Origin of the sequence: Kosakonia oryzae (assembly GCF_001658025.2) — a bacterium.
In the GTDB taxonomy this organism is placed as follows: domain Bacteria; phylum Pseudomonadota; class Gammaproteobacteria; order Enterobacterales; family Enterobacteriaceae; genus Kosakonia; species Kosakonia oryzae.
Genome location: NZ_CP014007.2, coordinates 682556 through 797007, shown reverse-complemented (window position 1 = coordinate 797007; position 114452 = coordinate 682556). Strand labels below are relative to the sequence as shown.

At 53.5% G+C, this 114452-nt stretch carries 114 protein-coding genes, 1 tRNA gene and 1 pseudogene (2 of these 116 running past the window's edge); 42 read left to right on the top strand and 74 right to left on the bottom strand.

Going from position 1 to position 114452, the window contains the following annotated elements:
- The 7 genes in view from citX to AWR26_RS03875 are tightly spaced (at most 22 nt apart) and all read right to left on the bottom strand, a layout consistent with a single transcriptional unit that may run on beyond the window.
- Positions 1-18, bottom strand: partial view of a citrate lyase holo-[acyl-carrier protein] synthase gene (gene citX / locus AWR26_RS03905; protein ID WP_064563740.1) — the beginning only. Its footprint begins 522 nt before the window's first position; the window shows 18 of its 540 coding nt (coding positions 1-18); the start codon lies at positions 16-18; its stop codon lies beyond the left edge, outside the window.
- The gene (gene citF / locus AWR26_RS03900; protein ID WP_035889287.1) at positions 15-1541 is read right to left on the bottom strand and encodes a citrate lyase subunit alpha; all 1527 of its coding nucleotides are present in this window, start codon (positions 1539-1541) and stop codon (positions 15-17) included. Before citF ends, citX begins: the two co-directional genes overlap by 4 nt.
- Before the next feature lie 10 nt (positions 1542-1551).
- On the bottom strand, positions 1552-2427 hold the full coding sequence (gene citE, locus AWR26_RS03895) for a citrate (pro-3S)-lyase subunit beta (RefSeq protein ID WP_007370187.1): 876 nt from the start codon (positions 2425-2427) through the stop codon (positions 1552-1554).
- Positions 2424-2717 (bottom strand): citrate lyase acyl carrier protein, encoded by a 294-nt coding sequence (gene citD / locus AWR26_RS03890; protein WP_064563738.1) that lies wholly within the window; start codon positions 2715-2717, stop codon positions 2424-2426. Before citD ends, citE begins: the two co-directional genes overlap by 4 nt.
- Positions 2718-2734: 17 nt before the next feature.
- Positions 2735-3754: a [citrate (pro-3S)-lyase] ligase gene (gene citC, locus AWR26_RS03885; RefSeq protein ID WP_064563737.1), complete on the bottom strand. Its 1020-nt coding sequence runs from the start codon at positions 3752-3754 to the stop codon at positions 2735-2737.
- A gap of 16 nt (positions 3755-3770) precedes the next feature.
- Positions 3771-4640 carry a fumarylacetoacetate hydrolase family protein gene (locus tag AWR26_RS03880; protein ID WP_043956596.1) on the bottom strand — a complete coding sequence of 290 codons (870 nt, stop codon included), beginning with the start codon at positions 4638-4640 and terminating at the stop codon, positions 3771-3773.
- A gap of 22 nt (positions 4641-4662) precedes the next feature.
- Positions 4663-6027, bottom strand: a complete 1365-nt coding sequence (locus tag AWR26_RS03875; protein WP_043956595.1) for a 2-hydroxycarboxylate transporter family protein — start codon at positions 6025-6027, stop codon at positions 4663-4665.
- A 335-nt stretch (positions 6028-6362) separates the two neighbouring features.
- On the opposite strand from AWR26_RS03875, the gene AWR26_RS03870 reads away from it, so the two are divergent.
- Complete coding sequence (locus AWR26_RS03870) at positions 6363-8000, top strand: ATP-binding protein (RefSeq protein ID WP_064563735.1); 1638 nt, start codon at positions 6363-6365, stop codon at positions 7998-8000.
- Positions 7990-8682, top strand: a complete 693-nt coding sequence (locus AWR26_RS03865; protein ID WP_064563733.1) for a response regulator — start codon at positions 7990-7992, stop codon at positions 8680-8682. The genes AWR26_RS03870 and AWR26_RS03865 overlap by 11 nt, the downstream gene beginning before the upstream one ends.
- A gap of 30 nt (positions 8683-8712) precedes the next feature.
- Here AWR26_RS03865 and AWR26_RS03860 read toward each other — a convergent pair whose 3' ends face one another.
- Positions 8713-10848, bottom strand: a complete 2136-nt coding sequence (locus AWR26_RS03860; protein ID WP_064563731.1) for an ornithine decarboxylase — start codon at positions 10846-10848, stop codon at positions 8713-8715.
- Between the two features lie 399 nt (positions 10849-11247).
- On the opposite strand from AWR26_RS03860, the gene AWR26_RS03855 reads away from it, so the two are divergent.
- Positions 11248-11964 (top strand): DUF554 domain-containing protein, encoded by a 717-nt coding sequence (locus AWR26_RS03855; protein WP_064563729.1) that lies wholly within the window; start codon positions 11248-11250, stop codon positions 11962-11964.
- 105 nt (positions 11965-12069) lie between these two features.
- Positions 12070-12145 (top strand) — tRNA-Phe (locus AWR26_RS03850).
- A gap of 60 nt (positions 12146-12205) precedes the next feature.
- Here AWR26_RS03850 and AWR26_RS03845 read toward each other — a convergent pair.
- Positions 12206-13129, bottom strand: a complete 924-nt coding sequence (locus AWR26_RS03845; RefSeq protein ID WP_064563726.1) for a LysR family transcriptional regulator — start codon at positions 13127-13129, stop codon at positions 12206-12208.
- 101 nt (positions 13130-13230) lie between these two features.
- On the opposite strand from AWR26_RS03845, the gene AWR26_RS03840 reads away from it, so the two are divergent.
- Positions 13231-13989, top strand: coding sequence for an SDR family NAD(P)-dependent oxidoreductase (locus AWR26_RS03840; RefSeq protein WP_064563725.1), 759 nt, complete (start codon positions 13231-13233; stop codon positions 13987-13989).
- Positions 13990-14231: 242 nt separating this feature from the next.
- On the opposite strand, the gene AWR26_RS03835 is transcribed toward AWR26_RS03840, so the two are convergent.
- Positions 14232-15092: a hypothetical protein gene (locus AWR26_RS03835; protein ID WP_064563723.1), complete on the bottom strand. Its 861-nt coding sequence runs from the start codon at positions 15090-15092 to the stop codon at positions 14232-14234.
- Between the two features lie 111 nt (positions 15093-15203).
- Positions 15204-15752: an RNA polymerase sigma factor gene (locus AWR26_RS03830; RefSeq protein WP_064563721.1), complete on the bottom strand. Its 549-nt coding sequence runs from the start codon at positions 15750-15752 to the stop codon at positions 15204-15206.
- 270 nt (positions 15753-16022) lie between these two features.
- Here AWR26_RS03830 and sctW point away from each other — a divergent pair, with 270 nt between their 5' ends.
- The 11 genes from sctW to sctU are packed head-to-tail and all read left to right on the top strand — an operon-like array spanning position 16023 to position 26536.
- A complete protein-coding gene (gene sctW / locus AWR26_RS03825) occupies positions 16023-17192 on the top strand; it encodes a type III secretion system gatekeeper subunit SctW (RefSeq protein ID WP_064563719.1) in 1170 nt (389 codons plus the stop codon).
- Positions 17189-19282, top strand: coding sequence for a type III secretion system export apparatus subunit SctV (sctV, locus tag AWR26_RS03820; protein ID WP_064563717.1), 2094 nt, complete (start codon positions 17189-17191; stop codon positions 19280-19282). The genes sctW and sctV overlap by 4 nt, the downstream gene beginning before the upstream one ends.
- A gap of 10 nt (positions 19283-19292) precedes the next feature.
- Entirely contained in the window at positions 19293-20204 is a 912-nt protein-coding gene (locus tag AWR26_RS03815) for an FHA domain-containing protein (RefSeq protein ID WP_064563716.1), read from the top strand.
- Positions 20204-21559 carry a type III secretion system ATPase SctN gene (gene sctN, locus AWR26_RS03810; protein WP_139227929.1) on the top strand — a complete coding sequence of 452 codons (1356 nt, stop codon included), beginning with the start codon at positions 20204-20206 and terminating at the stop codon, positions 21557-21559. The genes AWR26_RS03815 and sctN overlap by 1 nt, the downstream gene beginning before the upstream one ends.
- A complete protein-coding gene (locus tag AWR26_RS03805; RefSeq protein WP_064563712.1) occupies positions 21543-22010 on the top strand; it encodes a hypothetical protein in 468 nt (155 codons plus the stop codon). Before sctN ends, AWR26_RS03805 begins: the two co-directional genes overlap by 17 nt.
- Positions 22007-22627, top strand: a complete 621-nt coding sequence (locus AWR26_RS03800; RefSeq protein ID WP_064563710.1) for a type III secretion system HrpP C-terminal domain-containing protein — start codon at positions 22007-22009, stop codon at positions 22625-22627. Before AWR26_RS03805 ends, AWR26_RS03800 begins: the two co-directional genes overlap by 4 nt.
- Positions 22624-23712, top strand: coding sequence for a FliM/FliN family flagellar motor switch protein (locus AWR26_RS03795; RefSeq protein ID WP_064563708.1), 1089 nt, complete (start codon positions 22624-22626; stop codon positions 23710-23712). The genes AWR26_RS03800 and AWR26_RS03795 overlap by 4 nt, the downstream gene beginning before the upstream one ends.
- A complete protein-coding gene (gene sctR / locus AWR26_RS03790) occupies positions 23709-24374 on the top strand; it encodes a type III secretion system export apparatus subunit SctR (RefSeq protein ID WP_064563706.1) in 666 nt (221 codons plus the stop codon). Before AWR26_RS03795 ends, sctR begins: the two co-directional genes overlap by 4 nt.
- A 7-nt stretch (positions 24375-24381) precedes the next feature.
- A complete protein-coding gene (gene sctS / locus AWR26_RS03785; RefSeq protein ID WP_064563704.1) occupies positions 24382-24645 on the top strand; it encodes a type III secretion system export apparatus subunit SctS in 264 nt (87 codons plus the stop codon).
- Positions 24645-25448, top strand: a complete 804-nt coding sequence (sctT, locus tag AWR26_RS03780) for a type III secretion system export apparatus subunit SctT (RefSeq protein WP_064563702.1) — start codon at positions 24645-24647, stop codon at positions 25446-25448. Before sctS ends, sctT begins: the two co-directional genes overlap by 1 nt.
- Positions 25449-25450: 2 nt before the next feature.
- Positions 25451-26536, top strand: coding sequence for a type III secretion system export apparatus subunit SctU (sctU, locus tag AWR26_RS03775; protein ID WP_064563700.1), 1086 nt, complete (start codon positions 25451-25453; stop codon positions 26534-26536).
- Between the two features lie 67 nt (positions 26537-26603).
- On the opposite strand, the gene AWR26_RS03770 is transcribed toward sctU, so the two are convergent.
- The 12 genes from AWR26_RS03770 to AWR26_RS03715 all read right to left on the bottom strand — a co-directional run bounded on the left by AWR26_RS03770 (position 26604) and on the right by AWR26_RS03715 (position 36105).
- Positions 26604-27425, bottom strand: a complete 822-nt coding sequence (locus AWR26_RS03770; protein WP_064563698.1) for a hypothetical protein — start codon at positions 27423-27425, stop codon at positions 26604-26606.
- 32 nt (positions 27426-27457) lie between these two features.
- Positions 27458-27643 carry an HrpT family type III secretion system protein gene (hrpT, locus tag AWR26_RS03765; protein WP_064563696.1) on the bottom strand — a complete coding sequence of 62 codons (186 nt, stop codon included), beginning with the start codon at positions 27641-27643 and terminating at the stop codon, positions 27458-27460.
- The gene (sctC, locus tag AWR26_RS03760) at positions 27640-29694 is read right to left on the bottom strand and encodes a type III secretion system outer membrane ring subunit SctC (RefSeq protein WP_244256225.1); all 2055 of its coding nucleotides are present in this window, start codon (positions 29692-29694) and stop codon (positions 27640-27642) included. The genes hrpT and sctC overlap by 4 nt, the downstream gene beginning before the upstream one ends.
- A 116-nt stretch (positions 29695-29810) precedes the next feature.
- On the bottom strand, positions 29811-30044 hold the full coding sequence (locus AWR26_RS03755) for a type III secretion protein HrpF (protein WP_064563694.1): 234 nt from the start codon (positions 30042-30044) through the stop codon (positions 29811-29813).
- Positions 30045-30114: 70 nt separating this feature from the next.
- A complete protein-coding gene (gene sctL, locus AWR26_RS03750) occupies positions 30115-30711 on the bottom strand; it encodes a type III secretion system stator protein SctL (RefSeq protein ID WP_064563692.1) in 597 nt (198 codons plus the stop codon).
- Positions 30698-31282 (bottom strand): hypothetical protein, encoded by a 585-nt coding sequence (locus tag AWR26_RS03745; RefSeq protein ID WP_064563690.1) that lies wholly within the window; start codon positions 31280-31282, stop codon positions 30698-30700. Before AWR26_RS03745 ends, sctL begins: the two co-directional genes overlap by 14 nt.
- Positions 31282-32079: a type III secretion system inner membrane ring lipoprotein SctJ gene (sctJ, locus tag AWR26_RS03740; RefSeq protein WP_064563688.1), complete on the bottom strand. Its 798-nt coding sequence runs from the start codon at positions 32077-32079 to the stop codon at positions 31282-31284. Before sctJ ends, AWR26_RS03745 begins: the two co-directional genes overlap by 1 nt.
- A 7-nt stretch (positions 32080-32086) precedes the next feature.
- Positions 32087-32461: an EscI/YscI/HrpB family type III secretion system inner rod protein gene (locus AWR26_RS03735; protein WP_064568947.1), complete on the bottom strand. Its 375-nt coding sequence runs from the start codon at positions 32459-32461 to the stop codon at positions 32087-32089.
- A gap of 60 nt (positions 32462-32521) precedes the next feature.
- Positions 32522-32731, bottom strand: a complete 210-nt coding sequence (locus AWR26_RS03730; RefSeq protein WP_064563686.1) for a hypothetical protein — start codon at positions 32729-32731, stop codon at positions 32522-32524.
- Between the two features lie 93 nt (positions 32732-32824).
- A complete protein-coding gene (locus AWR26_RS03725) occupies positions 32825-33760 on the bottom strand; it encodes a sigma 54-interacting transcriptional regulator (protein WP_064568946.1) in 936 nt (311 codons plus the stop codon).
- A 1112-nt stretch (positions 33761-34872) separates the two neighbouring features.
- Positions 34873-35466 carry a hypothetical protein gene (locus AWR26_RS03720; protein WP_156525205.1) on the bottom strand — a complete coding sequence of 198 codons (594 nt, stop codon included), beginning with the start codon at positions 35464-35466 and terminating at the stop codon, positions 34873-34875.
- A gap of 72 nt (positions 35467-35538) precedes the next feature.
- Positions 35539-36105 (bottom strand): lytic transglycosylase domain-containing protein, encoded by a 567-nt coding sequence (locus AWR26_RS03715; protein ID WP_244256224.1) that lies wholly within the window; start codon positions 36103-36105, stop codon positions 35539-35541.
- Between the two features lie 102 nt (positions 36106-36207).
- Here AWR26_RS03715 and AWR26_RS03710 point away from each other — a divergent pair, with 102 nt between their 5' ends.
- A complete protein-coding gene (locus AWR26_RS03710; RefSeq protein ID WP_082934066.1) occupies positions 36208-37179 on the top strand; it encodes a lytic transglycosylase domain-containing protein in 972 nt (323 codons plus the stop codon).
- 121 nt (positions 37180-37300) lie between these two features.
- On the opposite strand, the gene AWR26_RS03705 is transcribed toward AWR26_RS03710, so the two are convergent.
- Together AWR26_RS03705 and AWR26_RS03700 are read right to left on the bottom strand one after the other, a co-directional pair.
- The gene (locus tag AWR26_RS03705; protein ID WP_064563678.1) at positions 37301-38173 is read right to left on the bottom strand and encodes a cycle-inhibiting factor; all 873 of its coding nucleotides are present in this window, start codon (positions 38171-38173) and stop codon (positions 37301-37303) included.
- A 160-nt stretch (positions 38174-38333) separates the two neighbouring features.
- Positions 38334-38861, bottom strand: a complete 528-nt coding sequence (locus tag AWR26_RS03700) for a hypothetical protein (RefSeq protein ID WP_064563677.1) — start codon at positions 38859-38861, stop codon at positions 38334-38336.
- A 765-nt stretch (positions 38862-39626) separates the two neighbouring features.
- Between AWR26_RS03700 and AWR26_RS03695 the strand changes: the two genes are divergently transcribed.
- A complete protein-coding gene (locus AWR26_RS03695) occupies positions 39627-40658 on the top strand; it encodes a hypothetical protein (protein ID WP_139227931.1) in 1032 nt (343 codons plus the stop codon).
- A 204-nt stretch (positions 40659-40862) separates the two neighbouring features.
- Here the strand turns inward: AWR26_RS03695 and AWR26_RS25860 are convergent, their stop codons facing one another.
- Positions 40863-42461 (bottom strand): methyl-accepting chemotaxis protein, encoded by a 1599-nt coding sequence (locus tag AWR26_RS25860; protein WP_064563675.1) that lies wholly within the window; start codon positions 42459-42461, stop codon positions 40863-40865.
- A 652-nt stretch (positions 42462-43113) separates the two neighbouring features.
- On the opposite strand from AWR26_RS25860, the gene AWR26_RS03685 reads away from it, so the two are divergent.
- Positions 43114-45135, top strand: a complete 2022-nt coding sequence (locus tag AWR26_RS03685; protein WP_064563673.1) for a carbohydrate-binding protein — start codon at positions 43114-43116, stop codon at positions 45133-45135.
- A 63-nt stretch (positions 45136-45198) separates the two neighbouring features.
- Here the strand turns inward: AWR26_RS03685 and pstS are convergent, their stop codons facing one another.
- From pstS to budA, 6 genes are all read right to left on the bottom strand, one after another.
- Positions 45199-46236 (bottom strand): phosphate ABC transporter substrate-binding protein PstS, encoded by a 1038-nt coding sequence (pstS, locus tag AWR26_RS03680; protein WP_064563672.1) that lies wholly within the window; start codon positions 46234-46236, stop codon positions 45199-45201.
- 422 nt (positions 46237-46658) lie between these two features.
- Positions 46659-48212, bottom strand: coding sequence for an MFS transporter (locus AWR26_RS03675; protein WP_064563670.1), 1554 nt, complete (start codon positions 48210-48212; stop codon positions 46659-46661).
- Between the two features lie 405 nt (positions 48213-48617).
- Positions 48618-48785 carry a hypothetical protein gene (locus tag AWR26_RS03670; protein ID WP_007370169.1) on the bottom strand — a complete coding sequence of 56 codons (168 nt, stop codon included), beginning with the start codon at positions 48783-48785 and terminating at the stop codon, positions 48618-48620.
- Between the two features lie 244 nt (positions 48786-49029).
- Positions 49030-49800, bottom strand: a complete 771-nt coding sequence (locus tag AWR26_RS03665; protein ID WP_064563668.1) for a (S)-acetoin forming diacetyl reductase — start codon at positions 49798-49800, stop codon at positions 49030-49032.
- A 17-nt stretch (positions 49801-49817) separates the two neighbouring features.
- Positions 49818-51497: an acetolactate synthase AlsS gene (alsS, locus tag AWR26_RS03660; RefSeq protein WP_064563666.1), complete on the bottom strand. Its 1680-nt coding sequence runs from the start codon at positions 51495-51497 to the stop codon at positions 49818-49820.
- 22 nt (positions 51498-51519) lie between these two features.
- A complete protein-coding gene (gene budA / locus AWR26_RS03655; RefSeq protein ID WP_064563664.1) occupies positions 51520-52299 on the bottom strand; it encodes an acetolactate decarboxylase in 780 nt (259 codons plus the stop codon).
- A 107-nt stretch (positions 52300-52406) separates the two neighbouring features.
- Here budA and AWR26_RS03650 point away from each other — a divergent pair, with 107 nt between their 5' ends.
- The gene (locus AWR26_RS03650) at positions 52407-53279 is read left to right on the top strand and encodes a LysR family transcriptional regulator (protein ID WP_064563662.1); all 873 of its coding nucleotides are present in this window, start codon (positions 52407-52409) and stop codon (positions 53277-53279) included.
- A 35-nt stretch (positions 53280-53314) separates the two neighbouring features.
- On the opposite strand, the gene AWR26_RS03645 is transcribed toward AWR26_RS03650, so the two are convergent.
- The 3 genes from AWR26_RS03645 to AWR26_RS03635 are packed head-to-tail and all read right to left on the bottom strand — an operon-like array spanning position 53315 to position 54367.
- A complete protein-coding gene (locus AWR26_RS03645; protein ID WP_064563660.1) occupies positions 53315-53671 on the bottom strand; it encodes a DUF1971 domain-containing protein in 357 nt (118 codons plus the stop codon).
- A gap of 23 nt (positions 53672-53694) precedes the next feature.
- Positions 53695-54024, bottom strand: coding sequence for a DUF1869 domain-containing protein (locus AWR26_RS03640; protein WP_064563656.1), 330 nt, complete (start codon positions 54022-54024; stop codon positions 53695-53697).
- A gap of 10 nt (positions 54025-54034) precedes the next feature.
- Positions 54035-54367 carry a DUF1971 domain-containing protein gene (locus tag AWR26_RS03635; protein ID WP_064563654.1) on the bottom strand — a complete coding sequence of 111 codons (333 nt, stop codon included), beginning with the start codon at positions 54365-54367 and terminating at the stop codon, positions 54035-54037.
- Between the two features lie 212 nt (positions 54368-54579).
- Here AWR26_RS03635 and AWR26_RS03630 point away from each other — a divergent pair, with 212 nt between their 5' ends.
- Positions 54580-55167, top strand: coding sequence for a flavin reductase family protein (locus AWR26_RS03630; RefSeq protein ID WP_064563652.1), 588 nt, complete (start codon positions 54580-54582; stop codon positions 55165-55167).
- A 42-nt stretch (positions 55168-55209) separates the two neighbouring features.
- On the opposite strand, the gene AWR26_RS03625 is transcribed toward AWR26_RS03630, so the two are convergent.
- The 4 genes from AWR26_RS03625 to AWR26_RS03610 all read right to left on the bottom strand — a co-directional run bounded on the left by AWR26_RS03625 (position 55210) and on the right by AWR26_RS03610 (position 60332).
- Positions 55210-56295 (bottom strand): pectinesterase family protein, encoded by a 1086-nt coding sequence (locus AWR26_RS03625; protein WP_074922553.1) that lies wholly within the window; start codon positions 56293-56295, stop codon positions 55210-55212.
- A gap of 387 nt (positions 56296-56682) precedes the next feature.
- On the bottom strand, positions 56683-57717 hold the full coding sequence (locus tag AWR26_RS03620; RefSeq protein WP_064563648.1) for an ABC transporter ATP-binding protein: 1035 nt from the start codon (positions 57715-57717) through the stop codon (positions 56683-56685).
- Position 57718: 1 nt separating this feature from the next.
- On the bottom strand, positions 57719-59293 hold the full coding sequence (locus AWR26_RS03615) for an ABC transporter permease (protein ID WP_043956552.1): 1575 nt from the start codon (positions 59291-59293) through the stop codon (positions 57719-57721).
- Between the two features lie 22 nt (positions 59294-59315).
- The gene (locus tag AWR26_RS03610) at positions 59316-60332 is read right to left on the bottom strand and encodes an iron ABC transporter substrate-binding protein (protein ID WP_064563646.1); all 1017 of its coding nucleotides are present in this window, start codon (positions 60330-60332) and stop codon (positions 59316-59318) included.
- A gap of 342 nt (positions 60333-60674) precedes the next feature.
- Here AWR26_RS03610 and AWR26_RS03605 point away from each other — a divergent pair, with 342 nt between their 5' ends.
- Positions 60675-60911, top strand: coding sequence for a hypothetical protein (locus AWR26_RS03605; RefSeq protein WP_064563644.1), 237 nt, complete (start codon positions 60675-60677; stop codon positions 60909-60911).
- A gap of 347 nt (positions 60912-61258) precedes the next feature.
- Here the strand turns inward: AWR26_RS03605 and AWR26_RS03600 are convergent, their stop codons facing one another.
- Positions 61259-61750 carry a hypothetical protein gene (locus AWR26_RS03600; protein ID WP_227122299.1) on the bottom strand — a complete coding sequence of 164 codons (492 nt, stop codon included), beginning with the start codon at positions 61748-61750 and terminating at the stop codon, positions 61259-61261.
- A gap of 410 nt (positions 61751-62160) precedes the next feature.
- Here AWR26_RS03600 and AWR26_RS03595 point away from each other — a divergent pair, with 410 nt between their 5' ends.
- Together AWR26_RS03595 and yghU are read left to right on the top strand one after the other, a co-directional pair.
- Positions 62161-62718 carry a DsbA family protein gene (locus tag AWR26_RS03595; protein ID WP_064563640.1) on the top strand — a complete coding sequence of 186 codons (558 nt, stop codon included), beginning with the start codon at positions 62161-62163 and terminating at the stop codon, positions 62716-62718.
- A 63-nt stretch (positions 62719-62781) separates the two neighbouring features.
- Positions 62782-63645: a glutathione-dependent disulfide-bond oxidoreductase gene (gene yghU / locus AWR26_RS03590; protein ID WP_064563638.1), complete on the top strand. Its 864-nt coding sequence runs from the start codon at positions 62782-62784 to the stop codon at positions 63643-63645.
- A gap of 33 nt (positions 63646-63678) precedes the next feature.
- Here yghU and hybG read toward each other — a convergent pair whose 3' ends face one another.
- From hybG to yghX, 11 genes are all read right to left on the bottom strand, one after another.
- Entirely contained in the window at positions 63679-63930 is a 252-nt protein-coding gene (gene hybG / locus AWR26_RS03585) for a hydrogenase maturation factor HybG (protein ID WP_043956546.1), read from the bottom strand.
- Between the two features lie 7 nt (positions 63931-63937).
- On the bottom strand, positions 63938-64276 hold the full coding sequence (gene hypA / locus AWR26_RS03580; protein ID WP_064563636.1) for a hydrogenase maturation nickel metallochaperone HypA: 339 nt from the start codon (positions 64274-64276) through the stop codon (positions 63938-63940).
- Positions 64269-64751: a hydrogenase-2 assembly chaperone gene (gene hybE / locus AWR26_RS03575; protein ID WP_064563634.1), complete on the bottom strand. Its 483-nt coding sequence runs from the start codon at positions 64749-64751 to the stop codon at positions 64269-64271. Before hybE ends, hypA begins: the two co-directional genes overlap by 8 nt.
- Entirely contained in the window at positions 64741-65238 is a 498-nt protein-coding gene (locus AWR26_RS03570; RefSeq protein ID WP_064563632.1) for a HyaD/HybD family hydrogenase maturation endopeptidase, read from the bottom strand. The genes hybE and AWR26_RS03570 overlap by 11 nt, the downstream gene beginning before the upstream one ends.
- Positions 65238-66941, bottom strand: coding sequence for a hydrogenase 2 large subunit (hybC, locus tag AWR26_RS03565; RefSeq protein WP_064563630.1), 1704 nt, complete (start codon positions 66939-66941; stop codon positions 65238-65240). Before hybC ends, AWR26_RS03570 begins: the two co-directional genes overlap by 1 nt.
- A complete protein-coding gene (gene hybB, locus AWR26_RS03560; protein WP_064563628.1) occupies positions 66938-68110 on the bottom strand; it encodes a Ni/Fe-hydrogenase cytochrome b subunit in 1173 nt (390 codons plus the stop codon). The genes hybC and hybB overlap by 4 nt, the downstream gene beginning before the upstream one ends.
- On the bottom strand, positions 68100-69077 hold the full coding sequence (gene hybA / locus AWR26_RS03555; protein WP_064563626.1) for a hydrogenase 2 operon protein HybA: 978 nt from the start codon (positions 69075-69077) through the stop codon (positions 68100-68102). Before hybA ends, hybB begins: the two co-directional genes overlap by 11 nt.
- A 2-nt stretch (positions 69078-69079) precedes the next feature.
- Entirely contained in the window at positions 69080-70198 is a 1119-nt protein-coding gene (hybO, locus tag AWR26_RS03550) for a hydrogenase 2 small subunit (RefSeq protein WP_007370143.1), read from the bottom strand.
- A gap of 242 nt (positions 70199-70440) precedes the next feature.
- Positions 70441-70728, bottom strand: a complete 288-nt coding sequence (locus AWR26_RS03545; protein ID WP_043956538.1) for a DUF2623 family protein — start codon at positions 70726-70728, stop codon at positions 70441-70443.
- A gap of 66 nt (positions 70729-70794) precedes the next feature.
- Positions 70795-72444 (bottom strand): methyl-accepting chemotaxis protein, encoded by a 1650-nt coding sequence (locus AWR26_RS03540; protein WP_064563624.1) that lies wholly within the window; start codon positions 72442-72444, stop codon positions 70795-70797.
- A gap of 986 nt (positions 72445-73430) precedes the next feature.
- On the bottom strand, positions 73431-74318 hold the full coding sequence (yghX, locus tag AWR26_RS03535; RefSeq protein ID WP_064563622.1) for a YghX family hydrolase: 888 nt from the start codon (positions 74316-74318) through the stop codon (positions 73431-73433).
- A gap of 164 nt (positions 74319-74482) precedes the next feature.
- Here yghX and AWR26_RS03530 point away from each other — a divergent pair, with 164 nt between their 5' ends.
- Positions 74483-75523, top strand: a complete 1041-nt coding sequence (locus AWR26_RS03530; protein WP_064563619.1) for an aldo/keto reductase — start codon at positions 74483-74485, stop codon at positions 75521-75523.
- A 53-nt stretch (positions 75524-75576) separates the two neighbouring features.
- On the opposite strand, the gene AWR26_RS03525 is transcribed toward AWR26_RS03530, so the two are convergent.
- Positions 75577-76071 carry a TIGR00645 family protein gene (locus AWR26_RS03525; protein WP_007370135.1) on the bottom strand — a complete coding sequence of 165 codons (495 nt, stop codon included), beginning with the start codon at positions 76069-76071 and terminating at the stop codon, positions 75577-75579.
- 87 nt (positions 76072-76158) lie between these two features.
- Positions 76159-76665 (bottom strand): ESA_00282 family adhesion-associated protein, encoded by a 507-nt coding sequence (locus tag AWR26_RS03520; protein ID WP_043956534.1) that lies wholly within the window; start codon positions 76663-76665, stop codon positions 76159-76161.
- A gap of 102 nt (positions 76666-76767) precedes the next feature.
- Between AWR26_RS03520 and AWR26_RS03515 the strand changes: the two genes are divergently transcribed.
- Both AWR26_RS03515 and AWR26_RS03510 read left to right on the top strand, forming a co-directional pair.
- Entirely contained in the window at positions 76768-77172 is a 405-nt protein-coding gene (locus tag AWR26_RS03515) for a hypothetical protein (protein WP_064563617.1), read from the top strand.
- Entirely contained in the window at positions 77165-77629 is a 465-nt protein-coding gene (locus AWR26_RS03510; RefSeq protein WP_064563615.1) for a hypothetical protein, read from the top strand. Before AWR26_RS03515 ends, AWR26_RS03510 begins: the two co-directional genes overlap by 8 nt.
- Positions 77630-77712: 83 nt before the next feature.
- On the opposite strand, the gene exbD is transcribed toward AWR26_RS03510, so the two are convergent.
- Together exbD and exbB are read right to left on the bottom strand one after the other, a co-directional pair.
- On the bottom strand, positions 77713-78138 hold the full coding sequence (gene exbD / locus AWR26_RS03505; protein ID WP_007370131.1) for a TonB system transport protein ExbD: 426 nt from the start codon (positions 78136-78138) through the stop codon (positions 77713-77715).
- A gap of 6 nt (positions 78139-78144) precedes the next feature.
- On the bottom strand, positions 78145-78876 hold the full coding sequence (gene exbB, locus AWR26_RS03500; protein WP_064563613.1) for a tol-pal system-associated acyl-CoA thioesterase: 732 nt from the start codon (positions 78874-78876) through the stop codon (positions 78145-78147).
- 252 nt (positions 78877-79128) lie between these two features.
- Here exbB and metC point away from each other — a divergent pair, with 252 nt between their 5' ends.
- Both metC and AWR26_RS03490 read left to right on the top strand, forming a co-directional pair.
- The gene (metC, locus tag AWR26_RS03495; RefSeq protein ID WP_064563612.1) at positions 79129-80316 is read left to right on the top strand and encodes a cystathionine beta-lyase; all 1188 of its coding nucleotides are present in this window, start codon (positions 79129-79131) and stop codon (positions 80314-80316) included.
- A 116-nt stretch (positions 80317-80432) separates the two neighbouring features.
- Positions 80433-81092 carry a DedA family protein gene (locus tag AWR26_RS03490; RefSeq protein WP_064563610.1) on the top strand — a complete coding sequence of 220 codons (660 nt, stop codon included), beginning with the start codon at positions 80433-80435 and terminating at the stop codon, positions 81090-81092.
- A 31-nt stretch (positions 81093-81123) separates the two neighbouring features.
- On the opposite strand, the gene AWR26_RS03485 is transcribed toward AWR26_RS03490, so the two are convergent.
- Positions 81124-82023: an AraC family transcriptional regulator gene (locus tag AWR26_RS03485; protein ID WP_064563608.1), complete on the bottom strand. Its 900-nt coding sequence runs from the start codon at positions 82021-82023 to the stop codon at positions 81124-81126.
- 194 nt (positions 82024-82217) lie between these two features.
- On the opposite strand from AWR26_RS03485, the gene yqhD reads away from it, so the two are divergent.
- Together yqhD and dkgA are read left to right on the top strand one after the other, a co-directional pair.
- Complete coding sequence (gene yqhD / locus AWR26_RS03480) at positions 82218-83381, top strand: alcohol dehydrogenase (protein WP_064563606.1); 1164 nt, start codon at positions 82218-82220, stop codon at positions 83379-83381.
- Positions 83382-83482: 101 nt separating this feature from the next.
- Positions 83483-84310: a 2,5-didehydrogluconate reductase DkgA gene (gene dkgA / locus AWR26_RS03475; protein ID WP_064563604.1), complete on the top strand. Its 828-nt coding sequence runs from the start codon at positions 83483-83485 to the stop codon at positions 84308-84310.
- A 59-nt stretch (positions 84311-84369) separates the two neighbouring features.
- Here dkgA and AWR26_RS03470 read toward each other — a convergent pair.
- The 5 genes and pseudogenes from AWR26_RS03470 to AWR26_RS03450 all read right to left on the bottom strand — a co-directional run bounded on the left by AWR26_RS03470 (position 84370) and on the right by AWR26_RS03450 (position 91916).
- Positions 84370-86621, bottom strand: a pseudogene (locus AWR26_RS03470) (YgiQ family radical SAM protein).
- An 83-nt stretch (positions 86622-86704) separates the two neighbouring features.
- Complete coding sequence (gene ftsP / locus AWR26_RS03465) at positions 86705-88117, bottom strand: cell division protein FtsP (RefSeq protein ID WP_043956524.1); 1413 nt, start codon at positions 88115-88117, stop codon at positions 86705-86707.
- 72 nt (positions 88118-88189) lie between these two features.
- Positions 88190-88927: a 1-acylglycerol-3-phosphate O-acyltransferase gene (plsC, locus tag AWR26_RS03460; protein WP_064563600.1), complete on the bottom strand. Its 738-nt coding sequence runs from the start codon at positions 88925-88927 to the stop codon at positions 88190-88192.
- 223 nt (positions 88928-89150) lie between these two features.
- The gene (gene parC, locus AWR26_RS03455; protein WP_064563598.1) at positions 89151-91409 is read right to left on the bottom strand and encodes a DNA topoisomerase IV subunit A; all 2259 of its coding nucleotides are present in this window, start codon (positions 91407-91409) and stop codon (positions 89151-89153) included.
- A 117-nt stretch (positions 91410-91526) separates the two neighbouring features.
- Positions 91527-91916, bottom strand: a complete 390-nt coding sequence (locus AWR26_RS03450; RefSeq protein WP_043956521.1) for a YgiW/YdeI family stress tolerance OB fold protein — start codon at positions 91914-91916, stop codon at positions 91527-91529.
- Between the two features lie 147 nt (positions 91917-92063).
- On the opposite strand from AWR26_RS03450, the gene qseB reads away from it, so the two are divergent.
- From qseB to AWR26_RS03430, 4 genes are all read left to right on the top strand, one after another.
- The gene (gene qseB / locus AWR26_RS03445) at positions 92064-92723 is read left to right on the top strand and encodes a quorum sensing response regulator transcription factor QseB (RefSeq protein WP_064563596.1); all 660 of its coding nucleotides are present in this window, start codon (positions 92064-92066) and stop codon (positions 92721-92723) included.
- The gene (gene qseC, locus AWR26_RS03440) at positions 92720-94066 is read left to right on the top strand and encodes a quorum sensing histidine kinase QseC (protein ID WP_064563594.1); all 1347 of its coding nucleotides are present in this window, start codon (positions 92720-92722) and stop codon (positions 94064-94066) included. The genes qseB and qseC overlap by 4 nt, the downstream gene beginning before the upstream one ends.
- 106 nt (positions 94067-94172) lie before the next feature.
- Positions 94173-94754 carry an NAD(P)H-dependent oxidoreductase gene (locus AWR26_RS03435; protein ID WP_064563592.1) on the top strand — a complete coding sequence of 194 codons (582 nt, stop codon included), beginning with the start codon at positions 94173-94175 and terminating at the stop codon, positions 94752-94754.
- Positions 94755-94788: 34 nt separating this feature from the next.
- The gene (locus AWR26_RS03430) at positions 94789-95103 is read left to right on the top strand and encodes a putative quinol monooxygenase (RefSeq protein WP_043956517.1); all 315 of its coding nucleotides are present in this window, start codon (positions 94789-94791) and stop codon (positions 95101-95103) included.
- A gap of 77 nt (positions 95104-95180) precedes the next feature.
- Here the strand turns inward: AWR26_RS03430 and AWR26_RS03425 are convergent, their stop codons facing one another.
- From AWR26_RS03425 to AWR26_RS03415, 3 genes are all read right to left on the bottom strand, one after another.
- On the bottom strand, positions 95181-96371 hold the full coding sequence (locus tag AWR26_RS03425; protein WP_064563590.1) for a glycoside hydrolase family 88 protein: 1191 nt from the start codon (positions 96369-96371) through the stop codon (positions 95181-95183).
- Positions 96372-96403: 32 nt separating this feature from the next.
- Positions 96404-97672 carry an oligosaccharide MFS transporter gene (locus AWR26_RS03420; protein ID WP_064563588.1) on the bottom strand — a complete coding sequence of 423 codons (1269 nt, stop codon included), beginning with the start codon at positions 97670-97672 and terminating at the stop codon, positions 96404-96406.
- 63 nt (positions 97673-97735) lie between these two features.
- Complete coding sequence (locus tag AWR26_RS03415) at positions 97736-99559, bottom strand: DUF2264 domain-containing protein (RefSeq protein ID WP_064563586.1); 1824 nt, start codon at positions 99557-99559, stop codon at positions 97736-97738.
- Between the two features lie 165 nt (positions 99560-99724).
- Here AWR26_RS03415 and AWR26_RS03410 point away from each other — a divergent pair, with 165 nt between their 5' ends.
- From AWR26_RS03410 to AWR26_RS03390, 5 genes are all read left to right on the top strand, one after another.
- On the top strand, positions 99725-100585 hold the full coding sequence (locus AWR26_RS03410; RefSeq protein WP_064563584.1) for a helix-turn-helix transcriptional regulator: 861 nt from the start codon (positions 99725-99727) through the stop codon (positions 100583-100585).
- Between the two features lie 60 nt (positions 100586-100645).
- Positions 100646-101557 carry a LysR family transcriptional regulator gene (locus tag AWR26_RS03405; protein ID WP_064563582.1) on the top strand — a complete coding sequence of 304 codons (912 nt, stop codon included), beginning with the start codon at positions 100646-100648 and terminating at the stop codon, positions 101555-101557.
- A gap of 102 nt (positions 101558-101659) precedes the next feature.
- Positions 101660-102067 (top strand): DoxX family protein, encoded by a 408-nt coding sequence (locus tag AWR26_RS03400; RefSeq protein ID WP_064563581.1) that lies wholly within the window; start codon positions 101660-101662, stop codon positions 102065-102067.
- Between the two features lie 10 nt (positions 102068-102077).
- The gene (locus AWR26_RS03395) at positions 102078-103034 is read left to right on the top strand and encodes a glutathione S-transferase family protein (RefSeq protein WP_064563579.1); all 957 of its coding nucleotides are present in this window, start codon (positions 102078-102080) and stop codon (positions 103032-103034) included.
- A 12-nt stretch (positions 103035-103046) separates the two neighbouring features.
- Positions 103047-103655 (top strand): alpha/beta hydrolase, encoded by a 609-nt coding sequence (locus AWR26_RS03390; RefSeq protein WP_064563577.1) that lies wholly within the window; start codon positions 103047-103049, stop codon positions 103653-103655.
- 35 nt (positions 103656-103690) lie between these two features.
- On the opposite strand, the gene AWR26_RS03385 is transcribed toward AWR26_RS03390, so the two are convergent.
- Positions 103691-105058, bottom strand: a complete 1368-nt coding sequence (locus tag AWR26_RS03385) for a formimidoylglutamate deiminase (RefSeq protein ID WP_064563575.1) — start codon at positions 105056-105058, stop codon at positions 103691-103693.
- 110 nt (positions 105059-105168) lie between these two features.
- Here AWR26_RS03385 and hutC point away from each other — a divergent pair, with 110 nt between their 5' ends.
- On the top strand, positions 105169-105930 hold the full coding sequence (hutC, locus tag AWR26_RS03380; RefSeq protein WP_064563573.1) for a histidine utilization repressor: 762 nt from the start codon (positions 105169-105171) through the stop codon (positions 105928-105930).
- The gene (locus AWR26_RS03375) at positions 105927-106481 is read left to right on the top strand and encodes a HutD/Ves family protein (RefSeq protein WP_064563571.1); all 555 of its coding nucleotides are present in this window, start codon (positions 105927-105929) and stop codon (positions 106479-106481) included. Before hutC ends, AWR26_RS03375 begins: the two co-directional genes overlap by 4 nt.
- Here the strand turns inward: AWR26_RS03375 and AWR26_RS03370 are convergent.
- The 9 genes from AWR26_RS03370 to AWR26_RS03330 all read right to left on the bottom strand — a co-directional run.
- Complete coding sequence (locus AWR26_RS03370; protein WP_064563569.1) at positions 106478-107245, bottom strand: enoyl-CoA hydratase-related protein; 768 nt, start codon at positions 107243-107245, stop codon at positions 106478-106480. The genes AWR26_RS03375 and AWR26_RS03370 overlap by 4 nt on opposite strands.
- The gene (locus AWR26_RS03365; RefSeq protein ID WP_064563567.1) at positions 107238-108134 is read right to left on the bottom strand and encodes a 3-hydroxyacyl-CoA dehydrogenase family protein; all 897 of its coding nucleotides are present in this window, start codon (positions 108132-108134) and stop codon (positions 107238-107240) included. Before AWR26_RS03365 ends, AWR26_RS03370 begins: the two co-directional genes overlap by 8 nt.
- 11 nt (positions 108135-108145) lie before the next feature.
- On the bottom strand, positions 108146-109342 hold the full coding sequence (locus tag AWR26_RS03360; RefSeq protein ID WP_064563565.1) for a CaiB/BaiF CoA transferase family protein: 1197 nt from the start codon (positions 109340-109342) through the stop codon (positions 108146-108148).
- Positions 109335-110894 carry an HAL/PAL/TAL family ammonia-lyase gene (locus AWR26_RS03355; RefSeq protein WP_064563563.1) on the bottom strand — a complete coding sequence of 520 codons (1560 nt, stop codon included), beginning with the start codon at positions 110892-110894 and terminating at the stop codon, positions 109335-109337. The genes AWR26_RS03360 and AWR26_RS03355 overlap by 8 nt, the downstream gene beginning before the upstream one ends.
- 14 nt (positions 110895-110908) lie before the next feature.
- Complete coding sequence (locus AWR26_RS03350) at positions 110909-111790, bottom strand: ABC transporter substrate-binding protein (protein ID WP_064563561.1); 882 nt, start codon at positions 111788-111790, stop codon at positions 110909-110911.
- 33 nt (positions 111791-111823) lie between these two features.
- Complete coding sequence (locus tag AWR26_RS03345) at positions 111824-112504, bottom strand: ABC transporter permease (protein ID WP_007370098.1); 681 nt, start codon at positions 112502-112504, stop codon at positions 111824-111826.
- Positions 112505-112507: 3 nt separating this feature from the next.
- Positions 112508-113152 (bottom strand): ABC transporter permease, encoded by a 645-nt coding sequence (locus tag AWR26_RS03340; RefSeq protein WP_007370097.1) that lies wholly within the window; start codon positions 113150-113152, stop codon positions 112508-112510.
- Positions 113149-114246 (bottom strand): ABC transporter ATP-binding protein, encoded by a 1098-nt coding sequence (locus AWR26_RS03335; RefSeq protein WP_043956500.1) that lies wholly within the window; start codon positions 114244-114246, stop codon positions 113149-113151. Before AWR26_RS03335 ends, AWR26_RS03340 begins: the two co-directional genes overlap by 4 nt.
- Before the next feature lie 126 nt (positions 114247-114372).
- Positions 114373-114452: the end of a hypothetical protein gene (locus AWR26_RS03330; RefSeq protein WP_139227932.1), read on the bottom strand. The gene runs 175 nt beyond the window's last position; the window shows 80 of its 255 coding nt (coding positions 176-255); the start codon falls outside the window, past its right edge; its stop codon occupies positions 114373-114375.

The window sequence follows — 114452 nt, the reverse complement described above, 5'->3', positions numbered from 1 at the left end:
AGGCGTCAGTGTCGTCATGCATTTTCCTCTTTAACCTGACGGACAACGTCAATGACGGTGCCATCACGGTAGCGGATCACCCCGACAATACGGTCAGTAAAGGCGATCGGTTTAGGTTCACCGGTCAGCGAGATGGCGCGTTGATACAGTGCTTCGATATCAACAATTTTCAGCCCCGCCGCCAGCAGGCGTTCGCGGATTTCCGGGCGTGCCGGGTTGACCGCAATCCCGTGGTCAGTCACCAGCACGTCGATGCTTTCCCCTGGCGTCAACAGCGTGGTCACGCGTTTCACTACCGTCGGAATACGGCTGCGCAGTAACGGTGCCACGACGATGGTCAGGTTTGCCGCAGCCGCCACATCGCAGTGACCACCAGATGCGCCGCGCATCACGCCGTCTGAGCCGGTAATCACATTGACGTTAAACTCCGTGTCGATCTCCAGCGCGCTGAGGATCACCACATCCAGTTGATCGCAACTGGCCGCTTTGCCACCGGGGTTGGCATAGACATCGGTCGAGATCTCAACGTGGTCCGGATTACGGCGCAGCGATGCCGCTGCTTCGCCGTCAAAACACTGCGTATCCAGCAATTTGCCGATCAGTCCTTTCTCATGCAGCTCCACCAGCCCGCCGGTGATACCGCCGAGCGCGAAACTGGCCTTCACTCCGTGGCGCTCCATTTTCTCTTCCATAAAGCGGGTCGCCGCCGTCGCCGCGGCCCCGGAGCCGGTCTGCATGGAAAAGCCATCTTTGAAATAGCCGGAATGCTCGATCACATCCGCCGCATAGCGCGCGATCATCAGTTCACGCGGGTTGCTGGTGACACGCGCCGCGCCGACGCTGATTTTTGCCGGATCGCCCACGCTCTCCACCTGCACAATCAGATCCACCTGATCCTGGCCGAGGCTGGCGGGCATATTCGGGAACGGCACCAGTGCTTCAGTCAGCAGCACGACTTTGCGGGCGAACTTCGCATCCACCATCGCGTAGCCGAGCGAACCACAGCAGGATTTCCCCTGTGTGCCGTTGGCGTTGCCAAACTCATCGCTGCAGGGCACGCCAAGAAAGGCGACGTCAATCTTCAGTTCGCCATCCTGTAACAGTCTGACGCGCCCGCCGTGGGAGTGAATTTGTACCGGTTCCGCCATCAGGCCATGAGAGATGGCATCCGCCAGCCTGCCGCGCATGCCGGAGGTGTAAATGCGGGTAATCACGCCGCTCTCAATGTGTTCGATCAGCGCATCGTTGCAGGTCATCAGCGAACTGGAAGCCAGCGTCAGATTTTTGAACCCCAGACGCGCCAGCGTGGCGACAACATTGTTAATCACCCGGTCGCCTTCGCGAAAAGCGTGGTGGAACGAGATGGTCATCCCGTCTTTCAGGCCGCTGCGGGCGATGGCGTCTTCCAGCGTGGCGCAGAGTTTGCGCGTGTGTTTGCTGTTAACGTCCGCCAGCCACGGCGTGGCGGCATGAGCGCTGTCGAAGGGTTTTAATTCACGCAGATGGGGAAAATTAACGTGAAGAAGCTCTGTCTGATTCATTGTTCTGTCCTTACCGACGCACGCCGGACGCGGCCGCACGTTCCAGCACCATCTGCGCGTGATTAATAATCGGGGCGTCGATCATTTTGCCGTTCAGCGAGACGACGCCAAGCCCGTTGCGTTCACCCTCTTCCGCCGCTTCAATAACCCGCTGCGCGTGGTCAACTTCCTGCTGCGTTGGCGCATAGGCGTTATGCAACAGATCGATTTGCCGCGGGTTGATCAGCGATTTGCCGTTGAAGCCCATTTTGCGGATCAACTCGACTTCGCGCAGGAATCCGGCTTCGTCGTTAACGTCTGACCACACCACATCGAAAGCGTCGATACCGGCAGCACGCGCGGCATGCAGCACGGCGCAGCGGGCATAAAACAGCTCGGTGCCGTCGCCGCGTTCGGTCTGCATATCCATCACATAGTCAAAAGCGGCCAGCGCAATACCGATCAGGCGCTGAGAGCTGCGGGCAATCGCGACGGCATTAATAACGCCGATCGCGGATTCGATGGCCGCCATCACGCGGGTCGATCCCACTTCACGTCCGCAGGCCAGCTCAATACGTTCGAGATGACGTTCCAGTTCGTAGATATCTTCCGGGGTATCCGTTTTCGGTAAGCGCACCACATCCACACCGGCACGAACGACCGCTTCCAGATCCGGCAGGCCAAACGGCGTGTTCAGCGGGTTGATGCGCACCACAGTTTCGATATCCTGGTACATCGGGTGTTGCAGGGCATGAAACACCAGCAGGCGCGCGGTGTCTTTTTCACGCAGGGCGACGGCGTCTTCCAGATCGAACATGATCGAATCCGGACGATAGATAAACGCGGTGGAGAGCATGGCGGCGTTAGCGCCCGGCAGAAACAGCATGCTACGACGGAGTTTTTTCACAGCAGTTTCCCCCAGTCGATCTCAGTTCCTTCCGATGCGCGCAGTACCGCACTCTGTAAGCGTGCGCGGATAACGCAGTCCAGCGCACCTTTGTCTTCAATGATGATCAAGCCCTGGTGAACCGCCATTGCCCGCAACGTGTCGTTCACCACCTTGCGGATCTGATCGCCAAACTGTTTGATAACCTCGCTGTGAACAACGACTTCCAGCTCGCCTTCAGCGGGGGCTATTTTCACCATCAGGTCGCTGGACTCCATGGTTCCGGCCAGCGCCTCCCTCACAATTTTCATATTTTGATTCCTGATTTTTAAACGGCTTCCGCGCTGTAGTGGGATTCGAGATGCGCGAAAGTGGTATCCGGTACAATTTCCCGAATACGGGAAAACTGGTGTGTTTGCAGTAAACGGCGCACTTCAGACGCGGAGATGGCATTACCGGTCGCTTTAATGCGCGGGATCTCCACCACCTCCACCGCCCCGGCCAGCAGCTGATGCATGGTCTGGTTGTACTGGCGGGTGATGTCGCAAAAAGGTTCGCTGCCGATAAAGCGGTGGGTGATGCCCAGCGCCGGCGCGATGTGGTTACGGAAAATCAACAGGTCTATTTCGCTCCACGCCTGCTGCACTTTGCCGGACTCTTTCAGGAAATAAGCCGGGAAAGTGGCGCGGGAAATAATGTACTGGGAGCCTTCGTGAACGATGACGTTCGGCAGATGCGCCACGCCCGCTTTCACCATTTTCAGCCGCGCGGCAAAGGGGAAGAACGAGGCGTCTTCGCGTACCACGAACAGGTGCAGCCAGTCGCAGGCCTTTGCGGCCTGCTCCACCAGGTGGCGGTGCCCCAGCGTAAAGGGATTGGCATTCATCACAATCGCGCCGGTGCGTTTGCCCGGCATGCGATCGACCTGCAACGTGCGGCAGTAACGCTGAATCCCCGACGGAGTATTCTCCATCAGCACCGCGTTGTTGCCGCTTTGCGCCACCGGCCAGAAGCCGCTGTGGCGAAAACGTTCCAGGTTGCAGGGGCGCGTGCAGAGGAACAGATGAAAATGTCCCCGCGCCAGCGCCAGATGGGAAACCTCCGCCAGCAGGCGCGCACTGAGATTCTCGCCGCGCAGCTGTTCATCCACTGCAACACACTTGATGACGTTGGCGGCCAGGCCCGCACAACCCACCAGCCGGTTTCCCGACCAGGCTTCAACGAAGGTGGTGATGTCACTGTCCATGCCTAATCCGCTGTCTGCGAGCAACGTGCGGATCGAGGCCAGCCGTTGAGTATTGCCGTTGACTTCCGCCACGCGGAAGTCGATGGAGGGTCGTGCCTGCATGGTGTTGCCTTCGTCCTTAGTGTGCCGCCGTCAGCGAATGGGCTGGCGCTGGCGCATCAATAATCACATTACTGAGGTGACCAATATTCTCGATCTCCACTTCGATGCGATCGCCCGCTTTCATAAACAGCGGCGGGTTGCGTTTTTTGCCGACGCCGCCCGGCGAGCCGGTGATGATGACATCACCCGGCGTCAGGCTGGTGAAGGTACTGATGTACTCGATAAGCTCGGCGACCTTATGGATCATGCTGGCGGTGTTATCGTCCTGCACCATGCGGCCATTCAGCCAGGTGCGGATCGCCAGTTGATGCGGATCAGGGATCTCATCCGCCGTCGTCATCCACGGGCCAAACGCGCCGGTCTGCCGCCAGTTCTTCCCGGCGGTAAACCAGGTGTGCTGCCAGTCGCGCGCTGAACCGTCCATGTAGCAGCTGTAGCCGGCAACGTGGCTTAACGCCGCCTCGCGGGAGATATCTTCCCCGCCTTTGCCGATAATCACGGCCAGCTCGCCTTCGTAATCGAATTCACTGGAGTGACGCGGCTTCAGTACCGGCGCGTTATGGCCGGTTTGCGAATCCGCAAAGCGAACAAACAGCGTTGGTGCCGGGTTGTGCTGATCGAATTCTTTGCGCTTTTCGGCATAGTTCATGCCGACGCAGAGAATTTTGGCCGGGTTATCGATGACCGGCAGAAATTGCAGGTCGTCGAAGCGGATATCCGGCGTTTCGCCGTTCAGTTGTTGCGCTTCATTCAGCGCGTTGGCAGCGAGCAGTGATTTCAAATCACCGTAGCGGTCGCCCAGACGCTGCCCCAGATTGATCACGCCATCAGCCTTGACGATGCCGTAACTCCGGATCCCCTGATGGACAAAGCTTGCGAGTTTCATATCAGTTCCTGTAACACTTGAATCAAACGAGGAAATTGCCGAGCACCAACAGCGATACCGAGACGTTGATCGCGCCGCCGATACGGGTAGCGATCTGCGCGAACGGCATCAGGCTCATGCGGTTACCCGCTGTCAGGATGGCAACATCCCCTGTACCGCCCTGGCCGCTCTGGCAGCAGGAAACGATGGCCACATCAATCGGATGCATGCCGATCTTTTTGCCCACGAAAAAGCCGGTGGCAACCAGTGCGGAAACGGTACTCACGATCACCAGCAGGTTGTCGATGGTGAATGCGTGAACCAGCTCTTCCCATGGCGTGATAGCCACACCGACGGCGAAGAGGATGGGATAGGTAACGGAGGTCTGGAAGAATTTGTAGACCACCTGAGAGCCTTCCAGCAGGCGCGGAGAGACGCCGTGTGCCAGCTTGATCAGAACGGCAACGAACAGCATACCGACCGGCGCAGGCAAGCCAATCAGCTTGTGGCCGAGCATGCCGATCATGTACAGCAGCACAGCCAGCAGCGCGCCAGCCGCGATAGTGGTGACATCGGTTTTACCAGAGAAAGCCGGTGCAGCCGGTGCCTGCTCATCACTGTTGCTGCGATTCGGCATTAACTGCCCTTCACCGGTCAGGTGCGGGAAGCGTTTACCCAACTGATTCAGACAGCCAGAAATGATGATGGCAGTCAGGCCGCCGAGCATAACCATTGGCAATACGCGACCGAGCGCAACACCCTGATCCATATGCAGCAGCGTCGCATAACCGATGGAGAGCGGGATCGCCCCTTCACCGACACCACCCGCCATGATCGGCAGAATGATAAAGAAGAAGATCTGGAACGGCTCCATACCGAGCGCCAGGCCGACACCCATCCCCACCAGCATGCCGACGATTTCGCCGCACAGCATCGGGAAGAAGATACGCAGGAAGCCCTGGATCAGCGTGGTGCGGTTCATGCTCATGATGCTGCCGACAATGATGCAGCAGATGTAGAGATAAAGAATGTTGGTGGATTTGTAGAACTTGGTGGTGGATTCCACGACCACATCCGGCAGCAGGCCGTAGTAAACCATCGCCGACGGAATAAAGGTGGCGCAAATGGCCGCCGCACCCAGTTTGCCGACGATCGGCAGACGTTTGCCGAACTCACCGCAGGCAAAACCGAAGAATGCCAGCGTGGCTACCATCACCACGATATCGCTCGGTAACTTACCGCCCAGGCAGTCAACGGCAATTAATGCACCGGCTAACAGGAATAATGGCAGCGGAATAATCCCAATTTTCCAGGTATCCATAATGTGCCACCATTTTTCTTTCAGTGGTTTCTTTTGAATCTCAAGCGATTCAGAGGTAACAGAGAATGAATCGTCAGTTGTGCTCATAATTAAGCCCCTTGGTTATTTTGTGCGTACAGAGTAAAGGGCTAAAAACGTACTTTATGTGAGGGAATGCATAATAAAATCGTTGTTTTAATGGCACCTATGGTTTTTATGGTTTCTTTTATTTTGTGTGATTCATCGCTTATTTATTGCCGTGGTTTTTATGGTTTTTATATATAGAAATACAACTTAATAACATTTCCAAAAAAGAATATTTAACAGGACGTTTTTAAGCAGCAGACCACGCTGTGCAAGGGATCACAAGTTTCCAGTAAACTCCGCACGCATGTTAGAAAAGATGCTACATTGGCGCATTGTTGGCTGCCGTGCGTGATGTCATGAAAGTCTCTTTCCAAATCAAACTTTTTATTTCACTGGTGCTTTTTTTCTCCGGTCTCTTCGTTTTATTAGGCGTTTATTATTACAAGGACGTTGGTCGCCAGCTATACCAGGAGATGAGCGCAAGAGCCAAAATACAGGCGGAAGAAATAGCGATCATTCCGAATTTACGCCAGTCGGTTGCCAATAAAGATATTCGAGCCATCGCGCAATTTATGCATAAAGTAGTGGCGCACAGCGATGCAAGCTTTATTGTTATCGGCGATGACAAAGGGCTGCATCTATTTCACTCAGTGCATTCTGATGTCGTCGGAAAAACGTTGATTGGCGGCGACAATGCCGAGGTACTACAGGGAAAAAGTACAACGACCATTCGCAAAGGAGGGCTGGGGATTTCACTACGCAGCAAAGCGCCAATATTTGATGATACCGGGCATGTGGTGGGGATTGTTTCCGTCGGCTACCTGACCAGCTATCTCGACACGATCACTCTGGGTAAAGTGATCAACATTTTTATCGCCGCAGTGCTGTTACTGGTAGCACTGTTTGTTTTTTCCTGGTTTTTTACCCGCAGTATCAAAAAGCAGATCTTCTCACTGGAGCCGCGCGAAATTGGCCTGCTGGTGCGCCAGCAGAAAGCGATGATGGAGTCGATCTACGAAGGGGTAATCGCCATTGATAGCGAATTGCGTATCGAGGTGATTAACCAGGCGGCGCGTAAACTGTTGGGTTTAAGCCAGCCGACGCGCGCGCTGCGCGGGCAAACCATCGCCGAAGTCATTGCGCCAGTGCCTTTTTTCGCCCGTAAGGTGATGCTGGAGAATGACACGCACGATGAGATTTGCCGGTTCAACCAGCTGACGGTTATCGCCAGCCGGGTGCGCATTATGCTGGAGAATAAGTTGCAGGGATGGGTGATCACCTTCCGCGACCGCAATGAGATCGACAGCCTGAGCGCGCAACTGAGCCAGGTAAAACGCTATGTCGATAACCTGCGCATTATGCGACATGAGCAACTCAACCGCATGGCCACGCTGTCGGGGCTGCTGCACATGGAGCGTTACGACGACGCCATTCGCTATATTCAGGCGCAGTCAGAGCATGCACAGGAGCTGCTGGACTTTATCTCATCGCACTTTAGTTCGCCGACATTGTGCGGGCTGCTGTTGGGTAAAGCGGCGCGCGCCCGCGAAAAAGGCGTCGAACTGGCGTTTGATCCATCGTGCCGAATGGATCGCCCCAGCCGTGCGCTGGGCGAGGCGGAGTTAATTTCGATCATCGGCAACCTGTTGGATAACGCCATTGAAGCGACACAGCGCGCAGAGTTGCCGCACGAGCCGGTCGAGGTGCTGATCCTGCAGCATGAACACGAGTTGATTATTGAGGTGGCGGATCGCGGCGTGGGGATCACGCCGGAAATCCGCGAGCACATTTTTGAGCGCGGGATAACCACCAAACGCCGTGGCGATCATGGCATCGGGCTGTACCTGATCGCCAATTATGTCGCGCATGTCGGCGGGTCGATTGAGGTCTCGGCCAACGAACCGCGCGGTACCATTTTCTCTTTGTTTATTCCTGAAACGGGCAACGTACTGCGTCCCGTACCGACCCTGGAAGATCAGAATTATGCAACATGAACTGATAGACGTGCTGATAGTGGAAGATGAACACGCCCTTGCGCAGCTTCATGCGGAGCTTATCGGCAAGCATCCGCGCTTGCGGCTGGTGGGGATCGCCTCGTCGCTGGCGGATGCAAAAATCATGCTGGACAGCATGCAACCGCAGCTGGTTCTGCTGGATAACTATCTGCCGGATGGCAAAGGCATTACGCTGATTAGCGATACGCAAATTATCCGCGCCAACTGCTCAGTCATTTTTATTACCGCTGCCAGCGATATGGATACCTGTAGCCAGGCGATCCGCAATGGCGCGTTCGACTATATCCTCAAACCGGTGTCGTGGAAGCGGTTGAGCCAGTCGCTGGAGCGCTTTGTGCAGTTTGCAGATCAGCAGCGGGTGTGGAAAATCGTCGATCAGCAAAACGTCGATTCACTCTATCAATTGCAGGCCAAAAACTATCGCCAGGACAATGGCAGCAAGGGCATTGAGGAGAACACGCTGGCGCTGGTACAAAAGCTGTTTGCCGACGCTGCCGAACGCTGCTTTTCCGTTGATGAGGTGGTCAGTGAAACGGGATTAAGTAAAACCACCACCCGTCGCTACCTCGAACATTGTGTGGAAGCTGGTTTTCTGGTGGTCGAGATGCAGTACGGAAAAATCGGCCACCCGCGCCGTATGTATCGCCGGGTGGCCGCTTAATGCTGTCCCTTATCAGACAAGGGAGCGAGGTTACTTCAGCACATAGCCGTACAGGCGTTTGATCCCGTCGGCATCGGTTTCGGAATAGACGCCCTGCAACTCCGGTGAAAAGCCCGGTAGCAGATTGACGCCTTCTTCCAGCACCAGGAAGTAGCGCTGGACGGCCCCGCCCCACACTTCACCCGGCACCACGCACAGCACGCCCGGCGGGTAAGGCAGCGCGCCTTCGGCGGCGATGCGCCCTTCTGCTTCGCTGATACGCACCAGTTCAACGTTGCCGCGAATAAACTCACTGTTGGCGTCCTGAGGATTCATCACCACCGCTGGCAAGCTCTCTTTGCGGAACATCGCTTTTTGCAGATCCTTCACATCAAAGCTGACATACAGATCGTGCATCTCCTGGCACAGCTCACGCAGGGTGTAATCGCGGTAGCGCACCGGGTATTTGTTAAAAATGGTCGGCAGCACATCGGCGAGCGGCGTGTCATCCTCAATATGTTGTTCAAACTGGCCGAGCATCGCCACCAGCTGCGCCATCTTCTCTGCGCTCTCGGCTGGCGTCAGCAGAAACAGGATCGAGTTGAGATCGCACTTCTCCGGTACGATGCCGTTCTCACGCAGGAAGTGCGCCAGAATGGTCGCCGGGATCCCAAAATCGGCGTATTCCCCGGTTTCCGCATCGATGCCTGGCGTAGTCAGCAGCAGCTTGCAGGGATCGACAAAATACTGTTCGCGCGCATAGCCCTCAAAACCGTGCCATTTGTCACCCGGCTCAAAGCTGAAGAAGCGGCGTTCGCGGGCAATCACCTCGGTGGGATGATCCTGCCACGGACGACCGGCGATCTCTGGCGGCACAAAAGGTTTGATCATTTTGCAGTTGGCAATGATCGCCTTGCGCGCTTCGATCCCCAGCGCCACACACTCTGCCCATAGACGGCGTCCGCTCTCGCCCTGATGGATTTTGGCATTCACATCCAGCGCGGCGAACAACGGATAGAACGGGCTGGTTGAAGCATGCAGCATAAAAGCGTTGTTCAGCCGCTTATGCGGGCAGAATCGCGCCTGGCCGCGCAGATGGTTATCCTTCTTGTGGATCTGCGAGGTTTGCGAGAAACCAGCCTGCTGTTTGTGCACCGACTGAGTGACAAAAATACCCGGATCGTTTTCGTTCAGGTCCAGCAGCAGCGGCGAGCAGTCCGCCATCATCGGAATAAATTGCTCGTAACCGACCCATGCCGAGTCAAACAGAATGTAATCACACAGGCTGCCAATCTTGTCGATCACCTGACGGGCGTTGTAGATAGTGCCGTCGTAAGTGCCAAGCTGGATCACCGCCAGGCGAAACGGACGTGGATGATCGGCCTTATGCGGTGCGACATCGCGGATCAGATCGCGCAGGTATTTCTCATCGAAACAGTGATCGTCGATGCCGCCGATAAAACCAAACGGGTTGCGTGCCGCTTCCAGATAAACCGGCGTGGCTCCGGCCTGGATCAGCGCGCCGTGATGATTGGATTTATGGTTATTGCGATCGAACAGCACCAGATCGCCGCGGGTCAGCAGCGCGTTGGTCACCACCTTATTGGCTGCGGATGTGCCGTTGAGGACGAAATAGGTTTTGTCAGCGTTGAACACTTTCGCCGCGAATTTCTGCGCATGCTTCGCCGATCCTTCATGGATCAACAGATCGCCCAGTTTGACGTCGGCGTTACACATGTCGGCGCGAAAAACGTTCTCGCCGAAAAACTCATAGAACTGACGCCCTGCCGGATGCTTTTTGAAAAATTCACCGTGCTGATGGCCCGGACAGGCAAAGGTGCTGTTGTCCATCTCGACATACTGACGCAGCGTATCGAAAAACGGCGGCAGTAAATTGTCTTCATAATCGACGGCGGCGGCTTCCAGCTCCAGCCACTCCTGATCTTTGCCAGCGATAACCGCCGTAATGCCTTCCGGCATATCGACCGGCTCACTGGAGAACAAGAATACCGGCACGTTAAAACCTGTTCGTTTGAGCAGCGCCAGAATACCGCTACGACTCTCCGCCACTGTTATGACGACTGCCGCCACATCCGTAAAGTCGGTACTCTCCAGCGTCACCACTTCGCGGTGGGTGGAAAGCAGGGATACCAGCTCGCAGCTGACGGCAATTTTCATCGATTTCATAAGCACGAATACCCGTTTCAGGGGAGTAAAGGACCCCGGACGAAGCTGCAGCTTCGCCCAACGAACGTGTCTGACTGGAGCCAGCTCCAACCGCCAGACATCAGTAAAAGCAGAACGTCTCTGATCTTACTGTTGTCCTACAGTGAGCGTGCGTTACCCTCACCGCATGGTGAGTGAAGTAGGCGATAAAATGAGACGGGCGCCCATTTGCGCAGGCGCGCAATCTCTCTGGCTAACGGCTGAATGGTGCGTCATCAGGCGGCCCCGTAAGGTGGAAGAAAATTCGCGCAATCATGGCACCTTTCCCCCACTGGCGCAACCAACGCAGCCTCAACCGCGCATAAAAATGCTATTCTGCGCGGCATATTATTCAGTTATATGAAACACAGGAGTGATGGGGTGTTAACAGGTCCTTTTATCAATGCCGCCGCCGTATTGATCGGCGGAACAATTGGCGCCTTGCTCAGCCACCGGCTACCGGAGCGGGTGCGTAATTCAATGCCGTCGATTTTTGGCCTGGCCTCGTTAGGTATCGGCATCCTGCTGGTCATTAAGTGTGTGAACCTGCCAGTGATGGTGCTGGCGACGCTGGTGGGTACGCTTATTGGCGAGCTTTGCTACGTGGAACGCGGGATCAGCGGCGGTGTCAACGCGCTGCGCAATCTGGTGCAAAAACGCAAAGAGGGTGAAGCCAGCAGCGCGCATGAATCTTTTATTCAGAGCCTGGTGGCTATTATTATTCTGTTCTGCGCCAGCGGCACCGGGATCTTTGGCGCCATGCGTGAAGGGATGACTGGCGATCCGAGCATTTTGATCGCCAAAGCGTTTCTCGACTTCTTTACGGCGGTGATCTTCGCCACTTCACTGGGTTTTGCCGTCGCGGTGATTTCCGTGCCGATGCTAATTATTCAATTGACGCTCGCCACCTGCGCGACGCTGATCCTGCCGCTGACCACACCTGCGATGATGGGCGATTTCACCGCCGTGGGTGGTGTTTTACTGCTGGCGACCGGGCTACGTATTTGCGGCATCAAGATGTTTGCAGTGGCGAATATGCTGCCTGCGCTGGTGATTGCGATGCCCATATCCGCGCTGTGGACGGCATTTTTTGCCTGAGTCAGCGTACAGTATCAACAAAGTGGTGATAGATTGTGCAGTCCGCTGCGAATTAAAGAAATTTCGTTGACGGAGGGTGGGGAATCAGGTTTAATGCGCCCCGTTGCCCGGATAGCTCAGTCGGTAGAGCAGGGGATTGAAAATCCCCGTGTCCTTGGTTCGATTCCGAGTCCGGGCACCACTTCTTCAGAGAACCCGCCCAAAAGGCGGGTTTTTGCTTTTCTGCCTACGGTAAGCCTGCTTATGGCGTTAAGTGCTGATTGTGTGGATCTGCCTGAACTTTACCGGCAGAAAACGCCTCAAGTGAGAAATTGATAAAGGCGCGAATCTTGGGTGTCATTCTTTTATCCCGGAGATATAACAACCATACCTGCCTTTCTCGTATATGCCATTCCTGAAACAGGCGTACCAGCCTCCCTGACATTATGTCCTCCGACAGAAGTATTTCTGGCTGCATAACAATCCCAAGCCCTGATCGGGCTGCTACCCTCAGCGCCTGTCCATTGTTAATCGTCAGTTTACTGTGTACCGGGATTTCAATTTTTTCCTCACCTCTGCTCAGCTTCCATGGCGAACGGGACGACGTCGAGAGAGAAAGTAACTGATGTTCGAAAAGGTCAGAAGGATGTGCAGGTGTGCCATATGCTTGCAGATATTCTGGTGATGCACAGACTGCCATCCGGTATGGCATTAATGGTCTGCCAATCATACTGCTGTCATTCAGTTCGCCAATCCTGAAAGCAACATCGATCCCTTCATCAACCAAATCGATAACCCGATCGGTCAGCGTAATGTCAATCTCAACATCCGGTGCCATTTTCCTGTAACGCTGCAGCGCGGGTATGAGGCATTCGGTACCAAAAGATATGGGGGCTGTTAGCCGCAGTTTCCCACCAAAGGAGTGCTGCAATCCTTCAGCCTGTGTTTCGCAGGCCGCCACCCTTTCCAGAATGTCATGGCACTGTTCCAGATAACTGAGGCCAAAATCGGTCAGCTTTTGCTTCCGCGTGGTCCGGTTCAGCAGCCGCATTCCCAGCCGCTCCTCCAGTGCCGCTACATACTGGCCCACCATCGCCGGGGTAATGAGCAGCTTTCTTGAGGCTGCACTCATTGATCCGGATCTGGCCACTTCAGCAAAAACCGTCATCGCCCGGAAAAGATCCATTCGATACCTTTACTTTAAAGTCATTAAATATATAGGGCGATTATCCTTAAAAAACTATTTTATTACTATCCCGGTTGGACTTAATGACATCCGGAGAATTTATGAACAGATTGCGTTTCGTGGACAAAACCGTTGTGGTTACCGGTGCCGGTAGCGGGATGGGACGGGCAGCAGCAATAAGGCTGGCATCAGAAGGCGCAAAGGTTATGCTCCTTGGCCGGCAAGCAGAGATGCTCGAAGAAGTAGGTGATGAAATAAAACGAGCAGGTGGCCTTTCTTATGTTTTTCCCTGTGATATCAAAAGCGAAAGCCAGGTGAAAAAAACCTTTACCGCTGTTGCTTCTATTGTCGGGCAGGTTGATGCCCTGTTTGCAAATGCAGGGTATCTCGGGGCTTTTAAACCGCTGGCTGCAGCAGATATCGCGGACTTCAGTGAGCCTCTGGAAACCAATCTCAAAGGAACATTTCTGACAATCCGCCATTGTCTGCCCCTGATAAGGAGAGGCGCAATTCTGATCAATGCTTCCTGGACCACCGGAAGCGTGATGCCCGGCGCCGGGATTTATGCAGCAACGAAAGCCGCATTGCTTGCAATAATGCGTACCCTGGCCGTGGAATGCGGCCCCCGGGATATCAGAGTCAATGCGGTCAGCCCCGGCGTCATTCTCACCCCGATGGCAGCATCAGCACTACCCGAGGAAACCGTTAACGCGCTGGCTTCACGTTCATTATTACAACGCAATGGTGTTCCTGAAGATATCTCAGGAACAGTGGCATGGTTACTTTCTGATGATGCCAGTTATGTTACTGGGCAGGAAATTAGGGTGGATGGCGGTTTCACTCTCGGTGGAATGAGGTAACAGCTTTTAGATCAGGACCATGTGATGAAAATCATTTTTATGACATGGTCGCTGGTAATCACGGTGGTTTCCGCACAGGTGTGTGACTTTGCTCTACGGCTAAAACACTCTCTCGCGGCCTCAGCGCACGCGCGAGATAATCATCCATTGCGGATTTTATCTTTCCGGAAATGAATGAGTTGCTTAAGCGGGATGCTTACAACAGCAAGCTGAAACCCGCTTTTAAGCTGTTATCACAAAGCCTAACGTAAAACATTTCCCGCAAAAGCATCCGCATTACCGTGGAAGAAAGAATTGACTTCTGTTGTGGATGTTCTGGCGTTGGCAAAATCTTTGTATTTAATGATCGCGTTATTATTGAACCCCGATCTGAATTCACTTGCCCAGGTATTAAGGTACTCGGTAGAAGGAAAAACGTTATCAAATTGTCCGCCGGTCGGATCAATGGCAATTTTGACCCCCTCCTCAGGGCAAGCAACGACCACATAGTGTGTTTTAGGAACCGTATCGTTTTTGTTAAACCAGATATACATCGCTCTGGTAAAGTGCGGAATGTTTTGATAGTTCAGCATTTTTTCTACTCTTTGTGCGCAGTCAAAACACTTCTCTCGCGGGGAGAGCATCATCGACTGAATTTCATCATCGTTACTCATATAATTATCGATATCTTCAGGCGTTGATAACCCTGCTCCTCCTCTCAACCCCGTATAGGGTGCCAGCATCCAGACCGGTTTCCCGCTAAAGAACTCCTCCTTGCCATTAATTATTCGGCTTTCCGCCAGTGTGGTTTTCTTTAGTGTGGCAATATGCGCTCCGCTATGCGGATCTTTAACATGGAATTCAGCCGGGTTTTCAGGATTAAATTGCCCCACGACCTTGTTTTGATGGCCGTCACCCGATAAAAAAACAACAAAATCATAGCCAAAGGGTAATTTATCTCCGTTTTTGTATACCGCATTCTTTATCGGGTCGTCCTTTTCAGGAACCTCAGGATACGCGTCTGCTGCCGTGCAGGGGGGTGATTGATTCGTTTGAGTATTCTGAAAATAACTATTCGAATGATCGGAGAGTTGTGCAGCGGTAAAGTCAGCGGAAATTTTCATAGCGTATTCCTGATATTTAACAAATAAAGGGTGTAACTACGTCTTCCCGAAATACAAGTCTGTGTCAAAAATTTATTTACCTCCCTTCCCTGGATGGTTAACGACACGACATTACTCCTCCGACTTCCAGTCGACTTCATTTCTTAGCGTCTGGCGCAGTCGGGAAAGCCGGGATCGTACAGTGCCGACAGGAATCATTAATTCGTCTGCGACTTCCTGATAACTAATATCGTGATCGACAATCAACTGAAGGATCTGCTGATAATCCGGCGGCATCCGGGAAATATGTCCTAATACCTTTTGTAACGTATCTTTATATTCCGTAATATCATCAGGAAGATCGCTTTGCGTTAACACATTGTCGTTCAGTTCATCATGTAAATAACTTACTTTGAGTGACTTATAGTGATTTTTCACCAAATTAAGGGCAATACCAAACATCCAGGTTTCAGGTTTTGATAACCCTCTGAATCTATGGCAATTGCATAGCACTTCCAGCCATGTTGACTGTACTAAATCTTCCACATCAAACGTATTCGCGACCCGCTTGTGAATAAAATTATAAAGCCGCTTCTCATTTTCACGCATCAGAATCTCCCAATAGACAGGGTTTAAATTTCTCTCTGATGCTTCAATTTCAAAACAAAAAAGTGCTGACATAATTGCATCCTCATTATTAGCAAGCAAACCTTTTATAGCAAAAGACATGCCACGCCAAAAAATGAGCCAACGCGTTATTTTTATTAAGAAAAACAAATACCCATAAAATATTAATGAGAATAAACAAGCACACTTTGGCGCTTATTTTTACGCCATTTCTTGCACAACTCATATTAAGAAAAAACACAATGTAAATATTCCCCCGTACAGGGAACCGGGAAAGAAACGCCATTACACATCAATAAGCATACAAGCCGAGGCGTAAGTGCAATGAATATGAAAATCCCACAGCACTATTTCCACAGACAGCCGCAGGAACTGAGGCAGCAAGAGAGCCTGCTGGATGTGCTAAGCCCGGACGAAAAGAGCCAGTCCCGCGACTCCAGCGTGAGAACGCGGCAAACCCGCGTCGCCAGTACGCCGGGAGATATCGCCACGTTGCTGGCTGAAAAAAATGAAATGCAACACAAGCGCGATGAACAACGAGTCCAGAGCCGCAATCAGATTCGTCGTCGCATTGCTCTAACGAAAATCGAGCACCTCACCGATCTTTATCAACTGCTGGAGAGCCCTGATCCTACAGCCCGGCAACAGCGCCAACAGAAAATTGAACAACTTTTATCCAGCGATAACGCTCCTGACGCCGGGCAATGGGTTGCGGTGACAGAGGGCGATCCTGTGCTGGCAGATACGCTGCTGCGTGCCGCTTTGAGCACTGCACAGCGCCTGGGGCAACAGGAGAAAATGGATGCAATCAGCACGGCATTAAAAACGCTGGAGCAGACGTTTGAACAAGAGATTGGCGCAGGTATCAATACGGCAGAGGCAATCGCGGCATTTACTACGCATCCGGAACATAAACTGGCCATGCGCCAGCTTTACTACAGCGCAGTCATCGGCCAGCAGTCCGTGGAAACCCTGTTTGATGTATTGCTGGAAAAGTTCGGTAGCAGCCGCTTTGAACTGGCATTACACACCATGAAACGCGCACTGGCGGACGATATCGCCGCTCTCGCCCCCTCTTCGTCACGCAGAGCCTTACACCATATTGCCACTGCGCTGAATGACGCCGGTGCTATCAGTACCACGCTGGTGATGGTTAAGGATTTTCTTGACCATCTGAAAGGGAAATTCGCTGACGTCACCACGCCCACGGATTCGCTTATCCGTTCTCTGATAGGTATGTGCCATAACGGTTTTCAGTCTCACCAGTTAACGCAATTAGGCCCACAGATTGTTGGCCCGAACCCGCTCCATCAATCCTTTTTTTACAACCAATTCCTGATGTTGGTGGTAAAGCTCCCCTCCACGCTGTGGAAAAACGATCCAGCCGATCAACAACGGGCAGTAAAAATGGTGCGCACACTCACCAGTGAATATCGCGCCTGGGAAGAGAAGGCTCGCCCACGCGCAGCTGCGAGAGTGAATGAATCCCAATGAACATGTTGTTTATCGTCCTGAACAGGATCGCTATCAGCGCCATGCAGCGTTCGGAAATTGTCGGTGCCACTATCGCGCTGGCGGTGGTTTTTATGCTGATCATCCCGTTGCCATTACCGCTGATCGATACGTTAATCGCTATCAACATTAGCGCCTCGTGCCTACTGATTATGCTGGCAATGTATCTGCCAAAACCGCTGGCATTCTCAACATTTCCTTCCGTGCTGCTGTTAACCACGATGTTTCGCATGGGTTTGTCGATATCCACGACGCGCCAGATTTTGTTGCAGCAAAATGCCGGACATATCGTTGAGGCTTTTGGCAACTTTGTGGTGGGGGGCAACCTGGCGGTAGGGTTAGTGGTGTTTTTTATCCTCACCGTGGTGAATTTTCTGGTGATAACCAAAGGGTCGGAGCGCGTGGCGGAAGTGGCCGCTCGTTTCACCCTCGATGCCATGCCCGGCAAACAGATGTCTATCGACAGCGACCTGCGCGCTGGCTTAATTACCGTGCAACAGGCCAAAAGCAAACGTGAAGATTTAGCGAAAGAGAGCCAGTTGTTTGGCGCCATGGATGGCGCAATGAAGTTCGTGAAAGGTGATGCTATCTCCTGCCTGGTGATCCTGTTTATCAACCTGATCGGCGGCTTTTGCATTGGCGTTTTGCAATCAGGAATGGATGCCAGCGACGCCATGCATATCTATTCTATTCTGACCATCGGCGACGGTCTCATCGATCAAATTCCGGCATTATTGATCTCTCTGACCGCCGGGATGCTGATTACCCGTGTTTCCGGCGATGAAGAGGTGATTGATAACAATATCGGCCGCGAAATCACCCAACAACTTACCAGCCAGCCGAAAGCGTGGATTATGGCAGGCTGCGGTATGTTCTGCTTTAGTCTGTTGCCGGGTATGCCCACGCTTATCTTTTTCGTTCTGGGAGCCATTACCCTGGGCTCCGGCTTGTTTCAAATCTGGCGCGCGCGCATACAAGTACAACAACATTCCGTCCAGCAGATCGCGCCGGAAATCAACGGTGAAGAAGATCTGCGCACCTTTAATCCCAGCCGTCTCTATTTGCTTATCTTTCCCGCTTCCCGCGTCGACGATCCGGCAGTAACCGCGCTAGTCGAGGATATTCGCCGTCTGCGCAACCGCATTGTTAATCAGTTCGGCTTTACTCTGCCGGTATTCAATATCGAATACAGCCCGCAACAGGCGGAGGATGAGTTTCGTTTCTGCATTTATGAAGTCCCCAAAGTGATTGGTACGCTCATCAACGGGCGACGGATGATCGACAAAAAGTGGCTGCAGGAACTGGGCGATAACGCCGATGCGCAGCCAGGCGATGCGCTGAGAAATGAAAACCAGTGGCTATGGCTAGAGGAAACGCATCCGATACTGCAGCGTGAAGATGTGGTCTCCTGGGACGCGCATCAGATGCTGTTGGCGCGGATGGAAGAAGCGCTGTTTGCCAGCGGACCGCGCTTTATTGGCCTGCAGGAAACCCGGGCTATCATGACGTGGATAGAGATGGAACAACCCGAACTGGCGCAAGAGTTCCAGCGCATGTTTCCACTCCCCTTGTTCAGCGCCGTCCTGCAACGCCTGGTTTCCGAGCGCATCTCGTTGCGCTCGGTGAGAACGATCTCCGAATCGCTGCTCGGGCACGGCCAGAACGGGCGCGACATCGATATGCTGGTTGATCAGATTCGTATCGATATCAAAGAACATATCTGTCACCAGTACGCACAGAATAACAGCATGCAGGTCTGGCTACTGACGCCGGAAACCGAAGAGTTACTTCGCGATAGCCTGCGCCAGACGCAAAACGAGACCTTCTTCGCCCTCGATCAACAGCATTACACAAATTTGCGGGAGCAGTTGCGCGATATCTTCCCTCCATTTAGTGCGTTTAATGGCGTACTGCTAACGGCCCAGGATTTGCGAAGCCCGCTGCGCTTGTTGATTCAGAATGAATTTCACCATGTTCCGGTACTCTCCTTCGCCGAGTTGCAATTCAACCTCCAGGTCAGCGTGATGGGACGCATTGAGCTCAGCGATACGCCTGATTCCTTCGACGCATAAGGGGCCTATCATGTTTGAGCTACGAGTTCTGAATGGGTTACAGGAAGGCGCAGCACTGCCACTGAGCGGCAAATCGTGGTCAATTGGAAACGCTGCGGAACGGGAACTTCAGCTAACGGATAACGGCATTGAACCTCTTCACTGCCAGCTTGTATTGACGACTGAGGGTTGGAAACTCACCCCCTGTGCGGGCAGCGTTGGCAACCATCAGGGGGAAAAGAGTGATGTTCCGCTGCTGCTCCAGCCGGGCGATATTTTTACGCTGAATGGGATCTGGCTCAGCCTTGACGACGCGGCCACGCCGTGGAAAAAGGCTCCGCCAGGCAGCCCCATCAGCGCAGTTGCCGCGCAAGACAGCACGCCGCCAGCCACCATTGCGGTACCGGTGAGTTTCGCGTCTCTCCTGCCGCGCTGGGCACAAATTGCCACCATGGCGCTGCTGCTTCTGCTGACCGTCACTATCACCAGTTGGATTCTGCAACCCGGCATGGCGCAAGAAAACGCTAACGAATCCCTGAACGTCCGGCCGTTGCTGAAAGACAACGCCGCATTGCACCAGGTGCTGGTGCAAAAATTACGTGAACGCGAGCTGTGGCCACAAGTACAACTCATTTCCAGCAACAAGGGCATCACCCTGAGTAGCGAGCTATCGCAGGAGCAACTGTCGGTCGTTCGCCGCATGGTAAAAGCGATCCGCGATGAATATCAGCTTGGCGTCGCGCTGAATGACGATACCCGACTGAAAAACATTACCCTGCCGTTTCGCATTATCCAGATCACATCCGGCCTGCGCGCCAATATCGTCACGGAAGGCGGTCAGCGCTTGTTTATCGGAGACGAACGCGACGGATGGCGCCTGACCGAAATTACCAATGATCATGTGAAATTCGCGGGCCGTGAAAACATTACGGTGAAATGGTGATGAATATGACGGCACTGGAAAACTGGTTCCAGGAACGGCTAACTGCGCTGACTCAGGTGTCGGCGGTTTCAGCACAGGGCAAGATCACGGGTATTAACGGTATTTTGCTGGAAAGCCGTTTCCCGCAGGCGCGGATTGGCGATCTGTGTCGCATTAGCCGCTCGCAAGATACGGAAATCATGGCGGAAGTGGTCGGTTTTAACCCCAGCCATACCTTACTTTCCGCGCTCGGCCCTCTTGATGGCATCGCCCAGGACGCACGCGTCACGCCGCTGTTTCAGCCACACAGTATTGTGGTGTCAGAGCAACTCGCTGGCAGCGTGCTTGATGGTTTTGGCCGTGCGATCGATGAAAAGAGCCTCTCCGCCTTCGCGCTCGCCAGTGAGAGTGACAACACTACCCGCGTTCTGGCCGATGCGCCCTCGCCAACAGAGCGTCCCCCCATTGATACCGTATTGCCCACCGGTATTCGCGCCATTGACGGCATATTGACCATCGGTGTCGGTCAGCGGGTTGGCATCTTCGCCGGAGCTGGCTGCGGTAAAACCACACTGCTGGCGGAAATCGCGCGTAACACGCCTTGCGACGCCATCGTCTTTGGAATGATTGGCGAACGCGGACGCGAGCTGCGCGAGTTTCTGGAAAACGAACTGGACGCGGAGTTACGGGCCCGCACCGTATTGGTCTGTTCGACCTCCGATCGCAGCAGTATGGAGCGCGCCCGCGCGGCCTTTACCGCCACGGCTATCGCCGAAGCGTTTCGCGATCGCGGCAAAAATGTGCTGCTCATTATCGACTCGTTAACTCGCTTTGCACGCGCCCAGCGTGAAATCGGCCTTGCGCTGGGTGAACCGCCGGGACGGGGCGGTTTGCCCCCCTCTGTTTACACCTTGCTGCCGGGTTTACTGGAACGGGCCGGGAAAACGTCGCGCGGCGCAATTACTGCGCTCTATTCAGTGCTGATAGAACAGGACTCGATGAACGATCCGGTGGCGGACGAAGTGCGATCGCTGATCGACGGGCATATCGTTCTGGCGCGTCGTCTCGCCGAACGCGGCCACTATCCGGCCATTGATGTGCTCGCCAGCCTGAGCCGCACCATGGGCAACGTGGTGGAAAAAGAGCACGTCAGTGATGCGTCGCGTATCCGCCAGTTAATGTCGGCGTATCAGCAAGTGGAAATGCTGATACGCCTGGGGGAATACCAGCCAGGAAACGATGCCACCATCGATGCCGCAGTCCAGATGCAGGATGAAATTAACGCCTTCTTGCGCCAGGCCAACCATGCTCCCAGCGATTTTGCTCTCACCCGTCAACAATTACAGGAAGTCGCTCACCATGCGCCGTCACATTGATACTGAAACGCCAGCCGAAATCGATCCTCGCGAGCAGGAATTACAGCGCGTTCTTAGCGTGCTGTTGCCGATCCGTAAGCAGCGCCTGAACCGCAGCGAACGCCTGCAACGTAAGCAGAAACAGCAGCTACAGCAAAGCCAACAGACCTACCATCACGGTACACAACAGTTGCAGCAGAGCCAGCAGCGCTATCAGCAAACAGTGGACGCTTTTGCCAAAGCGCATCAGGGGAAAAACGAGCCGCAGAGCCAGTTATACGACGCGATAAATATTGAGCAACGGCAGCGAACCGACCTGCTGTGCCAACAACAGCAAGTCACCCTGCTGCAACAGGACATGCAGAAGCAACAATTGCTGACGGATGACGCGCAGCGCGAAGTGCAACGCAACCAGCGGGACGTCGAGAAAATCGAATATCTGCTGAACATCCACGGGGTGACGAAGCCATGATCAACAAACCTTCGGATCGCCATTTGCGCCGTCTTGCGGACTGGCACGACGCGGAACAAAACAGCGTATCCCCGCCCCCCGCCAGGAATGTCCCGCGCCAGAAATCGCCTGCCCGCCCGCAGCCACAAAGGGCTACGGTTCACAACGCCACGCGGACAGCGATGAAAACCCCTTCAGTGGTTGCGGATAACGCACCGCTGGGGCGCGACAAAGAGGCGTTCAGCCAGTGGCTCAACGCAGAAGATGCACCGTTGGCTCCGGCCACACCGTGGTTGCCTATAGATCCTGCTGCGTTACGCCAGCCAGCGCAGGAAATTGCGCCCCCGGAAAGCGCGCAAGCCACCGTGCTATGGCAACAAATTGAACCTGCCCTTAGCCAGAATCTGGCGGCGCAAGCAGCGTTTCCGGCCCGCTTCAGCCTACTGCTGCCGCTGTTGGGCGAGGTACAAGCCCATGTCGGCTTACTGAGTGATGGCGGAATGGATATTGCGCTCGGCTTTTCGCCTTCGTTGTATGACCGCGTGCGCGGCAGCGAACTGAGCTGTCGCGAGGCGCTGGCGCGCCGCACGGGGAAACGGATACGTCTGCGTTTTCAACATCAGGATACGTTGTCATGAAAATCGATTTACCACCGCAAACCTGGGACGAAGCCCGCGCCCGCCTCTGGCTTGGCAGCGGCTGGCGTTATCCGTTTACCCTCGGGGAGAGGCAAGGCGAGCTGTATCTGCTGCCCGCGCCTGAAAGAGACGAAGAGGGCGAACTGGCGCGTGGCTTTCACAGCGACGTCGGTCTGCTGTTCTTCAGCAATCCCTCGCCGCTGCTGACGCTTCTGGCTAACTGCCCGGCGCTGATGGGGGAAGATGACAGTAATGACAACTGGTACTGGCCTTTTTTCAGTCAGCAGCTCAGCCCGCAAATTGTCGACTTGTTTGGCCCGTTAACGAGAGTACTCACCGAGGCAAAAACGCCTCCTGGCTTAACGCTACGGCTGTATGCCTATCTTGGCGAAGAGCACGCCTGGAGTAATTTGCGTGTCACGCCACAGACATTGCAGCAACTGGCCAATCGCCCCGGCTGGCAACGTCGATGGAATACGCTGCATCAGGGCATACCGCTAAGTCTGCCGCTGATCATCGCTACGCTAACCCTCTCTGTACGCCAGCTTGCGGCGCTGCGTTGCGGCGATCTGCTGATGGCTGGGCGCCTTTTTTTTACGCCGCAAGGCCAGGGCTACGTGACGGTCGCCCGGCAACAATTTCAGGGGCAACTGACAGCCACTTTTACGTCAGGCGAACCCGATCGGTTTCTCATTACATTGAAAAAGGAGTTAACCATGTCTCACTCTCAGGAGCCGTTGTTACCGGAAGACGATCGGGGCGTTAGCGCAGCGGGAGCTGATGAAGAAAAACAAAATGTAAATGTTTCTGCGGAGAAAATGCCAGCACACGACGCCAGTTTTGACGAACTGCCGCTTGAGCTCACCCTCCGTTGCGGCACGCTGAAACTGACACTCGGCGAACTCCAGCAACTGGACGCAGGTTCAACGGTACTTGTTGAACATGCCTCGCCGGGAGAAGCCCTGTTGTGCCACGGCAATTTCCCGCTGGCAAAAGGCGAACTGGTGAATGTTAACGGTAGCCTGGGGCTGCAAATCACCCACGTTCTCTGCAACCGGCCGCAAGCGGCAGACGGCACGTTATGACCGAAAATATTAGTTCATTCAATCCGTTGGCACTGGCCATTTTACTCGGTGCGCTCTCGTTGTTGCCGTTGGCATTGATGATCACCACCAGCTTTCTGAAGATCTCAATGGTCCTGATGCTGACGCGCAACGCGCTGGGCGTACAGCAGGTACCGCCGAATATGGCGTTATACGGCATTGCGCTGGCAGCAACGCTGTTTGTGATGGCCCCCGTTTTTAACGGCATGCAGGAACGCTTCAAAGAACACGCCATCGACACCAGCACCGCAGAAAAGCTGGAAGATAGCCTGATGTATGGCATACAGCCGCTAACCTCGTTTATGAGCCGCAACACCGATCCTGATGTGGAGACGCATCTGATGGAAAACAGCCAACGTATGTGGCCTAAAAAGATGGCAGACGACGCGATACAAAACCGCGACAACCTGCTGCTGTTAATTCCTGCCTTTGTCCTCTCTGAGTTGCAAAACGGCTTTAAGATCGCGTTCCTGATTTTCATCCCGTTTGTGGTCGTGGATCTGATCGTGTCCAACGTCCTGCTGGCACTGGGAATGCAGATGGTCTCCCCGATGACTATCTCCCTGCCGCTGAAAATCCTGCTGTTTGTGATGGTCAGCGGCTGGACGCGATTACTGGATGGCCTCTTTTATAGCTACCAGTGAGGCGGGCATGGATATTATTTATCTGTTTAAGCAGGCAATGCTCATGGTGGTCATGCTCTCGGCACCGCCGCTGGCGGTTGCGGTGATCGTCGGGGTCATCGTTTCACTGGTGCAGACGGTGATGCAACTTCAGGATCAGACGCTACCCTTCGCCATTAAGCTGGTGGCGGTGGGCGCGACGCTGGCGCTATCAGGGCGCTGGATCGGCGTACAGCTTATCGATCTGACGCAATCGGCGTTTACCCTGATGTCCGCCGCAGGGTCGTTATAATGCTGGCCCCGATGATCGACTCGCTGTTCACCGCCATGCTGGCGCTGGGGCTGGGTATGGCGCGTATTTTCCCTTGCGTACTGATTGCGCCGATTTTTGCTTTCTCAACGCTAAAAGGCATGGTACGCACGGCGATCGTGGTCTCTCTGGCGCTTTTTATTACCCCCACGATCGTGCCGCAGATATCTGCCTTATCGTTCAATGCCTGGGCGATGGTTGGGCTGGCGCTGAAAGAGATCATTCTCGGCTTCGTTCTTGGGGTGTTGCTGGCGCTGCCCTTCTGGTTATTTACATCGGTAGGCGCACTCTTCGACAACCAACGCGGCGCGCTGGCTGGCGGGCAGCTCAATCCGACGTTGGGGCCAGACGCCACGCCCCTCGGCGACATGCTCCGGCAGTGGTTTACCATGCTGCTCATTCTGAGTTTCGGCATGCGTCTGGTGACGCAGGTTATTTGGGACAGCTACAACTTGTGGCCGATCGATGCCTGGCTTCCGGCATTCAGCCAGATGGGTTTCGCCGAACTCCTTAAGCGCATCTCCGGTATGTTCGTCGATATGGTGTTGTATGCCGGGCCGCTGGTGTTGCTGCTAATGTTGCTGGATTTTTGTATTGGTATTCTCAGTATTTACAGCCCGCAGCTACAGGCTACGGTTCTCACCGTCCCGGTGAAATGTCTGGCCGGGATACTGTTTTTTATTATTTACCTTCCAACGCTTGAATATCTCGCCAGGCACCAGTTGCTGTCGCTGCACGATCTTATCCCGCATCTTTCGCACATTCTGCCGCCTAAAAGGAAATAGTGATGGGAGAGAAAACCGAAAAAGCCACGTCGCAAAAACTACAGGACGCACGTAAGAAAGGCCAGGTTAGCCAGAGCCAGGATATTCCCAAACTGCTGGTGATGCTCGGTGTGATGGAAACCGTTTTTGCATTGATGAACGACAGTATGCTCAAGCTGGAAGCGTTAATGTCGCTACCGCTCCGGCGGCTGGATCGGCCTTTTGTACAGGCGATGGGAGAAATTGCCGGCACCGCAGTGCTGACAATTATGGTGTTCTTTCTGCTTACCGTTGGCGTGGTTATTCTGCTGCGCGTTCTCGGCGGCTGGCTCCAGTTTGGCCCCCTGTTCGCCACCGAAGCGCTGGCTCCGAAGTTTTCTGCCCTTAACCCACTCAGCAAACTGAAGGAGATGTTCTCCGCGCGCCAGTTTATGCAGATCCTGACCAGCCTGTTAAAAGCCATCGTCATCAGCGTGGTGTTCTGGCTGCTCATCAAACCGCGATTGCCGCAACTTGCCGCCATGTCGGACGGCTCGCTGATCGGTTTCTGGCACGGTGCCGCCGCGATGTTAAAAACGCTCTCCCATACCATTATTGGCGTGTTGCTGGTGTTCGCCATCGCCGATTTCGCGGTGCAAAAGTATTTTTTCCTCAAGCAGAACCGCATGAGCCATGAAGATATCAAGAATGAATACAAGCAAAACGAAGGCGATCCCCACACCAAAGGACACCGGCGCCAGTTAGCGCGACAACTGGCGAATTCACCGCCCAAAAAAGTGACGCCCAAACAACTGGAAAAGGCGGATGTTTTGCTGGTAAACCCCACCCATTTCGCGGTGGGGCTGTACTATCGGCCGGATGAAACGCCACTGCCGATACTCCTGTTCAAAGCAGAAGACAAAGAGGCTCAGGAGCTGATTACCCAGGCGCACCAGGCCAATATTCCTACGGTGCGTTATATCTGGCTGACGCGCACGCTATTTCGTACGACCGATGAGGGGAGTTATATCCCGCGTGAAACGCTGAAAGCCGTCGCGCAAATTTACCGTTTGCTGCGTAGCCTTGAAGACCATCTTCGCGGCGAGTTGATCGAATTCGACGAAGAGTAAAACGCGACCAACAAAAACGGGCCGGGTGTGATTTCCCGGCCCGTTGTGTGTGCCCCGCTCACGGGTTTCAGGAGAGTAATGTTAAGGCATCCTGTTTTATGTTGCTGACATACAACTGCGCATCCGCATTGACCAGCGCGGAGATGTTAGGGGCAGAGCCCTGAGATGCGGAAATCGTGCCGCCAGTCATCACCATCTGTAGATCATTTTTCGCGATCTGGAACTGTTTCAGTGAAGCGTCGCTTAATGGCTTGCCGTCTTTAAGCGCATCTTCCCAGCTTTTTGGGTTTTGCGCGCCATTCGGGCTGGTGGGGTTGCCGAAAATCTCCGGATGCTGATCCATAAATTTACCCAGTTCAGCTCTGATCTGCGGCGAAGCGCCATCGACTTTTCCACCGCCGGAAAGCGCCCCATCAGCACCTTTTATCGAACTGGCACTCATATCCATCAGCGCGCTCAGTCCCGCTTTATTGGCCAGTTGAAAACCGATGATATTGCCGAGTTGGTTAAAATCGCGGCTATGATGCAGTGACAGCATATTCTGTAGCGGCAGCCCGCTGATGCCTTCCATGATTCCCTTAGCCATCCCCTGGTTGAAGGCATGCATTTCGTGCTGGTCCGAACTCATCGTAAAGGGGTTGTTATGCGGCATAATGCCCATGAACCTGAGCACCTGATCCATGAGTTGATCCCGCATGGCGTGCCCTCCCCCCTGCTGCTGATTGGGCCAGCCAGAGAACAACCGGTGGGTTAATGACGAAGAGATATTGCCAATCATCGATTCCCCCATGTTTTTCAAAATATTAGCCGCTGCTCCCTGCGGCGTGAGGTTTAATGCCGCTGACATTTTTCCCGGCATCCCCAGCATCCCGCTAATTAAGTGGCTCATAGTTTGACCTCATATATCAGGTTGATTGAGTTTCAGCGAACAGGGACCAGGGAATAATCCTGTGTACCATTACGCATATCCGTCGGCCACCAGATAACCAGTTGGTGACTCGCCGACAAAGGACGGCACTGGGCTGAACCGCAGCCATTGCCGTGATAAGAGGAGCAGTGGGACAGCAGCGCGCTCAGCAGCGCCAGCATGAATAAACGCAGCCTCATCGTGGCTCCTTACGTTCTGCAATGGGGGACAACAGTGATTGGCGGGAACCGCGAGCAACGTCGCGCGTCTGCCAGGCGACGTAAACTTCCGCCGACGCTCCCGGTTGCAGTAAAGCGCCCGGCCATACCGCAACGGCCAGCACCTCATCGTCGCGGCACACCGCCTCATCAAAACGCAGGGGTTTCAGGGTGATGTTTCTTATCACGCCGACCGTTATCTGTATGGTGCGGTTGCTGTACCACTGACTGCGCGAGACGTCGTACTCGATACCGTTCAGGTTGTCGCATAACCCCGCCAAACTGATCCCTTCGCCGCCTGCGCTAAAACCGAGCGGTACTTTATCTTCCGCCAGATCGCGCATCGCATTTTCAACGTCGCCTTTCATGGAGACGTACTTCTGCCGACGCTGGACTTCACTCATCGCGTCGCTCAGTTGGTTGCGTGATTCATCACCGATATAGCGGGTCGGATCGACCTGATCCCCCACCAGATGCGGCGTAATAATGAATAGCCGTTCACGTTGCGAGGTTTCATGCCGGGTATAGGAAAATAACGCGCCAATATAGGGGATGCTGCCCAGAATCGGGATGCGGCGGCTGACATTGCCGGTTTCACGTGAGTGGAAGCCCCCCATGACCAGCGAACCGCTCTGTTGCACCAGCGCCTGAGTACTGACGGTAGCGCGCTGTGCGCCGGTCGCCTCGCCCTCGTCGCCCCGGTCCACTTTGCCATCCTCGATGTCCACCACCAGTTGAACCGTCCCTTTACTGCCGCTGCCAATTGCACGCGGCACCACCTGCAAACTGGTCCCGGCAGTGATAGGTTCGATATTCACGACGCGTTCACCGGTAGCGGTAATGAAAGCGGTGTCACTGAGATCGATCACGGCGGGCTGGTTTTCCAGCGTCAGCACCGATGGATTGGCGACAATTGAGGCATTTCCCTCCCCTTCCAGCGCCTGAATCTGCGCAAAGAAACGGCGGTAATCCGTGACAAAAAGCGTGCTACTGCCTTGCAACATTGAGGAACCGACAGTCACATTGCCGAAGGTGCCGCCAGGGTTGGCAGAGAGTGTCGAAAGTGCGTTACGGTCAACATCCACGATTAGCGCGTCGATCTCCACCAGCTTTTGCGGGATGTCTATTTGCGACACCAGCGCCCGATATTGTTCACGACGTTTAGGATCGTCGCGCACTAACAGCGCGTTGTTACGCACGTCCGCCGAAATCATCGGGTTCATGCCCGGAACGAGGGGATCGTTGTCATCGTTAATACGCGTGTCCTGGCTTTGCACTAGTCGGGATAAAATGCTGTCCGATTGTTCTTCAAACGCGTCAGTCGTGGCTTTGTGATCGGCATCATCACCCGCGCGCACGCCCGATGCCGTCCGGGGGTTTTTCTTGCCAAGTAATTCATTAATGATGCTGGCCACGCCCGGCACAAGTAGCGTTTTGTCGCGGTATTTAATCTGACGATCGGCCACTGAGGCATAGCGCAGCGGGAAGACCATCATCTCCTTATTCTCTTTGTTATCCTTATCCTGCACGCTGAAATCGTTCACCAGGGAGACATATTCCGGCGGTCCGGTGACCAGAACGACGCCATCATCCGGCAGTTCGCCCCAGCCGAATTTCGGCTCCAGCAAACCAATACCTTCCAGCGCCTGTTTCAGGTCGGGCGCGGCATCGGCCGCGATATGAATGCGCTTAGAGACCTGCGACGATTGCGGGCTGATATAGAGCGTGTCGTTGTAGACAAACCACTGGAATCGATACTCCAGCGCCAAACGATCAAGAAACGCGGCGGCACTGTCGGCACGCAGCCGCCCATTAACGGTGCTGTCCGGAATTTCGCCCATATGCAAATTCACGCCGTGACTGCTGGCGAAATCCTGCAAAACCGTACGCAAGGATGTCTCCTGCGCCGCATAAGCGTAAGCGCCGTTTTGCCATTCGGCAGGCACCTGCGCCAGGACGCTATTGGCGTAAATACCCGACGCGCTCGCCAGTAAAAACAGGATGACACGTAACAAACGAGCAAACGCACGCAAGGCGTCACTCTCCCTGTCTTCGCCCCTGATAAAACATGTTCTCAGCATTATTAATGCATCCCGAATATAGATAATGCGCAGCATGAGAACGGCTCCAAAACGAGCCGTTTTATGTATTAATTAATCGAGTCGATAATCGCTTTACTCAGATTGTGTTTAAGGGAACCAAGCTGGCTGGCGGTGTAATTCGCGGCTGACTCTTGCAGCAGTTCCTGTTTAAAGGCCATGACATCGCCTACCCCTGGCCCGCCTTCCAGTGAGAGTGTCCCTTGCGCAAATTCAGCAACCGAGTGGTGCACGCGCGCCAGCTGCAAATCCAGGTTTCGTTGAATATCATAGGAATTACTCATACTTTCCTCCTTTGGGTGGACATCACTTAGTAAGTAGAAAGTTTTCCTGAAAGTTCCTTGCGGCAAAAAATTATGCCTGCAGCGTGTTCAGCAACCGTTGTTGCAGATGTTCCCAGTTCACACTGAGTTCGCCGTTGGTGGTTTGTAATCGCAGCTGATGTGTTTCAAGCGCGTCATCTGTCTGAAGGAGCCAGTCGAGGCTTGCATGAGCCTGCAACCAGTTGCCGACGGCATCAAACTGGGAGGGATGGCACCAGAGCGTGGCGCTGCTCCCTTTTTCTGCGGTCTGCGCCTGTAATATCTGACGCAACAGGGCGCTTATTTTTTGCTCGTCACTGGTCCGGGCAAACAGATGGACGAATACCGCGCTGACCAACTGTTGCGCCTGCGACACCAGGTTTTCCTCCTGCTGCGCTCGCGCCTGCCGCCACTCTTCCAGCACGGTTTCGGCGTTTTGCAGAAACTGCATCTCGCACTCAGCCCGTGCTGCCAGTACCTGTCTTTCAGCCTCTTCACGGGCAGCAGCAAGGATCTGCCCGGCCTCCTGTTCCGCCTGGCGCAGCAGCGCCTGAGCCTGCCGATGTTCGTCCAGCACTTCGCGGGGCACTATCGCGCCCTCGCCAGCCATCAGCGAGGGAGGCAGAACAATTTCTCTAATTTTCCACATGCGCCGCCTCATTTTGCTGCTGAGTGCGCCAGATAACCGCATCCCATAACGTCTGCAGCTTGTTGCCGGGCAATGGGCGCGAAAACGCGGGAAGCTGGGTGACAGTCTGGCTGTCAAAACAGAAACGCAGCCGCAGCCAGGTGGAGACGGGAAAGAGCGATGCCAGTAAAGCCAGCGCCATTCGACAAGGTTCAGTAGTGAAATCCAGCGCTGACGGTAGCCACTGTTCCGGACGCAGCGCTTTGCTAATTCGCAGACACCAGAGGCGCTGCTCATCATCCAGAGCTGCGGTCATGCTGTGTTGCTGGCAAATTTCACTCACCAGCCGCAACATTAACTGGCGTTGCGAGGCGTCCGCCTGCCACAACGCCAGCAGACGAGTATCCGGCGCACCCGGCAACGTGTCGGGTACCCTTAACTGATGCGCCATTGCCGTGTGATGAGAGCGGGATAACCGGGTACGCCACTCCGGGTCGAGGCGGAAAAATGGCAGGTAGTGCCAACTGGCATCTGCTTCAAGCCAAAAGCCCTGTATCCACCATTCAAACCACTCGGTTTCCATATTGCGCATTATTTCCGACTGCCCGAATCAGCTACCGACGTCGCAGCCAACTTTTTCTTTGCCAGCCGTTTTTGAATGCGGGGTTTCAGTACCATCACCACGCCAGTGAGGAGCAGTAGCCCCAGCACAGTAAAAAACCCCTGTTTGACCGTAGCGTATTCAGACAACGTAAAACGAAATGGCCCAAGGATGACCTGTTCAATATGATCGTGGTACACCCCGGCAGGTACAAAAACGATCGAAATGACGTCATCGCTTTTTCCCGCCAGCCCAGGAATGCTGGCAGCCACCAGTTGGCGAATTCTGGGTTCAATAGTGTCCGGATCCAGATCGGGCGTGTGTTTGATAAACACGGAAGCAGAAGCGGGCTGTACTGGCTCGCCAGGCGCTACGCGTTCCGCCAATACGACATTGACGCGCGCCACCACCACACCGTCGATTTGCGACAAGGTGGCTTCCAGTTCCTGTGACAACGCGAAGATATAACGCGCCTGCTCTTCCAGCGGGCTGGAGATAATGCCGCTTTTTTGGAATTCCTCACCCAGATTGGTTCGGGCTTTGTGCGGAAGCCCGCTGGCATTCAGAATTTGTACAGACCGGGCGATGTCATCGCTATCAACCCGTATCGTTACGCCCTCTTTATCAATCTGCTTATCCACCGCGATATTGTAGTGGGAAAGTTCGGCGATGATGTCGTTAGCATCATTTTCAGAAAGTCCGGTGTTCAGCACCACCAACGGGTTACATCCTGTGAGCGAGAGGGCCAGCAGCGCAGCCAAAAGTGATTTTCGCCAGAATTTTTGCATGATGCGTTCACTGCATGTTGGTGAGCTTTTCCAGGCCCTGAACTGTTTTAGCCACAATTTTGGCGTTCATCATGCTTTCCAGATAGTAGTTGGAAAGCTGGCTATCGACCTGGTTCAACACCAGCGGGTCGGTCGAACGAGAAGCCTTACGCAGCGCGCTATCCATGCTTTTTTTATCGCTTTCAAGATTGTTGAACGCAGAAGAGAGCTGGTTGAAGAGATTGTTGGTGCCATCAGTGCTCAATGAAGCCGTCACGGTTTCGGGCTGGCCGAGGGCAGAAGAGAAAAAAGCAACATCGCCGCTCTCGGGTTGCATCCCGGCCGGTGCCAGAGCGTCATTAACCGGCAAAACATGTTGTGATGCAGAAGAGGTGATCTTCATGGTAAGTACCTCAGCGAAATAAAAAAACAGGGAACCCATGAGAAAGGGTTCCCTGTTGCTTTAAAACTGGATTTTGTTCTGCGCCAGCGAGCTGATCATTGTCGTCACTGAGTTCGCATAACCAGATACGAATGCGTTTTTACGATCGCGTTCTGCTTTAGCCACATCATCCTGCATGGATTCACTCTGTACATTATCCATTTCAGACTGATACTGATTACGCAGAGCATCGCTGTTACCGCTGTTTACACCGTTAGTCGTATTGCTCATGACCTTACTCCTCATCAGATTTAGGATTGAATGACGTGTCATTCATCTGTTGAGTATTGCGGTTAGCTGACGCGTTCCCGCCGGGATAAAAAATTAATCCTGCCGGGACGAAAGAGATTTAATGCGTTGGTATAGCGTACGTCGCGGTACGCCCAGTTCATGAGCGGCGCTCACGACGCGATTGGAATGGCGGGTCAGGCAATCTTCAATCAGGCAATATTCGATGCGCCGCATGCGATCGCGCAGGCGCAGACACTCATGCTCCGGGCAACACTCATTATTCAACGGTGGTATCCCAAGGACAAACCGTTCTGCCGCACCACGCAGCTCGCGAATATTCCCCGGCCAGTTATGCAACAATAAGCGCTCCACAAGCTGGGTGGTCATCTTTGGCAATGCACACCCCAGCCGTTGCGATGCTTCATCAGAAAATTTACGGAAAAGCGGAATGATACATTCAATTCGCGTGCGCAAAGCGGGTAACGCAATCTTTACGGCGGCCAGTCGAAAATAGAGATCCTGGCGGAAAAGCTTCTTTTCAACCAGCTCACTCAGCGGTTTCTGGCTGGCGGCAATCACACGTAACTTCAGCGGCACGCTTTGCGTGCTTCCAAGCCGGCAAATGGTACGGCTCTCCAGAACACGCAAAAACTTAACCTGCAGGCTCAATGGCATACTGTCGATTTCATCAAGAAACAGAACCCCCTCAGTGGCGCTTTCAATATAACCCGCACGCGAGTGATTAGCCCCCGTATAGGCGCCCGCAGTAACACCGAACAGCTCGCTTTCAGCTAACGACTCGGGAATAGCCGCGCAGTTTATCGACACAAAACGGCCCTTTAACCCGGAGTTATTATAAAGCCGCTGAGCCAGAGTATCCTTCCCGGTCCCCGTTTCCCCCTCCAGTAATAAATCGACGTTAAGCGGCGCTATGGTGTTTAGTAAAGGCATTAAATCACGATGAATATCCTCCATATAATTGACTTCATCGATTTCTTTTTCATCACCCAGTACTACAGGTAACTCCATTATTGTTCTTGTTACCATTTCATCTTTTTTCATATAGCTCAATTCCGGACCAGTTCAAACATATAACAAATTATTAGCGCTTGCTTATTGTTAACAATTCATCGCTTAAATACTCATCCGTTAAACAATAAGAATCATCTTATTTAATAAATAAACCGCAATAATAGGCGGTTCAATCCCCGATAAAAATACCAGGGGATATTTTCAATAAAAAAATAGAATCAGCAAATCTCCCTTCAGGATCTCGCATAACTATTAGCTATATTTATAAATAGCATAAAATATCCTGATGGAATATCCGCCAGCGCGGCAAAAACCGGGGTATTCACCGTTGCCCACCCTGACCACTTAAAAATAAAAAAGCAAAAACAACAACAAACAAAGAATAATAATCTAATATTTAAATAAATCTAAACATAAAAAACCAAAACAATAGGATTCAACTATTGATTAAGCACCAGATAAACGTGATAAAATAAAAATAGCATATTAATATCCAGCAATTAATTAGCCTTAAATGCCACATTTCATTTAAAAACCAGAAGAATATTCTATTCCTCGCGCAAATAAAACATACAAATTCATTATAATTTTAAATGTGTTTTTTAATTTCATCAAAATTAAGAATAATCACGCACGATCCAAAAAAGTGTCTTTGAAATACACTTTATCTTCGCTAAAAAGACAAAAAGCGAAAACATCATGTAACCTATAGCGTTTCCTGACGGCAGGCAGTATTGCAGGCAAGTACAGCTAGAAATAAATAATTAAATAACGGGTGTGCGGTTGAACCTCATATTTATATTAACGAATTTAGCCTGATTTATTATCAGGACGTGAATATCAGTTACTGTTCCGTACAATCCCGGATGGGAAATAAGATATTACCTCACAGAAACAAGAACCCTTTGTTACTTAATTCCTTTGACGGGAAAGGTAATAAAGAAATGATGCACGAGTAGGGGCTTATATTGAATTATCTATCACGTAAATCCCCAGCCTCGTCATCCTTGACATGACACCATTGCGATCCACTTTCAACAGGGTTTATGGTGCTGCCTTTTGAACCCTCTCTTCTTCTGCTTGCTGCTTTAGCCATAGCTGATACTCGGTTAGCTTGGCCCCTGCGGATCGGAATAAGGAGGCGGAGGAACGTCCGTGAACGGCTGCCCATCGAGCTCAGTATAGGCAGGCGCGTTTTCTCTCTGGAAGCCCGGCTCGTCAAGGACAGAAGCAAAACTATCCTGCCGCTCTTGCGCATTTGCGTAGTCGTTTTGCTGGAAGGGATTGATCCGGCCCGGCTGAAACGGGCTCAGTGGCCGGGGCAGCGCGTCTGCACGGGAAGGCGCGGCTGGCAAGGATTTCATCTCAGACCGCGCGGCAGCCGCGCTGGCTTCTCGCTGTACAAAAGGATTAATCCGGCCCGGCTGAAACGGGCTCAGTGGCCGGGGCTGCGCATCTGCATGGGAAGGTGCCGCTGGCAAGGGTTTCATATCAGACCGCGAGGCGGCCGCGCTGGCTTCTCGCTGTACAAAAGGATTAATCCGGCCCGGCTGAAATGGACTCAGTGGCTGCATAGCCCGTTCCGGCACATATGGATCTTGCCCTGACGTTGCAGGATTTTCTTCTGATATCTCAACGTTATGATCAATCTCAGTTGCCGGAAGCGGCATCGGACGAAATATATTAGAGAGCCAAACTGTCATATGCCACCTCCCGGTGGAGAGTGTAAATACAATACTGTTTGTGAAAGCAGACCGGGTTTAGTTTCACCCTTTTTATATTTCCTCGTTTACCACGCGTTCAGCGAGCGCCTCACTTTGATCCCGATTCCTTTTCTGTTGCAGCTTAATGTAGATATTTTTAATTTCACGTGCATAGCGCATCCGCAACGTTAGCCGCGCGGGAGAAGAGCCGGCGTTATACATGCCGACGGTGTTCCAGGAACGACCATAATGCTGAAAAAGGCCATGCAATACCCACGCACCTGCCGACACGCAGGTACAAGGCTCAAGCAGCAAACGTTCGGGCGAGATCCCCAGACGAGCCAGATGGGCAAAATGCGTACTGTTAATCTGCATCATACAAATATCCTGCGTATGGTTACGATTAGCCAGATTTACGGCGGCGGGATTCATTCCGGACTCTTTAATCGCTATCGATTTAAGCAGCACAGGCGAAATACCAAACGCCCGTCCGACAGTATTGAAACAATCGGCGTGAGCGAATGGCGAAATGCAGAATGTAAAAAGGCCAATCTTCAGAAGTTTCATTTTTCGTTTCTCAACGGACAGTATTTCTGGGTGGCATACGGTCAGGGAAAGTTCCGACAGAGAAAAGAACAAATAATAAGTGGGAACCAGCTCGAGGGTGCTGTCACTTAAGCTAAAACCAAATCATTAATTGATGGGTTATGGCTTTGTCGCTCCTTTGATGAGGAATATCCTATGCAAATTACGTCAAATGCATCCCACTCTCTGCTTACTGACATTCCTGATGCAAATTTGTCACCGGCAGAAGAGGGAAAATTTTCAGGAAATCACAGTTACCGGGACCGCGAGCAACACATATCGCCTTCCCAGGCGCTGAGATGTCACGGTGCGAACGCTTCGCTAGCACCACGGCCTGTCGATTTCAGTGCATCACCGCAGGAGAATAAAGCCGATAAACCCACTTCTCCGGCACGTTCTTTCGGTGGGAGTGGCGCGAATTCCCCCGAGACCCTGGTGAAAATGATGCAAATTATGCTGACTGAACTGATGCAGCTGCTTTTTAAAATGCTGGCCAGCTTTCAGGACCCTTCGGCCAGCCAGTCGGGAGGAAGCCCTGCTGACGGGGGAGGAGATAGCAGAAGCCCTTCGTTCAAACTCTCACCGAATACGACATCGCCAGCAATGGCATCTGGCAGCCCGGTTAATGATGCCACCCCTGCGAATAAATCGGCAGAGACGTCAATGCCGGGTTTACCGCCACAACTACAGCAGTTCAGTAAGGAATATGCCGATGCGGCAAAAGAAACTGGCGTTCCTGCCAGCACTCTGGCAGCGCTGACCTGGACAGAATCACGCGGCAATGTCCAGGCGACTTCGACCAACCCCGGTAACGGGGAGACGGATGGCGGTATGAATCAGATAAACCCGGATACCTACGAGGCGATGCGCGAGAAATACCCGGATAAATTATCCGGCGATGCGAACGATCCGCACAACCAGATCCTCTGCTCCGCCCTGATGTTGCGTGATTATCAGCAACAGTTCGGCGGGAATATGGATGCAGCGTTACGCGCATATAATTCCGGGCCGAATCAGGTCAATCTGAATGACTTATCCCTTGTGACGCTGGGTAACCCAAACTATGTCAATGAAGTTAACAGTACGGCTAGAATTATTGCATCTGGCCAGGGTACTGTCCCAGCCTGATCATTGATCAGGCTATTTATAAAAATTTTCCATATAACAACCTGACATAATAAAAGAGTGGTAAGTTTTACCCTGACTCGCCAGGTTGTAATATTGATAAGCTATTTATTGCACGACGTGGTTAACTACAACGAGCCTTGATAGCAGCAACATTATTTTCCAGGTTTTTCGGATCATATTCAGCCAACTGAAAATTAAAGCCCTGGTAATTATACGAGTTTAAACGCTCAAGGCGCAGCATTTTTGGATTGCCGTCAATATCAAATAGCTTTGCAATATGTTCGGGGTCTATATTGCCATCCGTCATATTGATAAAGTGCGCATTGATATCGTTCAACGACAGCGGGTGCGAAGCTTTTTTATTCATCCAATCCTTTAAACGCAATGGACGCATTGCACCATCGCCTAAATCTGACTGATAAAGAAACGCCTCACGTTGTGGCTTCTCATTATCAGGAAGATCAATGACGTAAGCGTGTCCTAACCGTGAGTCGTTAACACGCAAAACAAAATGCTTATAGGCAGGTAAGTTGAATAATTGCTGCTGAAGCTGTGGCAGGGAGAGCGTTTGCCCTCGCTCGAAATCGTAGCTGAAATGATCGGTATCGAGGAACAACTTCATCACGTTATTTGCCGTTATACCGCAGACTGGCTCATTGATACGTTTGCTGCTTCCCAGCATCGCTTCAACTTCCATTGTTGAGCATCCCCACTCTTTTGCCGTCTGCTCAATATTGTCATCGATCGCTTTCAGCAATGCGGACGGGCTTTTATGGTGGAGGGGTATAGCGTTGTCAACGCTGTTCAACAGCACGTTAGCTCTCAAATTTAAGGAGCTTAATATTGCAAAATCCAGTACGTATTGGGTTGAACGGTTATATACGCTGTGCGAAGACGAAATATGTTTTTGAACGACCACATTTTGTGGGTTGGTATAATCCTGTATATTTAAATCAAACTGAGAAGAATAAAAAGGAGAGATTGTATTTTTCATCCTGGTCTACTCCTGTCATGAACCATTATGTTTACAAGACTAAACAAAAATCAGTGACAAAATATTTATCGAATAAAATCATAGACCATCCTCATATCCGTGAAAGTGGCGTGACGACTGCTCACATATAAACACATGGGTATCAGCATCATTTTCGATGTCACTTCGCATTATTATATTGCATACTAAAATACTCGATACCGAACAACGCTCTGTATTTTCGCCAGGTATTATATATGAGTAAAAGTTCAGACAGACTATTCAATCTTAACTTATGCAGGACGATGTTTTTATAATTACTGGAGATTTTTGAATTAAAATGAAATAAGGAGGAGATTTCATAATTTGTTTTGCATGCCAAAAGAGCCAGCAGAACATTATTTTCAACAGTGCTCAAATGGGCCTTTCTTATCCTTGGTTCATTTAAATTTCGTTGAAAGAGCTCCAGCTCGTAGCTAATGTCTTGTAAAGACGATGATTTATGCACCCGCCTCACGAGAGGGGAAAATAAGCATAAAAAAGACGAATCATCGCCATTAACAATATAATGGAGAAGTTCTTTTTGTAGCAGAAGAAGATATTCATCACCACGATCATATAAAACCACCTCCATGCCATGAAAATGACTTACTTTTGAAAAAGTCTTCATTCCCATAAGAACATAACGATCGAATGAAATAACATCCATTGACAAAACCCTTACGTGATTTTTAAATACATCCCCTGACACTCGATTAACATATGCGATATATAATGACATCAGGAGGGAATTTTATGGCAAAACTTATCACGGACTATAAACTTAGCGACAAAAATCGAAGCATGCTAATAGCATGCCGGAATATCAAAGCATACGTACTGTAACGGACTACGAAGCTTATCCAGCATTGTGTTTAATTCGGCCCAATAAATAATCCAGGCACAACCATCAATTTAATTCGAAAATTAAAAGTTAATGGGATCGCAACATCATCGCCCGATAAGTTTCTCTGATTGAGTGTAAGTCGCGTCATATTAGTTCCAGGCATTTTTGTATTTTTATCTGAAACAGGGATTGCAGACACTGGAACTGCGCGGGGAGGCTTCAATGAGCCGGAACCTGGAGGATACTCTGGGGCATAATCGCCTAAAGATATATATTTGCTTTCAAATACGATCCTTCTCTTTATCGTGATAACACAAGGGGTTCCATACTGAAGAGTAAGATAATGAACTATGTCCCCGGGAACTACGCTCTTCCCCGACACACTAAATTGAAAATCTCATGACGCTGTGTTGAGGCTTGCGTACCGATGAATATTTCCAATTACACCCCGGCTTATGATATCCATAACCATTATGAACATTCAAACTCACAGCCACCTGTTCATCATTCTCAGGAAAGCAATTCTGTTTTGCAGCGGCCGGGCTTCGCTACGCCTTAATTAACGGACGACATGTAGAATTGACACCTATGAATTCGACTGGCTTTGTTTCTTCATTTCCATCCCCGGTTGAACGCCGAATGTTGCATCGCAGTAAACTGGCAATTCCCTCTCGCTATGCTGAGCGACTATTGAAAGGGGAAATTAGTAATATCGCTGAAACTGCCAGGCGGCATATGCGTCTCATTGTGGATTCAGAACTTAATCGGTTTCCTTCCAAAATGGCTGAACTCAAGCAAAAAACGCTGGAACATGTTGGGTCATTTTCAGGTGATGACATTGGAAACATCTATAGTGCCCTGCTGGCTTATCAGGATTTGTACGGTAATAATTATCTGATGAATGTCGCTTGTCTGGGATATAAAAAACTGGATGATTACCTTCACGATCTGGATGAAAAATATAAAGACCCAACAAAAATAAACGCGTTCCTCGAAATATTTAATGATAAGTATAACGATACTGTTATCATGGATGAACTCGGTCTGAAATATTCTCGCGAACGCCTGGAAAATGAAATAATAGGGCAAGCTCAAATTCTGGATCATTTTTTAAAAACCGCGCCTCGTTTATCCGGTGTTTCATTACTGAAAGGCGCTGGCGGTCTTGATGAACCGCTAAGTACTCAGGTTCATGGGAGTCTGCTCGCACAATCCCTGTTATATGGGCAAGGGCTGCGTTTTAACGGATTTCTGAGTACAACTTCAAGTTATGAAGTAGCTGATAATTTTTGCTTCAGTGAAATAGGCGATCCCCTTTATGCGATTGATCTTACTAATAATAGTGATGAATCCGAGGTGCTAAGGCGAGACACATTGCATGCACTGAATGATGTTGATTTCGAAACAGAAAATATTCTGTTTTCGTTTAACGCACATAATGTCGCTGGCGTTAGCGTTAAAAGCATAAAAAACGCAGCCGAGTCAGAGGAATCAGCAAACGCACTGGACGATGAAGATGAAATATTACTCGCCCCTGGCCATTCTTTTACCCCAGAGAAAGTGGTGCGTATGGAAAACGGCTTTATTGTCATCGGGACGCTAACCTACGAAGAGGGATAAACCTTCGCTAAAATCCGGCGCGGTATCAGGATGATGGCACACCCGGTTTTTTGTAGTACAGCGCTCGCTGGCTTGATGTTCCGTCGCGCCAAACCACGTTTCTCAGTTACCGCTAAGGTTTTTTACGACACGACGCTAATTCTCCTACGGCACGGGTGACGACGAACAACCCATGCCGGAACAGATAACAGAGAAACGGGAAAATTATGAGGGAGTGTAAGCCACAGTTAATCTATCGCTGGAACGGTTGGCCGCTTCATTATTCACCCGAAAAGTGGATATCGCCTCCGCCAGCGCGCTGGCTTGTAGCTCCAGTGAATTGGCTGCGGCTGCGGCTTGTTCAACCAGCGAGGCGTTCTGCTGAGTGACGCCATCCATCTGCGAAACGGCAAGATTAACCTGATCGATCCCGGTGGCCTGTTCGCGCGAAGCATGTGATATTTCCGCAACGGTATCAGTCACATGTTTAACGGACGTCACAATTTCGAGCATGGCAGCCCCCGCCCGCCCGACTTGCTCAGTCCCCGCGTTGACCCTGTCCGTTGAGTTCTGGATCAGATCTTTGATCTCTTTAGCCGCTGAAGCGGAACGCTGAGCCAGCGTACGCACTTCACTGGCGACGACCGCAAAACCTTTCCCTTGCTCACCGGCTCTGGCGGCTTCAACGGCGGCATTGAGTGCCAGAATGTTCGTCTGGAAAGAGATGCTGTCGATCATGGAGACAATGTCAGCAATTTTGCTGGAGCTTGTCGCAATTTCGTTCATGGTCTGAACCACTTCCGACACCGCTTTACCGCCCGATTCGGCAATATCTGACGCCTTGAGCGCCAGCAAATTCGCCTGGTACGCGTTGTCAGCATTCTGCTTCACGATGGAGGCAAGCTGTTCCATTGAGGCCGCCGTTTCTTCAAGCGAGGATGCCTGTTCTTCCGTGCGGGATGAAAGATCTAAATTCCCTGCGGCAATCTCCCGGGAACCCACATGTATTTCATCCACCCCGTTTCGAACCTGCGCGACTAAATTGCGCAGGCTCTCCTGCATACCACGAATAGCGTTGAGAAGTTTGCCGATTTCATTATTACCGGCCACCTGAATATTTGTTGTTAAATCACCTTTGGCGACGATATCAAGATGTTCAACAGCATAGTTTAGCGGCCGTAATATTACATTACGCAGAACATACAAAACAGCAACACTAATTAAAAGAGCAAGCAACAATCCTATAAACATAATCCATAATAATTGGTGGTATTGTCTTTGTTGCTCATCCATCAAATTATTAACCGTTTCATTGGTACTTTTTTGATATTTTTCGAGCGCGGCTGAGAAACGCCCGCCGGCTTTATCAATTTGCTGCACGTTAACGTCGTAGTAACTTTGTACGTCCCCTGCCTTCAGTAATTGCTCAGCCTTATCAAGGAGTGTATTCAGCGCGCCAGCCGAGGTAACCAGTTCGGTTTTTATCTCTTCATCCCGGCTATCCATCACCGGCAGAGTTTCAAATTTTCGCAGGTTGGCCAGCATCCTTTCGTGCGTGGTCTGAATATTTTTAAATACCCATGCCTCCGTTTTTCCCTCTTTTAACAAACTGGCGTAGACCAGCGCAAAACCGGCACGTGTACGGGCCGAGTCTTTGTAGATATCATTAATCAGGATTACCCGACTGTCAGAATTGTGAATAAATTCAGTCGTGTTTGTTGAACGGGTGAATGCGAAAAAACCCACGGATGAGATAGCTACAATAATCAATACAAATATCGATATGGCCCCTGACAGCGCCACTCTGACAGAAATATTTTTCATTAATACATCCTTACCTGCGTGTTCCGTAAACCCTCATGTTATCGGTAACACATCATCGGCAAGGCCGCTGGATTGTTTAATCTCTTTCTATAATTTTTTTTCAGTTTGCCGCTGCGCTCACCTTACTCGCTATTAGCAGCAGGCCGCGGTAAGAAAAAAACTTAAAAATGAATACTGGCTGCAATTAAGCTTGTGCTATGCAGGAATAGCGGGTTTACTTCCGCAGTGTTTACAAACGCGATGGCTTTCGACCATTAGCAACATTAATCAATCAGGAGGGATAATGCATACGTTAGGAATGATTACCGGAGCAGCAATTGTGTTCATTATTTATTTTTTGGTTAAAAAAAGACGCCATTCAGCCTCAGTCAGTAAAGCAAAAAAACAGGATTAAGCTGTTTTACTGGGGTGACTTTCTGGCCCCATAGCAGGCCGCTACATTTCACGCGGTATCGCGAACCGCCCTTCCCCCCGGCAGCCAGACAATTGTTTAATCCGTTATCTGATTACAAAAGAATACTTCCCTACCGATAATTATATTTCTTATTACCCTGAAGAAATTACTGATATTCGTCGCGACCTCTGCTCATATTTTCCCGCTTCCCTTGCCAGTAAACTCCCATCATTATTTAACGCAAGGAAAGGGTTACCCATGAAAATTAAAATTATCGCACTGGCCGTGGCGCTATTCAGTGCTAATAATGCATTGGCTACCGAAAATATCTCTCTTGATATGTATCGTCAGTTATTACCAAAAGATTCCGCAGGCCAGATTGATTATGACCTGCATCTGGCGGATAAATTATCACTGCCGTATCACTGCAATATTAAGCAAGACAGTGAAGGCCGTTATGAAATTGATCTGGATAACTGCGAACATCATGACCTTGACTGGAAAAAAGATCGTTCCGGCTTGGTAAAACTGGATCTGCTGGGTGATAGCTCCGATGCCACCATGGTTGAACATAAGTTGTGGGCGATGGCCTTCGCGCAAGCCTATGTCAGTACGATGATCCAGATGCAGTTCGGGCTGGACAAAGAGAACGGTACCTTTGATTTGCAGCGTCCTTTCGGCGTGGGTGAGAGCTTTGGTAACTATTTCGCGCGCAATATGGGGCCGAACTACTTTGTCTCTAAAGGGCTTCAGGAGAGCTCATTAGGCCGCGATCTTCCTGCGCCATCGGAAGAAGGGGATGACGGCGTGCTGCAAATTGAATATCCGGGCAGCGCCTGGAGTGAATTGCAGGGCACTGGCGGCGGCGGTTTCCCGCGTATTTTTGGTATGATGCAGCCGAAAAAAATCCTCGACTCCTTCTCCGGTCCGGCACGCAATATTATTGGCTCGGCCGTAACCAGCGGCTTTTATAACGGTTCCGTCATTGGAATTAACACCGGTTCTCTGCCGTGGGATAAAAATAAGACCGATACGACAGTGCGTATTCAGGACTTTATTCAGGGCAGTAAGGATAAAGATACATTAGCGATGGTAATGAGCTACATGTACAACCGTGGCCCCTATTCCGTGAAAGAACTTCTGCTGAAAAGCGAGCAAAGTTTCCAGCATTGTATGGCTCTGACAGACCACCTGGAGAGCGATCCGGCCTGTTTCGTTCAGTTGAATGATTTCGGCACTCGCTATATTCGCCAGATTCCGTATGTCACTCAAATGCTTAACGAAGCAAGCCAGAAAGAAGAAACCCGCTATGAAACGCAACTGACGCGCCTTGATGTCAGCAACTACTTCGACCTGCTGGCACGCTATGGTTTCTACAGCAATGCGGAGATGGCGAAAGCCAAGCCTGCCGCGATGGCCCGCTTCGATGAACTGGCGAAAAACGGCGAGATTTCCTGGTCTCACGATTTTGCCAAAGTTCTGGAAGCGCTGATGGTGGAACTGCCGGTCACCCAGTTTGCCGAGAAGAGCCCCATTGACGAGTCGCTGGTTTCTACGCTGACCAACAGTGACGACCAGCGTCTGTTCCTCTCCGTGGCGGATAATGTGGGCACGATCGTCTCGCACGACTGGCTGGAGCCGAACGCTAAAATCGCGCTGATGCCGGGTAGCCAGGTGCAGCAGGCCGCCTTTGAAAATGGCGCGGGTATGGATTGTGCGACGCTGATCCAGGATCAGCTCAGCAGCCTGGGCGGCGCGGCACCGGTGCATCTTTTCATTCAGCAGGAGAATGGTCAGTGCGCGATCAGCCAGGAAGGGGATGAAACCCCGTCCGAAAAACCGGGCATTCCGCAGAACCTTCAGGCCAGCAATATCACCACCACCACCGTAACCTTAAGCTGGAAAAAAGTGGCCGGTGATGTCGCTCGCTATCAGGTATACCGTAATGGCGAACTGCTCGAAAGCCCGCAGTCAGAGTCATTTACCGACAGCAATCTGAAGCCAGGCACTGCGTACGTTTACCAGGTCGCAGCGGAGTTCAGCAACGGTTTAGTGTCCGAACTCAGCGCATCGCTGAATGTGAAAACGTTAGCCGATGATGCGGACGAAACGCCAGCGCCGGGTGATGTTAAGCCGTGGGCAGAAGGCACCGTGTATAAAGCTGGCGATCGCGTGTCGTACAACGGCAAAACCTATTCCTGCCTGCAAGCGCACAGCGCTATTGTCGGCTGGGATCCGGCCAGCGTTCCGGCACTCTGGAAGCTTGAAAGCGCCCGTTAATAGCGCGCGTTGGCAATAAAAAAAGCCCGGTACGCAAGTATCGGGCTTTTTACTGGGTGAAAATTAGAACAGCGCTTTGCCGGAAGCGTCTTTGACATTCGCTTTCCAGGCGGCACGAACCTGGCTGGTTACAGAATCCGGCAGCGGCGCATAATCGAGGCTGCTCGCAATCGCGTTACCGTTTTTGTAAGACCAGTCGAAGAATTTCAGCACTTCTGCGCCTTTCGCTGCGTCATCCTGTTTTTTGTAGACCAGGATAAAGGTCGTGGAGGAGATCGGCCATGCGTCTTTGCCTTTCTGGAAGGTCAGATCCTGGGCGAAAGATTTGCTCCAGTCAGCCCCTTTGGCGCTGTTGCTGAAGCTCTGCTGCGACGGTTCAACCACTTTGCCGTCGGCATCAAACAATTTGGTCCAGGTCAGGTTGTTCTGTTTGGCATAGGCATATTCCACATATCCAATGGAACCCGGCAGGCGCTGTACGAAAGCGGCTACGCCGTCGTTGCCTTTACCGCCGAGACCGACCGGCCAGTTAACGGTTGAACCTTTACCAATTTTGCTTGCCCAGTCTGCGTTCACTTTAGACAGATAGCTGGTGAAGACGAATGACGTGCCGGAGCCATCTGCACGACGCACAACGTTGATATTGGTGTCCGGCAGTTTTACTTTTGGGTTCAGCTTAGTGATCGCCGGATCGTTCCATTTTTTGATGGTGCCCAGGTAGATATCACCCAGCGTTTTACCATCCAGAGTCAGCTCGCCGGATTTCACACCCGGGATGTTCACCGCCAGCACCACACCGCCAATTACCGTCGGGAACTGGAACAGGCCATTTTTTGCCAAATCGTCATCGCTCATTGGGGCGTCGGATGCGCCGAAATCAACGGTTTTTGCAAGGATCTGTTTGATACCGCCAGAAGAGCCAATTCCCTGGTAGTTGATCTCAGGGCCCACTTGTTTCTGATATTCAGCGGCCCACTTTGCGTATACCGGAGCCGGGAAGGTCCCGCCTGCGCCAGTCACATTGGTTGCTGCGAAAACGGTAGTCGTAGAAAGTGCAAGTGCTGCGGCCATCAGGCGAACAGATGCATTAAACGTTGCCATAATCTCTCCAAAAACAAAAAAGTTGATAGATTTTTGAATAATTTTGCGGACGGAGGGAAGGATAGAGCGCTTATATGACAATTTTGTGTCATGACAAAAAATAGAGCGGTATCAACCAGCATAAAAAAACTCCGGGCAGTAACCCGGAGGAGTGAATGAAAAGCAAAATAAAAATGGAATTAACCTAAGGGTTAAAATGTGCAACCCGGCAATCATAGATTGGGCGAAGTTGCAGTAGCCGGGAACTATTAGATAGTGAAAAAATCGCAGCTATATGACAAAAGCGCCGAAAGAGTGTAAGTGTATTTTTCTACGCATGACTGTATTGTTACAATTTTTAGCTGGCAACGCTGATGATATTTATCGCCGCCCGGAAAACTTTCCATCTGGTTATTTCCCGGGCGGCGCTTTACTTACGCCAGTTATTTCCGTAGCGCCACCGCGTTATTTAGCGTGACCGGTTCAGACTGGCTCGCAGAATCTTTACACCACAGTTTTTCATAGGCATAACCGGTCAGATCTTCCACCACCTCCCGCGCTTGCGGCGCAACATTCTGTTTCAGACCGTTCGCTTTCAGACGATCGAGTTCATCAACGAAAATCTTATGCGTGCGCTTGTTCAAATGGAATGTCAGCGCCTGCCACAATGCCACCAGCAATAACCCAACGGTGCCGACAAACAGCAGCATCACAATGGTGGTCACCGCTTCCTGCGGCTGTACCTGGCTGCCTTTAACGAAGCCGCCGCTTTGCAGCAACAGACCAACAATAAAGGTGGCAATCGCGACGGTGGTTTTGCGTGAGAAAGTCATGACGGCGGCAAATAGCCCTTCCCGCCGCTGGCCGGAAATCATTTCGTCAATATCCGGAATGAACGGGAAAACGTTCCACGGCGTGAACTCCAGCACACAGCGACCAACCTGGTACACCCCGGCAAGAATCACCAGCAATACCACTTTGTTCTCCGTCGGGAACTGGTACACCAGGAAGAAACCGCCCAGGCACAGGATCATCACGCTGTAGGCGAAAACATAAAGCCGCGATGGGCCGTACTTAATCATCGCCACGCCCGCCGCCAGCGTTACCGGCAGCCCGACAATACTCATCGACAGCAGGGTTCCCGCCAGTGAGGAGGAGACGTGCAGGCAGTAGACGCAGAAGAAAACAAACACCGTGTTATAGACGTCTTTTGCCGTGAATGAGAACAGATAGATTGCCAGATGTTTACGGAAAGCCCGCACTTTGAGCGTTGAAGCGTAATCTTTAAACAGAGTGAAAAGCACCTGCAATTTCTGGCTCGCGCTGGTTGGCTGGTAGCTCTTTTCCATCTCCGCCAGCATTTGCGGCGTTAATTCACGTTCCCAGGTGACTCGCCAGGAAATAAACACGCAGAGCATAAACAGCACGGCAAAAACGATACCGTTAATCAGGTAGGCATCGGCGTTTTTCTCCCCCAGCCAGCCAATCAACACGCCGGGAATAAACGTGGCGAGGAATGTACCGGCAGCGGAAAGAAACATACGACAGGTAGAAAGCTTAGTGCGCTCATTAAAGTCTTTGGTCATTTCCGAAGGCAGCGTTTCCCACGGAATAAGCACCATTGCCGCGATAACTTCAAATGCCAGGTACACGGCGAGATAAAAGAGAAAATTCATCCCGTCGAGCCACAACAAAATATAAACCAGCATTAATGGTGCGCCGATTAGCAAGAAAAACCGACGGCGGCCAAATTTCTTGCCGAAATAGTTTTTGTAGAAGTGGTCGGTGAAGCGCCCCATAAATAAGCTGACGATAGCATCAACAATACGGGCAATCGCCACGATCGACGCTGCTTCAATCGGCGACAAGCCCACGAAGGTGGTATAGAAAAAGAGTAACCATGCACCAATAACGGTAAATGCGCCGCCGCCCATAATATCCGTCATGCCGTAGCCGATACTGACGGGAATGGTGACTTTCCGGTTTTTGCGGATCATAGCGTTTCTCCGCGTTTATGCAGCTTACCCGCCAGCGGGAAACCGTTAACCCAATGAGTTTGTTGTTTATTTTTCATGGACATCAAAACTCCATAAGCGAATCTTCGTTCAACCATGTCCAGCGTAAAGCCGGGATCGTTAAGGCAAATACATCACGGCTTTCACGGTATCTCCCTTATGGTTTTTGTGTCTACTACCATACAAGATAAGCTGTCTGAATTGTGACCGGAGGCGAAGGGTGTAGAAAAAAATCTCCTAAAAAGACAGAAATGAGAGGTGAAACGCAATTTCAAAATGGATTTTGGTGGGGTAAGGAAATAAAAAACCCGCCTGTTTTCGGGCGGGTTCTAATCTGGTACGCACAGTTCATTCCAGTAGCTGTAGCGCATCACCACATGGAAGCGCTCATTTTTCATCGTAAATCCATACAGAAGGGTGATAATCAAGGCCGTAGAGCAGGCCGAATGGGATCATCAGCGCCACATGGCGACCAGAATCATATTCCCCCTCCTCCACGTGCACAGGCAGCACGGGAGCAAGGCGTTCAAGCCACTGTTGCAATATTTTCTTCATCCGCGAGTTCTCCGGCTAAGGTTGACCTTTTCAGTTAAGCGCAAACGCTTCCATAACCAAAACGAGAATTTTTGCGCTGGATTGCCGAAAATCGCATATACCACGACAAATCGTTGTCGCGAACAGCTGGCGTCGATTAGCGCGGAAAAAGCCCGTTTATTGATGAGAATGATCTTCATTGCGGGATATAAAAAAGCCCCTGCGCGATCGCAGAGGCAAGGCTGTGTCCGAGCCATCAAACGTATTAGTTAAATACCATACCGCCATCAATCAGCAGGGACTGACCGGTCATATAGTCTGAATCCGGCCCTGCAAGATATGAGACGCAAGCTGCCACATCTTCAGGCTCTGACAGGCGCCCAAGCGTAATGCGTTTGGCAAACTGTTCGGTACCGTAACCGAGCGGTTTGCCCGCGGCTTCAGAGACCTGGCGATCGATTTCGGCCCACATCGGGGTTTTCACAATCCCCGGACAGTAACCGTTAACCGTGATGCCCAGCGGCGCCAGATCGCGCGCGGCGGTCTGGGTTAAACCACGCACGGCGAATTTACTTGAACTGTAAATCGCCAGTTCCGGGTTACCGACATGCCCCGCCTGTGAGCAGGCATTGATGATTTTGCCGCCGTGTTTTTCCGCTTTAAAAGCGCTGACCGCGGCCTGAATCCCCCAAATCACGCCTTTGACATTGATGTTGTAGACCTTATCCACCACTTCCGGGGTGATCGATTCAATGGGCGTTGAAGGCGCAACGCCTGCATTATTAACAATGACATCAAAGCCTTTTAGCTTGCTTCTGGCCTCTTCCACCGCGGCAAAAACCTGTTCGCGATCGGAAACATCGACTGTCACAGCAATCGCGCTGCCCTGCTGGCTGTTGATCTCGTCGGCCACGGCTTTGGCGGTGGCGGCGTTATAGTCGGCAACGGCGACGGCAAAACCATCTTTCGCCAGACGCAGAGCAATGGCTTTACCAATTCCCTGACCGGCGCCGGTCACGAATGCGACTTTTTTCATCACTTCTCCTTGGTTATTCAAAGAATCTGGTTAAGGTTGAGCTGGCCCATCAGCAGCGGGTTATCGCTGTAATCCACCGGAATGGCGACGACTGCCGGGCCCTCTGTGTCCATCGCTGCACGCAGGGTCGGTTCAAGTTCCGCCGTGCTCCCGACGGCAAAACCTTTCGCGCCAAACGCTTCGGCATAGGCTTTAAAATCCACCGGGCCGAAATTCACCCCGGAAAGACGCTGGTACTTTTTCTCTTCCTGAATCGCCACCATGTTGTAGGCGTTATCCACCCAGATGATGTGCAGCACATTCGCACCGAGACGCACAGCCGTTTCCAGCTCCATGCTGGATTGCAGAAAACCGCCATCGCCGGAAACCGACACCACTTTGCGCCCGGGGTTAACCAGCCAGGCACCAATCGCCCACGGCAGGGAGACGCCCATCGTCTGTTGACCGTTAGAAATCATCATCTGGCGAGCGCGGAAGCTGTAGAGATAGCGGGCGATCCAGATGTGAAAACTGCCCATATCGACCGTCAGCGTCACGTCGCTATTCACGATGTCCTGCATCGCCCGCACAATGCGCAGCGGATGAATGGCGAACTGACTAAGCTGCGCGCCTTTGCGGTTGAGCAAATCGCGCTGGTTGCAGCGATCAATCAAAATCTCCGACGCGCGCGGGGTGAGGATCAGCGGTTTTTCAATCTTCGACGCCAGTTTGTCCAGCGTGCTGGCGATGTCGCCAATCAGCTCAACGTCCGGAATATAGTTGCGCTCTTCATAGGCGGGCAGCACATCAATGTGCACCAGTCTGGCGTTGCCGGTGTTCCACATCGCAGGTTCATATTCCACCGGGCTGTAACCAATACAGATAACCAGATCCGCCAGATGCAGAAGCCGATCCCCGGCCTGGTTATTGAATAAGCCAACGCGTCCGGCAAAACGGCTGAAATGTTGCTGGTTGACTGCGCCTGCCGCCTGGTAAGTGCTGGTGACCGGAATGTGACTTTTTTCCAGCAGCAGATGCAACGCCTCGATATTCTCCTGTCGGCTGGCCATCAGCCCCAGCAAAAACACCGGGTTTTCCGCTGCGGCGATCATTTTTGCCACGTCGTTAATCATCGCATCCGGCGCAGCGCCTAACGCCGGAGGCGAACCGGCAGGCAGGATATTGCCGCTGGCAGGCTGATCGGCAATATCCTGCGGCAGGCTGACAAAAGCGCTGCCTGGCCGCCCCTGTTCGGCGGCGCGAAACGCATTCGATACCACTTCGGCAATGGCATCAGAAGAAGGAACTTCTACAGCGTATTTGGTCACCGGGCTAAACATCGCGACGGTATCCATGCTTTGGTGCACCAGTTTGGCTTTGTCGGCGCGTTTTACCGCGCCGCCCAGCGCCACCACCGGATCGCCTTCGCTGTTCGCGGTCGCCATACCAGTGATAAGGTTGGAGCAGCCGGGCCCGGAGGTGACCAGCGCCACGCCCGCCTTGCCGGTAATGCGTCCGACCGCACCCGCCATAAAGGCAGCATTGGCTTCGTGACGAACCGGAATTATTTTGATGGATGAATCCAGAAGGGAGTCAAAAACTTTATCGATTTTCGCGCCTGGAATGCCGAAAACCTGTTTAACGCCCTGAGCTTCCAGTTGTTTCACCACCATGTCGGCGCCATGCGCCCACTGCTGCGTATGGTTTTCATTGCTCATTAGTCACTCCTTTGTCTCTGTTTCAGCTTTCTACCGAACGAATTGCGGCATCGAGATTATCCGGATGCAGATCGGCCTGAAGAAACGCCGCATCCGCAGGTAAATCAACCATCAGTTTATGAATCTCACCGAAGGTCAACGTGCCGTGATCCAACTGATAATCCAGCAAATGACCACCGCCGCGCCGATCATCGGTAATAAAGTGTTCGTGATAACCGGCAACATTGATTCCCTGCATATGCTGCGGCGTACGGAAACCGACCAATACGCCCGCGCGGCTGTTAAAGCGAAACACCGGCTGATCGTCGAGCACGTCGGTCATCGCCCGGTAAGGTGGCGTCTGGCGCGGCACGGTGCGGGTGTGCGCGTGGCGAAAATGGCCCTCAATGCGCAGGGCGCAAAAAAGGTTGTCGGAAGGAATCTGTTTATCAATGATCTCGTGCAATTGTTGACGGCTGACGGGAGCATCGAACTGCTGGCTGTAGCTCGGCCGGAACCAGGTCATCACGGCAAACGGCGTTTTTTGCTCGGGGCGCGCCTCCCTGGCGCTGCCATCTGCACGCAACTGATAGACCTCGCTGTTGAAGGCAATCAGTTCGCCATCCAGTTCATTAAACGTGCCGAGTCCAAAATCGCCGTGATTGAGTAAATCCTTAATCGTGGTATTTCCTTCGTAAACCCCACTTAATAGCGCACTCATTAGCGATGTTTGATATATCACACATTCAGGTTTGCTTTTAGAAAAAGCACGAATTGTTTCACTTAAATTTTCTTTGCAGGAACAATCATTTAGATTAGTCATCCTCTAATACCTCATTGAGTAGACCTTTAGAAAAGCTGATTAAATATTGACTCGTTTCAGCGAGAGATTCCAATATACAAACCATCACGGTTTGAGATGTTTTCGATATGGAACTTCGTTATCTACGCTATTTTGTCGCCGTTGCGCAGACGCAACATTTCACCCGCGCAGCAGAAATGCTGGGCATGTCGCAGCCGCCGCTGAGCCAGCAAATTCGCCGTCTTGAGCAAGAAGTGGGGACGCCGTTATTTCACCGATTAACGCGCGGCGTGGAGCTCACCGATGCGGGCGAAGCCTTCTACGAAGATGCCTGCCAGATCCTCGCCTTAAGTGATGCCGCACTGGAAAAAGCCAAAGGCATCGCGCGCGGGATCAACGGCAAGCTCTATCTTGGCGTGACCAGTTCCAACGCTTTTCACATCCGTATTTTTGCCGTGCTGCGCCAGTTTCAGCATGACTATCCGCAGGTCATGCTCCATCAGAAAGAGGACAATATGGCGACGCTCATGCAGGAGCTGGATGAAGGGCTGATCGACGTTGCTTTTGTGCGCCTGCCCTGTGAAAACAGCAAAATATTTAATCTGAAATTGATTGATGAAGAGCCGATGCTGATTGCGTTGCACCGCTCACATCCGCTGGCCGATGAAGCCGAACTCGCGCTGTCGGAGCTGTGCGACACGCCTTTGGTGATCTTCCCACAGATGGTGGCGCCGGGGCTGTACGAACTGATTTACAATGCCTGTCTGCGCGCCGGCATCGACATGAGCCACCCGCAGCAGGCATCGCAATTTTCTTCATCGCTGAGCATGGTCAGCGCAGGATTTGGTTTCGCCATTGTCCCGCAATCCATGTCCTGCTTTAGTCATCCGCTGGTGACGTTCCACCGCATCAAAGGTGAAGTGTTGAAAACAGACGTGGCGCTGGCGTGGAGGAAATTCGAGCGTTCACCGGCAGTGAAGCGGTTTATTGATAACTTCTGAACGAAAACGCCCGGTCAGCCCCGGGCGCGTGGCGTTTAGCTGCGGTGCGTATTGACCACCTGACCGATCCCTTTTCCTTCCAGCGCTTCGTGCGGATCGGCAAAGAAATCGATATTGAAGTACGTGTCATCGGTAAGTAATTCAATGTGATGCCAGTATTGCGGCGGGCTGATGCCAAAGTGCCCGGCTTCAATCACCACTTCCACTTCCGGCGTGGTGTCGTGCTCACCGGCAAAACCGAAATACTTCACTGCGCCCTGCATTACCGACAAACGGCCATAAACGCCCTTTTTGGTATTGTGATGAGTGAGCAGCGCCTGCGGTACCGTCTCTTTCGTCCAGAACGGCGTGGAGCGGGTATGGCGGAAGTGAAGCGGAATTTGATATGCCATCGAAAACCTCCTGAAGTGTCGAATTACCAGCCGCACACATTGGTTTCTTCATCCGATTCGTAGCCACGGACAATGTTAATCAACTCTTTTACCGAGTCGGCGGCATTAAGCGGATCTTTCAATGCATCAAGGCTGGAAAATTCTTTATCGACAGAAACGCCATTATTGTTGTTCGTGACCGTCAGAACATATTCACTGTTATTTTCGCTAAAGCCGGAAGTCAGCTCAGCAACCGCTTCTACGGCAACATCCGGCACATATAATGACATCGGCTTCAGCCATATTTTTTCTTTCGTTTCATGCTTGCCGGAATGAGAAACCGCTAAAGAATAACCTTTATTTTCAGTCGTCATGATAAATACCTCACTCTTCCAGCAAAATTTTCGAGTCAACATAGAAATCGACGCTAAATATTGTGTCGTCGGTTAATGCTTCAATGTTGTGCCATTTTTCCGGCGGAAAGACGGCAAATTCCCCGGCATTGATTGTCACGGTTTCTACCGGTTGCGGGCTGGTTTCATCCGCGTAACCGTTATAGCGGATCGCCCCTTGCGACACGCTCAGTCGCGGGTAAACACCCTGCCTTGTACCGGCGTCCAGATGGCGTTTCCAGATAGACGCCGGGGCGGTTTCTTTCGTCCAGAACGGCGTCGTGCGGGTGTGAACATAGTTTGCGGGTATGGCAATACGTTGCATGTTTCATCCTCAAAGTTCTCGGCAAGCGGTGCTCACCGGGAGGGGGAAAAGAATATGTTGCATATCATATACCTCTTTTAAAATTTGTGGTCTACTTTTTTTAGTGGCTATTTCTTGCTAATTTTCACTACTCAAAAAGGGTTATTGTAAAAGACCATCAGCAGGGTGAAAAATAGTCTCATTACGACTTTAAATATAAGAGAAAAGAGACAATGAAAAGCAAATCAAAACTCAATTCATTCTATTACGGCTTTCCTGTGTTTATGGTTACCACGCAAGATAGCGAAGGGAAAAATAATATCTGCGCCGCCTCATCATCTATTTCACTCGGTGAGAAAATCATTATTGGAATAAGTAAGGGGAGCAAAACACACAGTAATTTAGTGGCCGGTTCCGATGCGGTCATCAATATTCCCGATCATACCCTGTGGGAGAAAGTCGAGCAGGTTGGCAGGTTGACCGGCGGCGATACGCTGTCGGAAAACCAGACCAAATGGGGCGTGGAAATCTGCCATGATAAATTCGCCAAAGCCGGGCTGAATGCGGAAGCCTCAATTGACATTGCTCCGCCGCGCATTGCTGAATGCCCGATTCAGGCGGAATGCCGCTTAGTGTCCATCAGTGATAAAGGCCGTTTTATTCTCGCCGAGCTGGATATTGTCAATCTGTGGGTAGAAAACCACCTTTTAGGGGAAAACGGCATTGTCGATTCCACCCAATGGAAGCCGCTTATTTTTAATTTCCGCGAATATGACACGGTCGGCGATGCGCTGGGCTTTAACGTTAAATACGGCAATTGATGGCGAAAATCGCCCCCGTTACCGGGGGCAATGTCTGAAAATTTACTCCAACAGGGTTTTATCCCAGCCATCAAAAATCGCTGCCAGGCTGTACTGCGCCGCGTTCGCCTTCGCGAGCTGGTAGCGTGCGCCGCCCTGCCCGGCGCCAGGCCCACGATTGTCGGACTCATAAAAACGGCTATCTTCCGGGTAGAACCAGATTTTATTTCCGGCTTTATCTTTGCCGGACATTTTGTCCCAGCCGTAAATATGGTCGTCAATCTCGCAGTGAATAAACGCCGCCAGGCCAATGGCATGCGGATCGGCATAACGCCCGTCACTGAATTCAGTGGTTGGATGCCATGGACGCCCGAGCGCAAAGCTGTTTGCCGGTACGCCCGGCTCTTTGCTTAATTTACTGTTGATAATAAACAAGCCAAATTTCTGATCCTGTTGGGTGGCGGGCGCAGTGATATAGCCGTACGGCGGGTCAATATCATTGCGGTTGCGGGCAATAATGTCGCAGCGATCAAACACCGCAATGCCAGGGCCAAAGATAAAATCGACATGACCGCTCACTTCACAATCGGTGAAATAACTGCGGCTGCCGCTTTTGCTGTAGAACGTGTCCTGATACCCCTCCAGCCGGACATGGCGGAAACGCGCCTTATCCGCGCCTTCAGAAATCATCAGCGCTACCGCCTGCGTATCTTTCAGCTTTTTCGGATCGGTATCCGCCAGCGCGGCATTAGCCGGAAAATCAAAGCTGTTGCGGATGGTCAGATTCTCGATCGTCACGCCGGTGGCGCGGATCTCCACCGTGCTGGTACGCCCGGTTCCCCACTTTTTCCCGCTGGCATCCAGCGCGCCCGCCGGGGTATTCGCTTCAATCTGCGTCCGATCTTTTGACTGCCCCACCAGCGTGACCGGTTTTTCAATCACCAGCCGCTCGTTCCAGCGTCCCTCTTTGATCAGAATGCGCCACGGCGTCCCGCTTTTCGGCGCAGCGGCCAGCGCCTGGCTGATGGAGGCAAACTCGCCCGCCTGCGGCGTGGCGGAAACGACCGCGTTCCACTCTCCTGCCAGCGCAGCGAACGGGCTGGTGCCAATACAAGCCAGCAACAGAGCGGAATAGTGCAATGTCTTCATCAAAACTCTCCTTCGTTTTTTAGTGTGTCAGTCGGCACGCACAACGAAGGTGTTTGGCGAATTTGTCGGACCAGCAGCGTGGCGGCATTTGCTATTACGGGCAGACAGCCCAACAGCGCAGTAAATCCCAGAGTGTATTGCACAGGCATTCTCCTGAAACAGATCCTCCCGGCCTGACAGCACCGGCGTAAGCGAAAGTTTCTGTTTCTGGAAAAAGCGAAGTTAATAAAATGCCGGAACGCGCAATGCATATCCGGCTAAAAGAAGGTATTAATTATTATAGGGAAAAATCAAAATGAAGTTTTACACACTAAAAAACATCGTTTTGAGATCAAATTCAAAAATATGACAATGGGCAAACAAGCCCGCTGCAAAGCGGGCGGGCGATCACACAGCAAACACGCGCGCGCAGCCGTTAATCTGGATATTAACCTTCATACCCGGCAACCAGCCTGGCCGGGTAACGGTCTGCACGGTAATCTGTTCGTCTGTATGCGCAAAAGCGAGCGTCAGCGCGGAGAGGTAACCGACGAAATCGATATCCACAATGTGCGCCTGCGGCAGCCCCGCTGCGCTATCGCACGGCTCGACGCTGATTTGCTCCGGGCGCAGCATAATACGCCGCGCGCCGGAAACCGACGCATCATCAACCGGAATGTCGCCAAGCTGGCAGCGCGCTTTTCCTTGCGCCACCTCGGCTGGCATTATCAGCGCGTCGCCTAAAAACAGCGCGGTTTCTTCATCCGCAGGCTGCGAATAGACTTCAAAGGGCGAACCAATCTGGGCAAAGCGTCCGTGGCGGATCACCGCAATCTGGCTGGCGAATGACAACGCCTCTTTCTGATCGTGAGTGACCAGAATCGACGCTACGCCCGCCTGAGTCAGTAAATCTGCCGTCGCTTTACGCGTGGCGGCACGCAAACCGGTATCCAGCGCGGAGAAAGGTTCATCGAGCAGCATCAGCGATGGCTGCTGCGCCAGCGCACGCGCCAGAGCGACGCGCTGCTGCTGACCGCCGGAGATCTCATGCGGCCAGCGCTGAGCCAGTTTGCTATCCAGCGACACCATCGCCATTAACGCGTCCACACGCTCACGCTTCTCATGACGGGAGCCGCTCAGCCCCCAGGCAATGTTTTCCCCCACCCGCAAATGCGGGAACAACGCACCTTCTTGCGGAACAAAACCAATTTTACGTTGATGGGCGGGAACAAACTGATCGCCAGCAAATAGCGGCTTTCCGTGCATCATTATCTGCCCGCTGTCTGGCCGCTCAAACCCGGCAATCAACCGCAGTAACGTGGTTTTTCCCGAGCCAGACGGGCCAACAATCGCCGTACGACTGCCGGGTGGAATAAGCAGGTTCACACTGTCCAGTACACGTGCGGAGCCAAAGGATTTGGAAATATTGCTCAGTTCTAACATCTTAAAGACCCGACAGTTTTTGTGATTGCTTATAGAGAAGGCCGGTCAACGGCAGGGAAATCAAAATCATCAGCAGCGCGTAGGGCGAGGCCGCAACATAATCGATCTCGCTGGTGAGCGCCCAGAAACCGGTCGCCAGCGTGCGGGTGCCAAGCGGCGAAAGCAGTAGCGTGGCGGTCAGTTCATTGCTGACACCGAGAAAGACAAGCGCCGCCGCCGCTGCAGCACCTGGAGCCGCCAGCCGCAGCGTGACGCTCAATAGCGCTCTGCCGGGCGAAGTGCCAAGGCTTTGCGCCACCTGTTCCAGTTCCACCGGCGCTTGCGCAATTCCGGCGCGCAGATTGATGAGCGCTCTCGGCATTAGCATCAGCATATACGCCAGAAACAGTGTGACTTCGGTTTGGTAAATCGGCCGGGCATAATGGATAGTGACGGTGACCAGCGCCAGCGCGACAACGATGCCTGGCAGCGAACTGGTGACGTAGTTGCATCCCTCCAGCACGCGGATCAGCGGACGCGGATGGCGCACCGCCAGCCAGGCCGTCGGCAGCGCAAACGCGGTTGTCAGCAGTGCACCGCAAAAGGCCAGAAACAGCGTCTGGCGCAGAGAAAGCCACAAATCGGCGCTGGACCAGTTCGCCAACCCGCCAAGCCACAGCCAGCGGGCAAGCACCACCATCGGCGTACCGAGCGCGAGAAGAGCCATCACCAGCATCAGCGCGAATCCACACGCCGAACTCCCGCGACCAAGCACAATGCGATGTTGCTGGCGCGCCGCGCCTGCACCGACGCGGGCATAACGCGCTTTACCGCGCGCGGCGGTCTCCAGTAATAACAACGCCAGGCAACAGAGAGCAAGTACGCCCGCCAGCATGTTGGCAGCCGGGCCGCTAAAGGTGGACTGAAACTGGTCATAAATGGCGGTGGTGAAGGTATCAAAACGGATCATCACGAACAGGCCATATTCCGCCAGTAAATGCAGCGCAACCAGCAACGCACCGCCGCAAATTGCCAGTTTGAGTTGCGGCAAAACCACACGGAAAAAGATGCGCCATGGCGGCGTTCCCAGCGAGGCGGCTACATCTTCAAGGCCCGGATCCAGCCGACGCAATACGGCGGCTACCGGCATATAAATAAAGGGAAAATAGGCCAGCACCGCGAGAAAAACGGCGGCGGGCAAACCATTGAAACCCGGCGCGACACTGACCCAGGCATAACTTTGCACAAACGCCGGGATCGCCAGCGGCGCAACGGCCAGCAGCGACCAGACGCGCCGGCCAGGCAGCGTGGTTCGCTCCGTCAACCAGGCCATGGCAATTCCTGCCGCCACACAGGCCGGAACAGCGCAGACAATCAGCAAAAAGGTGTTGTTGAGTAGCTCACCAACGCGCGGGCGAAAAATGAGCGCCTTCACCGTCGGCCACCCGGTATCAATACCCACCCCAATAACAAATCCCACGGGCAGTAAAGCAAGCAGTGCCGCAAAAGTGGCTAATACCACCAGCACCCCGGAAGGGCGACGCCGGACGGTTTGGCTGGCCGCGCGGCGTGTCGCCGGAAGACTCAAACTGGACATAAGACGCTCATTCATACCGCAATTACAGAAGACCGGCCTCGGTCATTAACTCGCTCACTTTTTTGCTGTTCAGCGCAGAAGGCTCCACTTTTGGCGCATCCAGTTGATTCAGCGGCACCAGTTTCGCGTTGGAAGCTGCGCCCGCACCGACAGCATATTCAAAAGCGGTATTGGTACGCAGCATATCCTGCCCGGTTTTACCGGTGATCCACTTGATGAAGGCCTGCGCCTGTTTCTGGTGCTTACTGGAAGCTAAAACACCGCCGCCGGAAATGCTGACGAAGGCGCCCGGATCCTGATGCTTAAAGTAGTGAAGCTGGGTGTTTTTGCTGTTTTCGCCGGTTTTGGCCTGATCAACAAAGTAGTAGTAGTGGTAGATAACGCCGCCATCAATCTGCCCGGCATTTACCGCTTTTAAGACAGTACTGTTGCCTTTATAAGGCACGAAATTGGTCTTCATGGCTTTCAGCCAGTCGAGCGTGACTTTTTCACCTTTCAGCGTGAGCATCGCGCTGACAATCGCCTGGAAGTCGGCACCTGACGGAGACGCCGCCCAGCGGCCTTTCCATTCCGGTTTGGCTAAATCCATTATCGATGCCGGAAGCTGCGCCGCGCTGATTTTTGTCGGGTTATAAACAAACACCGTGCTGCGCGCGGCAATACCGATCCAGCGGCCATGCGCCGGGCGGAACTGCGCCGGAACCTGCTTCAGGGTGTCGGCATCCAGCGGCGCGAACAGGTTGGCATTATCGACCAGCGTCATGGCCGGTGAGTTTTCGGTGAGGAAGACATCAGCAGGAGAAACCTTTCCTTCCTGAACAAGCTGGTTGCCCAGTTCCGTGTCGCCGCCATTACGCAGCGTCACTTTAATACCCGTTTCTTTGGTGAATTCATCAACCCAGGATTTTGTCAGGTTTTCATGCTGCGCGTTATACACCACGATCCCGTCGTCGTTAGTGGCGGCAGAAGCCGCAGACGCGGCGAAAACCGAAGAGATGACCAGTGCGATTGAACAGAACGGCAAAAAGCGATTCTTCATCCTCATTCCTTTTAAAAATAAGTGTAATAGCCAGTGCATGCGACCCGGCGGAAGTTTAATACTAGCAAAGGTGAAATGAGAATCGAAACAATTATCAAAAAGAACGTTTTGAAATTAAACACCATAAAAAGGCGAATAACTAAATTAATATGTCAATGATTAACTACAGGATATTCTTAAGATTAAGATAACCTTAAGTTACGCAGAAATATTTCATCTATTATTAAGCATCAGGTTCTGGCAACCGTTGATTTTCTTTGAGAGGATAACAAATTAGCACCTGAACTCGCGGAATAAAATACAGGCATCGCATAACAGCCTGAAAAGGTAAACAAAATAGCTATGAAAAATAAAAAGATAGATACGATGGCAAAAGTGGCTATGCGCAGCAGAGGCTTGTCGGTGAAGGAGAGACGCGTTCGCTATCAGGGGAAAGTTTTCACATTTAAATATGTATCCGGCCACTATGAAGTGTTCTTTAACGATGAAAAGGTGGATGTTATCGAAACAGAAAACATCAATCAGGCGATTGCCGACTACAAAGAAAAACACAACAAAACCAAACGTCAGATACCGTAAAAATTAACCACATAATTAATGTGGTTGAAAAACTCATCTTCCTCATAATAACCCATCATTTACTCCGGCATATTCCTCACATAGTCAATATTAAGCCTGCTAAGCAAGTGGCGTATTCTGTCATCAGTGAAAACAGGAGCGTGTACCTTCTCGCGCGGCAGAACGCCAGACAGCCGCAATCCTCAGCGATAAATAGCTGAAGGAAAATGGCACCGATACTGACTTAAACTAAATACACACCAACGCGGCTACGATATTTAGCTCAGGCTTCCCATAACATATAAGATATATTTTATGGATAAATTCTGAATAGCCTTTACCTTTATTACGGATTTACCGCCAGAGGATTATTCCAGATCCGTCGGCTGTGATTCTCCGGGAGTGAGTGCCTGCACTTCCAGCGCAGCCTTTTTCGCTTCCTGCTTGCGTTGCACATGTTCGCTGTTTTCTTTCGCGGCCCGCGCAAGGTCTAATTCCTCCTGCGTCACTTTTTTACCGGAAAAAGCGTCAATCATTTCCGTGCTGCCGTCAGGATATTTAACAACTGTTACCAGACGCCCGCCAAATTGCGGAATGCCGGTCATTGCCAGCGAATAATCAATTTGATGATTTTCGATTTCTTTCTTTTCTGCAAGCTGCTGCTCCGCCTTTATACCCTTCGCCTCTTTATGGCTTTCGGCGCGGCTGGAGAGCGTGACTTTGGTACTTTCGTCCTGATGAGATTTGTTACCCGCTCCGTTTTCAGTAGTGGTGTGTAGATCGGCTTTGGTGGCCGTATTTTCTTGTGTTGCATTGGCAAGGTGCGTGGTTGCCTGAATCGCCTGAATCTCCTGCATCATTATCTCCGCTGCTGGTTACCCGGATAATTCGCTAATGACTCCTCCGATCTGAGTCGAAAAAAAGCCCTCATAACGATTATCGACAGCAGAGAGAAACGGATTAATAACAAATAATGATGAAATAATCAGCGCTACAGACAAAATGTAAATAAGCAAATACCGAACAATCACATTGATAATTTACGTTAAGATGGATTTATTAATTTAAATATTATTTAAGTGATCTCTTAAACGTTAATTATATACATTGCAGTAGTGTTTATTTCTTATTGTTAAAACATTCGAGTGTGGAAATGCGATAGCCAGCAAACCTCGCATGATAACCGCATCCGACGCCAAACGAACTCCCCGCGCCTGCGGCATGCTGCTACTCTCAAACTCTCACAAAATGAAAAACAGCAGGAGTGACCATGAGCCAACAACCTTTACATGCCGCACCGCTAAGCTGGGGCCACGGCCCCCGAACTTTTGAGATCTTTATCGAACCCACCTGCCCCTTCTCCGTCCGGGCGTTTAACAAACTGGAAGCGCTGTTAGAAGCCGTCGGCGAAGAGAACATGACGGTCAAAATTCGCCTGCAATCACAGCCCTGGCACCTCTTCTCTGGTGTGATTGTGCGTTGCATCCTCGCAGCATCGACGCTGCCCGATGGCAAAAACGCCGCGCATAAAGTGCTGCGCGCGGTTGCCGATCATCGTGAAGAGTTTGAATTTACGGATCATTGCAGCGGTCCGAATATGGATGCCACACCGCAGCAGATTATTGAACGCATTGAAAACTACAGCGGCGTGCAACTGGCAGAAGCTTTTGCCCGCCCGGAGCTGCAAACCGAAATCAAATGGCACTGCAAATACGCGCGCCAGAACGGCATTCATGTTTCCCCAACCTTTATGGTCAATGGGCTGGTGCAGGCCGATCTTGGCAGCGGTGATGACATCAGCGTCTGGGCGCAGCGCATCCTTGCCTGAGCCCGCGACCACTTATACTGACTTAACCTGAACTTCAACACATCAACGAAAAGGCGGACCAAAATGTCAGACAACTACCAGCCACCGAAGGTCTGGACGTGGGATAAATCCAGCGGCGGCGCTTTCGCGAATATCAACCGCCCGGTTTCCGGCCCGACGCACGACAAAACATTGCCGGTGGGCAAACACCCGCTCCAGCTCTATTCGCTCGGCACGCCGAATGGTCAGAAAGTCACGATCATGCTGGAAGAACTGCTGGCCAAAGGGGTTAGCGCGGCGGAGTACGACGCCTGGCTGATTCGTATCGGCGAAGGGGATCAATTCTCCAGCGGTTTTGTCGACGTCAACCCGAACTCTAAAATCCCGGCGCTGCGCGATCACAGCACGACGCCGCCGACGCGGGTGTTTGAATCCGGCGCGATCCTGCTGTATCTGGCAGAGAAATTCGGCCACTTCCTGCCAAAAGATCCGGCAGGACGCACGGAAACGCTGAACTGGCTGTTCTGGTTACAGGGCTCTGCGCCGTTTCTCGGCGGCGGCTTTGGCCACTTCTACAACTATGCGCCGGTTAAAATTGAGTACGCTATCAACCGCTTTACCATGGAAGCCAAACGCCAGCTGGACGTGCTGGATAAACAGCTAGCCAACCATAAATTTATTGCGGGTGATGAATACACCATTGCCGATATGGCGATTTGGCCGTGGTACGGCAACGTGGTGCTTGGCAATGTGTATGACGCCGCCGAATTCCTCGATGCGGGCAGCTATAAAAACGTGCAGCGCTGGGCACAGGAGATTTTCGCCCGCCCGGCAGTGAAACGTGGTCGTATCGTTAACCGTACGTTCGGCGCGCCGAACGAGCAGCTGCACGAACGCCATGACGCCAGCGATTTCGATACGCAGACCGAAGATAAACGCAACGCCTAATCTTCCTCGCCGGGCGGAATGCCGCCCGGTTTCTTATCTCGCTGCCAGCTCGTCGCTCTCCATTTGTCGAAGTGCCGCAAGCGTCGCCAGCGCCTCCTGCTCGTCAATAATGCTCATGGCAAAGCCAACATGTACCAGCACCCACTGACCGAGCAATTGACGTGGCGATTCTTCGCACACCAGCGCGATATTGACGTCGCGGCGCACACCACACACATCAACCTGCGCCAGTTGATGGAAATCTTCGCCAACGGCCACCACCTGGCCCGGTACGCCTATACACATCGTTGTCTTACTCCACTTCAATACTTTTAATCTGCACGCCGTCGCTGTGCTCAATATGCAACGTCGGGCAGTGACAACGCGGGCACTCATCGTGCCGGGTGATCTCTACCGACGCGCTACAGTTCCAGCACCACGCCTGGGCGGGTTTATGGATGATATGCAGCGTGCATCCCTGCGCCAGCGTATCGCGACAGGCAATATCAAAACCGAACCGCAGAGCGCTCTCTTCGATACAGGCCAGCGCGCCGATTTCCAGCCAGACGCCCGTTACGCGCTGCGCGCCGTGCTGCCTCGCCTGCTGTTCGATAATTTCCACAGCATTCTGGCACAGCGATAACTCATGCATGCTGTGCGCCTCGCTGGCCGAACAGCAGCGCGCGGCGGCTGAGACTGGCATCCGTGACCGGTAGCGAGAGCGCCATTTTCAGGCAGTTATCCGCCAGTTGTACGCCCTGCTGCGGGCTGAGATCGGGTGTTAATGGCGACATTAAGGAGCAACTCAGGTACTGCCCCAGTGCCGGTAATTCGCCAACGGTAAAGGTCATCTCGCCGTAGGGCAGTTGCAACCCCAGCCGCTCGCTGACGCGCCGCACCGGCCAGCATTGCTGCGGGCCGGGATAGATGTGCAAACTCAGCATCCACGGCGTCAGCACGCAGCCAAGCCACTGGTTTTCAAACAGAGTAAACGGCGTGGCGTACACGTCCATTTGCGGATGCACAAACGGCAGCCCCTGCATTTCATGGGCGGCAATTGCCTTAAAAGCCTGCTGCACTTCGCGGTGCGGCGAAACGTCAAATCCTGGGAATTCATCATTGTGCATGAGCAGCCTCCCGTGGCGTCAGCACAACGCCGGATTCAGCCAACGCATCAATCACCGCCGCCAGCGCACGATCAAGGCAGGCTTCCACCACCGGCGTCATGCCGATATGCGGCTCCAGCGAGGCTGGCGTAACGCCAATCAGCGTCAGTTTCGCCGGAAACTCACCGGTAAAACGCAGCGCTGACAGTACGTCCGCCAGCCCTAATTGGTGCGGAGAAATTTTATTGCTGAACAGCGTCGGCACTTCGTCATCACGCAGGATGATGACCCTTCCAGGCTCGCTTTTCCGGCTGACGATCGCGTCGGCAATAATCAGGTGATCGCGGTTAGCCATCGCGTCGAGCAGTTCCATTCCGGCAGTACCGCCATCCAGCGCTTCAACCTCTTCCGGCAGATGGAAGCGCTGCGCCAGCGCCTCCACAACCCGTACGCCAATCGCTTCGTCGGTCAATAAAATGTTGCCGACGCCCAGCACTAAAATTGACATCACAGCACCTTCACCGACACAACATCGTTGCCGTCCGCGTCCAGCACATGCACTGCGCAGGACATACAGGGATCGAACGAATGCACGGTGCGCACCACTTCCAGCGGTTTTTGCACGTCCGCAACCGGCGTGCCCACCAGCGACAGCTCGTACGGCCCGGCGTCATCATTAAAGTTGCGCGGCCCGGCATTCCAGGTCGATGGCACAATCGCCTGATAGTTCGCGATTTTACCGTCTTTGATCACTACCCAGTGGGAGAGCATGCCGCGCGGCGCTTCCAGAAAGCCGACGCCTTTAAACTCGCCGCTCTGTGGAATGTCGGTTTTCGCATAGGTCTGCATGTCGCCTTTGCCGATATTATCGATCAGCGCCTGATACTGATTTTGCAACACGCCGTGCAGTTCGCAGGCGTGAACGGTGCGGCCAATAATGCGTCCCAGCGTTGAATGTAGCTGCGCCACACCGATCGTTTTGCCGGTTAATTTCTGGTAAATAGCGACAATATCATTCAGCTTCGTCGCCGTGGTTTCGTGCTTCGCCGCCAGTTTGCAGAGCATATTAGCCAGCGGACCAACCTCCACCGTTTTGCCGTAAAAGGTGGGCGATTTCACCCAGGAATATTTGCCCTCTTCCTGCCAGCCGGTGTACTGCGGCAATGTCGTGCCCTGCCACGGCTCCTGCGGCGCCTCGTCTTTGTACCACGCGTGTTTCGCGCTCTCCTGGATCCCTTTCACCATAAACGGATCGTCACCGGTGGTGATCGCCCGGAAGGTGCTGAGATCGGCGTTTTCAATGTACCCGCCAGGGAACAGGAAGCTGCCATTTTTCGCATCGGTGGGAAATTCCGGCGTGCTGAGGTAATTCACCGCGCCTTTACCGAGCGACAACCACTCGGGATAGAACGCGGCAATGACGGCGGTATCGACTTTATAAACCTGTTCAATAAAGCCCTCGAGGCGATCGATAAACGACTTCAGGTACATCAGGCGTTCAAGGTTCAGCACTTCAATACCGTCGAGGTTGATCGGGTTGGCGACACCGCCGACCGCCAGGTTCTGGATATGCGGCGACTTGCCGCCGAGCAGCGCCACAATGCGGTTAGCATCGCGCTGGCACTCCAGCGCTTGCAGGTAGTGTGCGACGGCTATCAGGTTCACTTCCGGCGGTAACTTCATTGCCGGATGCCCCCAGTAGCCGTTGGCAAAAATACCCAACTGCCCACTGGCAACCAGCGCTTTGATCTTATCCTGCACCGCTTTGAACTCGCCTTCGCTGTTCAGCGGCCAGTCAGAGATCCCGTGCAGCAGCGCGGCGGCTTTTGCCGGATCGGCCTGCAATGCCGAGGTGATATCCACCCAGTCGAGCGCCGAGAGCTGATAAAAATGGACGATGTGATCGTGGATCGAGTGCGCGGCAAGAATGATATTGCGGATGTATTGCGCATTCAGCGGCACATTGACCTTCAGCGCACTTTCGACTGCCCGCACCGAGGCGATGGCGTGAATGGTGGTACAAACACCACAAATACGCTGCATGATGATCCAGGCATCGCGCGGATCGCGATCCTTCACAATCTCTTCCATTCCGCGCCACATGGTGCCCGATGACCAGGCCTTTGATACGACGCCGTTTTCAATTTCGCAATCAATGCGTAAATGACCCTCAATGCGGGTCACCGGATCGATGGTGATACGTTGACTCATGCTTCGCTCGCCTCATGTCGCGCAGGTGTTTTTAACGGAGGAATAATCGGCAACAGACGTATGAGTAAGATGTATGCACAGACTTCAATTGCCACAAAACCAATAGAGATCATCAGCTCCTCCCAGGTCGGGAAGTAGCTGTATCCGTTGCCCGGATTGAACGCCAGCAGCGAATAGGAGAGCCGCCACAGCGCGCAACCTAACAGCATGCTGAGCGCGGCCAGGAACAGAACGCGGGAATCGTTGCGCCAGCGGGAAACGCGCAGTGCCAGCAGCGGGAAGGCCAGCAGTGCCAGTTCCAGCCAGAATATCAGGCTGTAAAAATCCCCGGCGAATGCGTAATGCCACTTGCCGCGCCAGCTGATTTCACCGACGCGCAGCAGCAGGAACAGCGCCAGCAGGACGCTTAGCACGCCCATCAGTTTATTGAACAGGCGCTTCTCATCCGGGCCGTTGCCGCGCAGGCTGGCCTGCATTAAGGAGCCTTCAAAGATAACGATCGAAAAGCCCATAATAAAAGCAGTCAGCAGTGAGAAGAGCGGCAGCATTTCGTAGCTTTGCCACAGCGGATAGACTTTGTATCCGGCGGCAATCATCAGCGAGCCCATCGATGACTGGTGCATCGTCGGCAGCAGCGCGCCAAGGGCGATGATAAAAAACATCACCTTATTCAGGCGGCGCAACGAAACCTTCCAGCCCAGCCTTTCCAGCAGCGCAGGCGCAAATTCCAGCGCCATCACGCCGATATAGATGGTCATACAGACGGCCGTTTCGAACAGCACCGAATTGACGTTGAAGTGTCCGGGAATGTAGAAATAGGGCAGATTCCAGTAACGGCCAACGTCAATGGTGATGGATAACCCGCCCAGCGAGTAACCGAACAAGCTGCACAGCAGCGCCGGACGCACCAGCGGATGGTAATCGCCGCGGTTGAAGACATAAACCGCCCACGCCAGCGCCCAGCCGCCGCAGGCAAAGCCGGTGCCGATCAGCAGGTCAAAGGCGATCCAGATCCCCCACGGATAACCGCCGTTCAGATCGGAGACCGATCCAAGACCGAAGATCAGACGCTTGAGAATAAAGATCGCGCACAGCACGATCAGCGGGGCGAACACTAGCACGGGTTTGCTCAGCAACTTACCGCCCATGGCTTGTGGATCATGACTCATGGTCATCCTCCTCGTGATGCTCCTTTGTATTACGCCGTACCAGCGCCGTCAGACCTGCCAGCACCGCCAGCGGCAACATCATGCCTTTGTACACCGTATGCTGAACGTGTTCGGATCGCGCGCCGGTCGCCAGGGAGTCCAGCGCCGGTAAACCAAGATCGGTATAAGGCACGCCTGTCAGCACCAGCACCTGCGTGCCGCCGCCCTCTTTCTCGCCGTACAAGTGCGGGTAGTAGTGCGGGACATCGTGAAGGTAAACATCATCGGCATGCAGCGTCTGGCGGGGATAGCGATATTCGGAACCCGGCTTCAGCGTGAGGCGTTTTTTGGCTTCGGCCAGCAGCTCCTCGCGGGTGCCGTAAATCACCGCCCCTGCCGGGCAAACTTCCACGCAGCCCGGAAGCCCGCCTTTATCAAGACGTTCGACGCCTTTCTGATTGCAGAGCTGGCATTTGTGGATCTGGCCGAACGGGTTGTCGTAATCATATTTCGGCACGTCGAAAGGACAGGCGACCATACAGTAGCGGCAGCCGGTACAAACATCCGGGTTGTAGTGAACAATGCCGGTGACAGCGTCTTTCTTCAGCGCCTGTACCGGGCAGACCGACACGCAGTTGGCATCCACACAGTGCATGCACTGCTTTTTGATGTAGGCATAGCCATTTTCGGTCTGATCTTTGTTTTGCCCGTTACCGCTGTGCCAAACCTGAATAATGTTGTTGGTATACGGAGAGAGTTTGTCGTTGTTCGACCAGGTTTGTTCACCCTGCGGATTAGGCACCGGCGAGTTGATTGCCTGACATCGCGAAACGCAGGCCTGGCAGCCGACACAGAGCGTCGAGTCATATAGCATTCCCAGCGCTCCGGGAATCGGCGGCCGGTTTTGCGCAACGGCAAAACTGGCGGACGATCCCCCCACCAGCAGCGCCCCGCCGGACGCCACTTTGAGAAAATCACGTCTGTTCACGGCTATTCTCCCTGCGAATCAGCGTCGTTTTTCTTCTGTTGCCGTCCCAGCTCGCGCACCGTCATCACGCCAACGCCCGCCACCAGACCGACTACGCCACCCAGCAGGCCGACGGCCGTTGCCGACACCGTGCCGCCCTCTTTCAGTTGCACGTCGGGTTTTTCAGCGCGCGGTGTTGGATTTTCGACATGAGCAAGCTGAGAGATGCCTTTATGAAAGCCAACGCCTTCTTCATTACAGCCGTAACAAGGGTGACCAATAGCAACTGGCCATGCGCCGCCGACATCGCAAAACTGTAACGTCGAGCAGTTGCCCCAGGTTTCCGGGCCTTTACAGCCGAGGTGATAAAGACACCAGCCCTGCCGGTGCCCGGCATCGCCGAACTCTTTCGCAAAACGGCCAGCATCGAAGTGCGGGCGGCGCTCGCAGTGTTCATGGATCAAGCGCCCATAAGCAAACGCGGGCCGATTTTTGCTGTCCAGCGCCGGGGGTTTGCCAAAGGTGATGAGATGCGCCACGGTAGCGAGGAAATTTTGTGGGTTCGGCGGACAGCCAGGAATATTAATCACTGTTTTTCCTGGCAACACCGCCTGCAAACTGACCGCGCCGGTAGGGTTCACACCTGCCGCCGCCACACCGCCCCAGGCGGCGCAGGAACCGATCGCGATAATGGCGGCTGCGTTTTCTGCCGCCTTGCGAATATGGTCAACAATAGGCTCGCCGGCCACCATGCAATAAATGCCGCCGTCTTTCATCGGAATGGAGCCGTCAACCACCAGCACGTACTGGCCTTTGTACTGCTCCAGCGCATGGTGTTTGTTCTCTTCAGCCTGATGCCCGAACGCGGCGGAAAGCACTTCGTGGTACTCCAGCGAAATGGTTTCCAGCACAAGGTTTTCAACGGTGGGATGGGTGGCGCGAAGCAGCGATTCGGTACATCCGGTGCACTCCTGCGCACCAATCCAGACAACCGGAGGACGTTGCGGATGGCTGATGGCTTCTGCCATCTCTGCGGCAGCCTTGCCGCTCAGCCCCATCGTGGCCGCCAGCGCGGCACACAGCTTCATAAAATCACGACGACTCACACCCTGGGACGCTAAATGTAAATTATCTCCTGCCATTTATTTTTTATTCCTCAGCCCGAACTAAGAATATTCTCCATCCAACAGGAAGAAGAGTGCTGCGATCGCTCCGACAATTAAGCACATAAAAATCAGGGGCATTATGCAAAAATGAGACGGGGATTACATTACACGGACGGGGTGTAGGGGTATTAGGGCACAAATGAACAAAAAAAATGAAAGTCACCCTCGACAAAAGTGACCTTCACAAAAGAGAACTACATATTGAGCGAAGCGTATTGTTATGTTTCGAGGCGGTATCCCGCCATAAAAAATCGGATCACCGTGCTGGAGCGACTCTCGCGAAAGAAGTCCATCACCATCTCTTTATCCAGCCCGTAGCGGCGAGTGAGAATGCCTGCTTCCCACGCGCTGAGCTGTCGATCGCCTGTCTTTTCAAACATGCGGTGCGAAAACCCAAGGACAAAACCCCGCTTATAGTCCGGGCAGAAATGCGCCACATTGCTGGCGCTATCCGCCTGTGCTGCATTCAGCCCGGCCATTAAACCTTTACCAAAATGGTTTTCCATCGTTATCACCCCCAATCGCTATATAAAAAATTATATAACGATCTGTTGCGGGGGTGATAGCGCTGATTAAAACGCCACCCACTCGTCCGACGATGCGGCAGATTTAGAGGTGGTTTTGCGCGACAAATCCGGTTTCACCAGCGCTGTCGTTGCTAAGTTATTCTGCTCGTTACTGGAAAGACGGAACTGCTGAACAGAACGTTGCAGCTCTTCTGTCTGGCGCTCCAGCGCCGCCGCTGCCGCAGAGATCTGCTCCACCAGCGAGGCGTTCTGCTGCGTGACGCTATCCATCTGGCTGATCGCAACACCCACCTGAGAGATACCTTTACTCTGCTCCGCAGAGGCCGAGGCAATTTCTTTCATAATGGTGGTCACTTCGGTCACGGCCCGCAGGATACTTTCCATGGTGGTGCCGGTGTCGTTCACCAGTTGCGCCCCTTTCTCGACGCGGCTGACTGAATCGGCGATCAGCGTTTCGATCTCTTTCGCCGCGCCCGCACTGCGGCTGGCAAGGTTACGAACTTCCCCGGCGACGACGGCAAAACCACGCCCTTGTTCACCTGCGCGCGCCGCTTCAACCGCAGCGTTCAGCGCCAGAATGTTCGTCTGGAAGGCAATGCTGTTAATGACAGTGGTGATCTCAGCAATTTTCTTCGAACTACCGGAAATACCCTCCATCGTGCTGATAACGTCTTTAACCAGCGCGCCGCCTTTGCTGGCAGTGGCTGACGCCACTTCCGCCAGTTGGCTGGCCTGGCTGGCGTTATCCGCATTCAGTTTGACCGTTGAAGTCAGTTCTTCCATGCTGGCTGCCGTCTGCTCCAGCGCGGCGGCCTGCTCTTCGGTACGGGAAGAGAGATCATTATTGCCGGAAGAGATCTCACTCGCTCCGCGCCAGATATTTTCGCTACCGTGGCGGATACTGCTAACCGCTTCACGCAGGCTATCCTGCATCGCCAGCAACAGCGGTACGACTTTGCCGACGCAGTTACGACCAAAATCTTCCAGCGGCTGGCTGAGATCGCCCTGCGCCATCACCGTGAAATGCGCACGGATACGATCCAGCGGGCGCACCAGCATGTTGACCAGGTAGCGGTCGGTAAAGAGCAGGATCAACAGGCCAATCACCATCGCTGAAATAATTGCCACGCGGGTGGTTTTCGTCTGGCTATCGACGACAACGCGCGTCTGATCGAGCATCTCGCCCGCAGCTTTATTAAAGCTTTCGGCCGCCGCCCCAAAGTTGCGGCTTAAACCCGGCGTAACATTATTTGCTTGCTGGCGATAAGCGTCAGGTGTTCCCTGCTGCGCCAGTTGAAATTGCGGCGTGATCCCCTGCTCCAGCAGCGTCTGCCAGTTACTGATCACTTGCTCAGAGATTTTCGCATCTATCGGCCCTGGCGAAATCGCTTTAAACGCCGCCAGATAACGGGTCATATTGTCCAGCGCCTGTTGAACCGGCGCCATATCCGGCGAGCCACCCGCAGCTTTGGCTTCCATTACGCGACTGAGACGAGTCACAAACCGAAAGTACTGATCATTGCCCTGGCTAAGCAGAGTCATCTGTGACACTAACTGGCGATCCACCTCATTGCCGTCGGCCACTTTTGACAGAGAAAAAACGCTATACAAACCGACGCCTGACCACAGCAGGCCGAAGATCCCGAGGATCGCCAGCATAACGGCTCGTATAGTAAAGTTACGAAGCATACTCATAATATTATCCTTGCGGTGAAGGTACATTCTCGCCTGCGGGCGAGACTTATCTCCGTTATCGGCATGGACAAGAAAATTCTGCATGGTAAAGGTGAAAAAAATGATAAAAAAATTTCACCCTTATGCTTTTCCGCCAGCCTGTACCAGGGCCGTACAGGATCTTATTCTGTCTCATCATTGGGTTATTAATCAGCATCACCCCCACGGCGTTTGTTTACAATAAATAAACATAAGTAATTGTTTTTTAACAAAACAAAGAAAAATATTAATCAGCTAATTATTTCCGGAGTTAAAGGTTTTAAAATCCATAAATAATAATATGTAAAAACATAACGGGCTGAATGATATATATAATGGAAAAATTTAAACGCAGCTAAAATTTAAAATAAGGATATTTAAAAAATCAAAAAATGAATAATAACACATAGACAAAAATCGCATTAAATAATGAAAAAGCTTTTTTTAAAACAAATAAAAATGATGATTAAGGGTTATTAAAATTTATTTTAAGGATGATTAACTGACTATTTATTACCCTGACGACGGTAATGCTTTTTCGCACTTACTGGCGCGGACATCGCGCCGTAAGCCGCATACACACTGGCCTGAAGCGATACAGCAGCGAACCTGCGAACGCAATCATGTACCTGATTTCAGCCACAGTGAGAAGAAAGGCTTATATTCGGCGAGGCATCCGGGCTATTAGCAATCGCCCACTGACGTCTCGCGCGAAAGATTTTTCGCAGACATTTATCCAGGAATTTTCGCAGAAGAAGGAGAACACCTAACGTAAATTAATAGCGCAGTTTTACTTGCAAACCGGATAATAAAAATGCGCCATTATCTTTACAGAATGTGTCATTTACCACTTAACAGCATAAAAATCGGCACTAAAGCCTTCTTATACGAGGAGTCATCGCTAATTTATTATTAACGATATATTGCGCCACTGGCGATTCCCTGCTCTTTTTTCGGGAACGATCCACTCAATGCAGATATTTTTCAAACCATCCAAGGGTTCGTTGCCAGGCTAGTTCCGCCGCCGCATGATCGTAGCGCGGCGTTGAATCGTTATGAAAACCGTGGTTTACGGCCGGGTAGATATAAGCTTCAAATACCTTGTGGTTGGCCTTCAGCGCCTGTTCATAGGCAGGCCAGCCTTCGTTAATGTTTTTGTCCAGCGCAGCGTAGTGGAGCAGTAACGGCGCCTTGATTTTTGCCACCCCGGCGACGGGCGGCTGGCGACCATAAAACGGCACTGCACAGGCCAGCTCCGGATACGCAACCGCCGCCGCGTTCGCAACGCCGCCGCCGTAACAAAAGCCGGTGATCCCGACTTTGCCCGTGGCATCCGGATGCTTTTGCAGAAACTCAATGGCGGCAAAGAAGTCATTCATCAGTTTTGTAGGATCGACTTTTTGTTGCAGCTCGCGCCCTTCATCATCATTGCCGGGATAGCCGCCAACGGAGCTTAACCCATCCGGAGCCAGCGCGATGTAACCGGCTTTGGCTACGCGGCGGGCGACATCTTCGATATACGGATTCAGCCCGCGATTTTCATGCACCACCACTACGGCCGGCACTTTGCCCGTTGCTTTTGTCGGTTTAACCAGATAACCGCGAACCTCGCCGTGACCGTTGGGCGATGGCCAGGTGATGTACTCGGGGCGAATATCCGGATCGGTAAATTCGACCTGCGTTGCCAGCGCGTAGTTGGGCTTTAGCAGATTGAACAGTGCCAGCGCGGTCATGCCGCCGACCGTGTATTTGCCAGCTATCTGTAAAAACTCGCGCTTGTTGATTTTGCCATGCGCGTAGTAGTCATAGTAATCGAGCAACTCTTGCGGAAAATCTTTCGCCGTCAAACGCGTCATTCTCTGTCTCCTCCATTTCGCCACTCTAAGCAAAGCATAGCGTTACGGTTTTTGCCTAAAAAATGCGCAGGTATAACCATAACCTTTTGATAAGCTGAAAACGGACGTAAGATAAAAACGCTGTTTCGATTTTCATATAAAAGCCAGATAAGAAAGGAGACATCATGCCCGGTTTCGCCAATCCGAATCGCTACGAACAGATGCAGTATCGATACTGCGGTAAAAGCGGCCTGCAACTGCCCGCGCTTTCCCTCGGTTTGTGGCACAGCTTTGGTTATGGACAGGCGCGGGATTCGCAACGCGCCCTGCTGCGTAAAGCCTTTGACCTTGGCATTACCCACTTTGATTTAGCCAACAACTACGGGCCGCCAGCGGGCAGTGCGGAAGAGAATTTTGGTCGCCTGCTACGCGATGACTTCGCCGTTTATCGCGATGAAATCATTATTTCCACCAAGGCTGGCTACGATATGTGGCCTGGCCCGTATGGTTCCGGCGGCTCGCGTAAATACCTGTTGGCCAGCCTCGATCAGAGCCTGAAACGCATGGGCGTTGACTACGTGGATATCTTTTATTCACACCGCGTAGATGAAAAAACGCCGATGGAAGAGACCGCAGCAGCGCTCGCCCAGGCGGTGCAAAGCGGTAAAGCGTTGTATGTCGGCATCTCGTCTTACTCCACTGAACGTACGCAACAGATGGCAGCGTTGCTGCGCGAGTGGAAGATCCCGCTGCTTATCCATCAGCCTTCGTACAACCTGCTGAACCGCTGGGTCGATAAAACCGGCCTGCTCGATACGCTGGAAGATAACGGCGTGGGATGTATTGCATTTACCCCGCTGGCGCAGGGGCTGCTGACCGGTAAATACCTGAACGGCATTCCGGAAGGTTCCCGTATGCAGCGTGAAGGTAAAAAAGTGCGCGGTTTGACGGAGAAAATGCTGACGGAGAGCAATCTCAACAGCCTGCGGTTACTCAATGATATGGCGCAACATCGCGGACAGTCGATGGCGCAAATGGCGTTGAGCTGGTTATTGAAAGACCAGCGCGTGACTTCCGTGCTGATTGGCGCAAGCCGTCCGGAGCAAATCGAAGAGAACGTACTGGCGTTGAATAACCTGACGTTTAGTGAAGGGGAACTGGCGCAAATCGATAAGCATGTTGCCGACGGCGAGTTGAATCTGTGGCAGGCATCGTCAGATAAATAACAAAAAAGCCGGGTAGCGTTGCTTGCCCGGCTTTCCGCCCTCTTGCGGCTTTATCAGTGATTATGGCGCGTCAGGCGATCCAGATACCCCATGACGAAAGCAGACAAAACAAACGTCAGATGGATTATCACGTACCACATCAGTTTATTGTCCGGGACGTTTTTCGCGTCCATAAACACGCGCAGCAGATGAATCGAAGAGATCGCTACAATGGACGCCGCCACTTTGTTCTTCAGTGAAGTCGCGTCCATTTTGCCGAGCCAGTTTAGCTTCTCTTTGTGCTCGGCGATATCCAGTTGCGACACGAAATTCTCATAGCCAGAAAACATCACCATTACCAGCAACCCACCCACCAGCGTCATATCCACCAGCGACAGCAACGTCAGAATCAGATCGGCTTCCGCCAGGTTAAAGACATTGGGCAGGACGTGAATAATCTCCTGAAAGAATTTCAGCGTCAACGCAAGTAAAGCGAGGGAAAGGCCAAAGTAGACCGGGGCGAGCAACCAGCGCGAGGCGTACATTGCGTTTTCCAGAAAGCGTTCCATGTGGCGTTAGTGTCCTGTCAGATAACGAAACCGACGCCCAGTATATCTCAGGATGGCAAACAGTTTGCAACACCCGGCCGGCCGGGGTTACACATCCTCCGGGTTCACCCACGGCCGCTGATACTCAGGCCAGACCAGCACCACCAGCGCCGGATAGGCTTCCATACTGAACTCGCGAAAACACTGGCGCAGATTGAGGACATCCAGATCGGACTGCGAGACTTTTTCACCGTTGACACAGCGTTTTTTTATATTGTCGTAATACTTATACACCGCTGAATTGAGATCGCTACAGCGACGCTGGGCTTCAAATAAACCCGGCGTACTATTTAATTCCGCCATGTTCATACGTTTAATTGTCGCATGAAGAAAATCAATATATTCATGGTTGACGCGCCAGTACCATACCGGAGTAATCGCGTTCATTAATACCGAAAAATGATCTTCGCCTTCCTCTTTTGACAATGGATGATACTGCGGAGGGCGATCGTCAATTTCACTAAGGGGAGTGTTTTTATTGTACTCTCGCATCAATAAAAGTACGCCGCCCGTCAGCAGCAATATAGCAATGACAGAATAAAAAATACTGTTCATGAGCAGGCTCCTTTTTTTTGATTTTAAAAGTGCGCCGTGATATTGTCAACGAACCTCACGCCCGCACTCCCTCTTCCTTGTTGATATTAAAGGACATTAGAAATGCTTCCCGAGAATCTTGTCCCGGCACGATTTCATATTTCTACTGCTGAAACCAGTCCTGGAGAAGAAGGAACAGAAACTAATTTAGCTCAGGGGAAAACAACCCTCGCCGATCATGCCAACGATATATTAGCTAATGCCAGCCGCGGTGGGCAGTCAAGAAATATGTTACTTGAAGAGCGCGATCGCCATATAAAAGAGCGTCTGTTGCGGGTAGTAAAAATCGAGACATTCGCCCGTCTGCTTAATGACTTACAGGAAGAGGGCGAGATTGAACCCCAGGCATTAAGTCAAATAATTACCGAAAAAACGCAGCAAATTAATGAAAACGGGAATGAGATTTGGCTTAACCTGATTACTCGAGAAAAGGACGGGCCACTATTTTATAAGCTTGGGGATGAATGACGTGAGCGATGTCGATAATAATGTTTATTTAACTTTAACTGACAAAAATAGCGATGAATTTATCTTAGAGCACAATAAAGAGGCGCTGATACTCAGTAAAAATGAAACCATTGCCCGTATTGCCCATGAGCTGGTTTCCATTCCTGCGGCGCTTGTGCGCCTGAAATGGCAGAACCGCCGTGAAATCTACCCGTTACAGGTGAAAGAGGAAATTTACGGTGCGGTGATCAATGCCATCATCGAGCTAAAGCCGGAACTGCGCGACAAAATCCTGGGGCGGCTGGAGGCTAACTACCAACATTTGCTGGCGCGGGAAACTGCGACGCTGCGCCTGAGCCGCAAACTCAGCGACGGCGAATACCATACGACGACGGTCACCACCGTCGCGCCAGAGACGAGCAACCAAAAAGCCGCGCCGGAGAAGCAAGAAAAAACCGCAGACATAAAATCAAAATAAGCGCGTCGCTTTTTTATTCCTTCATATATCCGATATAAAAAAAGCTGGCCTTTGCCAGCTTTTCTCACTTATCAGCACCGAGTTTAGTGTGCTTTAACCGTCTCTTCACCGACCAGACCGATTTTGAGATAGCCCGCCTGATGCAGGGTATCCATCACTTTCATCATCGTCTCGTAATCGACGGTTTTATCCGCACGGAAGAAGATCGTGGTGTCCTTTTTGCCTTCCGTCACGGCATTGAGCTGGTTAACCATCGTCTCGTCGGTTACCGGATCGTTGCCGATGAACATGGTGTTATCCGCTTTCACCGACAGGTAGACCGGTTTTTCCGGACGCGGCTGCGGCTGGCTGGTAGAAGCCGGAAGATTCACTTTTACATCAACGGTGGCAAGCGGCGCGGCCACCATAAAGATAATCAGCAGCACCAACATAACGTCGATAAACGGCGTCACGTTGATTTCGTGCATTTCGCCATTATCATCCAGGTTTTCGTTAAGACGCATTGCCATAAAGCATCAACCTACACGTAATTTCGACGCGGTACGAACCGGCTGCGCATTGCTGGCGGCCAGGTCAAGATCGCGGCTTTGCAGCAGCAGAACCTGTGCGGCAACATCGCCAAGCATGGCTTTGTAACTGCCAATCATGCGGGCAAAGACGTTATAAATTACCACCGCCGGAATTGCCGCTACCAGGCCGATAGCCGTTGCCAGCAGCGCTTCTGCGATACCCGGCGCCACAACAGCAAGGTTAGTGGTCTGCGTTTGCGCAATACCGATAAAGCTGTTCATGATGCCCCAGACCGTACCAAACAGGCCGATAAACGGTGAAATCGCGCCAATCGTCGCAAGATAGCCGTTGCCGCGCCCCATATGGCGGCCGGTCGCCGCAACACGGCGTTCGAGGCGGAAGCCGGTACGCTCTTTAATGCCTTCGTTGTCTTCGCTGCCTGCGGATAACTCCAGTTCATTCTGGGCTTCATTAATTAATGACAGACTCAGACTTCTGGCGTGGAAAGAGGAGGCAATTTCGCTGGCCTGATCCAAAGAACGTGCTTCAGCCAGTTTCTGCTGCTCGCGCTTAAGGCGGCGCTTCTGCGAGATCATCTCCGCGCTTTTACTGAAGAACAGCGCCCATGTAACGACTGACGCGAGAATCAGGCCGATCATCACAATCTTTACGACGATGTCGGCATGGTGATACATACCCCACACGGATAGATCCGTCTGCATCAAATTATTACCCACTGTGTATCTCCGAGACGCAAATCACAAAATCTGCGCGTAATAATATCAAAATGCCACCGAATTGATAGTGGTTCTCATTAGTATTTACATAGTGCCGTAAAGAGAGGCCAGTTTCCTTGCGCTAACACAGTAAATGCCCTCGCCCGGCACGGAATGAGAAAAAATTAAGGCTCTGCCGCCAACATGGCGATGCATCAACGCGCAATCATGGTAGTCTGGACATCCAGACGTATAAAAACAGGTTGAGCAACAATGACGGCGAAGCATATAGATACCGCTCTGGTAAACGCAGGGCGCAGTAAAAAGTACACGCAGGGTTCGGTGAACAGCGTTATCCAGCGCGCGTCTTCACTGGTATTCGACACGGTTGAAGCCAAAAAACATGCCACACGCAATCGCGCCAATGGTGAATTGTTTTACGGCCGTCGCGGCACGCTGACGCACTTCTCATTACAGGAAGCGATGTGCGAACTTGAAGGCGGTGCGGGCTGTGCGCTGTTCCCCTGTGGAGCGGCAGCGGTAGCCAATACTATTCTGGCGTTTGTCGAACAGGGCGATCATGTGTTGATGACCAACACGGCCTACGAGCCAAGCCAGGATTTCTGCACCAAAATTCTCGCCAAACTGGGCGTCACCACCAGTTGGTTTGACCCGCTGATCGGCTCCAGTATCGTCAAGCTGATCCAGCCCAACACCAAAGTGGTGTTTCTCGAATCTCCCGGTTCGATCACCATGGAAGTCCACGACGTTCCGGCCATTGTTCAGGCGGTGAGAAGCGTTGCGCCAGAGGCGATTATCATGATCGATAACACCTGGGCGGCGGGGATCCTGTTTAAGGCGCTGGAATTCGATATTGATATCTCCATTCAGGCCGCCACTAAATATCTGATTGGCCACTCCGACGGCATGATCGGTACGGCGGTATCGAATGCACGTTGTTGGGAACAACTGCGTGAAAATGCCTATCTGATGGGGCAAATGGTCGATGCCGACACGGCTTATATGACCAGCCGTGGTCTGCGTACGCTCGGCGTCCGTTTGCGTCAACATCATGAAAGCAGCCTGAAGATTGCCGAATGGCTGGCAACGCATCCGCAAGTGGCGCGCGTTAACCACCCTGCACTGCCTGGCAGTAAAGGTCATGAATACTGGAAACGCGACTTCACCGGCAGCAGCGGTTTGTTCTCGTTCGTGCTGAATAAACGACTAAGCAATGAAGAGCTGGCGCAATATCTCGACCACTTCAAACTGTTCAGCATGGCCTATTCATGGGGCGGCTATGAATCGCTGATTCTGGCGAACCAGCCAGAACAGCTCGCGGCGATTCGCCCGGATGGCGGCGTCGATTTCAGCGGAACATTAATCCGTCTGCATGTCGGTTTAGAGAATGTTGATGATCTGATTGAAGATTTAGTGGCAGGCTTCCAGCGCATCGTGTAAACCTGGCGTTCGGGGCAGCAAGGCGGGAAATTTCTTATTTCTTGCGCCCCGGATCAAGGTGTTTCAGGCGAGTTGGAGTACAATAGCCTCCTCTTCGCAGTACCACAGGAAAGTCCATGGCTGTTATTCAAGATATTATTGCTGCGCTCTGGCATCACGACTTTGCTGCGCTGGCAAACCCACATGTTGTCGGTGTCGTTTATCTGGTGATGTTTGCTACGTTGTTTTTAGAAAACGGCTTGCTTCCTGCCTCATTTTTACCGGGCGACAGCCTTTTACTGCTCGCTGGCGCACTGGTTGCGCGCGGCTGCATGGACTTCATCTCCACCCTCGCGATCCTCACCAGCGCTGCCAGCCTCGGCTGCTGGCTGAGTTATCTGCAAGGAAAATGGCTCGGCAATACGCGGGTGGTAAAGAGCTGGCTGTCGCATCTGCCGGTGAAATATCACGAACGGGCAACCTATATGTTTGACCGTCATGGTCTGCTGGCGCTGCTGGCCGGTCGCTTTCTTGCGTTTGTGCGCACGTTGCTGCCTACCATGGCGGGCATTTCCGGCCTGTCGAACCGCCGCTTCCAGCTGTTTAACTGGCTGAGCGCACTGCTGTGGGTTGCCGTGGTGATGTCGCTGGGCTATGCCATCAGCATGATCCCTTTCGTCAAACGTCATGAAGATCAGGTGATGACCTTCCTGATGCTGCTGCCGCTGTTCCTGCTGGTGATTGGCCTTGTCGGCGCGGTCACCGTGGTGCTGAAGAAAAAGTATTGCAACGTCTGATTCACCCCTCTCCGCTCCGGGAGAGGGAAAATCACGCGCCCTGTATCAGGCGGATCCTTGCCACATCTTCACCCGGCGTCAGGCCGAAATAGCGCTTAAATTCGCGGCTGAATTGCGACGGGCTTTCATACCCTACGCGTATTGCCGCCGCGCTGGCTTTCATGCCGTCATGCACCATCAGCATCCGCGCTTTGTGCAGGCGGTATGTTTTCAAATACTGCAACGGCGACGTGCTGGTAACAGACTTAAAGTTGTGGTGAAACGCCGAGACGCTCATATTGGCTTCCGCCGCCAGTTGATCCACACTGAGGTTTTCCGTGTACTGGCTTTCAATACGTTTCAGCACGCGGCTGATCAGGCTAAAATGCGTCTGACGGCTGACCAGCGCCAGCAGCGCTTCGCCGCGCGGCCCGGTCAGTACGTGATACAGCATTTCACGGATAATTTGCTTACCGAGAATACGGGCATCCAGTGGATGCTCCATCACATCCAGCAAACGTTCTGCCGCACAGAGGATCTCTTCCGACAGTACCGCCGAGTTGATACCGCTGGCCGCAGCGCCGGGGTGGAAATATTCATCTTCACCAATATCCATCAGCAGCTCCTGCAACTGCAGGATATCGACATTTAGGCGCAACCCTGCCAGCGGCACCTCCGGCGTAGCGAAGGTTTCACACTCAAACGGCAGAGGAACCGTCAGCAGCAAATATTCATTGGTGTCATAACGGAACACCCTTTCATTGATATAACCAATTTTATGGCCGGAAAAGAGAAAAACGATCCCTGGCAGGTACATCACCGGCGTGCGGGTTCCCGGTTGCGTACCGTACAGCAGGCGAATATCCGGCAATAACTCAGCCAGACGGTTTTCGTTAATTTTCAGTCGTTTAATTTTTTCTGTCAGTTGCAGGCAAATCTCTTCACGCTTCATTTTTCGCTACTCCGGCAAGACATTTTGACGAGCACAGTGTGCAGAGTTTTGTGCTTTTTCTCCAGCCACATGGAGAAACAGGCAAGACATCGGCAGGAATGTGCATTGAGAGAGTCGGCGCGCACGCCCACAATAATCTTCATCAGGCAGTCCGCTGCCTCTTTTTTTCACCTCTAGTTAGAAGGGAACGAGCAATGAACAACTTCAATCTGCATACCCCGACCCGCATTCTGTTTGGTAAAGGCGCGATTGCCGACCTGCGTGGGCAAATCCCAACTGGCGCACGCGTGCTGATCACTTACGGTGGCGGTAGCGTGAAGAAAAACGGCGTACTGGATCAGGTTTACAGCGCGCTGGAAGGGCTGGACATTCTTGAATTCAGCGGTATCGAACCAAACCCGACTTACGAAACCCTGATGAAAGCCGTAAAAATTGTTCGCGAAGAACACGTCACCTTCCTGCTGGCCGTGGGTGGGGGTTCTGTGCTGGACGGCACCAAATTTATCGCCGCTGCGGCAAACTATGCTGACGGCATCGATCCGTGGCACATCCTGCAAACCGGCGGCAGAGAAATCAAAAGCGCTATTCCGATGGGTTCCGTGCTGACACTGCCCGCTACCGGCTCTGAATCCAATGCCGGTGCCGTGGTTTCACGCAAAGCCACAGGTGATAAGCAGGCATTCCACTCGGCGTTCGTTCAGCCGGTGTTTGCCGTATTGGATCCGGTGTATACCTACACTCTGCCGCCGCGCCAGGTGGCTAATGGTGTGATCGATGCGTTCGTGCACACCGTTGAGCAGTACGTTACCTGGCCGGTGAACGGCAAAATTCAGGATCGTTTTGCCGAAGGTATTCTGCTGACGCTTATCGAAGAAGGCCCGAAAGCACTGCAGGAACCGGAAAACTACGATGTTCGCGCCAACGTGATGTGGGCAGCGACACAGGCGCTGAACGGCCTGATTGGCGCGGGCGTACCGCAGGACTGGGCAACCCATATGCTGGGCCATGAACTGACCGCAATGCACGGGCTGGATCACGCGCAGACACTGGCGATTGTGCTGCCGGCGCTGTGGAATGAAAAACGTGAAACCAAACGCGAAAAACTGCTGCAATATGCAGAACGCGTATGGAATATCACTGAAGGTTCCGAAAATGAGCGCATTGATGCCGCAATCGCAGCCACCCGCAACTTCTTCGAACGTATGGGCGTACCGACGCGTCTTTCCGGCTACGGCCTTGACGGTAGCTCCATCCCGGCGCTGCTGGCGAAACTGGAAGAACATGGCATGACGCAACTTGGCGAACATCACGATATTACGCTGGATGTCAGCCGTCGTATCTACGAAGCGGCACGCTAAGCACTAAAAAGCCCGGCTTCCGTTTTTGGTTTTTTCGACCACACTTAAGGCAAACCACCTTACCGGGCTTGTCCCGGTAAGCCCATTGAAAGGAGAAATGCATGACACATCCCACCGTGATTAAGCTTTCCGATGGCAACCTGATGCCGCAACTCGGCCTTGGCGTGTGGAAAGCAAGCAACGAGGAAGTGGTAACCGCCATCCATAAAGCGCTGGAAGTGGGCTATCGTTCGATCGATACCGCCACGGCCTACAAAAATGAAGACGGCGTTGGCAAAGCATTAGCCAGTGCAGGCGTGGCGCGCGAGGAACTCTTTATCACCACCAAACTGTGGAACGATGATCAGAAACGGCCGGCAGAAGCCTTGCAGGAGAGCCTGAAAAAACTCCAGCTCGACTATATCGATCTCTGGTTGATGCATTGGCCGGTTCCGGCAATCGATCATTACGTGGACGCCTGGAAAGGCATGATCGAACTGCAAAAACAGGGTCTGGTGAAGAGCATCGGCGTATGCAACTTCCAGATTCCTCACCTGCAAAGGATCATCGATGAAACCGGCGTAGCGCCGGTGATCAACCAGATCGAGCTGCACCCGCTGCTGCAGCAGCGCCAGCTCCATGCCTGGAATGCCACGCATAAGATCCAGACTGAATCCTGGAGCCCGCTGGCGCAGGGCGGCGAAGGTGTGTTTGATCAGAAAATTATTCGCGATCTGGCGGATAAATATGGCAAAACACCGGCGCAGGTGACGATCCGCTGGCATCTCGACAGCGGGCTGGTGGTGATCCCGAAATCGGTCACTCCGGCGCGTATTGCCGAAAACTTCGACGTCTGGGATTTCCGTCTGGACAAAGATGAGCTGGCAGAAATCGCCAAACTGGAACAGGGTAAACGGCTGGGGCCGGACCCGGATCAGTTCGGCGGTTAACGTTTTATTCGATTACTGCTAAACAAAACCCGGCGTTTTTGCCGGGTTTTTTATTGCGCTTAACGCACGCGCGGCGCGCGCTTTTTCGCGGGTGCCGCAGCGGTGCTTTTACCGTTGCTGCGCTGGTGCACAATCGGCGTGTGTTTGGTCAGGGCCGGGCGCGACTGGCGATTCTGGCGGCGTGCTTCGCGCATCTCGTCAAGCGTAGGCGCAGGCACCAGGCAATCACGACGCGAGCCGATCAGATGCTTTTTGCCCATCGCTTCCAGCGCTTCGCGCAGCAGCGGCCAGTTCGCCGGATCGTGGTAACGCAGCAGTGCTTTATGCAGACGACGCTGTTTATCCCCTTTCGGCACCACCACTTCCTCGCTCTTGTAGTCGATTTTCGACAGCGGGTTTTTGCCGGTGTAATACATGGTGGTTGAGTTAGCCAGCGGTGAAGGATAGAAGTTCTGTACCTGGTCGAGACGGAAACGGTGGCGTTTCAGCCACAGCGCCAGGTTCACCATATCCTCATCACGCGTGCCCGGGTGCGCCGAGATAAAGTACGGGATCAGATACTGCTCTTTACCCGCCTCTTTTGAATAGGTATCGAACAGCTGTTTAAAGCGATCGTAACTGCCCATACCCGGCTTCATCATTTTCGACAGCGGCCCCTCTTCGGTATGCTCAGGAGCAATCTTCAGGTAACCACCAACGTGGTGCGTCGCCAGCTCCTTCACATAGCGCGGATCTTCCACCGCCAGATCGTAACGCACACCCGAGGCAATCAGGATCTTCTTGATGCCTTTCAGGCTGCGCGCACGGCGATAGAGATCGATGGTCGGCTGATGGTTGGTATCCATGTGCGGGCAGATATCCGGATAGACACAGGAGAGACGACGGCAGGTTTGCTCCGCACGCGGCGATTTGCAGCGCAGCATATACATGTTGGCCGTCGGGCCGCCCAGATCGGAAATCACGCCGGTAAAGCCCGGCACCGAATCACGGATCGCTTCGATTTCATTGATGATCGAATCTTCAGAGCGGCTCTGAATAATGCGCCCTTCATGCTCGGTGATAGAGCAGAAAGAGCAGCCGCCAAAACAGCCGCGCATGATGTTGATCGAAAAGCGGATCATCTCGTACGCCGGAATACGGCTCTTACCGTATGACGGATGCGGCACGCGCTGGTACGGCAGTGCAAAAACGCTGTCCATCTCTTCGGTGGAGAGCGGAATCGCTGGCGGGTTGATCCAGATATAACGATCGCCATGCTTTTGTAACAGCGCACGGGCGCAACCGGGGTTAGTTTCATGATGCAAAATACGCGATGCATGCGCGTAGAGCACCTTGTCGCTTTTTACCTTCTCGTAGGAAGGCAACAGCACGTAGGTTTTCTCCCACGGTTTCGGACGCGGCGGCTGAACGGTGACGCGCTTCACTTCCTGCGCCTGCGGTGCGACCGGTTTATTATCCGCGCACGGCAGATCTTCACCATAAGGATGCGGGATCGGATCGATTTTGCCGGGCGTATCCAGACGGGTGGAATCCACTCCGCTCCAGCCCGGCAGCGCTTCTTTAACAATGATCGCCGTATTGCGAACATCGCGGATCTCCGCGATCGGCTCTCCGGCGGCAAGGCGGTGCGCCACTTCAACCAGCGGGCGCTCACCGTTACCGAACATCAGCATGTCGGCTTTGGCATCGATCAATACCGAGCGGCGCACGGTATCAGACCAGTAATCGTAATGCGCGGTACGGCGCAGGCTGGCTTCAATACCACCAAGGATCACCGGCACATCTTTCCATGCCTCTTTGCAGCGCTGGGTATATACCAGCGTGGCGCGATCCGGACGTTTACCGGCAACGTTATCCGCCGTGTAGGCATCGTCGTGGCGCAGCTTACGATCGGCGGTATAGCGGTTGATCATCGAGTCCATGTTTCCGGCGGTTACGCCGAAGAACAGGTTCGGTTTGCCCAGACGCATAAAATCGTCTTTGCTGTTCCAGTCCGGCTGGGAAATGATGCCGACACGGAAACCCTGTGCTTCCAGCATACGACCGCAAATCGCCATGCCGAAGCTCGGGTGATCGACATACGCATCGCCAGTAACCAGAATAATGTCGCAGCTATCCCAGCCAAGTTGATCCATCTCTTCGCGCGTCATCGGCAAAAAAGGCGCAGGGCCGAAGCAGGCCGCCCAGTACTGGGGCCAGGAGAAAAGGTCTCGATCCGGCTGGATCAGGGATATTGCGCTCATTTTGCTTCCAGAATTGGTAAAAAAATAATCAAAGGCCGGCGATTATACGCCGGATTGTAGCGGGAAATGAAGGAGTATTACGCGCTTGTTTCCGGTGCCCGAAAAGCTCAGGGAACATAAGCCTGATAAGTGCGTTATCAGGCTGTGGAATTTACGCCGACGGGTTGACCAGCAGTTGCCCCACAGAGCCGCGATCGGCCATTTCCAGCGTCTGGCTCTGGAACTGAAAAGGAAAGTGCGGCCATGAAGGCTGACCGAACCACACCAGCAGCTCAACCTGCCCGTCGATCCACACCGTGTCTTTCCAGCCCCGATCTTCCGGGAACGGCAGCGCGCCATTTACGTTGCGCACGAGGAACATCACGCCTTCAATGTGGAACGACTGCGGCATCTCTGCGCGCACGGTCCAGCGCTCCCATGTCCCTTGCTGAGCGGTGATATCAATACGCTGCGTGTCCCACAATTGACCGTTAATGCCCGGATCGCTGCCCAACGTAATATCGCGGCTGCGCGTCGGCGTGCCGGCCAGGACATCAGACGGCAGCAGGCGCATCGGCAGCGTATCAGTCACCAGCGGCAGCAGCCCGGTCGGACGCAGCGTCAGCACCAGCGTGGAGATTAAAATGCTGGACGGTTCAAAGATGCCGCGCAGCCTGTCCATCAAACTCGCCGCTTCGCCGCAGGTGATCGACACTTCATCGCCGTTGGTCATATCTACCAGTACTTCGCGACGTTCGCCAGGTGCCAGCGACAGTTGTTTTACGGAAACGGGTGCAGGTAAAAACCCCTGATCGCCCGCAATCACATGCAACGCGCGGCCATCGCTCATTTGCAACTGATAGCGGCGGGAGTTGGAGGCATTCAGTAAACGCAGACGCACCCATCCGCGCGAGACCTCAACATACGGGCTTTGCGCGCCGTTCACCATCAGTGTATCGCCGACAAACCCACCGCTTCCCGGCTCGCTGTACTCCGGCGTACCGAAGTTATCCAGCCTTTTGTCCTGAATAATGATCGGAAAATCATCCACGCCGTAGTGGTTCGGCACCGGCAGCGATTTGCTGATTTCATCTTCCACCAGCCACATACCGGCAAGGCCGTTGTAAACCTGTTGAGCGCTGCGGTTTGGCGTGTTGGCGTGATACCACAGCGTCGCCGCGCTCTGGCGGATCGGCAGCACAGGCGCCCAGTCGTTGTTCGCCGTCATCATCCGCGCGGCACCGCCCATCAGTGGGCCAGGCACCTGCAAACCGCTGACGGTCATGGCGACATTCTCCGCCAGCCGGTTACTGTAAATCAGCTTAACGTCGTCACCGTTCCAGACGCGAATAGTCGGCCCCAGGTAACGCCCGTTAATGCCGGAGACCTGCGCGCGGGTACCGGTTGCAAATGACCAGTGCGCGCGTTGCAGCGTCATAAACAGCGGCTGGCCGCGTCGCGATTCCAGCAGAGGAGGAACCGGCAGCGGGGGTTGCTGCCCGGCAGCATTTGCTCTCAGCGGCACCGCGCCTGCACAAAGCGCAACTCCTGATGCCTGAAGAAACTGACGCCGACTGAGTGACATATTTGCTCCGTGTAAAACTAACTCAATACGCCGAAAGCGATACCGCTGCCGGACTTGCTTTGTGACGAAAGATTAAACCCGGCCTGCTGCTTCGCGTTCGGCAACTTCTTTATCCAGCTCTTCAATCTTTTTTGCCATCAGATCATGGCAGTACGTCGCCAGTTGGCGAACCTGATCTTTACCAAACTGCGTCACATCAATAGGCGGCAGCATCTCAACAATCGCCAGACCGTTGCGCAGGCGGTTAAGGTTGATTTTGTTAGAGGTGGTGGAAACGCAAACCGGGATAATTGGCACGCCCGCCGCAATCGCCGCATGAAACGCGCCGGTTTTAAACGGCAGCAGACCGCGTCCACGGCTGCGGGTGCCTTCCGGGAACATCCAGATGGAGATATTGCGTTTCTGGATCTGTTTCACCACCTGAGCAATGGTACCGTGCGCTTTCGCCCTGTTATCACGGTCGATCAGCAGGTTGCCGGTCAGCCAGTAAAGCTGGCCAAAAAACGGGATCCACAGCAGGCTCTTTTTGCCCACCGTCACCGTTGGCGGCAACACAATGCTGGACGCCGTAACCATGTCGTAGTTGTTCTGGTGGTTGGCGATGTAAATGGCGTTACCGAATTTCTCAGCGCCCGGCGGCAAACGGGTTTCCACTTTCAGCCCAAGCACCGGTGCAAGGCGGCCAAACATATGGCCGAACGTGGCGACATGCTTAGGATTACGCGGACTGAACAGACAGTAGATTGACCCGAATACGCACACCAGAATGGAGTAAATAACAACGATGATTATACGAAAAATGAATAGCATAGCGACCTCTGAAGCCCATACCTTTGAGCATAATATCCATGCCTGCAATGACGCTAAAACAGGCTGTGCCACCAATGACCATTACCTGGTCTGGGCTTTTGTGTTATGCGGCCTTTAAAACAACGTATTGTTAATCGCAATGCACGAATAAACAACGCTTTTACGGGAAATTTTACGTGTACATGCGCCCCTCCAGAAAGGAGAGGCGCACACTTTAGGAAGATTATTCTTCGCTATCGCCTGCCGTCGGACGGGAAGGAGCATCAATTTCCACGCGGTCGATTTTCTGCAAGCCGCGCATCAGCGTACCGCGGCGTCCGCGCTCGCCCTGCACTTTCTGCAACTCTTCCGGACGCAGTTTGATTTTACGTTTGCCGACATGAATGGTCAGCGTGCTGAGCGGCGGCAGCAAATAGAGATGCGCCAGACCATCAACACCTTTCGCCGCATCCGCCGACGGAATGCCAATGATCTTGTTGCCTTTGCCTTTCGACAACTGCGGCAGATCGCTCACCGGGAACATCAGCATGCGCCCTGCGGTGGTGATGGCCAGCAGCATATCGTCATCATTATCGATCGCCAGCGGCGGCATCACTTTCGCCCCATCCGGCAGGCTGATCAGCGTTTTACCGGCGCGGTTCCGCGCCACTAAATCGTTGAAAGTGCAGACAAAGCCGTAACCAGCATCGGAAGCCATCAGCAGCTTCTGATCGTCGCTACTCATGATCATATGCTCAACTGTCGCGCCCGGCGGCAGCGTCAGCTTACCGGTTAACGGCTCGCCCTGGCCGCGCGCAGACGGCAGCGTAATCGGATCGATAGCGTAGCTGCGCCCGGTGGTATCAATAAACACCACGGGCTGGTTGCTCTTACCTTTCACCGACGCTTTCCAGCTGTCTCCGGCTTTGTAACTCAGACCCTGCGCATCAATGTCATGGCCTTTGGCGCTGCGTACCCAGCCCATTTGCGACAGCACGATAGTGACCGGCTCAGACGGCTGCATGTCATGCTCGTTCATCGCTTTCGCTTCTTCACGCTCATGCAGCGGCGAACGGCGATCGTCGCCAAATGCCGCGGCGTCAGCCTGCAACTCTTTCTTCAGCAGATTGTCCATCTTGCGCTCGGAAGCCAGGATCGCCTGCAACTGATCGCGCTCTTTTTCCAGCTCGTTCTGCTCACCGCGAATTTTCATCTCTTCCAGTTTGGCGAGATGACGCAGTTTTAACTCAAGGATCGCTTCCGCCTGCGTTTCACTGATGCCAAAACGCGACATCAACGCCGGTTTCGGATCATCTTCAGTACGGATAATTTCGATCACTTCGTCGATATTGAGAAACGCGACCAGCAAACCTTCCAGGATATGCAGGCGCTTGAGCACTTTCTCCAGACGATGGTTCAGACGGCGGCGTACGGTATCGCGGCGGAACGCCAGCCATTCGGTCAGTATCTCCAGCAGGTTTTTCACCGCCGGACGACCATCCAGACCGATCATGTTCAGGTTAATGCGATAGCTCTTTTCCAGATCGGTGGTGGCGAACAGGTGGTTCATCACCTGCTCCATATCCACGCGATTAGAGCGCGGCACAATCACCAGACGCGTCGGGTTTTCATGATCCGACTCGTCACGCAGATCGTCGACCATCGGCAGCTTTTTATTGCGCATCTGGGCGGCAATCTGCTCCAGCACGCGCGCGCCGGAAACCTGATGCGGCAGCGCCGTGATCACTACTGCGCCATCCTCTTTTTTCCACACCGCGCGCATGCGCACTGAGCCGCGACCGTTCTGGTAAATTTTACGGATTTCAGCGCGGGAGGTGATGATCTCTGCTTCGGTCGGATAATCCGGCCCCTGCACAATATCCAGCAGGTGATCGAGCGTGGTTTTCGGCTGTTCAATCAGGGCGATGGCGGCATTCGCCACTTCACGCAGGTTGTGCGGCGGAATGTCCGTTGCCATCCCAACCGCAATACCGGTAGTGCCGTTCAGCAGGATGTTCGGCAACCGCGCAGGCAGCATTTTCGGCTCCTGCAACGTACCGTCGAAGTTCGGCACCCAGTCAACGGTGCCCTGGCCCAGTTCACTGAGCAGCAGTTCGGCGTATTTCGACAGGCGGGATTCGGTATAACGCATGGCGGCGAAGGACTTCGGATCGTCCGGCGCGCCCCAGTTGCCCTGGCCATCCACCAGCGGATAGCGGTAGGAGAACGGCTGCGCCATCAGCACCATCGCTTCGTAACAGGCGCTATCGCCGTGCGGATGGTATTTACCTAATACATCGCCGACCGTACGGGCGGATTTTTTAAACTTCGCGCTGGCGTTCAACCCCAGCTCTGACATTGCGTAAACGATGCGGCGCTGAACCGGCTTCAGGCCATCACCGATAAACGGCAACGCACGATCCATGATGACGTACATGGAGTAGTTCAGGTATGCGTTTTCCGTAAATTCATGCAGCGCAAGGCGCTCTGCCATATCGCTCATTAATCGAGATTCCTCAACGTATGCGGCCACCTGTGCGGCGGCAATATTGCCGCAGATACTACCTTATCTGCGGCGAAGAGTCATAGCGATGAGCGATTTTTCGCGCACAACAGGCGCTTACTGAGTGACTTTACGAATCTCTTTGACGTCGATTTCCACTGAATTCCAGTCTTTATCGACTTCGCCCTGAATTTCGACCACATCCTGTGGCCCGACCGTCACGCCATTCCAGCGCTTACGGTTGATATCGATATTGATGGTGCCGGTTGCATCCTTAAATAAATAGGTATCATCAGAAAGGCGCTCAACAATGTTGCCACGCAGCGTAACCCACGCATCGTCGCGCAGCGATTTAGCGCTTTCGACGGTGGCTTTGCTGCTGTCCGGCCCGGTAAATCCACCGCTCTGCTGCGTGGAACCCGGCCCGGTAAAGCCCCCTTGATTCGCCGCGAAAGCGGGGGCGGAACACAGTGCAATAGCGGCGATAATTGCAGAAATCTTCTTCATCTTTTCTCTCCCTTTTTCTGTGGTTTCCGCTCATTTAACCTGCAAGTTCTTAACAACTTCTTAAGGGGCGAAAAGAAAAATTTCCGCTGTACATTACTTGTCGCAAACGGTTTAACTGCATGAAAGTCGAGTGAGAAAGGAGGCGATGTGCGCATTTTATTGATTGAAGATGACACGCTCATCGGCGATGGCATCAAAGCCGGGCTGAGCAAAAAAGGATTTAGCGTTGACTGGTTCACCGAAGGCAAGCAGGGTCAGGCCGCGCTGTTTGCCGCGCCTTACGATGCGGTGATTCTGGATTTGACGCTGCCAGGCATTGACGGGCTGGATATTCTTCGCCACTGGCGCAGCCAAAAACGCAGCGAACCGGTATTGATTCTCACCGCCCGCGATGCCATTGAGCAGCGTGTCGAAGGTTTGCGCCTGGGCGCTGACGATTATCTGTGCAAACCTTTTGCGCTGGTCGAGGTTGCCGCCCGGCTGGAAGTGCTTATTCGCCGCACCCACGGGCAGACGCAAAGCGTGCTGCGACACGGCCCGGTAACCCTTGATCCGGCCAGCCTGATCGCCACGCTAGAGGGCGAAACGCTGGTATTAAAGCCGAAAGAGTTTGCCCTGCTGGAGCTGCTGCTGCGCAACGCCGGACGCGTGTTACCGCGTAAATTAATCGAAGAGAAACTCTATAACTGGGACGATGAAGTCTCCAGCAACGCGGTCGAAGTGCATGTCCACCACTTGCGGCGCAAGCTCGGCAGCACCTTTATCCGCACCGTTCATGGCATCGGTTATACGCTGGGAGACGCATGAAAATTGCCCGTCCACTGAGTCTGCGCCTGCGCCTGACCCTACTCTTCTTTCTGCTGGCTATGGCGGCCTGGCTGTGCGCCAGCCTGGTGGCCTGGGATCAGACGCGTTCAAAGCTTGATAAGTTGTTCGATACTCAGCAAATGTTGTTTGCCAAACGCTTAAGCGTGATGGAATTTGAACAGCTTAAAAATCCCGCGCCGCAGATCGCCAGCAAGAAGATCAAACACGGTCATCTGGACGATGACGCGCTGGCATTCGCCATCTATTCAACCGACGGCAAAATGCTGCTGCACGACGGCGAAAACGGCAAAGATATCCCTTACAGCTACCGGCGCGAAGGTTTTGATAATGGTCATTTGCGCGACGATGATGAACGCTGGCGTTTTCTCTGGCTGACCGCACCGGACAATACCTTCCGCATCGTGGTCGGCCAGGAGTGGGAATATCGCCAGGAGATGGCGCTGGAGATCATCACCTCCCAGCTCACGCCCTGGCTGGTGGCTCTGCCATTAATGCTGATCTTACTGATCGTGCTGCTGAGTATTGAATTGCGACCGCTGAAAAAACTGGCGCTGGCGCTACGGCATCGCGCGCCGGATCTCGCTCAACCACTCAATTCGCAAGGCGTGCCCAGCGAAGTACGACCGCTGGTCGATGCACTGAATCAGCTGTTTGCCCGCACGCACACCATGATGCTGCGCGAGCGGCGCTTTACCTCTGATGCCGCGCATGAGCTGCGTAGCCCGCTGGCGGCGCTGAAAGTACAAACCGACGTGGCGCAGCTTTCCCATGACGACTCCGAAGCGCTGCAAAAGGCGCTCTCCCAGCTGCATCGCGGTATTGATCGCGCCACACGGCTGGTCGATCAGTTGCTCACCTTATCAAGGCTGGATTCGCTGGATAACCTGGCGGATATCGAAACCGTTGCGCTGGAGAATGTGCTGCAATCAGCCATCATGGATATCTACCATCCGGCGCAGCAGGCGGGTATTGAAGTGCGGTTACATCTGAATACGCCTTCCGTCAACCGCGAAGGCCAGCCGCTGTTACTCAGCCTGCTGATCCGCAATCTGCTGGATAATGCGATCCGCTACAGCCCGCCGGGAAGCACGGTGGATGTCACGCTCGATAGCCACTCGCTGACCGTGCGGGACAATGGCCCCGGCATGAGCGATGAGATGCAAAAGCACGCCGGTGAGCGTTTCTACCGCCCGCCAGGGCAAAGCGCCACCGGCAGCGGTCTAGGTTTGTCGATTGTTAAACGCATCGCCAGGCTGCACCACATGTCGGTTTCCTTCAGCAATCATCCTGAAGGAGGCTTTATCGCACAGATAACGTGGTAGCGCGATTATTGCATCCAGCGTAAAAGTCTTTGCACTTTTTTCCAATTTTTCCGTACCGATGTTCAGGGTAACATTGCCGTCATTCGATTTTGATTGAGGACATCCCATGAGCAATATTCTGATTATCAACGGTGCGAAAAAATTCGCGCACTCTAATGGTCAACTGAACGACACCCTGACCGAAGTCGCGGAAAGCTATCTGCGCGACCTCGGACATGATGTTAAAACCGTGCGTACCGACGGCGATTACGACGTCCAGGCGGAAGTGCAGAACTTCCTGTGGGCCGACACTGTTATCTGGCAGATGCCGGGCTGGTGGATGGGCGCGCCGTGGACGGTGAAGAAATATATGGACGACGTGTTCACTGAAGGTCACGGTTCACTGTATGCCAGCGATGGTCGCACCCGTTCCGATGCCTCCAAAAAATACGGTTCCGGCGGGCTGATTCAGGGCAAAACCTATATGCTGTCGCTGACCTGGAATGCGCCGATGGAAGCGTTCACCGAGAAAGATCAGTTCTTCCACGGTGTCGGCGTTGATGGTGTTTACCTGCCGTTCCACAAAGCGAATCAGTTCCTCGGTATGGAAGCGCTGCCGACCTTTATCACCAATGACGTGATTAAAATGCCGGACGTGCCGCGCTATATCGCAGAATATCGCAAGCATCTGGCGGAGATTTTTGCTTAACTGTGTAGCTGGACTTAGAAGGAGTTAGCCAATTATGTTGACAGTTATTGCCGAAATCCGTACCCGTCCCGGGCAGCATCATCGCCAGGCGGTGCTCGATCAGTTCGCGAAAATCGTTCCTGTGGTGTTGCAGGAAGAGGGGTGTCACGGCTATGAGCCGCTGGTCGATCACGCTGCGGGCGTTAGTTTCCAGGCTACTGCGCCGGATTCCATTATGATGGTGGAGCGGTGGGAAAGCGTGGCGCATCTTGAAGCGCATCTGCAAACGCCGCACATGAAAGCGTGGAGCGAAGCGGTCAAAGGCGACGTGCTGGAAACGCATATCCGCATCCTGCAAGCGGGTCTTTGAGCACGCGCCCCTTACCGCGCGGTGAGGGGAAGTGACGAAAGCCGGATAAGCGCAGCCGCTATCCGGCGTTTTTATTTCTACCAGTACAATTTCCAGCTCTGCGAAAAGCGCGCCAGCGCCTCCACATAGAAATAATCCCCCCAGCTACAGCACTCATCCACCCCTTTATTGCCCGACAGATGGTAGACCGAATGTTTCAGTAGCCCGGTCGTGGCTTCATTTTTCCCGGCCAGGTAGTGCTTACCCAGCGACGACATAATGCGCATCGCCCACTGTTGATAACGCGCGTGATCGGGATCGGTCACTGGCAGATGTTTAATCAGTTCCAGCAAGCCGCACACCGCAATCGCCGCCGAAGAGGAGTCGCGCAGCGCATCGCTGCCCACCAGCGCCAGATCCCAGTGGCACACCGCATCTTCCGGTAAACGGTTGAGGAAGTAATTCGCCAGCCGTTTCGACAGCGCCACCATCTCTTTATCACCGGTGTAGATAAAGCTCAGCAGGAAACCATAAATCCCCCACGCCTGGCCGCGCGACCAGCAGGAGTCATCGGCATACCCCTGCTGCGTGTTGCCATAGCGCGGAGCGCCCGTTTGCACGTCCATATAATACGTGTGAAAAGTGGAAGCATCTTCACGGATCAGGTATTTCGCCGCTTGCTGTACATGTGCCTGCGCCGCCTGGGCAAAGCGCCGATCCCCGGTCTGCTCACTGGCCCAGTAAAGCAGCGGCAGGTTCATGTTGCAGTCGATGATCATGCGCCCGGCCTGCTCAGGATCCTGCAAATCGCCCCACGCCTGGATGATCTGCGCTTTCTCGTGAAAACGTTCCAGCAGTGCTTCGGCAGCCAGCAGGGCAAACCCGCGCGCCTCATGATTACCGGTCAGACGCCAGGCCGCCACGCAGGAGAGCGTATATAAGAAGCCCAGATCGTGTGTGTTGGTATCGTGACGTCCGGCAATGCGCAGACCAAACGAGCGCACGTGGCGCTCCGCCATCGCACGGAAACTGTCATCGCCGCTCATCTCCCATGCCAGCCACAATTGCCCGGTCCAGAAGCTGGTGGTCCACTCAACATTTTTAGTCAGCGGATAATAGCCGTGGACGCAGGTTTCGGCGGGGAATTTATCACCGAAATCCGTTAAATGACGGCGAATCAGTTCAAGGGTATGCGCACGTGCGGAATCCAGTTCATCTTTAAACGCCTGCACATCCATTGGCGCGCCCGGATAATCGCGTAACGTTTCCTCAACGATTTTACTTAACATATTTCGGTTCCTTGTTGTTACAGAAAATAAGATCAGCGCACTGCATTATCGCGGGCAATATCTAATGCTCCATGTTGTCGCCATTTGCTCTGGCAGGCAGACAAGGTAAATAACGAAATAAAAGTAAAGCTCAGCGCAATACAGCCCATAATGATGTAGGTATTTTCAAAACCGATACGGTCATATAATATTCCGGCCGGAGAAGAGACCACCACATTACCGACATACAACATGGCCTGATAACCTAATAAATACATGGTGGCGTTAACCCGCTTATCGAAATGCTCGGCGATATATTTAAATACCGACACCAACAGCAGGCAGATTTCCAGACCGTACAGCGGTTTTAATACCGAAATCAGCAGATGCGATTCGCACAGCCCGGAAATAATCAGCCGCGCCCCCACCACCAACCCGACAATCAGCAACCCGCGCTTGGCACCGATAAAATTAACAAACAGCGGGATCACCATATACATGACAAATTCCATGCCGGACTGCACCGTGCCCAGGTAACCAAACACCGCGTTGCCCTGGTGGATATCGGTAAAGAAGGTGACAAAGTAACGGGAGAACTGCTGTTCCGCGATAAACATCATCCATGCCACGCCTGCAACATACAGGCAGAAAGCCCAGAATTTTCGGTTACGCAGCAGCGCGTAAACATCCGCTGGCACGATTTTCTCTTTCGTCAGCACATCGCTGGCGTGAGCGGAGTGGACATTCACTTTCAGGCTCAGTAGAACCACCAGCATGATCAGCGAGGCAACAGAACCCATGATGAAGTTATAAGCTGGCGAGAGGTTAAACAGCAGGCCGGAAAACGACGATGCAACAGCCCAGCCGAGCGATCCCCACATGCGGATTTGCCCGAACTCCATGCCGTTTAAGCGACTGTAGCGATCGGTATAGGATTCGCAGGCAGCAACCCCGGCATACCAGGCAAAACTTAAATAAATCGCGCCAACAATAATGCCCACTAAGGTATTGGAAATAAGCAGCGGTTGATACACGTAGATAAAAAATGGTGCCATCAGCGCAGACATCAGCACAACAAAATAGAGCAAATATTTGCTCATGCCGATTTTATCCAGGATATAACCATATATTGGTTTCAGGATCACTGAAAATATCCCATTTATAGCAAATACAGTACCAATTACCGTTCCGCTAAGATTGGCTTTTTGCCCCAACCAGATAGCCAACAAACCAATACTGGCGGACCAGGTAAAAAAGTAGAGAAATATAAAGCTGCTGATTTTGTAATACTCTGCTTTATTATTAATGGTTATTCTTTCCATACTATCCTCGACGAAAGCATGTAGGGTTCAGAGATATTTACCCGGCTGCAGCCGGGCGTTTAATTAAAATGTAATGACGATTTTTTCCTGCGCGGGCGAATAGATCACCAGCGCATCTTCTTCTATGGATAATTGCGGTAAATGCGGATGAAACGCCTGCTCTGTCACGGCCGCCTGCACCGCGCAGGCCAGCCATTGCCGGCCCGGCGTTATCGTGCCGCGCAGCACGGGAATGGAGGCGCAAGGAGCAAACATAATGCTGCTGTTCGGCGGCGTTACCACGCTGTCAGCTTCCCGAGGATTATCAGCCAGCAGTTCGAAAATACCGCTGACGCCATTTTCCGCCACAACCAGGCTGCCGTTTTGCTCATGACGATGCGGGGCTTTCAGCACCGCAAAACCGCCCTCGACGCTTTGTAAATGGCGTTGTGAATCAATGCGATGCACGCGTAAATGCCAGTCTCCACAGGGAATAAGCCACGTCGAAATCTGCACGTTATGCCACGGTGACCAGCGGGAGAAAATCGCCTGTGGGCTGACCACAACCTCGTCACATTCGCGGCGGCCGCGGAAGTAGTTATCACCTTCACTGAGTAACAGCATAGAATCACAGGCCGCATGCTTGATGCCATAGCGCCCACGTTCAATGGTGAAACCGAAGCGGCTGGAGTAGGCAAATTTGGTGTATTTCGCCTCGGTATTGACGTAGTTGTTCAGTTCCAACTGACCGGACGTCAGCATCCAGACATGCCGTGATTGTTCGGTATGCACGAGGAGCTGCCCCGCTGGCGGAATAACGCGCTGTGGAGCCAGCGCGGGCAGCGGCAGCTCTTCCGATCGCCAGAAGGTATGGGATTCCGGCAGTGCCAGGATCAAAAAGACTTTCAGCGCCCAGTAGGGCGAGCCCGGCGAGTTGTAGTCTTCGCACATCGCCAGGTTCGGATAAGCAAAACCGAGCGTCAGGATGCCGTCGCGATCGAAAATCGGCTGCCGTAGCCACCAGCGTAAATGGCGCAGGATCAGCCCTTTCACCACGCCGGGTGAAAAGACTTCCAGCCCGGAGAACGCCACCGCGCTCCAGAAGGCCACCATCGCAAAACGGTAGGTCAGGCTGCGGCCAAACGGCACCGACTCCCCTTCTGCCGCCGACATATAGATAAAGTCCTGTGCAAACAGGCTGGCTCGCTGGCGGATCATCGCCGCGCGTTCGGCATCCTCTTCCCCATTCAGCGTGGCGTAGATCAGGCCATAGAAATGGAACGCCATCGAAATGTAGTAATCCTTTGGTCGGCCAGGACCATCGGAATACCAGCCGTCGCCAAGGTAATAGGCATCCATCAGGCGAAAACGGTGCGCGATAGCTGCTGGCTCCCAGGGTAATCCGGCGCGTTTAAACCCCAGTTGCACCATGATGGCGAAGAAATTCCAGTTGCTGTCGGGCATCTCAGCATCGGTGATTTGATTAAGCCACTGATGCAGATTATCGGCCTCAGTCTCGCTGAATTTCACCGCCAGCTTATCGCCGAGTAACGCCAGCCCCAGACCGTAAGCGGCCATCTCCACCAGCCGCTGATCGTACGGCCCGGTTTTCCCCCAGTAACCGGCACTTTGTGGATCGGTGCCGCGCTTAATGGCCGTCAGATATTTATCGCTGAATGTTTCCACATCGCCGCCCGCCATCAACGGAAACAGCCCCCACAACGCGCGGGACAGCCCCTCCATTTCGGCAATATCTGCGCTGTAATGCGCGCTGGTTGCTCCCAGCGAAAATCGCGCTGCACCCTGTGGAAACTGCTTATCCAGCGCGTCCAGCATCTGCGTCAACGCGCTGGCTACCTCCGCGCGCGATGACAATGGATTTGAGGTTTTCACTTCCGCCGCCTGCATAGGTTTCTCTCCCGTATCGTGTGGCAGAAGCATAGTGAATCGCCAGGAAGGGGAAATGTTAGCTCTGTCACACCGCTAAGCTTTGGCTGAACCCGCTGTTGAGGAAATTTAAAACCGTGGTTTATAAATAGCGTCATCGGGGCAAAAGTTGAGTTTGGTTGCACTATGGCAGACAACTGGCAAACAGAGAGACTGGAACTGATCACCCTCAACGATGCGGTTGCATCGTTCAGCCGCCTGTTTGCCAATACGGTGCGCTATCACCACTGGCATCAGTGCCTGGAAGTGCTGTATGTCGAGGAGGGGTTTGGCGTGGTGATCGTCGATAACCGCCAGTACACTATGCGCCCTGGACGGCTGTTTTTCTTTCCGCCGCTCACCATCCATAAAGTGATGGTCGATGAGCAGGCGCAGGCGAGTTATCGCCGCACCATCATTCATGTTGATCACCACGCGATCCTCCATTATTTTCGCGATTTCCCGCACAATCACTGCCGTTTGCAGCGGCTTTCTCAGCGCGGCGGCGCGGCGGTGGTGATGGATGTAGCCGCTATTCACGCCCATATCGACCATCTGTTCAGCGGCTACGCCAGGCTGGCCGCCAGCGCGAAACTGAACGGCGAACAGGTCGCCTGCCTGTTGTTGACTTTGCTGAGCATGTTGCCGGAAGAGAGTGAGAAATTGCCGGAAGAAGGTTGCGGCATTGCCACGCCAGTGATGTTCTGGCTGGAAGAGAACTACCAGCAAAAATTCAGCCTGGAAAAGCTGGCGCAGGAGCTGGGGAAATCGCGCAGCTACATCTCGCGCCGCTTCCATGAAGAAACCGGCGAGCCGATTAACCACTATCTCAACACCATTCGCCTGCGCAAAGCTTGCGATTATCTGCTGCACAGCCCGCACAGCATTCGCGATATCGCCGCACTGGTGGGGTTTTCTGACGTCACCTGGTTTATTAGCGCTTTCAGGAAAGGTATCGGTGAAACACCGCTGCAATACCGTAAAAATCACGCGTCGCAACGGCGCTGACTGTTGCCCGTGGCGCGCTTTTGCTATGGTGAAGCACTGATAATTCTGCGGAAAAGACGTATGGAACGGCTGGATTGCGATCGCATGTTTGTGGCGGTGATGGAAACGGGCAGCTTTACCGGTGCGGCGCTACGCTGCGGTACCAGCCACGGCCAGGCGTCAAAACTCATCTCCCGCCTGGAACAGGAGCTGGGCGTTAATCTGCTGCGACGCAGCACCCGCTCGCTGACGCCAACCGAAGTGGGGCTGGCCTATTACGATCGTATCCGCCAGTTACTGATTGATTACGATGCGCTTAACGATGCCGTGCGCAATATCGCCAACGCGCCTTCTGGTTTGCTGCGCATCTCTGCGCCCGTCACGTTTGGCACTTCTCAGCTCACGCCGCATCTGGTGGCGTTTGCCCGTCGCTACCCTGAAATCGAACTGGATGTCAGCTTTGCCGACCGGCTGGTCAACGTGGTGGATGAAGGGTTTGATGTTGCCCTGCGCATCGGCGCGCTTTCCGACAGCAGCCTGGTGGCCCGCCGCCTGTGCGCGATCCGCAATGTGGTGGTAGCCGCGCCGGATTACCTTGCCCGGCAGGGTGAGCCCACGCACTGGCAGCAGCTTGAGCAACACAGCCTGATTGTTGACACCAACTTCCGCGATCCCTGGCACTGGCCTTTCCTCGATGAGCACAACCAACTGCATCTTCAGCCGGTGCGCGGACACAGTAAATTTTCCAACGCTGAAGTGTGCCTTGAAGCCGCCTGCGCCGGCCTGGGCATAGCGCGCATTCCGGTGTTTGTCGCCGGTAAAGCGTTGAAAGAGCAGCGCGTCAAACCGGTGCTCACTGCCTATGAAGCCCCGCCGCTGGCGCTGTTCGCCGTTTATCCGCCCGCTCGTTACCTGGCGCAGAAATCCCGCGTGCTGATCGATTTTCTGGTGGAGGTTTTCTCGCTGCAGCCGGAATGGGAACAGGGATGGTGATAATTTCCAAAATGGAAATAAACATCCCTGTTTTACGCGGATAATTTTCCGGCTGGAAAGACTTTACACTCCTCTCATCAACTGACTGAGAGGAACACCACCATGTTTGACCAACGCACAACCCCCTATGCCGCACTGATTATGCGCCTGGCGCTCGGTATTCTGTTTCTGGCGCACTTTAGTCTGAAATTTTTCGCCTTCACCCCGGCGGGCACCGCGAAGTTCTTCGCCTCGCTCGGTCTGCCAGGCTGGCTGGCCTATATCACCATGGCGGTTGAACTGGTAGGGGCGATTGCCCTGATCCTCGGTATTTACGCGCGTATTGTGGCGATTGTGCTGATCCCGATTCTGCTCGGCGCTATCTTCACCGTTCATGGCCCGGCCGGTTTCTTCTTTACTAACCCGAACGGCGGTTGGGAGTTCCCGGCCTTCTGGATTGTTGGTCTGTTAACACTGGCGCTGACGGGCGACGGCAAATTTGCCCTGAAGCCCACACCGGTAAAAGGCTAACGGAGGCGGCATGCTGATTGAGGGTAAATGGACGGCCGACTGGCACCCGGTTCAGGCCACCGACGAGAAAGGCGGTTTTGTTCGCCAGACCTCCAGCTTTCGCCACTGGGTAACCCCGGACGGGGCACCCGGTATCACCGGCGAAGGCGGATTCATCGCCGAACCTGGCCGTTACCATCTGTATGTGGCGCTCATTTGCCCCTGGGCCTCGCGCACGCTGATTGCCCGCAAGCTGAAAGGGCTGGAATCGGCGATCAGCGTGTCAGTAGTTGAACCATGGCTGCTCGATGAAGGCTGGCACTTTGGCGACTACCCAGGCGCCGACCGTGACACACTGAATCAGGCCGAATGGCTGCACCAGCTCTATACCCGCGCCGATCCGCGCTTTACCGGGCGCGCAACGGTGCCGGTGCTGTGGGATAAGCAAACCCACACCATCGTCAATAACGAGTCGGCCGACATTGTCCGTATGCTGAACAGCGGCTTTGGTTCGCTGGCAAACAACGCGGTCGATCTCTATCCAGCACACCTGCGCGATGAGATCGACCAGTTGAATGCGGAGATCTACCCGAACCTCAATAACGGGGTTTATCGCGCCGGTTTTGCCACCACCCAGGTGAGTTACGAAGAAGCGGTGAACGATGTGTTCAGCCAGCTTGATAAGCTGGAAAACCATCTCGCTCAGCGCACGTTCCTGTGCGGCACGCAGCTTACCGAGGCAGATATTCGCCTGTTTGTCACGCTAGTTCGCTTCGATGCGGCTTACCACGGATTGTTTAAATGCAATCTTCGTAAGCTGGCGGAGTATCCGAATCTGGATCGCTATCTGCGCGAGATGCTGGCGGTTCCCGGTATTCGCGAGACGGTGAATATTGACCATATCAAGCAGGGTTATTACTCGATTAAAGCCCTCAACCCCAATGGTATTGTTCCGCAAGGGCCGGATTTACGCGCTTACGGGCTGTGACAGGAAGCAATAATGAAAAAAATGATTGTGCTGTTGCACGGCGTCGGTAGCCGTGGCTCGGATTTGCAAGGTCTGGGGAAATACTGGTCGCAAACTCTCGACGATGTGATTATCGCCACGCCGGACGGGCCGTCGCCTTTTGATATGGGGCCGGGTTTCCAGTGGTTCAGCGTTAATGGCATTACCGATGAAACGCGCGCCGCGCGGATTGCCGAAGCCCGCAGTGCCTTTAACGCCACCATTAATGGCCTGCTGGAGAAACACGATGTGCAGCCCGGACGAGACAAGCTGGTGCTGAGTGGTTTTTCGCAAGGGGCGATTATGTCGCTGGATGCGCTGGTCAATGCCGAGTGGCCGCTGGCAGCGGTGGTAGCGTTTTCCGGTCGTCTGGCCTCGGCACAGCCGTGGCAACCTGCGCCGCACACGCCGGTGCTGCTGGTGCACGGAGAGAGCGATCCGGTGATTCACTATCAGCAGAGCCAGCATGCTGCCGAACTGCTTGGCGCGGCGGGTGTCGATGTTGATACCTATTTTGAGCCCGGCGTGCCGCACACCATTACGGCGAACGGCGCGATGAAAGCGGCAAACTTCCTGCTGCCGCTGCTTAACCGCGTAGATTAAGAGACAAAAAGGGATGCCGCCTGGCATCCCTTGTTTTACGCCACCAGTTGCTGCATGACCTTGATAAACGCGGCTGTCACCTGCTCTTCCTGCGCGTGACGCCCCTCTTCAATCACCCAGCGTCCGCCGGTCATCACCCTTTTTATCGGGTTCGTCGAACAGGCGAAAATCCAGCGATTCAGACGTTCACGATCGCCTGCGGCAGCAAGGAAGGGATCGCGGCTGTCGAGCAACAGCATATCCGCACGATGGCCGGTCGCCAGTTGACCAATCGCCTGCCCCAGCGCGCGGCGTCCGCCCTGCAATGCGCCCTGATACAGCACATTGCCGATATAAGGTTCATCCGGCAGATGAAGCAAGTTGCGCCGCTGTTTGTTTAACCGTTGCCCGTACTCAAACCAGCGCAAATCCTCGCTGACGCTGACGCTGATATGGCTGTCGGAGCCAATCCCCCAGCGCCCCTGCTGCGCAAGATAGTCCGGCCCCGGGAAAATACCGTCACCAAGATTGGCTTCGGTGGTCAGGCACAAGCCCGCCACTGCGCCGGAAGCGGCAATCTGTTGGGTTTCCTGCGGCGTAAGATGCGTGGCGTGAATCAGGCACCACTGCTCATCCACCGGCATATGCTGGTAAAGCCACTCCACCGGACGCAGCCCGGACCAGGCCACGCAGTCATCGACCTCTTTTTGCTGCTCGGCAATATGAATATGCATCGGCTGCGGTTGCGGGCAGGCGTTGAGCACATGCTGCATCTGCTCCGGCGTAACGGCCCGTAGCGAGTGGAAGCACAGCCCGGTACGCTGCATCGGCTCAGCCGCAAGCTGCGATGTCAGCGCCTCATGCAGCGCCAGATAGCCTTCCGTATCATGAATAAAGCGGCTCTGCCCGGCGGTCGCTGGCTGCCCGCCAAAACCGGCGAAGCTGTAAAGCACCGGCAGTAACGTCAGGCCAATGCCCGCCGTTTTCGCCGCTTGCGAAATACGCAACGCCAGCTCTGCAGGCTGCGCATAAGGTTTTCCGCCGCGATCGTGGTGCAAATAGTGAAACTCGGCCACCGAGGTATAACCGGCCTTCAGCATTTCGATGTACAGATAGCTGGCGATGGTTTCCAGTTGCTCGGGGGTGATTTTATCCACCAGCCGGTACATCAAATCGCGCCATGTCCAGAAGCTGTCTGCCGGATCGCCCACCACTTCGGTCAGCCCGGCCATGGCACGCTGAAAGGCGTGCGAATGCAGGTTTGGCATGCCCGGCACCAGGAAACCGTCCAGGCAAATTGTGTGGTCGTCTGGCTGACTACCGCTTTCCAGCGCGGTGATGATGCCCTGTGCGGAAACCGTAATGCGGACATTCTCCGCCCAGCCCTGCGGCAACAATGCTTTTGCCGCGAAATATACCGTCATATATCCCCTCACCGCCTGCCGTTATAGAAGATGTATATACATGTTTATATATATACATCCAATTGTGCGTAGAGTAAACTTCAACGGTCATCCGGCCGAGGAAAGGGTTAATGGAGCAAAGCGAAATTTTTAAAGCAGCCGCAGGCGAGACGCATCTCGATCAGCCCGCCCCTTTCTATGAAAGGGTGAAGAGCATGATCAAAACCAATATCCACAGCGGCGCCTGGCCGGTGAACTACCGCGTGCCGTCTGAAAGCGAGCTGGTCAGTCAGTTTGGCTACAGCCGAATGACCATTAACCGCGCGCTGCGTGAACTGACCGCCGAAGGGCTGCTGGTGCGCATGCAGGGCGTTGGCACCTTTGTCGCCGAAGTGCGCGGGCAGTCGGCGCTGCTGGAAATCAACAACATTGCCGATGAGATTGCCAGCCGCGGTCATCGCCATCATGCCAGAGTGCTGGAGCTGACCCAACTGCATGCAGATGCCCAGCAAGCGCTGGCTTTTAATCTGCCGAAAGGCAGCCGCCTGTTCCATTCGCTAATTTGTCATTATGAAAACGGCGTTCCGGTGATGCTGGAAGACAGGCTGGTGAATGCACTGATTGTGCCGGACTATCTGCAACAGGATTTCACCCGTATCACCCCGAATGCCTATCTCTCTTCCATCGCGCCGATTGTCGAGGGCGAGCATATTATCGAAGCCGTGAACGTGCCCCGCAGCGAGTGCGTTTATCTGGAAATCGATGAGCACACCCCCTGCCTGCAAGTGAACCGCCGCACCTGGACCGGTCGTCAGGACAAAAAAATCGTCACCAGCGTGCGCCTGGTCTATCCAGGTTCACGCTACCGCCTGGAAGGAAGCATGCGTAAATGAGACTGCTGCCTTATAGCGGCTACGCTGAGATGCGCTGGAAAAATGGCCAGGGCGTCACCCGCGAAGTGTGCCGTTTTCCCGCCAGCGAACAGTATGCCTGGCGCATATCGGTCGCGACGATCCGCGAAGATGGCGCATTCTCACGTTTCTCCGGTTACCTGCGAAATATCAGCGTGCTGGAAGGTGACGGTATGTTTCTGACGGTTGATGAGCAGCGCAGCGCGTTAATTCCACCGTTTCAGGCGACGGATTTTAACGGCGACAGCGAAGTGTTTTGCGAGGTTGTCGGCGGGCCGTTACTCGATTTCAACGTGATTTATCGCCGTGAAACCACTCATGCAACGGTGCGCTGGCTGCGCGATGGCGCATGGCAACATCAACAGGGAACGATGCTGCTGTTCAATGCCGGAAAGTTGCTTGATGTCACCGTTGCGGGTGAACGCCATACCCTGCAACATTACGACAGCCTGCTAATCGATAACCCGGCAACGGTTGCCGTCCACGCAGGCAGCGACACGCTTTTTGCCTGCGTGACGCTGACATCCCGTTAACGCCCGCTAAACTGCGGCGTCTGCCTGTTCTGAAACGCCGCCAGCCCGGCGGCGCGATCTTCACTATCGGCAATCAGCGCCGAGAGCGCTCGCTCATAAGCCACTCCCGCACTTAATGGCATTTCGTAGCTGGCCAGCACCGCTTTTTTGATCATCGCGGCCGCCAGCGGCGCGGCTTTGGCGATTTGGCGCGCAATGTTTAGCGCCTGCGTTGCCAGTTCATCAGGCTGAACCAACTGGCTAATCAGCCCCGCCTGACGCGCCTCTTCGCCGGTGATGCGTCTGGCGCCAAGCAGCATCTCCATCGCCAGTGATTTCCCTACCGCACGCACCAGCCGCTGCGTTCCTCCGGCGCCCGGAATAATGCCGATATGGCTTTCCGGTAACCCAAACTGCGCCGTGGTGTCGGCAATAATGATGTCGCACAGCAGCGCCAGCTCCAGCCCACCGCCGAGCGCATAACCTGAAACAGCAGCAATCACTGGTTTTTCAATGGCGGCAATGCGATCCCATTTCTCGCTAAAACCGCTGCGCCATAAAGTGATGGCGGAAGCCGACGCCAGCGTGCCGGTATCTGCCCCGGCGGAGAAGGCTTTCGGGCCGCCCAACAGCACAATGGCACGTACCTGCGGATCCTGCTCAAGCTGCAGCAGCGTAGTGACCAGCGCATCCAGCATCTCTGCGGTCAGAGCGTTATATTTCTGCGGGCGGTTCAGCGTAACAACGGCAACGGCATCTTCATGGCTACATAAAATATCACTCATCGTCCGCGCTCCTCGCCGTCAGGCTGGTGACGATCGCTTCACGGTGACGCATTGCCGCCGCCGCGCTTTGCCCATCCCAGCAATAAAAGCCTTCCCCGCTTTTCACCCCCAGTTGTTTCGTCGCGACTTTCTCCAGCAGCCAGGATGGCAGCGTCGTGCTGTTATCCAGCGCGGGCAGCAATATCCCGGCGACTTTCTCGACCGTATCCAGCCCGGCGAAATCCATCAGTTTCATTGGCCCCATCGCCGCCCAGCGCGGTGCCAGCGTACGCTGCACTGCACGGTCAACATCCTCAATCGAGCCAATCCCGGCGCTCACCAGATAGAGCGCCTCGCGCAGCATGGCGTATTGCAGGCGGTTGATAATAAAGCCCGGAATGTCCTGATTCACGGTGATGGTCTCTTTATCAAGCTGTGCACACAAATCGCGAACGCGCTGGCAAACGTCGTCGGCGGTTTTCTCGCCGCGCACAATTTCAATCATCGGCATGGTATCCGCCGGGTTAAACCAGTGCATACCAATCAGCCGCTGCGGGTTACTGAGCACCGATGCCAGTTGCGTGATGGAGACACTGGAAGTATTGGTCGTCAGCAAGCAGTCTGCAGAAACCTGTGGCTCAATAAGGCTGAACAGATGTTGTTTGAGCGCCACCTCTTCCGCCACGTTTTCCGACACCATATCCGCGCCTGCCAGGCAGCTTTCCAGCGACGTGCTGTACTGCACATCGGCCTGAGCGACCCGCGATTCAACGATCGCCTGAGCTTTATCCAGCGTTTCCTGCGAGCGGGAATAGAGACTGACGCGATAACCCGCGCGGGCCATGACGACAGCAATACGTGCGCCCATGGTTCCGGCACCAATCACCGCCACTTTATTAATTCGCGACATGTTTTTCTCCCCTAAATCACGCCCTGCGTTTGCAGCTGCACGAGCGTTGCCTCATCCATACCCAGCACTTCACGCAATACCATGAGCGTATGTTCCCCCAGCACCGGCGGGATCAGCGCCGGTTCGCCCGGCGCACCGCTCATTTTCACCGGCTGCGGCACAATAGAGATCGCGCCTGCACGCGGGTGCTGGATCTGTTTCACCAGCTCGCGTTGGTGGGCGTAATCGCTGCCGAGGATCTGATCGAGGCGCAGTACCGGCGAGGCCGGAACGCCAGCGCTATCCAGCAGTGCCTGCGCGTCGCTGACGCTTTTATCTGCGAGCCAGCGTTCAATCTCTTCGCGCAAGGGCTGTTGATGCGCCAGCCGCTGCGGATCGCTGGCAAAGCGAGGATCGTCCACCAGCGCGGGATTTCCCATTGCACCGGCAAGCTGGCGGAAGAGTTTGTCGTTGGCGACAGCAATAACGATATGTCCATCCTGCGCCCGGTAGCTGTCCATCGGCGCGCTGATCGGGTGCGCATTACCAAGCCTTCCGGCGCTGGGCTGGCCGCCGATCCACTGGGTTAACGACACCATTTGCAGCGTCACCATGGTATCGAGCATCGAGACATCCAGATGCTGGCCCTTGTCGGTAATGCCACGCTGAAGCAGCGCCGCCAGTACCGCCCAACTGCCATACAGCCCGGCGACCACATCACCAATCGCATCGCCAACGCGCGTGGGTTCGCCATTCGCCCAGCCGGTGACCTGCATAATGCCGCCAATCGCCTGGATGATATGGTCGTAAGCCGCTTTATGCGCCAGCGAGCCTTGCTGACCAAAGCCGGAGATGCTGACGTAAACCAGCCGCGGATTGATGGCCTGTAGCGTCGCATAATCAATCCCCAGCCGCTGGGTTACGCCGGGGCGAAAGTTCTCCACCAGCACGTCCGAACAGGCGACCAGATCTTTGAGGATCGCTAAGCCCTGCGGGCTTTTCAGATCCAGCGTGACGCTTTTTTTGCCGTGGTTGAGCTGCATAAAGTAGCTGCTCTCGCCGTTGATATGCGGCGTAAAAGCGCGGGAATCGTCGCCGCTGCCTGGCATCTCGATCTTGATAACTTCAGCGCCAAGATCGTTAAGCAGCGAGGCACACCACGGACCCGCCAACACGCGCGACAGATCGAGTACCCGTACGCCACTGAGCGGCTTAATAGCTTCACTCATCAGCCCCCTCCTCAATCAGTAAAGTAAGCTGGCGGCTCAGTTCGCCATCCGCAATCAGATCCCGGACGGCATGCATATCCGTGTACAGCGGCGTGTCGGTTTCCCGAAACGCGACTTGCTGGCGCACCTTCGCCAGCGTCAGTTCTGTACCCACCGAGGCGCGTAGCGGGCGGTGGAATTCAATCGCCTGACAGGCGCACAGCAGTTCAATAGCCACGATATCTACTGCGTTTGCCACCGCCTGCATCGCTTTTCGCGCCGAGGAAACGCCCATGCTGATATGGTCTTCCTGCCCGGCACAGGTGGAAACCGTATGTACGCTGGCGGGCGCCGCCAGGCTGCGGTTATCCCCGGCGAGTGCGGCGGCGACATACGGCGGGATCATCATCCCGGAATTGGCGCCGCTTTTGCCGACCAGAAAAGCCGGTAAACCGCTGAGATGCACGTTAGTGATACGGTCAGAACGCGCTTGCGACGCGGTACTCAGTTGCGCGATAGCCACCGCCAGCGCATCGAGCGCCAGCGCCAGCGGCGCACCGTGACCGTTGCCGCCTGGCAAAATCACCAGCGCGTCGTCTTCAATTAAAAATACCGGGTTGTCGGTTACCGAATTGAGTTCAGTGGTGACGATATGACGGCAATGCGCCAGTTGATCGCGCACTGCGCCATGGATTTGCGGGATGCAGCGCAAGCTGAGCGCATCTTGTACCCGGTGGTCGCGGTAACGCTGAAGGATCTCGCTGCCGTGCAGTAAGCGGCGCAAAATCTGCGCCGTTTCTTGTTGCCCGTCATGAGGACGCAGAGCGTGCAGACGCGCGTCATAGCCGCGGGTGTTGCCTTTCAACGCTTCGAGACACATGCCGCCAGCCATATCCGCGATTGGCAGCAACTGTTCGAAATCCCGCACCGCCAGACAGGCCAGTGCGGTAATTTCGTAGGTACCGCTGATCAGCGCGTGCCCTTCGCGCGGGCCGGGAATGCGCGGCGCAATGCCCGCTTTCGCCAGCGCTTCGGCGGAGGGCAACAACTCGCCCTGATACCAACACTGCCCTTCGCCAAACAGCGATAAGCCGATATGTGCGGTAGCAATCAGATACCCCACGGAACCGCTGGCAGGCGACCACGGCGTCACCTGCCGGTTCAGCATCAGACACATCCGCTGTGCCAGTTCAGCGCTGACGCCGCTGTAGCCCTGCAGCAGCGATTTCAGCATCACCGCCATCATCGCCCGCACTTCCCGCACCGACAGATCCGGCCCCATCCCGCAGGCGTGGCTGCGCAGCATATTGAGCTGCACACTGGCAATTTGATCCGCAGAGAGACGCTCAGTTACCAGGTCTCCCACGCCGGTCGTCAGACCATAAATCACCTTCCCTTCAGCAATCGCGTTGTGAATGTAGCCGCTGACCTTATCCATTTGCGCCAGCGCATCATCAGCCAGAACAACCGGCGCGCCATCGGCAATGCGTACCAGTTCATCAATGGTAGTGGCAGCAGTGCCTAAGGTGACCGCATCCGCCTGCGGCGTGGAAGAACGGGTTGTTGTTGTCATCTCGCAGCCGTTCCTTACTTGCTCAGTTGGTGTTTAACCAGCCACTGGTGCGCCACATCATCAATGCTGGCGAACTCAGCAAGCTGTTCATTCATGGAAATCAGATCTTCGGTGGTGAGCTGCGCGGAGATTTTGTTCAGCGTGCTTTCAATGGTCGGGTTCAGCGTGCTGCTGGCGACAATCGGCACGATGTTCTGCGCGGCAAACAGATGCTTCGGATCTTCCAGCGCGACCAGGTGATCTTTTTTGATCTCCGGCGTTGTGGAAGTCAGGTCAGCGACCTGAATCTGGTTGTTTTTCAGCGCCGTCAGCGTCAGCGGGCCAGCGACATCCAGCACTTTGAAGGTTTTGAAATTCAGGCCGTAAACGTCACGCAGGCCGGGAACGCCTTCATGACGGGTTTTCCACTCCGCCGGGCCGCCAAGCACTAACTGCCCGGCGATAGGTTTCAGATCGTCGATGGTTTTCAGTTTGTATTTGTCGGCCGTTTTCTTCGTGACCGCCAGTACATCGCTGTTCTGCGCCGTGGAAGTGTTGAGCATTTTCACTTTTTCCGGCAGCTTAGCGGCCAGCGCTTTCGCCACATCTTCCGAGCTGTGCGCTTCATTTTTCGCATCCAGATAGCTCAGCAGCGCGCCGCTGTACTCCGGGATCACGGTGATGGAACCGTCCAGCAGCGCCGGAATATAGACTTCACGGCTACCGATATTGAGTTTTTTCTCGACGGGAATGTTTTGCGCTTCCAGCGCCCCGGCGTAGATGGTCGCCAGCAGCTGGTTTTCCGGAAAATCCGCCGAACCAATAATCACTTTCTGGCCGGCATCAGCAGCCCAGACAGAAGAAGCGACAGACAGCAGCGCGGCACTGAACAACGTTAAATAGCGTTTCTTAATCATCTTATTAACCTTCTGTAATTAAAGGACCCAACATCACTGGTTTTTGGTTTTCCGGGTGATGCCCGGTGAAACCACGACTTTCCCTGAAAGCGAAAAAAAGAGATCAATGATCAATGCCAGTAGCGCGACGAGGATGGCCCCGGCGGTCATCTGCGCAAAGTCGTTGGCGGCACGCCCGTCGATAATCAATCGCCCCAGGCCGCCGAGTGAAACGTATGCCGCAATGGTCGCGGTGGAGACAATTTGCAGTGCGGCGCTGCGGATCCCGGAGAGGATCAGCGGCATTGCGCAGGGCAACTCGACCTGCAACAGCACCTGAAGCGGCGTCAGGCCAATCCCTTTTGCCGCGTCATGCACGCTGGGATCGACAGAACGGATACCCGCATGTACGCCCAGCGCCACTGGCGGCAGTGCCAGCACCACCAGCACGATGATGCAGGGCAAAACAAAGGCCATATCCGATTCGAAATAGCCTGCCAGCAGGATCACCAGCAAAATAATCAGGCCAAAAGAGGGCAACGAACGCAGGGCGTTGGTGGTGCCAATCAGCAGCGCCTCCCCTTTACCGGTATGGCCGGTATAGCAGCCGACCGGAAAAGCAATGGCAACGGCAATCGCCAGCGCCGCCGCGCTGTAACCGATATGCTGCAACAGCAGCGGCACAATGCCGTCGTCGCCGTACCAGTGGCTGAGATCGAGAAACCATTCACTCATCAGTTATCCCCTTTGCGGTTGCCAGCGGCTTAACGAACGGGTTATCGCCACCACCAGGCAATCCAGAATGAAAGCCAGCGCGATGCACAGCACAATCCCGGCGATAATCGGGGTGAGGAACTGAAGCTGAAAACCCTGGGTAAACAGCGAACCTAACTGCGGCGCGCCAATCAGCGCGGCCACCGACACAATGCTGACGTTAGAAACCACCGCCACGCGCAGCCCGGAGCCGATCACCGGCACGGCAAGCGGCAGGTCGATCTGCAAAAATTGCTGTAGCGGCTTGTACCCCAGCGCGAAAGCGGACTGGCGGGTATCTTCGGCAACGGAATCCAGCCCGTCGCACACGGTTCTAACCAGCAGCGCGAAGCTGTAAATGGTCAACGCAACGACCACGTTGATCGGGTCGAGAATCTGCGTATTCAGCAGCGGCGGCAGCAGCACGAACAGCGCCAGCGAAGGAATGGTGTACAACAGGCCGAACAGGTTCAGCACGATCCCTTTCACTTTCGGCAGGTTGTTCACCGCCCAGCCCACCGGGATCGCCAGCAGCAGGCCGATCAGGATTGGCGTAATCGACAAATAGCAGTGCCAGAGCAGCAGGTTGAGGATCCTGTCGCTTTGCCCCCACAGCCAGTCAAATCTCATAGCGCCTCCTGGGTCAGCGATTTGCAGGCATCCAGCACATTTTCCAGCGCCAGCGATCCCAGCGGGGCAAGCTGTTCATCAACCACCACGGCGCGATGGCAGGGAGAGCTGAGCGCCGAATCCAGCAACTGGCGCAGCGTGCCGCCCTGCGGAGAAAACGTCGCGCCGAGATTGACGTTTTCCGGCGCAATCACCGTTACCTGCTGATGCGTATCAAACCAGCCGCAGGCTTTGCCCTGCTGCGTCACCAGTAGCCAACGTTGCGCGCTGATACCACGCGCCTGCGCAAGGGTTGCGCCCATTTCGATGGCCGGTTCCGCCTGCAATGCCGTCAGTGGTGCGGAGGTGTGGAAACTGAGTTTGCGATAACCGCGGTCGCGGCCAATGAAATCGGCAACAAATTCGCTCTGCGGCGCATTCAGCAATTCGCCCGGCGTCGCCAGTTGCGCCAGCTTGCCGCCAGGCTTCAGCACCGCAACGCAATCACCCAGTTTCATCGCTTCATCAATATCGTGGGTGACCATAATGATGGTCTTGCTGACCTCTTTCTGAATGCGCAGAAACTCTTCCTGCAACTGTTCACGCACGACAGGATCGACTGCGCTGAAGGGTTCGTCCATCAGCATAAATTCCGGATCGGCGGCCAGCGCGCGCGCCACACCGACGCGCTGCTGTTGCCCGCCGGAGAGCTGCCACGGATAGCGTTTCGCCAATTGCGGCGCCAGACCGACCACTTCCAGTAATTCCGCCGCTCTGGCCCTGGCTTTGCTTTTCGCTGCGCCATTAAGGATGGCGGTGGTGGCGATGTTGTCGATGATGGTTTTATGCGGGAACAACCCGGCATTCTGGATCACGTAACCAATGCGCCGACGCAACTGCACCACATCCATCTGCGCGGTGGATTCACCATTGAGCAAAATCGTGCCGGAAGAGGGTTCGACCAGCCGGTTGATCATGCGTAATGAGGTGGTTTTGCCGCAGCCCGACGGCCCTACCAGCACGGTAATTTTGCCTCCTGGCGCGACAAAGTTCAGGCCATCGACCACGACGGTACCGTCGTCGTAATGCTTGGTCACATTGTTGAAAGTAATCATCGTTACGCCTTATGGTCATCACTTGCCGTCCCGTTGTGACGGCGATGCAAAATGCTTTATGTATATCCTTGTATGTACAACTTGCAAGCCATGTGCCATAACGTAATCGCAACATATATCGATAAATTAAAAACCATTAAAAACAATAACATAATAATATCTCGTTAATAAAATCAGTCTAACCAGGCGGATTACCTCTGCTTTAT

What these genes read in the sequence shown, in the direction of transcription:
- citF (WP_035889287.1), bottom strand. Translation starts at nt 1,541, where the DNA reads ATGAATCAGACAGAGCTTCTTCACGTTAATTTTCCCCATCTGCGTGAA.
- citD (WP_064563738.1), bottom strand. Translation starts at nt 2,717, where the DNA reads ATGAAAATTGTGAGGGAGGCGCTGGCCGGAACCATGGAGTCCAGCGAC.
- citC (WP_064563737.1), bottom strand. Translation starts at nt 3,754, where the DNA reads ATGCAGGCACGACCCTCCATCGACTTCCGCGTGGCGGAAGTCAACGGC.
- AWR26_RS03880 (WP_043956596.1), bottom strand. Translation starts at nt 4,640, where the DNA reads ATGAAACTCGCAAGCTTTGTCCATCAGGGGATCCGGAGTTACGGCATC.
- AWR26_RS03875 (WP_043956595.1), bottom strand. Translation starts at nt 6,027, where the DNA reads ATGAGCACAACTGACGATTCATTCTCTGTTACCTCTGAATCGCTTGAG.
- AWR26_RS03870 (WP_064563735.1), top strand. Translation starts at nt 6,363, where the DNA reads ATGAAAGTCTCTTTCCAAATCAAACTTTTTATTTCACTGGTGCTTTTT.
- AWR26_RS03865 (WP_064563733.1), top strand. Translation starts at nt 7,990, where the DNA reads ATGCAACATGAACTGATAGACGTGCTGATAGTGGAAGATGAACACGCC.
- AWR26_RS03860 (WP_064563731.1), bottom strand. Translation starts at nt 10,848, where the DNA reads ATGAAATCGATGAAAATTGCCGTCAGCTGCGAGCTGGTATCCCTGCTT.
- AWR26_RS03845 (WP_064563726.1), bottom strand. Translation starts at nt 13,129, where the DNA reads ATGGATCTTTTCCGGGCGATGACGGTTTTTGCTGAAGTGGCCAGATCC.
- AWR26_RS03840 (WP_064563725.1), top strand. Translation starts at nt 13,231, where the DNA reads ATGAACAGATTGCGTTTCGTGGACAAAACCGTTGTGGTTACCGGTGCC.
- AWR26_RS03835 (WP_064563723.1), bottom strand. Translation starts at nt 15,092, where the DNA reads ATGAAAATTTCCGCTGACTTTACCGCTGCACAACTCTCCGATCATTCG.
- AWR26_RS03830 (WP_064563721.1), bottom strand. Translation starts at nt 15,752, where the DNA reads ATGTCAGCACTTTTTTGTTTTGAAATTGAAGCATCAGAGAGAAATTTA.
- sctW (WP_064563719.1), top strand. Translation starts at nt 16,023, where the DNA reads ATGAATATGAAAATCCCACAGCACTATTTCCACAGACAGCCGCAGGAA.
- sctV (WP_064563717.1), top strand. Translation starts at nt 17,189, where the DNA reads ATGAACATGTTGTTTATCGTCCTGAACAGGATCGCTATCAGCGCCATG.
- AWR26_RS03815 (WP_064563716.1), top strand. Translation starts at nt 19,293, where the DNA reads ATGTTTGAGCTACGAGTTCTGAATGGGTTACAGGAAGGCGCAGCACTG.
- sctN (WP_139227929.1), top strand. Translation starts at nt 20,204, where the DNA reads ATGAATATGACGGCACTGGAAAACTGGTTCCAGGAACGGCTAACTGCG.
- AWR26_RS03805 (WP_064563712.1), top strand. Translation starts at nt 21,543, where the DNA reads ATGCGCCGTCACATTGATACTGAAACGCCAGCCGAAATCGATCCTCGC.
- AWR26_RS03800 (WP_064563710.1), top strand. Translation starts at nt 22,007, where the DNA reads ATGATCAACAAACCTTCGGATCGCCATTTGCGCCGTCTTGCGGACTGG.
- AWR26_RS03795 (WP_064563708.1), top strand. Translation starts at nt 22,624, where the DNA reads ATGAAAATCGATTTACCACCGCAAACCTGGGACGAAGCCCGCGCCCGC.
- sctR (WP_064563706.1), top strand. Translation starts at nt 23,709, where the DNA reads ATGACCGAAAATATTAGTTCATTCAATCCGTTGGCACTGGCCATTTTA.
- sctS (WP_064563704.1), top strand. Translation starts at nt 24,382, where the DNA reads ATGGATATTATTTATCTGTTTAAGCAGGCAATGCTCATGGTGGTCATG.
- sctT (WP_064563702.1), top strand. Translation starts at nt 24,645, where the DNA reads ATGCTGGCCCCGATGATCGACTCGCTGTTCACCGCCATGCTGGCGCTG.
- sctU (WP_064563700.1), top strand. Translation starts at nt 25,451, where the DNA reads ATGGGAGAGAAAACCGAAAAAGCCACGTCGCAAAAACTACAGGACGCA.
- AWR26_RS03770 (WP_064563698.1), bottom strand. Translation starts at nt 27,425, where the DNA reads ATGAGCCACTTAATTAGCGGGATGCTGGGGATGCCGGGAAAAATGTCA.
- hrpT (WP_064563696.1), bottom strand. Translation starts at nt 27,643, where the DNA reads ATGAGGCTGCGTTTATTCATGCTGGCGCTGCTGAGCGCGCTGCTGTCC.
- AWR26_RS03755 (WP_064563694.1), bottom strand. Translation starts at nt 30,044, where the DNA reads ATGAGTAATTCCTATGATATTCAACGAAACCTGGATTTGCAGCTGGCG.
- sctL (WP_064563692.1), bottom strand. Translation starts at nt 30,711, where the DNA reads ATGTGGAAAATTAGAGAAATTGTTCTGCCTCCCTCGCTGATGGCTGGC.
- AWR26_RS03745 (WP_064563690.1), bottom strand. Translation starts at nt 31,282, where the DNA reads ATGCGCAATATGGAAACCGAGTGGTTTGAATGGTGGATACAGGGCTTT.
- sctJ (WP_064563688.1), bottom strand. Translation starts at nt 32,079, where the DNA reads ATGCAAAAATTCTGGCGAAAATCACTTTTGGCTGCGCTGCTGGCCCTC.
- AWR26_RS03735 (WP_064568947.1), bottom strand. Translation starts at nt 32,461, where the DNA reads ATGAAGATCACCTCTTCTGCATCACAACATGTTTTGCCGGTTAATGAC.
- AWR26_RS03730 (WP_064563686.1), bottom strand. Translation starts at nt 32,731, where the DNA reads ATGAGCAATACGACTAACGGTGTAAACAGCGGTAACAGCGATGCTCTG.
- AWR26_RS03725 (WP_064568946.1), bottom strand. Translation starts at nt 33,760, where the DNA reads ATGGAGTTACCTGTAGTACTGGGTGATGAAAAAGAAATCGATGAAGTC.
- AWR26_RS03720 (WP_156525205.1), bottom strand. Translation starts at nt 35,466, where the DNA reads ATGACAGTTTGGCTCTCTAATATATTTCGTCCGATGCCGCTTCCGGCA.
- AWR26_RS03710 (WP_082934066.1), top strand. Translation starts at nt 36,208, where the DNA reads ATGCAAATTACGTCAAATGCATCCCACTCTCTGCTTACTGACATTCCT.
- AWR26_RS03705 (WP_064563678.1), bottom strand. Translation starts at nt 38,173, where the DNA reads ATGAAAAATACAATCTCTCCTTTTTATTCTTCTCAGTTTGATTTAAAT.
- AWR26_RS03700 (WP_064563677.1), bottom strand. Translation starts at nt 38,861, where the DNA reads ATGGATGTTATTTCATTCGATCGTTATGTTCTTATGGGAATGAAGACT.
- AWR26_RS03695 (WP_139227931.1), top strand. Translation starts at nt 39,627, where the DNA reads ATGAATTCGACTGGCTTTGTTTCTTCATTTCCATCCCCGGTTGAACGC.
- AWR26_RS25860 (WP_064563675.1), bottom strand. Translation starts at nt 42,461, where the DNA reads ATGAAAAATATTTCTGTCAGAGTGGCGCTGTCAGGGGCCATATCGATA.
- AWR26_RS03685 (WP_064563673.1), top strand. Translation starts at nt 43,114, where the DNA reads ATGAAAATTAAAATTATCGCACTGGCCGTGGCGCTATTCAGTGCTAAT.
- pstS (WP_064563672.1), bottom strand. Translation starts at nt 46,236, where the DNA reads ATGGCAACGTTTAATGCATCTGTTCGCCTGATGGCCGCAGCACTTGCA.
- AWR26_RS03675 (WP_064563670.1), bottom strand. Translation starts at nt 48,212, where the DNA reads ATGATCCGCAAAAACCGGAAAGTCACCATTCCCGTCAGTATCGGCTAC.
- AWR26_RS03670 (WP_007370169.1), bottom strand. Translation starts at nt 48,785, where the DNA reads ATGAAGAAAATATTGCAACAGTGGCTTGAACGCCTTGCTCCCGTGCTG.
- AWR26_RS03665 (WP_064563668.1), bottom strand. Translation starts at nt 49,800, where the DNA reads ATGAAAAAAGTCGCATTCGTGACCGGCGCCGGTCAGGGAATTGGTAAA.
- alsS (WP_064563666.1), bottom strand. Translation starts at nt 51,497, where the DNA reads ATGAGCAATGAAAACCATACGCAGCAGTGGGCGCATGGCGCCGACATG.
- budA (WP_064563664.1), bottom strand. Translation starts at nt 52,299, where the DNA reads ATGACTAATCTAAATGATTGTTCCTGCAAAGAAAATTTAAGTGAAACA.
- AWR26_RS03650 (WP_064563662.1), top strand. Translation starts at nt 52,407, where the DNA reads ATGGAACTTCGTTATCTACGCTATTTTGTCGCCGTTGCGCAGACGCAA.
- AWR26_RS03645 (WP_064563660.1), bottom strand. Translation starts at nt 53,671, where the DNA reads ATGGCATATCAAATTCCGCTTCACTTCCGCCATACCCGCTCCACGCCG.
- AWR26_RS03640 (WP_064563656.1), bottom strand. Translation starts at nt 54,024, where the DNA reads ATGACGACTGAAAATAAAGGTTATTCTTTAGCGGTTTCTCATTCCGGC.
- AWR26_RS03635 (WP_064563654.1), bottom strand. Translation starts at nt 54,367, where the DNA reads ATGCAACGTATTGCCATACCCGCAAACTATGTTCACACCCGCACGACG.
- AWR26_RS03630 (WP_064563652.1), top strand. Translation starts at nt 54,580, where the DNA reads ATGAAAAGCAAATCAAAACTCAATTCATTCTATTACGGCTTTCCTGTG.
- AWR26_RS03625 (WP_074922553.1), bottom strand. Translation starts at nt 56,295, where the DNA reads ATGAAGACATTGCACTATTCCGCTCTGTTGCTGGCTTGTATTGGCACC.
- AWR26_RS03620 (WP_064563648.1), bottom strand. Translation starts at nt 57,717, where the DNA reads ATGTTAGAACTGAGCAATATTTCCAAATCCTTTGGCTCCGCACGTGTA.
- AWR26_RS03615 (WP_043956552.1), bottom strand. Translation starts at nt 59,293, where the DNA reads ATGTCCAGTTTGAGTCTTCCGGCGACACGCCGCGCGGCCAGCCAAACC.
- AWR26_RS03610 (WP_064563646.1), bottom strand. Translation starts at nt 60,332, where the DNA reads ATGAAGAATCGCTTTTTGCCGTTCTGTTCAATCGCACTGGTCATCTCT.
- AWR26_RS03605 (WP_064563644.1), top strand. Translation starts at nt 60,675, where the DNA reads ATGAAAAATAAAAAGATAGATACGATGGCAAAAGTGGCTATGCGCAGC.
- AWR26_RS03600 (WP_227122299.1), bottom strand. Translation starts at nt 61,750, where the DNA reads ATGATGCAGGAGATTCAGGCGATTCAGGCAACCACGCACCTTGCCAAT.
- AWR26_RS03595 (WP_064563640.1), top strand. Translation starts at nt 62,161, where the DNA reads ATGAGCCAACAACCTTTACATGCCGCACCGCTAAGCTGGGGCCACGGC.
- yghU (WP_064563638.1), top strand. Translation starts at nt 62,782, where the DNA reads ATGTCAGACAACTACCAGCCACCGAAGGTCTGGACGTGGGATAAATCC.
- hybG (WP_043956546.1), bottom strand. Translation starts at nt 63,930, where the DNA reads ATGTGTATAGGCGTACCGGGCCAGGTGGTGGCCGTTGGCGAAGATTTC.
- hypA (WP_064563636.1), bottom strand. Translation starts at nt 64,276, where the DNA reads ATGCATGAGTTATCGCTGTGCCAGAATGCTGTGGAAATTATCGAACAG.
- hybE (WP_064563634.1), bottom strand. Translation starts at nt 64,751, where the DNA reads ATGCACAATGATGAATTCCCAGGATTTGACGTTTCGCCGCACCGCGAA.
- AWR26_RS03570 (WP_064563632.1), bottom strand. Translation starts at nt 65,238, where the DNA reads ATGTCAATTTTAGTGCTGGGCGTCGGCAACATTTTATTGACCGACGAA.
- hybC (WP_064563630.1), bottom strand. Translation starts at nt 66,941, where the DNA reads ATGAGTCAACGTATCACCATCGATCCGGTGACCCGCATTGAGGGTCAT.
- hybB (WP_064563628.1), bottom strand. Translation starts at nt 68,110, where the DNA reads ATGAGTCATGATCCACAAGCCATGGGCGGTAAGTTGCTGAGCAAACCC.
- hybO (WP_007370143.1), bottom strand. Translation starts at nt 70,198, where the DNA reads ATGGCAGGAGATAATTTACATTTAGCGTCCCAGGGTGTGAGTCGTCGT.
- AWR26_RS03545 (WP_043956538.1), bottom strand. Translation starts at nt 70,728, where the DNA reads ATGGAAAACCATTTTGGTAAAGGTTTAATGGCCGGGCTGAATGCAGCA.
- AWR26_RS03540 (WP_064563624.1), bottom strand. Translation starts at nt 72,444, where the DNA reads ATGAGTATGCTTCGTAACTTTACTATACGAGCCGTTATGCTGGCGATC.
- yghX (WP_064563622.1), bottom strand. Translation starts at nt 74,318, where the DNA reads ATGACGCGTTTGACGGCGAAAGATTTTCCGCAAGAGTTGCTCGATTAC.
- AWR26_RS03530 (WP_064563619.1), top strand. Translation starts at nt 74,483, where the DNA reads ATGCCCGGTTTCGCCAATCCGAATCGCTACGAACAGATGCAGTATCGA.
- AWR26_RS03525 (WP_007370135.1), bottom strand. Translation starts at nt 76,071, where the DNA reads ATGGAACGCTTTCTGGAAAACGCAATGTACGCCTCGCGCTGGTTGCTC.
- AWR26_RS03520 (WP_043956534.1), bottom strand. Translation starts at nt 76,665, where the DNA reads ATGAACAGTATTTTTTATTCTGTCATTGCTATATTGCTGCTGACGGGC.
- AWR26_RS03515 (WP_064563617.1), top strand. Translation starts at nt 76,768, where the DNA reads ATGCTTCCCGAGAATCTTGTCCCGGCACGATTTCATATTTCTACTGCT.
- AWR26_RS03510 (WP_064563615.1), top strand. Translation starts at nt 77,165, where the DNA reads ATGAATGACGTGAGCGATGTCGATAATAATGTTTATTTAACTTTAACT.
- exbD (WP_007370131.1), bottom strand. Translation starts at nt 78,138, where the DNA reads ATGGCAATGCGTCTTAACGAAAACCTGGATGATAATGGCGAAATGCAC.
- metC (WP_064563612.1), top strand. Translation starts at nt 79,129, where the DNA reads ATGACGGCGAAGCATATAGATACCGCTCTGGTAAACGCAGGGCGCAGT.
- AWR26_RS03490 (WP_064563610.1), top strand. Translation starts at nt 80,433, where the DNA reads ATGGCTGTTATTCAAGATATTATTGCTGCGCTCTGGCATCACGACTTT.
- AWR26_RS03485 (WP_064563608.1), bottom strand. Translation starts at nt 82,023, where the DNA reads ATGAAGCGTGAAGAGATTTGCCTGCAACTGACAGAAAAAATTAAACGA.
- yqhD (WP_064563606.1), top strand. Translation starts at nt 82,218, where the DNA reads ATGAACAACTTCAATCTGCATACCCCGACCCGCATTCTGTTTGGTAAA.
- dkgA (WP_064563604.1), top strand. Translation starts at nt 83,483, where the DNA reads ATGACACATCCCACCGTGATTAAGCTTTCCGATGGCAACCTGATGCCG.
- ftsP (WP_043956524.1), bottom strand. Translation starts at nt 88,117, where the DNA reads ATGTCACTCAGTCGGCGTCAGTTTCTTCAGGCATCAGGAGTTGCGCTT.
- plsC (WP_064563600.1), bottom strand. Translation starts at nt 88,927, where the DNA reads ATGCTATTCATTTTTCGTATAATCATCGTTGTTATTTACTCCATTCTG.
- parC (WP_064563598.1), bottom strand. Translation starts at nt 91,409, where the DNA reads ATGAGCGATATGGCAGAGCGCCTTGCGCTGCATGAATTTACGGAAAAC.
- AWR26_RS03450 (WP_043956521.1), bottom strand. Translation starts at nt 91,916, where the DNA reads ATGAAGAAGATTTCTGCAATTATCGCCGCTATTGCACTGTGTTCCGCC.
- qseC (WP_064563594.1), top strand. Translation starts at nt 92,720, where the DNA reads ATGAAAATTGCCCGTCCACTGAGTCTGCGCCTGCGCCTGACCCTACTC.
- AWR26_RS03435 (WP_064563592.1), top strand. Translation starts at nt 94,173, where the DNA reads ATGAGCAATATTCTGATTATCAACGGTGCGAAAAAATTCGCGCACTCT.
- AWR26_RS03430 (WP_043956517.1), top strand. Translation starts at nt 94,789, where the DNA reads ATGTTGACAGTTATTGCCGAAATCCGTACCCGTCCCGGGCAGCATCAT.
- AWR26_RS03425 (WP_064563590.1), bottom strand. Translation starts at nt 96,371, where the DNA reads ATGTTAAGTAAAATCGTTGAGGAAACGTTACGCGATTATCCGGGCGCG.
- AWR26_RS03420 (WP_064563588.1), bottom strand. Translation starts at nt 97,672, where the DNA reads ATGGAAAGAATAACCATTAATAATAAAGCAGAGTATTACAAAATCAGC.
- AWR26_RS03415 (WP_064563586.1), bottom strand. Translation starts at nt 99,559, where the DNA reads ATGCAGGCGGCGGAAGTGAAAACCTCAAATCCATTGTCATCGCGCGCG.
- AWR26_RS03410 (WP_064563584.1), top strand. Translation starts at nt 99,725, where the DNA reads ATGGCAGACAACTGGCAAACAGAGAGACTGGAACTGATCACCCTCAAC.
- AWR26_RS03405 (WP_064563582.1), top strand. Translation starts at nt 100,646, where the DNA reads ATGGAACGGCTGGATTGCGATCGCATGTTTGTGGCGGTGATGGAAACG.
- AWR26_RS03400 (WP_064563581.1), top strand. Translation starts at nt 101,660, where the DNA reads ATGTTTGACCAACGCACAACCCCCTATGCCGCACTGATTATGCGCCTG.
- AWR26_RS03395 (WP_064563579.1), top strand. Translation starts at nt 102,078, where the DNA reads ATGCTGATTGAGGGTAAATGGACGGCCGACTGGCACCCGGTTCAGGCC.
- AWR26_RS03390 (WP_064563577.1), top strand. Translation starts at nt 103,047, where the DNA reads ATGAAAAAAATGATTGTGCTGTTGCACGGCGTCGGTAGCCGTGGCTCG.
- AWR26_RS03385 (WP_064563575.1), bottom strand. Translation starts at nt 105,058, where the DNA reads ATGACGGTATATTTCGCGGCAAAAGCATTGTTGCCGCAGGGCTGGGCG.
- hutC (WP_064563573.1), top strand. Translation starts at nt 105,169, where the DNA reads ATGGAGCAAAGCGAAATTTTTAAAGCAGCCGCAGGCGAGACGCATCTC.
- AWR26_RS03375 (WP_064563571.1), top strand. Translation starts at nt 105,927, where the DNA reads ATGAGACTGCTGCCTTATAGCGGCTACGCTGAGATGCGCTGGAAAAAT.
- AWR26_RS03370 (WP_064563569.1), bottom strand. Translation starts at nt 107,245, where the DNA reads ATGAGTGATATTTTATGTAGCCATGAAGATGCCGTTGCCGTTGTTACG.
- AWR26_RS03365 (WP_064563567.1), bottom strand. Translation starts at nt 108,134, where the DNA reads ATGTCGCGAATTAATAAAGTGGCGGTGATTGGTGCCGGAACCATGGGC.
- AWR26_RS03360 (WP_064563565.1), bottom strand. Translation starts at nt 109,342, where the DNA reads ATGAGTGAAGCTATTAAGCCGCTCAGTGGCGTACGGGTACTCGATCTG.
- AWR26_RS03355 (WP_064563563.1), bottom strand. Translation starts at nt 110,894, where the DNA reads ATGACAACAACAACCCGTTCTTCCACGCCGCAGGCGGATGCGGTCACC.
- AWR26_RS03350 (WP_064563561.1), bottom strand. Translation starts at nt 111,790, where the DNA reads ATGATTAAGAAACGCTATTTAACGTTGTTCAGTGCCGCGCTGCTGTCT.
- AWR26_RS03345 (WP_007370098.1), bottom strand. Translation starts at nt 112,504, where the DNA reads ATGAGTGAATGGTTTCTCGATCTCAGCCACTGGTACGGCGACGACGGC.
- AWR26_RS03340 (WP_007370097.1), bottom strand. Translation starts at nt 113,152, where the DNA reads ATGAGATTTGACTGGCTGTGGGGGCAAAGCGACAGGATCCTCAACCTG.
- AWR26_RS03335 (WP_043956500.1), bottom strand. Translation starts at nt 114,246, where the DNA reads ATGATTACTTTCAACAATGTGACCAAGCATTACGACGACGGTACCGTC.